Source organism: Mesorhizobium sp. M8A.F.Ca.ET.208.01.1.1 (assembly GCF_004791315.1).
Lineage (GTDB): Bacteria > Pseudomonadota > Alphaproteobacteria > Rhizobiales > Rhizobiaceae > Mesorhizobium.
This window is the reverse complement of the sequence record NZ_SRUT01000001.1, coordinates 1,751,328-1,863,689: the sequence shown is the minus strand read 5'-3', so window position 1 is coordinate 1,863,689 and position 112,362 is coordinate 1,751,328. Positions and strand designations below refer to the sequence as shown.

Below are 112,362 nucleotides of genomic sequence, written 5' to 3'. Positions count from 1 at the left end.
CTGCGTGCACCGGCGACAAAGATCGGCACGATGCGGGCATCGGCCTGCATGGCGATGCGGGTGACGGCGCGAAACAGCCGAAACGTCTTGACGTCGGGCTCGACCGCATCGGGCAGATAGACGGCCAGCCGGCCCTTGCCCTTCAGCACGCGCACCAGCCGGCGGCTGACGAAGACATGTTCGGCGTTGAAAGCAATGGTGCGGCCGAGTTCGCGCCAGGGCTCGAGCCATGGCGAGCGCGCCGAGACCTCGTCGAGTATATGCAGCGTGTCGTCCGGCAGCAGCGAAAGCATCAGTGCCGGCTCGAAGCGCGACTGGTGCGAGATGACATAGATGACCGGCACCTGCGCCTTGCGGGCGACCCTGATGCGATTGTCGCTGATCCGGTAGGCGAGTTTGAACGGCACGTAGAGCAGCGCCTGCGTGAAACGCAGGTCGAGGCGGAATTTCTCCACCGCCCCGATCAGCAGCCATGCCACGACCAGGCCCGCAAGCAGCGCCAGTGTCAGGATCATGCCGCGTCTCTCCCAACGGTTCTGTCATCGCGGCTCTTGTGAGGCCGCTTCGAGGGCAGAGCCTAGCGGAAGTCGAGGCAAGGTCAATGCGGAAGGGGCCGCCTCACGCCGCCTTCAGCCGCCCGCTGATGAAACGGAACTCCTGCGTCTTGCCGCCATAGCCATAGGCGGCTGCCGGGACCTCGTGCACGAAAGCATAGCTTTCCTGGTGCACGCCGCCAAGCAGGCGACCAAAGGCTTCGAAGATCGCCTTGAGATAGGCTTCCAGTTCGAGCTTGGTGTTGGTGCCGTCGACCACCTTGATGTCGAGCCAGAACGTGTTGGTGCCGTGCTCGGCGAGCGACTTGCCGCCGGCGAACCAGTGCTGCGGATCGAGATAGGACACGGCCACCGCGGTGATAGTCGGATCCTTGCGCAGATGCGTGGCGGTGATCTCGGTTACTTCCCTGGCGATGCTGGCGGACAGGGTGGCATCTGGCTTGCCGGTGACGCTGACATTGATGATGGGCATTTTTCTTCTCCTTGGTTTCTAGCGGCGTCGGTCGCCGTTGGAGAGACCATGCCATCATCTTGGAATCAAAAAAATCGAATTGTTTTCAATCAAAGATTCGATAATATCGAATTATGGAAACGCTCGATCCCGACCTGCTCAGAACCTTCCTTGCGTTCGTCGACAGCGGTTCGCTGGCGCAGGCAGCCGCTAATGTCGGCCGGTCGCCGTCGGCGGTGACGGCCCAGATGCAGCGGCTGGAGGAGATCGTCGGCGAGCCGCTTCTGGCGCCTCAGGGCAGGGGGCGCGGCCTGACGCCGGCAGGCGAGGACCTCGTCGGCCATGCCAGGCGCATCCTTGCCGTGCATCGCGAGGCGTGGCTGGCGCTGAAAGGCGCACGCGCTGCCGGGCGCGTCGCCATCGGTACGACACAGGATTTCGCCGATAGCGGCCTGCCGGACCTGCTGCGAGCCTTCGCTTCCAGCCATCCGCGGGTCAGGATCGAACTGCGGGTCGGTCGTTCCGCCGAACTGGCGCAGGCGCTGCAGGCCGGCAGCCTCGATCTGGCGATCGTCATGCGCCAGACTGCGGTGCCGGATGAGGTCGGCGTGCTGCGCGAGCCGATGATATGGCTGTGTTCGAGCAAGGGGCTGGCCTCGCGGCAGGAAGAATTGCCGTTGGCGCTACTTGATCCCTATTGCGGGTTCCGCGAGGCGGCACTCGCCGCGCTCGATGCCGCAGGCCGCCGCTATCGCATCGCCGCCGGCAGCGCCAGCCTTGCCGGACTGCGCACTGCGGTGAATGCCGGCGTGGCGCTGACCTTGCGAACCCCCCGCTTTGCCCATTCCAACATTGTCGAAGCACCGCGCGAGCTTGGCCTGCCGCAGGTGCCGATGGCTGAGTTCGCGATCCGGCTGCGCGCCGGCGCCGATGCGTCCGCGGGCGATCTGGCGGCGCTGCTGGGTGACAACCTGGCTCTCTCCGGTTGATTTCCAAAAGGCCGCATTCCGTCACAGCCTTTTGGCAAAGAAAAAGCCGACCTTGCGGTCGGCTTGGGAGTGGGACGGGCCGAGGGGTTTGGGGGGACTTGGGGGGTGGCCCGTCGCACCAATAATGTCTGAGCACGGCGATGGTTCCGTGACTTTGAAATTTTTTTTTAGGAAATATTTGATGCCGGGCGTTGCGAACGTGCCATCAGCCAGTCGCGGCCGGCGTGGGCAAAGACGGCACAGAGCACGATCGCGCCGCCGACCAAGCTCGCCACCGGGGGTATTTCGGCCAGGAACAGAAATGCAAACAGGATCGCGAACGGCACTTCCGCCGAGCCGAGCAGGCCGGATTCAGGCGCCGGGATGAGCCGCGAGCCTTCTGTCCACAGGATCGAAGCCAGCGCGAAGGATGCGCCGAACGTGGCAAGCAGAACCGCGTCCCTTGCCGAGACCGCCCGGGGATCGGTGACGAACCAGCCGAGTATGAACAACAGGAAGGCGGAGATCGCGCCGGCCCACACCGCCGGAGTGTCGCGGAACGCGCGCACCATGATCATGTAGAGCGCGCTGCCGGCCGTCATCAGCAGCGCCAGTCCGTCGCCGAACAGATTGCCGGTACCGAAACCCGACCACACCATGATGGCAACCCCGCACAGCGACACGGCCGCCGCCACCATGGTCTGCAGGCGGAACGGCTCGCGCACCAGCATCCAGGCCAGCACGGCGGCAATGAAGGGCGAGGTCGCGTAGATCACCGCGACATTGGCGACGAAAGTGAACTTGAACGCCGAAATGAAGGCGATGCTGGCCAGCGCGCCTTCCACCGCCAGCAGCCAGCCGCGCCAGCCAAGCCGCAGCGGCTCGCGGTTGCCGGCACGGTGGCGGCGCCACAGCACGTAAAGGCTGATCAGGATCGCGCCGACAAAGCCGCGCCAGCAGGTGATCGTCAGCGGATCGGCATGGATCGACTTGGTCAGCACACCGGTCAGCCCGAATACAGCCGCCGAGGATGACACGAGGATGATGCCCAGCGTGCGCTCGGCGATAGTGTCGGTGGTGGCTGTCACATCAGTCATGCCGGGAGACTACGCCACTCCATCCTGACATCGTAGCGTCAGCAACATTGACCATCAGAGCCGCTTGCGAAAATGCTCGCCGCCGACGATCAGCAGGCCGGCGGCGACGATAAGGGCAGCACCCAGAAAAACCTCGCGGCGTGGCACGTCGCCCCAGATCGCGAAGCCGAGCGCGAACGCCCACATCAGGGAGGTGTATTCGAGGGGCGCCAGGATCGATGCCGGCGTCCGCTTCATGCCTTCGAAGAGAAGATATTGCGCCAGGCCGCCGAGTGCGCCGACGCTGGCAAGAAGCAGCAATTGTGTCGGGTCCGCCGTATGCCACCACAACAAAGCCGGCACCGCCGAAAACACCAGGAAGTTGAAATTGTTGAGGAGGAGCTGAATCATCGAGCGCTCGGCAAGGGCCGTCTTGCGCAGCAGCACGATGGCGATGCCCCACAGGAAGGCCGCCGTCAGCACCAGCAACACGGGTACCGAAAGGCCGAGATGGCCGGGATCGCAGGCGACAAAGACACCGGCAAAGCCGATCAGAACCGCCAGCCAGCGCAAAACAGGCACCTTTTCGCCGAGCAGGACCACCGAAAGCACGGTCACGATGATCGGGGCCGCGTAATAGACGGTGGTCAGTTCGGCGAGCTGCAGGCTGCGGGCGGCATTGTAATAGCAAAGCCAGGCGGCAAGCGTGAAGGCGCTGCGCACCAGCATTGGCAACACAATCGGCGAGCGCACGGTATCGGTAAACAGCCGCCGCCCGCCGATGGCCGCGCAGGCACCAAGAATTGTGATGCTGCGAAAGAACATGATCTGCCAGACGCTCATGCCGGCAACCAGCAGCTTGATCGAGGCATCCTGCGTCGAAAACAGCAAGTAGGCGGCGCCGGTCAAAAAGATGCCGGCGAGAACTCTTTCGCGTGTATCGAGAATGGCGATATCGGCCATAAGGCATGCGCCTGCTTGTGTGAGGGCGGCTCCGCCCTCTGTCGGCTCCGCTCTGCCAGCTATACGGGCGAAATCCGGCACGACGCTGCTCCAGCACCGCGCTTGCCTTTGGGGCAGGGGGCGGCGGCGCGAAATACACCCTGTCCCGGATGCGGCTTCTGGCGCGGCCCGGCTGATTGGTTTAGCATCGTCGCATAAAGCCTGAGAAGGGCGGCGCGCGGAACGCCGGGGAACGGACAGCGAATTGGCGCTCAGCTCATGCCAGATGTAGCATGCGTAGGCGCGGCCTGACGGGCCGCCTCTGTCAGAGCGGATATTTCGGGGGAGAAGGCCGATGCGGAAACTGCAGTCGCAAGGCGTCCATCACATCACGCTGGTCGGTGCCGGCCGTCAGACCTCGATCGATTTCTGGGAAGGTGTGCTGGGCATGCCTTTCATCTTCGAGCAGCCCAACCTCGACAAGCCGACCGAAAGCCATCTGTATTTCGATCCGGGCGACGGCCGGCTGATCACCATCTTCACCGACGAGACCCGCACGGCCGTGAAGCGCCGCACCCCAACCGACCCGGGCTGCGTTCATCACATCGCCTTTTCGGTGTCGCGGGTCACCTTCCTGCAGGCGGTCGCCCGGCTCGGCGAGCGCGCCATCAAGCACAGCGGCGTCAAGGATCGCGGCTTCATGGATTCGATCTATTTCGAGGACCCGCTCGGCCTGCTGATCGAGCTTGCCTCCTATCGTTTCGAGCCGCCTGCGGGCTTCACCCATGCCGACGTGCTGATGGAGGCGCACAGGCTTCGCGTCGCGCGTGGCGACTACAACATCGCCGAAGTGCATCTGGCTGACGCCATCCAGGCTCTGGTGGAACGCGCGCGCGCGACATTGTCGGCCGACCGGGCACCCAAAAATCCATACTGAACGCTGAGCAGGCAAGGGAGGAATATGTGGCAAAGGCAATGACGAAGAGCGCAAGCAAGCCGGTGGGCAAACCAGCGTCAAAACCGGCGGCAAAAGCAGCCGCCAAACCAGCGGCCAAGACGGCGTCAAGGGCAGCCGCCGGCAAGACGGTGGCCAAGGCCAAGGCGAAACCGGCAAAGAAACCGGCGCTGACCATCAGCATGCTGAAGCCGAGCGTCAACAACATGACCGTTCGCGTCTTTGCCCGCGCCGCCGGGCTCGACCATGCGGAGACCGATGCGTGGGGGCTCACGCGCTCGCCGGAATACATGGCGCGCAATCCGGCCCATCTGACGCCGATGATCGAGGACAAGGGCCTGCCGCGCGGCGTGCTTTGGGAGAGCTGTGCCATCATGCAATATCTTTCCAACAAGCATGGGTTGGAGAAATTCTACCCCAAGGCGCCAGCCAAGCGGGCAATGATAGACAGCGCCATGTTCTATCTGATCGGCACGCTCTATCCCTATGTGGCGCGCGCCACCTATCCCGCGCTCGGCTTCCCGCAATATGCCGGCGAGGTCGGTCACAGCGACGCCCATCCGGACAGGAAATCGGAGGCACAGAAGGCGGCGGTCGCTGCCATTGCCGAACCGCTCGAGGTCTTCCACTCCTTCTTCCGCGACGGCAAGCCGTTCATCGGTGGCAAGAACCCGTCGATCGCCGACATCCGCCTGGCGGCGACCCTCGAATTCCTCGCCGTCATCGACTACGCCCTGCCCAAATGGGCGAAGGAGTACATGGCAGCGATGGAGAAGAAGCTCGGCAAGGCCTATGCCGGCCCAGCCGGCGACGTGCGCGGCTACATCGCCCATGTGAGGTCGCAGGCCAAGGCGTGATTCCAAGCCGTCGATGGGGCGGTGAGCTGCGGAAGCAGCCACGGGACTGATTTCACCGGTGGCGTCACGGTTCCCCGCCAGTTTGAAGTTGGCGGGGCTTGCGTTAGTCTGGGCGCGGATGCAGTCGAATTTTTCTCTCGACCGGCTTGAACGCTGGAGCGGTGGCGTGGCCGCCGCGGCCCTGGCGGCAACGCCCGAAGACTTGTCGGCCCGCTTCAGCGCGGCGGCAGGCGTGCTGCTTGGCTCGGATCGTGTCTATGTTGGCTTCTATCGTCGCGATATAACGTCCCTGACCATCGACGATGCCGGACCCGATCGCTGGAACCGCGACTATGATGCGCGCATCTATCGCCAGGATCCCTTCTTTCAGAGGTTCGCCAGCACCAGACAGGATTTCCTGCTGCCCTTGTCGGCTCTCAGCCACGGCGATTTCCAGCGCACGCCCTATTATCGCGAATTCTACGGGCCCTCCGGCAGCTTCGATGAAATAACGGGCGTCTTCAATCTCGACGGACTGACGGCCGGCTATGTGACCTTTCTGCGCCGCAACGGCGCACCGCGTTTTGGCGAGCATGATCTGGCCGTGGCCGGCGCGGCGAGCAGCGCGACGAAGCTCATTCTGCAAAGGCTGCTTCATTTGTGCCGCCTTCGGGACAAGGGGTCCGCACTCGAAGCCGCGGGGTCGCAACTCAGCGCCCGGGAAAGGCAGATCGCGCGGCTGCTGATCGAGGGCGGCAGCGCCAAGACGATCGCGCGAAACCTGTCGATTTCACCCGGCACCGTGCGCAACCACATCAAGCAGGTCTACCGCAAGCTCGGTGTGCACTCCCAGGTCGAGTTGCTGGCCGCCGGCTGGGAGGCTCCGCGCACCTGACGGTGTCGTTTTGCCAGCTTCACTGTCCCGTCACGACGCGTGTCCACATGCGGTTCTGCAGGCGCAGCAGCTTTGCATCGTTGTTCTCGACCACGAACAGCTTGGCCTTTACGTCATCGGGTGGGAAAACGCCGGGATCCTTGGCGACGGCCTGATCCATCAGCGGCAGGGATTCCGGGATCGCATTGGCATAGGAAACATAGCTGGAATTGGCCGCCGCTATGTCGGGCCGCAAGTTGAAATCGATCCAGGCCTGGGCATTCTCCGGATGCGGCGCATCCTTCGGCACCGCCATCGTATCGAAGTTTATCAGCGTGCCTTCCCTGGGAATGGAATAGGCAATCTCCAGCTTCTTCGCGGATTCCGCCGCGCGGGTCTTCGCCTGCAATATGTCGCCCGACCAGCCCAGCACGACACAGATGTCGCCATTCGCCAGGTCGTTGATGTATTTCGACGAGTGGAAGTAACGGATATAAGGCCGCACCTTGCCCATCAGTTCTTCAACCTTGGCGAGGTCGTCCGGACTGGTCGACCTGGGGTCGATATGGAGATAGTTCATGGCCATCGGAATGATCTCCGCCGGGGCATCGATCATGGCGACGCCGCAATCGGAGAATTTCTTGACGACGTCGACGTCGAAGACCATGGCGAACGAATCTGTCGGCGCGTCCGGCATCCGTTGCTTGATGGCAGCGACATTGTAGCCGATGCCGTCCGTGACGGCCATGTAAGGCACTGCGTGCAGGTTCTGCGGATCCGCGCCCGCGATCAGCGACAAGGCTTGCGGATCGATTTTCGAGTGGTTTGAAAGCTTCGATCCGTCGAGTGGCAGGAAAGCGCCCGCCTTCACCTGGTTCTTCAGAAACGGAAAGGCCGAGGGATACACCACGTCATACCCCGAGCCGCCGGTGAGCAGTTTCGTCTCAAGGACCTCGTTGCCGTCATAGACATCGTAGCGGACCTCGATACCTGTCTCCTTCTCGAACTTCTCAGCCGTGTCCGGCGCGATATAGTCGGACCAGTTGTAGACGTTGACGACCTTCTCGTCGTCCGCCCGGGCGCCGCCGAAGCAGATGCCGCAGGCAAGCGCAGCGCTCAGGATTGGGATGAGCAGGGAGCGCATGGGTGTCCTCCTTTCGCGGGTGCGGCCGATGCGGCGCACCGTTCCAATTTCACTTTCGGCACGCTTGCCGCTCAACGCCGCTGCGGCGCATAAACGGGTAAGGTGATACAGGCGACATTGCCGCCGCCGAGCAGAATTTCGCGGGAGTTCTCGATGCCGACGATCTTGTGGTCGGGGAACAGCGTGGCCAGCTGTTGCTTTGCCTTCCGGTCGAGATCGCAGCCGAACTCCGGCACCACCACGACGCTGTTGCCCGGATAGTAGTTGATGTAACTCGCCGCGATCCGGTTGCCCGTTGGCCGCGCCCAGGTCGAATCGACCCGGTCCAAGCCCTCGCTTTCCTCGGCCGTCATTTCGATCGGCAGGGGATGGTGCAGCCGATGAACCTCCAGGCTGCGGCCACGCGCGTCACGGGCCGAACGCAGCGCCTCCTCGGCTTCGCGCACGATCTCATATTGCGGGTCGTCCCGCTCGTCGGTCCAGCTCAGCGCCGCGACGCCCGGACGAACGAAGCAACAGAGATCGATCGACATGACCATCCGTCTCGTCGAAAGCAAAGCCACGCGGCAGCCAGATGATGTCGTCGACGCCGAGATAGTCGCCAAGCCGGCTCTCCACCTCGGCTTTGCCGAGTTGGGCGTTGCGATTTCGATTGAGCAGGCATTGCTCGGTCGTCATCAGCGTTCCCTGGCCATCGCATTGCAGGCCGCCGCCCTCGGCGATCAGCGGCGCGCGGTAGCGGTCCATCCTCTCGATCTCGAGCACTTTTTGTGCGGCAAGGTCATCGAGATCCCAAGGCGAGTAGAGGCCGCCGTCAAACCCGCCATAGGCGTTGAAGATCCAATCGACGCCGCGCACGCCGCCTTGGTCGTTGACGACGAAATTGGGGCCGCTGTCGCGCAGCCAGGAATCGTTGGTGGACATCTCCACGACGCGCACCTCGGCGGGCAAGCGCGCTCTGGCGTTCCGCCATTGGCGGCTGGATGCCGCCACGGTCACGGGTTCGCTTTGCGCGATCGCGGCGGCGACATCGGCGAACAGCTTCTGGGCGGGCTTGGCGCCCTGGCGCCAAGTGTCCGGCCGCTCCGGCCAGATCAGCCAGCAGCCTGATTTGGGTTCGAATTCGCCAGGAGCGCGAAACCCATCCTGTCTCGGTGTGGTCGAGAGCGTATGTGACATTGTGGGACTGCCGGAAAATGGAACGACGAAACTTTCCCGGATCAGAAGGTTTTGGGGCCTTGTTCGTCAATGTCCCATTTGGGATAGCTTGATCACTGCGCCAGTCCCCTGGCCTGCGTTCGGCTGGGGCCAGCACCATTGGCCCCGGGCCTAGGTTGCCCGAAATTGCGGGGTCTCTATTGTTTATTGCGTCGCCTGGTAAAGTTCCGAAGCGGCCTCTTTCAGCGCGTGTCGGCCGTCCGGCTTGAAATACATCATGTGTCCACCTTCAACGACGTCGAGGCGGATCGGCCTGGCGCCGGCGAGCGACGGAATCTGGCTGACCAGATAACGCGACGCCAGGTAGGGAGTGACGAGATCGGTGTAGCCGTTGACGATGACGACGCCCAGCGCGGGATTCAAGGAGCGTGCCCGCTGCAAATCGTCCATCACGCCAGCATAGCCTTGGCGCGAGGCGCTCGTCCCATAGTCCCAGTTGTGGCTGATATCGTCGTTCAGTAAGCGGTAGCTAACATCGGTGCGAAAGTTCAGCTCGTCGCGAGCGTAGCCGACAAAGGCCGAGGTCAGCGCCGGCACACTGCGGTCCAGCACCGGATCGGGACCGGCGATCCGGGCGCTCTGAGGCGCTATGTCCGCCGTCGCGATCATACCGTCATAGGGGCTGAGCACCTTGCCCGTGGCACGGCCAAACTCCCTTGCGAAGAGCGAGGTCGGGACGCGGGCGAAGTTGCGGTGAACGAGGTCGAGTGGCAGGCCGGTGATCTCCGCTACGCGATCGCTGGCCAGCCGCCCGCCTTGCTCCAGCCCACTGGCGAGCGCGGTGAGGTACTCGCCAAGTGCATAATGCTCGATATCGGCGAGCTTTTTCCGCAGTGCATCGCCGTTGAAACCTTCACTACGCAGGCGAACCGCGGCGAGGGAGGGTAGTTCGAGAGCCCAATGCAGCGGCTCGAATTCGTCGGGCTGCACCAGGGTGAATTCCAGCGCCGGCGAGATCAGCACGATGCCGCTTGGGCTGATGCCGATATCTTCCTGCAGCGTCCTGGCAAGCAGTGCCGCCCGGAACCCGCCATAGCTCTCACCGGCGAGGAACAGCGGGGATCCCATGCGGCTGTTTTGGGCAAGATAGAGCCGGATAAACGCACCGATAGAACTGGCGTCCTGCCTGACGCCCCAGAAGTCGTGCGTATCCTGGCCAGGCGCCTCGCGACTGTAGCCGGTTCCCACCGGATCAACGAAGACGAGGTCGGTCATGTCGAGCCAGCTGTCGGGATTGTCGATGAGCTTCTGCGGCGAGGGGAGGAATTCCCCGTCGGCTCCGGTCGCCACGATGCGCGGTCCAAGCGCGCCGAGATGCAGATAGGCTGAAGCGGCGCCCGGGCCGCCATTGAACGCGAAGGTGATTGGCCGCGGTGCTTCCGTCGCCATGCCCTCACGCGGTTTCAGCGTATAGGCAACATAGAAAATCTCCGCCGTGACCTCGCCCTTGCCGGAGAGCAGCGGAAGCGTGCCGGCCTTTGCCTGGTATCGCAGACTGTGCCCGGCAATGGTGATCGAATGGTCGCTGATCTCGGGTGAGGGCAGCAGCGACAGCACACCGCCCTCGGGCGCTGGCCGCTCTGGCGTTTCAGCCAAGAGGGGCCGCGCGAAGCCGGCAAGCATGACGAGGACAAGGGAGACGAGTTTCAGCTTGGAACGCATGAGGCCTCCGCGGGAACGACTCCCGCATAGGTATGGCCGAGGCGAATGAAGTCAAAGGGAATAGACGAAGGCGAGCCCACTGCTATCCCCTCGACACCGGTTCCTGACAGCTTGGATCGTCGCTCGGATTGGCTCACACTTCCGTACGACCGTGCTATCAAGACAGAAAGCCGTTCGAAAGGAACGAAAATGGACGCGACCGAACTCAAGGCCATGCAGGCGCCGCTGAAGCAGGCCTACCGTAACGACGCCGCGCAAGCACTGATCACGCTGAGAGCGAAGGGTTCGATCGACGAACAGTCGGTCGCCTGCAAGGTCGACACCGGCAGGGCGATTGCCGTCGCTGGCCTTCATCCGGCGACAGGCGGCTCGGGGCTCGAGCTGTGCTCCGGCGACATGCTCCTCGAGGCGCTGGTGGCCTGCGCCGGGGTGACGCTGAAGGCGGTGGCGACGGCGCTCGAGTTCAAGCTCGGCGCCGCGACCGTTGAAGCCGAAGGCGACCTTGATTTTCGTGGCACACTCGGTGTCGCCAAGGATGCGCCGGTCGGTTTTCGCGCCATCCGGCTCAGTTTCGATCTCGACACGGACGAGCCGCAGGAGCGGATCGATTCGCTGCTGAAGCTGACCGAGCGCTATTGCGTGGTGTTCCAGACCATCAACCAGAAGCCGGAGCTGACGGTGAGCGCGCGGAGATGAATCACAAGGCCCGCGGCAGCGGGCCTAGAGCGGTTCAGAGTTTGATAGAATCTCTGACCCGCTCTAACTTCTTGTTTTTACGCAATTCCCAAGGGGAAGCGCTACGCGCTTCTTCCGGGAAAACCGCTGCACACTTTTCCTGGAATTGCTCTAGTGATACCTGATGCTTACTGAGCTGCCGGCTCTTCGGCGTCGCCTTCGTCGGTGAAGGGCGAGGCGCTCGGCACGCACTGCACGGACCAGCCCGCGGGTGTCGGCTGCTTCTGATACTCGGTGATGGCGGCGGCGCACTGTTCGCGCTTGTCGAAGGTGCTGGGCAGCACAACCATGCCGCCCTGTGGGCCGGCGATTACCAGATACCAGACCAATGCTGCGGTCGTAGCCATGGAGTTTTCCTTGTTCTGCCCCAGCAGGGCGCTTGGTGTGGGAGTCTTCCGATCCTAACAACTCCTCCGAAATGACGAAAGCATGACCGCCGCGCGCCCTTCTCCCTTAGATCACAGCCGCGTGATCATCCGGCGGATTTTCGGACTGGCCTGTTGCCGACGCCACGGTTCAGTCGGTCGCAAAACAATAGAACAGGCCGTCGCCACCTGTGCCTTTCAGCGCCTCCTGGCTGCAGCCGCCACGAGAGGCGTGCGAGGAATTCCATGACTTTGCCGCCGCCGAATCGTCGAGACCGGTGCGGTCGTGATGGCCCATCATGGCCGCCCCTTCGGCGCCGCTCATCGTCCAGTCGCCGCAGGTCTGGTCGGCGATCCGGGTGCCGTCAGGCTTGGATCCCGTCAGCATATCGTGCCGGTTGGGAGTATCGCCGCGACCGTTGACCGTCTCGCCCTTCTCATTCAGCGCGGTCTGCTTGGTGATGCCGTTGGCGTCGCTGTGCAGGGAGGCGACATCATCGGCGATCTTGGCGCCCTTGGCGTTGAACCAAGGCCCCTTGCCGATGCGGTCGCGCGCATCCTCGGCGCTGGTCGAGAGATAAGCGTGCCAGCTCTTGCCGGTGACGCCGGCGGCTTCGGCAAGCGATGCGCAATGGGCGTCCGCGCCCTTCAGGCCACCGAGATCGGCGCCCTTGCCGGAGCCGACACTGGTGACGAAGAAGCTCATTTTGGTATCTTGGGAAACAGCCACACCGACTGTAGCCCCAAGGGCGGCGGTGAGAGCGGCGGCAACGATAACGAATCTGCGCATGTCGGTCCTCCGGTTTCGAATGTCCTACGTCAGGAGAACGTAGCCGAAGGCTCTTTTAATCCGTTTCGAACCCGAGTTTTATTCCGGTTGCCGATAGGTGACGAAGCGGTTGTGCTTGGCCTGGAAGATCAGGCCGGTCTCTTTGAGGTCCGGGCTGGCCAGCGGCACGATGCGTTTGGCGATCTCGGAGGGGTGCGGCAGCGTCTCGGGATCCTCACCGGGTACGGCTTGCGCGCGCATCGCGGTGCGCGTGGCGCCGGGGTCGGCGGCGTTGACGCGCAGCGGCAGGCTTTGCGTCTCATGCGCCCAGGAACGCATCATTGTTTCGACCGCCGCCTTCGATGCCGCGTAAGGCGCCCAGAACGCGCGCGCCGAATGCGCGGCATTGGAAGACAGGATAATCGCCCGGCCGGCATCCGAAAGCCGCAGCAGCGGGTCGACGGAGCGGATCAGCCGCCAGGTCGAGGTGACGTTGATGGTCATCACCTTTTCGAAGGTCTTGGCCTCGACATGGCCGATCGGCGAGATGACGCCAAGCACGCCGGCATTGGCGACGAGAATGTCGAGCTTGCCCCAGCGCTCGTTGATGGCGCCCCCCAACCGGTCGATGCCGGCCATGTCGGCGAGATCGAGCGGGACCAGCGTCGCCTGGCCGCCGGCCGCCTTGATCTGGTCGTCGAGTTCTTCCAGCCCGCCGACAGTGCGGGCAACCGCGATGACATGGGCGCCGGCGGCCGCCAATTCCCTGGCGATGAAATAGCCGATGCCGCGCGAGGCGCCGGTGACGACCGCAACGCGGCCGGTAAGGTCGAGGGTCATGCGATGCTTCCGGAACTCTGGCTAGAGCAATTCCAGGAAAAGTGTGTAACGGTTTTCCGTCCGGAATTGCGTAAAAACAAAGAGTTAGAGCGGTTCGGCGATTCTATCAAACGCTAAACCGCTCTAAGCTGGTGACGGTCCGGCAATCCTACGCCCCGCTTGTCGCCAGCAGCGACAGCGTGCGCACATTGTCGTGGCCTTCGAAGTCGAGCAGGCGGGTCGGGTACTGGCCGGTGAAGCACGCATCGCAGAACTGTGGCTGTTCGTCGTTGCGGCTGGCCTCGCCGACGGCGCGGTAGAGCCCGTTGATCGAGAGGAAGCCGAGTGAATCGACGCGGATGAATTCGGCCATCTCTTCCACCGACATGCGCGAAGCGAGCAGCTTCGACTTCTCCGGCGTGTCGACACCGTAGAAGCACGACGCGCTGGTCGGCGGCGAGGCGATCCGCATGTGCACTTCCCTGGCGCCGGCGTCACGCACCATCTGCACGATCTTCTGGCTGGTGGTGCCGCGCACGATGGAATCGTCGACCAGCACCACGCGCTTGCCCTCGATCATGCGGCGGTTGGCGTTGTGCTTGAGCTTGACGCCCATGTGGCGGATCGAATCGCCGGGCTGAATGAAGGTGCGGCCGACATAATGGTTGCGGATGATGCCAAGCTCAAAGGGAATGCCTGCCGCCTGGCTGAAGCCGATCGCCGCCGGCGTGCCCGAGTCCGGCACCGGCACGACGATGTCGGCCTCGACCGGGTTTTCCTGCGCCAGTTCGGCGCCGATGCGCTTGCGCACCTCATAGACATTGCGGCCCTCGACCGAAGAGTCGGGCCGGGCGAAATAGACATATTCGAAAATGCAGAAGCGGGTCTTCTGCGGTTCGAACGGGAACAGGCTCTCGATGCCCTTCGAGGTGACGACGACCATCTCGCCGGGCTTCAGATCACGCACGAAACGGGCGCCGATGATGTCGAGCGCGCAGGTCTCGGAGGCCAGGATCCAGGCGCCGTCGAGATCGCCGAGCACCAGCGGGCGGATGCCGAGCGGATCGCGGCAACCGATCATCTTCTTGGCCGTCATCGCCACCAGCGAGAAGGCGCCCTCTACCTGGCGCACCGCGTCGATGAAGCGCGAGTTGAGATCGCGCTCCTTGCTGGTCGCGACCAGATGCAAAAGCGTCTCGGTGTCGGAGGTGGAGGAGAAGATCGCGCCCTGCTTCTGCAGCGCGCGCTGCACGGTCATGGCGTTGGTGAGGTTGCCGTTATGGGCGACGGCGAAGCCGCCATCGGCCAACTCGGCGAAGAAGGGCTGGATGTTGCGCATGCCGGCGCCGCCTGTCGTGGCGTAGCGCGTGTGGCCAATGGCGCGGTTGCCCTGCAGGCTGTCGATGACGCGCTGCTTGGTGAAGGTGTCGCCGATCAGTCCGACGTGGCGTTCGACATGGAACTGGGTGCCGTCGTAGGAAACGATGCCGGCCGCTTCCTGGCCACGATGCTGCAGCGCATGCAGGCCGAGCGTGACGATGGCCGCCGCATCCTGCCGGCCAAAGATGCCGAAGACGCCGCATTCGTCATGGAAATGATCGTCAGCCTCGGCGGAAAGCACGTCGTCTGCGTCTGCCATCTTAAGCTCCGCTAAAATCGCCATATAAGGCGGTCGCGCGTCGAAAGCAACGCGCTGCATGCGATCGTTCACATGGATCGATCGCCAGACATCCCGTTTGGACCTCAGTTCGCCGGCGCTGGCGCCGGCTTGGCCGTGTTGTCGGCGGGGCCGGCGTCGTTGTCGTCGGGCGCTGGCGCATTGGCGTCGTCGCCGCCGGTTGGAGCATCCGCCGCCGGTGCGTCGGGCGCGGCGGGCGTCTCGGCGGCCGGCTGATTCGGATTGAGCTTCTTGAGGATGGCGTTTTCCGGATCCTCCGGCAGCAGGCTTTCCAGCTTGGCGCCGATCTGTTCCAGCAGCGGCCGCGACTTGGCTTCCGTGACCCAGGCCGGGGCCTTGGCGCCGGCCAGCCAGTTGAAGAACAGCAGCGCCACCGCGACGACCAGGACGCCGCGCGCGGCGCCGTAGAGGAAGCCGAGCGTGCGGTCGAGCGCGCCGATGCGCGAATCGATGATCCAGTCGGCGAGCTTCATGGTGATGACCGAGACCACGATCAGCGCGATGATGAAGACGACGCCGGCGGCAGCGGCCATGGCGATCTTCTCATTGTCGATATAGGGCTTCAGGTAGGGCAGGACCGGCTTGTAGAAGAAGAAGGCGGCAGCCGCCGCCGCCGCCCAGGACACCACCGAGAGCACTTCGCGCGAAAAACCGCGAACCATGGCGAGCATCGCCGAGACCAGGGTGAAGCCGACGAGAATTCCGTCAAGCAGCGTAATCGGCATGTCTTTCGCCCCACTCTGTCTTGCTCACCACCGGATGAGCCGCGTCACTCTTCATCGTCGGCACGGCTTCGCCGTGAGCCGGCTATACGCGCCACGAGGTCGGCAAGCTCGGTGGGTTGGAAAGCGCCGGCCCCGATCCCTCCAGCAAGTTCCTCGCTGCCCAAGGGCAGAACCGCGCTACCAAAACCCAGTTTTTCGGCTTCCTTGAGGCGCTGCTGCGCATGCGCAACCGGCCTCACCGCGCCCGAAAGGCTGATTTCGCCGAAATAGACGCAATCGGCGGGAAGGGCAAGACCGGTGAGCGAGGAAACCAGTGCCGCGGCGACCGCGAGATCGGCCGCCGGCTCGCTGATGCGGTAGCCGCCGGCGACGTTGAGATAGACGTCATGCTGGCCGAAACGGACACCGCAATGCGCCTCCAGCACCGCCAGCACCATCGACAACCGAGCCCCGTCCCAGCCGACCACCGCCCGGCGCGGCGTGCCGAGCGAGGAGGGCGCGACCAGCGCCTGGATCTCGACCAGAACGGGCCTGGTGCCTTCCATGCCGGCGAAAACCGCTGCTCCCGGCGATTTCGCGTGCCGTTCGCCGAGAAAAAGTTCGGACGGGTTGGAGACCTCGCGCAGACCCTTGTCCGACATTTCGAAGACGCCGATCTCATCGGTCGGTCCGAAGCGGTTCTTCACCGTGCGCAGGATGCGGAAATGGTGGCCGCCTTCGCCCTCGAAATAGAGCACGCCGTCGACCATGTGCTCGACCACGCGCGGACCGGCGATCTGGCCTTCCTTGGTGACATGGCCGACCAGCACGATCGCGGCACCCGTGGATTTGGCGTAGCGGATCATTGCCTGGGCGGCAGCGCGCACCTGGGTGACCGTGCCCGGCGCCGAGTCGGCTAGGTCGGTCCACAGCGTCTGGATCGAATCGAGGATGACCAGATCCGGCCGCTTGCCGTCGGCGATCGTGGCGAGGATATCCTCGACATTGGTCTCGGCCGCCAGTTCCACGGGCGCCGACGCGACGCCGAGCCTCTGCGCGCGCAGCCTGATCTGGGCAACCGCCTCTTCGCCCGAAACATAGACGATGCGGTGGCCCTTGGAGGCAAGAGCGGCCGCGGCCTGGGTGAGCAGCGTCGATTTGCCGATACCGGGATCGCCGCCGACCAGCAGTGCAGAGCCCCGGACGAAACCGCCACCGGTGGCGCGGTCGAGTTCGCCGATGCCTGATATGATGCGCGGCGCGTCCTCGATGTCACCGGAAAGCGTGGTCAGCACCACCGCGCGGCCCTTGCGGGCATTGCGCGTGTTGGCAGGCCCCGAGCCGATGCCGCCCGACGTGCCTTCCTCGACCAGCGTGTTCCACTCGCCGCAGGCATCGCATTTGCCCGCCCAGCGCTGATGCACCGAACCGCAATTCTGGCAGATGAACTGGACGCGGGATTTGGCCACGCTTTTACCTTCCCGCCCGGTTGCGGGCGCGGCGATCCTTCGCGCGCCCCTCTGTCCGGCAAGGCAGAAGGGGGCGCCGTAGTACGCCTTGCTTCCGCATTTCTGTTGCGACCGCTGGCAAGAGGCTACTCGAACCTCTCCGCGATATGGTGCTCTTCGGCCAAATCAGAGAAGCGGGTGAATTCGCCGTGGAAGGCGAGCGTGACCGTGCCGGTCGGTCCATGGCGCTGCTTGGCCACGATCACCTCGGCCTTGCCGCGCATCTCGTTCATCTCGTTTTCCCACTTGACGTATTCCTCGGTGCCGAGCTTCGGCTCGCGGTTCTTGAGGTAATACTCCTCGCGGTAGACGAAGATGACGACGTCGGCGTCCTGCTCGATCGAACCGGATTCGCGCAGATCGGAGAGCTGCGGGCGCTTGTCGTCGCGGCTTTCGACCTGACGCGAGAGCTGCGACAGCGCGATGATCGGCACGGTCAGTTCCTTGGCCAGCGCTTTCAGGCCCGTGGTGATCTCGGTGATTTCCTGCACGCGGTTCTGCGAGGACTTGGCGGATGAGCCCTGCATCAGCTGGATATAGTCGATGACGATCAGGTCGAGGCCACGCTGGCGCTTCAGGCGGCGCGCGCGGGCAGACAACTGAGCAATGGAAATACCACCGGTCTGGTCGATGAACAGCGGGATCTTCTGCATGGTCTGCGAACAGGCGACCAGCTTTTCGAAATCCATTTCGCTGATTTCGCCGCGGCGGATCTTCGAGGAAGAGATTTCCGTCTGTTCGGAAATGATACGGGTCGCGAGCTGTTCGGACGACATTTCGAGCGAGAAGAACCCGACGACACCGCCATTGGCCGCCTTGAACGAGCCGTCGGCCTGTTGTGCCGGCACATAGGCCTCGGCGACGTTGAAGGCGATGTTGGTGGCGAGCGATGTCTTGCCCATGCCCGGACGGCCGGCAAGCACGATCAGGTCGGAGGGCTGCAGGCCGCCCATGCGGCGGTCGAGATCGCGCATGCCGGTGGCGAGGCCCGACAGACCGCCGTCGCGCATATAGGCGGCGTTGGCCATGTCGACCGCGGTCTTGACCGCGTCGGTGAAGCTCTCGAAGCCGCCGTCATAGCGCCCGGTTTCAGCCAGTTCGAACAGGCGGCGCTCGGCGTCCTCGATCTGTTCGGAAGGCGACATGTCGACAGGTGCGTCATAGGCGATGTTGACCATGTCCTCGCCGACCGTGATCAGCGCCCGGCGCGTCGCCAGGTCATAGATGGCGCGGCCGTAATCGGTGGCGTTGACGACGGTGACGGCTTCCACCGCCAGCCGCACGACATATTGCGCCACCGTCATGTCGCCGACCTTTTCGTCGGCCGGCAGGAAGGTCTTCAGCGTGATCGGCGTCGCCGCCTTGCCCATGCGGATCAATTCGGCCGCGACGTCGAAGATCTTGCGGTGCAGGGGTTCATGGAAATGACCGGACTTCAGGAAATCGGACACCCGGTAGAAGGCATCGTTGTTGACCAGGATGGCGCCAAGCAGCGCCTGCTCGGCCTCGATGTTGTTGGGCGATTCGCGATAGAGCGGTTGCTCCGCCACGCCGAATTTTCGCGCTGCCTCTGCCATGATGTCCCCATTTTCGATCCCGCCCTTTCGATATCAGAACTGGACAAGTCGGTGCTGACTTATCTGCAACAGCCCGTGTCGAAGCGGCTTTGATACTCGCGATTCACAGCCAAAATTTTTCCGTGGAAAGAATCGCAATTGACTCGAATCGAGAGTTGCGAGTTTAGCGTTTCTCGAAGGAGAACAAAACAGGAAAGTGGAGCGATTGGCACCGGATTGCGGAGCCGTCGCGTTCGTTTCATCCTCGTGCCAGCGCATCGCCCCAGTCCAGCCGCCGCGCCACCTTGAAGGCGTCGCCGTCGCGTTTGGTGAAGAGCTTTTCGCCGGCTCTGCCGTCTGCTTCGCAGAGTTTCAGCGACACCTTGCCGGACCCTGACTTCGGCGGCGCGATCACCCGTGCGGCGCGGGAGACAGCCGGCTGGCGCGAAGCGGCGACATAGATGAATTTCTCGTCCTCCCATGGCACATCGGCGTCCTTGGCCAGCCGGTGCAGGCGCGAGCGGGCGACGCGGCGGGAAAAATGGCACCAGTCGGGCGGGTTGAGCGGGCAGGGCGCTTCGTGCGGACAAGGCGCCAGCACATGCGCGCCGGCGGCGATCAATTGCTGGCGCACCGCCAGAATTCGCTGCCAGCCCGCCGGCGTGCCCGGCTCGATAATCAGCAGCGTGCCGGTCGTGAGGTGCCATAGCCGGTCGATCATTTTGGCCAGGGATGCTGGCACGATCTCGTCCAGCACATAGGCGCAAGTGACGAGGTCCGCGGGCTGGAGGTCGGCAAGGTCTGTCGTGACATCGCCGGCCTGCCAGATGGTCCGGGCCGCGATCGCATCGGCGGCAAGTGTCTCGCCGATTTTGCGCACCGCGGCACTCGCCTCCAGCAACGTGGCCAGTTCCAGTTCAGGCCAGAGGTCGCTGGTGGCCCAAAGCATCGTACCAGGGCCGGCGCCGACATCGAGCAAGGTTTTCGGCGTGAAATCCGGCCGGGCTTCGGCGAGCGCATCGAGGCTGGCGCGGACCGCGGCATAGGTCGCCGGCAGCCGCGTCGCCAGATAGGCCCTGACCGCCATGTCCTGCGCCATGTGCAGGCGGCCGTCGCGCAGTTCGGCGCGGTAACGGTCGGAGAGCGTCTTTGCCGCCTGCTTCAGGTCCGGCAGCGGCACCTTTTCCAAAATGCGATCGACAGCCTGTCGAAGAGGGGCCGGCAACTCCACGCTATGCTCCTCGCGGCACGAGCAGGATGATCGAGGCACCTGCCACGCAGAGTGCCGCACCGCCAAGATCCCAGCGGTCGGGCCGCACGCCTTCCACCAGCCAGAGCCAGGCCAGCGAGGCTACGATGTAGATGCCGCCGTAAGCGGCATAGGCTCGCCCTGCTGCATTGGTGTCGACCAGTGCCAGGAGCCAGGCGAAGACAAGCAGCGAGACAAAGCCCGGCGCCAGCCACAAAGGCGATTTTTCCAGCCGCCACCAGGCCCATACCGAAAAACAGCCGGCGATCTCGGCCAGCGCTGCGGCGGCATAGAGGAGATAGGTCATGAAAAAGGCCTCGCGACGATTCACGAGGCCTTTTTCGGGGCAGGAGCCTGCAATGGCAAGCGCCAATAATGCGTTCTGCAGCGCCGTTCCTATTCCGCCACCTTGCGGCGCCGGGCCGGCTTGACGGGCTTCTCGACTGGAGCCGCCTCGCGGCGACCCATGTCGCGCATTTCCAGTGCCTTTTCGCATTTGGCCATGTAGTCGCGCGTCATCGGCAACGTGTCGTTCTTCTTGGTGATCTGGAACTGGAAAATCACCAGGTCCTGCCAACGGAAGGCAGCCTCCGAGGCGGCCAGATAGAACTCCCACATGCGGCAGAAGCGTTCGTCATAGATCGCCTTGGCCTTGTCGCGGTTGGCGGCGAAGCGCTGGCCCCAGTGCTTCAGCGTGTCGGCATAGTGGAGCCGCAGGATTTCGACGTCGGTGACCACGAGGCCGGACTTTTCGATCGCCGGCAGCACCTCGGACATCGCCGGAATATAGCCACCCGGGAAAATATACTTGCGGATGAAGGCGCTGGTCGCCCACGGCACGCCGGAGCGGCCGATCGTGTGCAGAAGCATGACACCATCAGGCTTCAGCAATGTTGCCGCCTTGTCGAAGAAGGTTCGGTAATGGTTGACGCCGACATGCTCGAACATGCCGACCGAGACGATGCGGTCGAAGCGTTCGTTGAGCTCGCGATAATCCTTCAGTTCAAAATGGACGTGGTTTTCCAGCCCTTGCGCATGCGCCCGGTCCGTGGCGACGCCATGCTGTTCGGTCGACAGCGTCACACCCTGCACGTCGACGTCGAAAGCCTTGGCGAGATAGAGGCCGAGCCCGCCCCAGCCGGAGCCGATGTCGAGCACCGTCTGCCCTGCTTTCAGCCGGAGCTTGGCGGCGATATGGCGCTTCTTGGCTGCCTGCGCCTCTTCCAGCGTCATGTCCGGTTGCTCGAAATAGGCGCAGGAATACTGCATGTCCTCATCGAGGAAGAGCCGGTAGAGTTCACCTGACAGGTCGTAGTGCCGCTGCACGTTGCGGCGCGAGCGCGAGGCGGTGTTGATCTGTTGCAGGCGGCGGAAGGCGTGGCGCAGGCCCTCGATGGCTTTCGACCAGGTCGCGTCGATGCCGCCGCTGCCCATGTTCTGGAAGGCAATGCGCATCAGCCCAAGCACGCCGCCTTCAAGAATGTCCAACTCGCCGTCCATATAGGATTCAGGCACCGCCAGCATCGGATCGAAGGAGATGGCGCGCTCGGCATGGCGGGTCTTGATGTGCATATGCACCGGCTCGCCGCTGCCGTCGCCGAAGATGAATGTCGAACCCTTCGGCCCGGTTACCTTCAGATTGCCCGTTCGCACCAGGCGGTCGAGAACGCGCTTCAACAGAATATTCATGTCCAATGTCCCCTCACGGTCAGACAGGCTGTCCTACTCTGCATCAATATATAGGGTTTCGAAAAGTTCCTTTTGGCACAAAAATGCCCGGGCGAGAGGCCCGGGCATTGGTCCAGAATGGCTGGAGAGCGGTGGTCCGAGGACCTGTGCGATCAGGCGTTGTCTTCGCCGCCTTCGAACTCGGCATTCGGATCGAAGAAGTTTTCCGGCCGCGCATTGTCGTTGATGTCGTCGCCGTAAATGGCTTCGGCGGTGGTCAGCGTCTCGCCCTTGGCCTGGCGTTCGGCCTCGTCGGCCGTGCGGGCGATGTTGAGCGTGATGGTGACTTCGACTTCCGGATGCAGCGCGATCGCCACATTGGTGAGGCCGATGGTCTTGATCGGCTGGTTGAGCTGGATCTGGTTGCGGTTGACCGTGAAGCCCTCCGCGGTCAGCAGGTCGGCGATGTCGCGGGTCGACACCGAACCGTAGAGCTGGCCGGTCTCGCCGGCCGAACGCACCGCGATGAAGCTCTTGCCGTCAAGCTTTTCGGCGACCTGGGCCGCTTCCGACTTGCGTTCAAGGTTGCGGGCTTCGAGTTGGGCGCGCTGGCCCTCGAACTTCTTCTTGTTCGCTTCGTTGGCGCGCAGCGCCTTGCCCTGCGGCAGCAGGAAATTGCGGGCAAAACCGTCCTTGACCTTGACGGTATCGCCCATCTGGCCGAGGCGGGAAACGCGTTCGAGAAGAATGACGTCCATGGCTATGTTCCTTTTGGTTGGGCGTCCGTCCACGAGGCCGACGCCGAATTCTCTGGAACAGGTCAGGAAGCAAAAGGGCGTTGCCGCCGGTGTCGCTGTCCTGCCTGTCGCGGCAGTTAGAGGTTATTGACCTCAACTCGGGATTTGATGGCTAGCCGGTCATGCCCGTCATGGCCGGCGACAGGAACGGGCGGCGAACCGCCCGTTCGGAAGAATTAGCGAACCACGTAGGGCAGCAGGCCGAGGAAACGGGCACGCTTGATCGCCTTGGCGAGCTCGCGCTGCTTCTTCTGGCTGACGGCGGTGATGCGCGACGGCACGATCTTGCCGCGCTCGGAAATGTAGCGCTGCAGCAGACGCACGTCCTTGTAGTCGATCTTCGGTGCGTTGGCGCCGGAGAACGGGCAGGTCTTGCGGCGGCGATGGAAAGGGCGCCGGGTCGGGATCTGATTGATGTCGACCATTATTCTGCACCCCCTTCAAAACCTTCGCGCGGACGGCGCGGACCACGGTCGCCGCCTTCGCGATCGCCGAACGAACGCGGGCCACGATCGCCGCGGTCGCCGAAGCTGCGCGCCGGACGATCGCCACGGTCACGATCGCCGAAGCCGCCGCGCTCGGAGCGCTCTTCGCGCTTCTGCATCATGGCCGAGGGACCTTCCTCATGCGCCTCGACCTTGATGGTCAGGAAACGCAGCACGTCCTCGGACAGACCCATCTGGCGCTCCATCTCGTTGAGCGCTGCCGGCGGGCAGGTGAGGTCCATCAGCGTGTAGTATGCCTTCCGGTTCTTGTTGACCCGGTAGGTGAGGGACTTCAGTCCCCAGTTCTCGACCCGGCCGACGGACCCGCCATTCGCTGCGATGACGCCCTTGTACTGTTCGACAAGCGCATCGACCTGCTGCTGCGAGAGGTCCTGCCGGGCAAGAAACACATGTTCGTAAAGAGCCATTATGGTTCAGTGCCTTTCTTCGTTTCTCTCCCGGTTCCCGGCGGCAAAAGCCTCTGCAACTTCTCTGACCCGCATGTGCCTCGAAAGGCGCGGGAAGAAAGGAGCATGACGAGACGGTCGAGAGCGGAGACACGGGAGGCGGAAGCGCTTCTGGCTTCACACGAAGGTTCTCGAAAAAACCTCCGGCCCTCCGTTCAGCCCCCAGCTGGGACCGGCAGATTGGCGGCGTCTATATAGCAATCCACCGATAAGGCAAGGGCAAGCGGCGTCCCCGATGTCGCAACCACCAGAAAATCAAGCCGCGGCGCCAGCAAGGCCCGGCGATTTTCCCCGGCAACCGGACCTTAACCACAATGTCAGGTTGCGCAGGGTTGCCCTCCGCCGTCAACGGTCGATTCATTATGAAAGGTGCAAAAGCCCGGACAGCCGTGCATGACAAGCGGCAAGCATTTTCGGGGGTAAGGATGCTTCTCAACAGGTTCTGGCGCTCGAAGAGCGGCAATTTCGCGCTTCTCATGGGATTGGGGCTACCCGCCATTCTGTCGGCAGTGGCCTTCGCGACCGATGTCTCGACCATGATGCGGGCGAAGAGCAACCTGCAGAACGCGATCGATGCGGCAAACCTTGCCTCCTCGCATCTTGGCGATCTCGACATGACCCGCACCGATGCTTTCGACCGCTATTTCCAGGCCAACATCGCTGGCCATGGCGAACTCGTCAACGCGCAGGCGACCCTGACCGTCGATAGGGGCGTCAATTTCATCAAGACCAAGGCGGTCGCCTCGGCCGACGTCAATCTGAACTTCGCTTTCCTGTTTGGCCAGAGCAAGCACATCGTGGTCGATGCCTCGGCGGCCGAGTCCAATAACCAGCTCGAAGTCGTGCTGGTTCTGGACAATACCGGCTCGATGGCTGGCGCCCGCATGACGGCTCTGAGGACGGCGACGAAGTCGTTGCTGGATACGCTCGAATCGACAAAGTCGCCGACGCGCCAGGTCCGTGCCTCGCTGGTTCCCTTCGTCACGGCCGTGAACGTCAATGGCGACGGGTTCGATCCGTCCTGGATCGACATGGACGGCAAATCCTCGACCAACGGTATCAATTTCCCCGTCATCGACGGCAAGCGCCCGAACCACATGGCCCTGTTCAGGCAGCTCAAGGACACCGGATGGGCCGAGCCCGGATGGAACGACACGGGATCGAAGGGCTGCGTGGAGGCGCGGGCCGGCGCCTACAACATTTCCGACACGCCGCCCGACCCGGCTAAGCCCGACACGCTGTTCGTTCCCTATTTTGCGCCGGATGATCCGGGAGATGCGCAGATGCCGTCCAGTTCCTATGGCAATGAGGCAAAGTACTACAACAATTCCTATCTCAGCGACGCCAGCGACACGGTCAAGCTAGACAAACAGAAAGGCGACAACCGGCTCGGCATCGACTTCAGCGGCCTCGACAGCGATCCCGACAAAGCCACCAAGGAACAGGTTGCCAAATATGTGGCGCCGGCCAAGGAACTTATCACCGAGACAGGAACTCCCGTCACCGTTGGTCCCAACCGTTCCTGCCCGACCCCCGTCGTTCCCCTGACCGACGATTTCGACAAATTGCGTAAGGCGGCGAGCCAGATGACGGAATGGAACGGCTCCGGCACCAACGTCTCGGAGGGGCTGTCCTGGGGCATGCGGGTGCTCTCGCCCGGCGCGCCCTATACCGGCGGCGCGCCATTCAAGACGCCTGGCGTCAGCAAGATCGTACTCCTGCTCACCGACGGTGAGAACGTCGTCTACGGCGCCAGCCAGCAATCGACGAAGTCCGACTACACATCCTACGGCTATCTGGCGGGTGGCCGCTTCGGGTCGGACAATCAGACGACGGCGGCCCGCAATGTCGACGGCTGGACGAAGAGCGTCTGCACGCAGTTGAAGAACCAGGGCGTGCAGATCTACACGATGGTGCTGCAGTCCGACACCGCTGCCAACCGCACGCTTTACAGCGCCTGCGCTTCCGATCCGAGCGATTATTATGCCGTCAACGATCCGGCCAAGCTGCCGAATGTTTTTCAGCAGATCGCCAACAAGTTCTCGAAGCTGCAACTGACGAATTGAGCGCCCGATGCCGAGAGCGCGCGATACATCCGGGGGGTCCAGACCTCAACTCGTGTGGGCGACAACCTTGTCGACCGTCTCGGGGAAGAAGTCGGGCGCGGCATGGCGCTTGCCGAACATCATGTCGTACTGGATCAGCCGGAAGTCGCGGATCGCCGGGTCGATCTCTTTCTGACGCGACCAGTCGGCCGTGGCCGCGCCGGCCGGCGTGAGCAGCAGGTTGCGGTCGACAACGCGATAGCGCTCCCGCATCTCGCCCAGGAAGCCGGTGTAGTAGGGGTGGGTGATGCCCGCGGCGGTGAGGATATGATAGGGCAGGAACGCAGGACTCACCGTCCCCAGATTCTCGACCGGGCCCGAACGGTTCGACCAGATGATCAGCGGAGTCGCGTGATGTTCGAGAGCGGCCTCCGGCGTCGGTTCCTTGCGGGGCGCGACGTTGTCCTTCAGGAAGCCGGTCTCGACATAGACCGGCCCGAGCGGCGGCAGGTGGTCACCGAAAAAGGCGACAATCGTTGGCCGCTCGCGCGTCTTGGCCCATTCGATCAGCCGCTCGAGGCCGCGGTCCGCGTCGGCTGAACCCTCGGCGTAGGAGAGCAGCGAGTCACGCGCCCACTGGCTGATCGGCGCCTGCACCGAGTGGGTCGGGTTCGAATAACGGTTCGGCTCATACGGGCCATGGTTCTGCAGGCTGACCGCGAAGAAGAAGACGGGGTCGTCGCTGGCGTCGGCTTCGCGGATGATCTCGTCGGTCATCGCGGCGTCGGATGCCAGCGGTCCGCGCTTTTCCATGGGCGGCAGCGTTTCTTCCGATTTGAAGTCGTTGAAGCCGAAATCGGCATAGACGGCGCCGCGATTCCAGAACCAGTTGGTGCCTGGATGGATGGCGCGTGCCCTATAGCCTTCGCTCTTCAGGAAGGTCGCCATCGACGGCGTCGGGGTGCGTACATATTGCTGGTAGGGGATGCTGCCGGCCGGCAGGAAGGCGTTCGAGAACCCGGTCAGCGCTTCGAATTCGATATTGGCGGTCATGCCGCCGAATTCGGGCGAGAACATCGAGCCCGAGCGGAGCGACCGCACATTGGGGATCGGATCGGGCGTGATGGTGACGCCGGGCAGCTTGGTCGAATCCCAGAAGGATTCGCTCATGACGATGATGATGTCTGGCTTCTGGGCCGGCACCGAGGCGCTCACATCGGGCCTGTCGATCGCCGCGATTGCCTTGTCGGAATAGCCCGGCGGGGCAGAGACGTGCGCCATCGGCACGTTGAGCGCGAAGGCGAGCGCAAAGCCGTTGGAGGCGTAGTTTTCCTTCTGGTCCCACATGATCGGGATGATCTGCAGCCGGTCCCTGGTCCACGAGAAGGTGGCGTAGTCCATGATTGAGACGAAGAAGGCGAGCAGCGGCACCGCCAGCGTCAGCCGGGCGAGGCGGCCCTTGTGGCTGAGAGCTGGAACCTTGCGGCGCCAAAGACGCCAGCCGTAGACGAGCAGGGACAGGCCGACCACGATGCCCGCGACCATGGCGAGCGCGGTCATTGGCCGCTCGCGCACCAGCAGCGGCAACAGCGCGAAGATCTGTCGGGCGTAAAGGAAGTCCGTCGGATAGAGCGGGTCGCCGAGATAATGCGACTTCTGGTGGCCGACAAAGGCCAGCGATAGGGTCAGCGGCGCGACGATCATCAGGCTTTGATGACTGCGGCCGAGCACGGCATCGAGGCCGATCAAGACCAGCGCGAACACGACGATGGTGGTCCAGCCCGGCTTGAACGGCTGCAGGAAGAAGGAAACGGTGCCGGCGACATCACCGCGCACGATCAGTTCGATGGCGAACACCATGACGGCCGAGATCGCCAGGCTGATCAGCCCGTAGCGGACGACCGGCCATCTCCGGCCCGGCAGATAGCCGGTGGACGGATCGTCTTCCAGGAATTGCGGCGCGGCGTTGCCGGCACGTTTCGAACTCTTTGCCACTTTAACTTCCCACCCAAAGACAACCCACGTCATTCGATTGTCATATAATTGTCACGCAAAGCTAGCGCCTGTGACGGAAATAAGAAGAGCCAGCAAACGATTCGTGAGCGGTTTTCATCAGGTGTGATCGCCAAAAAGCCCTTTCGGAACAGGCTCTCGCTCAAGGATACGGCCTTCGGCATGGGCTGAAGTGGCTTGACTTGGCGGCCTGCCTTGCGTCACAGGCAGGGAAAATTCGTAGTATCACGCAAGCAGAACCAGTCTGGGGAGCCCTCGCATGGCCGTCGCATTTACCTTTCCAGGACAGGGCAGCCAGGCTGTCGGCATGGGCAAGGATCTCGCCGATGCCTTTCCCGAAGCGCGCAGGGTCTTCCAGGAAGTCGATGATGCGCTCGGCGAAAACCTGTCGAAGCTGATCTGGGAAGGTCCCGAAGAGACCTTGACGCTGACGGCCAACGCGCAGCCGGCCCTGATGGCGGTATCGCTGGCGGCGATCAGGGCGCTGGAAGCGCGCGGTTTCTCGCTGAAGGACCAGGTCGCCTATGTCGCCGGCCATTCGCTGGGCGAATATTCGGCACTCGCCGCCGCCGGCTTCGTTTCCGTCGCCGATGCCGCTCGTCTGCTGCGCATTCGCGGTAACGCCATGCAGGCGGCGGTGCCGGCCGGCGAGGGCGCCATGGCGGCGATCATCGGGTTGGAGCAGGCCGATGTCGAAGATGCCTGCGCCGAGGCCGCTAAGGGCTCGATTTGCCAGATCGCCAACGACAATGGCGGCGGCCAGCTGGTCATCTCAGGTGCAAAGGTCGCGGTCGAGCTGGCAGCGAAACTGTGCACCGATAAGGGCGCCAAGCGTGCGCTGATGCTGCAGGTGTCGGCGCCCTTCCATTCGGCGCTGATGGCGCCGGCGGCCAACGTCATGCGCGAGGCGCTTGCCGGCGTGGCAAAGACCGCGCCAGTCGTTCCCGTCGTGTCCAACGTATCGGTGCAGCCGTCGACCGATCCCGACGAGATCGCCGGGCGCTTGGTCGAGCAGGTGACCGGTCGCGTGCGCTGGCGCGAAACGGTGGAATGGTTCGGCGCCAACGGCATCACCACGCTTTACGAGATCGGTGCCGGCAAGGTGCTTTCGGGACTGGCTCGCCGCATCAACCGCGATATCGCCACCGCGTCCGTCGGTTCCTCGGCCGAGGTCGAGGCGGCACTTGCGGCGCTTGCATAAAGCGCCATTTGAGACCATCCCTATAAGGGGCGCCCTCTTCTCAACCTGGAGACAAAAATGTTCGAATTGACCGGCCGCAAGGCGCTTGTCACCGGCGCATCGGGGGGCATCGGCGAGGCGATCGCCAGGGTGCTGCATGCGCAGGGCGCGATCGTCGGCCTGCACGGCACGCGCGTCGAGAAACTGGAAACGCTGGCCTCCGAACTGGGCGATCGGGTCAAGCTGTTCCCGGCCAACCTGTCGAACCGTGACGAGGTCAAGGCACTCGGCCAGAAGGCGGAGGCCGATCTCGAGGGCGTCGATATCCTGGTCAACAATGCCGGCATCACCAAGGACGGCCTGTTCGTGCGCATGTCGGACGCCGACTGGGATACGGTGCTGGAGGTCAATCTCACCGCCGTTTTCCGGCTGACCCGTGAACTGACCCACCCGATGATGCGCCGCCGCCATGGCCGCATCATCAACATCACATCGGTGGTCGGCGTGACCGGCAATCCCGGCCAGGCGAACTACTGCGCCTCCAAGGCCGGCATGATCGGCTTGTCCAAATCGCTGGCGCAGGAAATCGCCACCCGCAACATCACCGTCAACTGCGTCGCTCCGGGCTTCATCGAATCGGCGATGACCGACAAGCTCAACGAGAAGCAGAAAGAGGCGATCATGGCGGCGATCCCGACGAAGCGCATGGGCACCAGTGCCGAAGTGGCGTCCGCCGTTGCTTATCTGGCTTCGAACGAGGCCGCCTACGTAACCGGGCAAACCATCCACGTGAATGGCGGCATGGCGATGATCTGAGCGAGCTCCGGCAGCAACATCGCCGCGCTGTGAAAACCCACCATTTCGGCTTGGACCTCGGCAATTTTTCGTGTAATGCGGCCCGCAACCCGGCGGTTCGGGCAAAAACCGGTCCGTGGCCGTTGCGTTTCCGGCAGGACCATCTTTCAGCTTGATTAGCGGCATTCCGCCCGCTAACGAAGACAGACAAACAAAAGACGAGGATGCCCCAAATGAGTGACACCGCAGAGCGCGTCAAGAAGATCGTCATCGAGCACCTTGGCGTCGATGCCGACAAAGTGACGGAGCAGGCGAGCTTCATCGATGATCTGGGCGCTGACAGCCTCGACACGGTTGAACTCGTCATGGCGTTCGAAGAAGAATTCGGCGTCGAGATCCCCGACGACGCAGCAGAGACCATTCTGACCGTTGGCGATGCGGTGAAGTACATCGACAAGGCTTCGGCCTGACGCTTTCCGCAGTCGTCACCGGGGAGGACCTGCGATGAGGCGTGTCGTCGTCACGGGCCTTGGCCTGGTTTCGCCGTTCGGCATGGGCTTCGAGCACGGCTGGAAGCAACTGCTGACCGGCCGCAGCGCTGCCAAGCGCGTCACCGAGTTCGAGGTGGATGATCTTGCCTGCAAGATCGCCCACGTCATTCCGCGTGGCGACGGCTCCAACGGTACGCTCAATCCCGAAGCCATTCTCGAGCCGAAGGAACTTCGCAAGATCGGCGACTTCATCCTGTACGGGATCGCGGCCGCCGATGAAGCGCTGAAGGATTCCGGCTGGCAGCCTTCCACCGAAGAAGAGCGTTGCGCCACCGGTGTGCTGATCGGCTCCGGCATCGGCGGTCTCGAGGGCATCGCCGAGAACGCGATCATCCTGAAGGAACGCGGCCCCCGCCGCATCAGCCCGTTCTTCATTCCGGGAAACATCATCAATCTCGTGTCAGGCCAGGTGTCGATCAGGCACGGATTGAAAGGCCCCAACCACGCTGTCGTCACCGCTTGCTCGACCGGCGCGCACGCCATTGGCGACGCAGCCCGGCTGATCATCTTCGGCGATGCTGACATCATGCTGGCCGGCGGCGCCGAATCGCCGGTGACCCGACTTTCGCTCGCCGGCTTCGCGGCCTGCCGGGCACTCTCGACCGAGCGCAACGACACCCCGCAAACCGCCTCGCGGCCTTACGACCGCGACCGCGACGGCTTTGTCATGGGCGAGGGGGCCGGTGTCGTGGTTCTGGAAGAGCTCGAGCATGCCAAGGCGCGCGGCGCCAAGATCTATGCCGAGGTGACCGGCTACGGTCTGACCGGCGACGCCTATCACATCACCGCGCCGGCCGAAGATGGCGACGGAGCCTTCCGCTGCATGACCGCGGCGCTGAAGCGGGCAAAGCTTACGCCGGCCGATGTCGACTACATCAATGCGCACGGCACCTCGACCATGGCCGATACGATCGAACTCGGCGCTGTCGAGCGGCTGGTCGGCAATGCGGCTTCCAAGATTTCGATGTCGTCGACCAAGTCGTCGATCGGCCATTTGCTGGGCGCGGCCGGTGCCGCCGAAGCGATCTTTTCGATCCTCGCCATCCGTGACAATATCGCACCGGCGACCATCAACCTCGACAATCCCGAGCGCGAAACCGCGATCGACCTGGTGCCGAACAAGCCGCGCCCGCGCCAGATCGACGTGGCACTGTCCAATTCCTTCGGCTTCGGCGGCACCAACGCCTCGCTGGTCTTCCAGCGTTATAATGGCTGACCGAGCTGCCGGGCGGTGCTTTGGCGTGCCGTCAATTTTGCCATATTCGCCCCTACTCTGCCGCAGGGGATTCGTTGAGAGATCGAACGGTAGGGCGAAATGAACACAAATCCGTCAGGCAACGGAGAATTCGGGCAAAGGCCGGCGAATGCCGGGCCGATCGTGCCGAAGACGGCAAGCGAGGCGCTGCGGCCGGAGGCTGGAACGCCGCCGCCGAAACGGTCGCGCGCTTCGCGCAGCCAGATCGTCGTGTTCATGAACTTCGTCATCTCCTCGGTGATGCTGATGGTTCTGGCGGCAGGCGTGGCCCTCTATTTCGGCAAGCAGGAGTTTACCGAACCCGGCCCTTCCGCCAATGGCGACACCTTCCTCGTCAAGCCCAACACCGGCGTCCAGGATATCGCCGACCAGCTTGAGCGCCGCGGACTGATCAGCGACGCCCGCGTGTTCCGCCTCGGCGTGCGTGTCTTCGGCAACGATTCCGCGCTCAAGGCCGGTGAATACGAGATCAAGCCCAGGGCGTCCATGCGCGACATCATGGAGCTCCTCAAGAGTGGCAAGTCGGTGATGTACTCGCTGACTATTCCCGAAGGGCTGACGGTCGAGCAGGCTTTGCAGCGCATCGCCGACGAACCCGCCCTGAGCGGCGATATGCCGTCGAAGACGCCCCCCGAGGGCAGTCTTGCCACCGACACGCTGCGCTTCACGCGAGGCGCAACGCGCCAGCAGATGGTCGACAAGCTGCTCGCCGATCAGAAGAAACTGGTCGATGAGGTGTGGCAGCGGCGCGCGCCGGATCTGCCCCTGGCCAGCGTCGAGGACTTTGTCACCCTGGCCTCGATCGTCGAGAAGGAAACCGGCAAGGGCGATGAACGCTCACGCGTGGCCGCCGTCTTCCTGAACCGGTTGGCCAAGGGCATGCGCCTGCAGTCCGATCCGACCATCATCTACGGTCTGTTTGGCGGCAAGGGCAAGCCGGCGGACCGTCCGATCTACCAGTCCGACATCCAGAAGCAGACGCCTTACAACACCTATGTGATCAGCGGCTTGCCGCCGACACCCATCGCCAATCCCGGCCGCGCGGCCCTCGAAGCCGTGGCCAATCCGTCGAAGACCGACGATCTCTATTTCGTCGCCGACGGCACGGGCGGCCACGTCTTTGCCGCGACCCTGGACGAGCACAATGAAAACGTCGCCCGCTATCGCGCGCTGCAGAAGAAGCAGGCCGATGACGCAGCCAAGGCCGCCGCTGCCGCCGGTACCAGCGGCAGTGCCGACAAGCCTGCAGCAGACAAGCCAGCCGACGACAGCGATGCCAGCGGCGGCGACAATGGCGATGCCGGCGGTGATGCGGGCGCGGCCCAGTAATGTGAAGAAAGGCGTTGCCTGGAAGGCGGCGGCCTGACATTTGAGAGAACGCCAGGCGTCCGATTTCGACGCGTTCGCGGCGTAGTCATTTTAAGCCGCGCTTGCCCTACCGGAAAACCGGTTTCAGGGTGAGGCGCCAGGGATGTGCGGGCGACATGAATTTGCAGAGTATGACCGGTTTCGCGCGGGCCGTCGCCGAGCACGACGGCACCTCCATTGCCTGGGAAGTCAAATCCGTCAATGGCAAGAGCGTCGAGGTGCGACTGCGGCTGCCCCAAGGATTCGAGCGGCTGGAACCTGTGGTCAGGCAAACGCTGCAGAAGCGTTTCGCCCGCGGCAATTTCCAGGCGACGCTGACCATCGGCCGCGCCTCCGGCACGCAGGCGCAACCTATCGTCAACGAGGCGTTTCTGAAGGATCTTGCCGGCCTGGCCAAGCGGCTGCAGGAGCAGTTCGGCGTCGCGCCCGCGACGGCTGACGGATTGCTGTCGCTGCGTGGTGTGCTCGACGTACCTGAAACCATCGAGACCGAAGAGGCGCGGACCGCACTCGACGCCGCCATCATGGCCGCGCTCGACGTGGCGCTGAACGGCCTGGAACAGGCCAGGCACGGTGAGGGCGCAGCACTGGCCGTGCTTTTGTCCGGCCATGTCGATACTATCGAGACGCTGACCCTGCGCGCGGAAGCTGACCCGTCACGCGATGCGGCGGTGATCCGCGAACGCATCGCCGAGCAGGTCAGGCTGCTGATGGACGCATCCGCCAATCTGGATGCAAGCCGGCTGCACATGGAGGCGGCGTTCCTTGCCACCAAGGCCGATATTCGCGAAGAGATCGACCGGCTGAAAACGCATGTCGCGTCTGGCCGGGCCTTGCTTGAGGGCGGCGGCGCGGTCGGCCGCAAGCTCGATTTTCTGGCACAGGAATTTAACCGCGAATCAAATACGCTGTGCTCCAAGTCGAACGCCGCGACAGTCACAGCGATTGGGCTGGAGTTGAAGGCCGTGGTCGACCAGTTTCGTGAACAGGTCCAGAATCTGGAGTAGCCGATGGTTGCCAAGGAACCGATGGTTCCCAGGGATTTGGGGTCCCGCATCCGCCGCCGGGGGTTGATGCTCGTCCTGTCGTCTCCATCGGGGGCCGGCAAGTCGACGATCGCGCGCAACCTTCTGGAGAGCGATTCAAGCCTTGAACTGTCGGTCTCGGTTACCACAAGGCCGCGCCGGGGTTCGGAAATCGAGGGCGTTCACTACCACTTCCGCACGATGCGCGAATTCGAGCGGCTGCGCGATTCCGACGCGCTCCTCGAATGGGCGGAGGTGCACGGCAATTGCTACGCGACACCGCGCGAGCCGGCCGAACTGGCGCTGGCGCAGGGCCGCGACATGCTGTTCGACATTGACTGGCAGGGCGCTCAGCAGCTCAAGGAGAAGATGCGCGCTGACATCGTCTCGATCTTCATCCTGCCTCCGTCGATGAAAGAATTGAAGGCGCGGCTGAAGCGCCGCGCCGAGGACCAGGAAGCGGTGATCGAGACGCGGCTGAAGAACGCCCGCAACGAGATCGAGCACTGGAAGGAATATGACTTCGTCATCGTCAACGACGATCTCGACCGTGCCTTCGCCGAAGTGCGCGGCATCGTCGTTGCCGAGCGGCTGCGGCGCGACCGCCGGCCGGGTCTCTTCGATTTCGTGTCGGGATTGCTGGACGAGAAAACGGTGTGATCGCCCTTTCCTTCTTCCCGTCAACGGGGAGAAGGTGGCCCGAAGGACCGGACGAGGGGCAGCACCATACCTTCGCAACTTCGCACTGCCCTTCATCTGCCTGCCGGCATCGTCTCCCCGTGAACGGAGAGAGCGGAGTTAGACCGCATTGGTCAGCCGCACGAACTCCTCGACGCTGAGTGTTTCCGCCCTGCGCGTCGGGTCGATCCCCGCTCGTTCGAGCAAGGCCTCGCCGCCGAGGCTTTTCACGCTCTGGCGCAGCATCTTCCGGCGTTGGCCGAAGGCGGCTTCCGTGACTCGGCCGAGTTTCTTCACATCGGCGGGCAGGGGTGTCGTGCGCGGCTCCAGGTGCACCACCGAAGAGGTGACCTTGGGTGGCGGCGTGAAGGCCTGAGGCGGGACGTCGAAGGCGATCCTGGCCTGCGTGCGCCAGCCGGCGAGCACGCCCAGCCTGCCATAGGCATCGCTGTCGGGTGCCGCCACGATGCGCTGGGCGACCTCACGCTGGAACATCAGCGTCATCGAGGCGTAGTAGGGCGGCCAGTTTGGGACCGTCAGCCATCGGACCAGCAGTTCCGTGCCGATATTGTAAGGCAGGTTGGCCACGATCCGGACCGGACCGTGGTCGGCCTCCGAGGCGAGTGCCGCGAAGTCGGTCTTCAGCGCGTCGCCCGAAATCACCTCCAGCCGACCGGGGTAATGAGCGGAGACTTCGGCAAGCGCAGCCAGGCAGCGTTCGTCGCGCTCGATGGCAACGACCCGGCGGGCGCCGTTCGATAGCAGCGCCCTTGTCAGCCCTCCAGGCCCGGGCCCGACCTCGATCACCGTGGCATTTGCCAGGTCGCCGGCGCTGCGTGCGATCTTGCCGGTCAGATTGAGATCGAGCAGGAAGTTCTGGCCGAGAGCCTTTTTCGCCTGCAGCCCATGGCGCTCGATGACGTCGCGCAGTGGTGGCAGCCCATCGATGCTCATGCGCGAAGACCGGAAGCGGAAGCACTCATGCGGCGACGGCCTTCGCGTCGATGTCGGCGAGCTTCCTGGCGAGCTTCAGCGCCGCTATCAGGCTGTCCGGCCGCGCCACGCCCTTGCCGGCGATGTCGAAGGCGGTGCCGTGGTCGGGGGAGGTGCGGATGAAGGGCAGGCCCAGCGTGACGTTGACAGCTTCGTCGAAGGCCAGCGTCTTGGCCGGGATCAACGCCTGGTCGTGATACATGCACAGTGCGGCGTCGTAGCCTGCCCGCGCCCGGGCATGGAACAGCGTGTCGGCGGGCAAGGGCCCGAAAGCATCGATGCCTTCAGCGCGCAGGGTGTCGACCGCTGGGCGCACGATATGCTCGTCTTCCATGCCCATGGAGCCGCCTTCGCCGGCATGCGGATTGAGGCCGGCAATGGCGAGCCGAGGCCTGGCGATGCCGAAGCGGCCGGCAAGGTCGGCCGCGGTGATGCGTGCGGTCGCGACGATCAATTCGGTGCTCAGGGCCTTCGGCACGTCGGCCAGGGCGATGTGGATGGTTACGGGAACCGTGCGTAAGTCCGGGCCTGCCAGCATCATCACCGGCATCGCCTCGACGCCGCTGTGCCGAGCCGCCAGATGCGCCAGATATTCGGTGTGGCCGGGAAAACGGAAGCCGGCATCATAGAGCGGCTTCTTGGCGATCGGGCAAGTCACCACGGCGGCCGCCTCGCCGGCAAGGCAGGCCTCGACCGCGCGGTCGATCGCTTCGATGGTGCCGGCTGCGTTGGCGGGGTCTGGCCGGCCGGGGCTGTCGATGAAGCGCTCCGTCAGGGGAACGATCGGCAAGGCGCGGCCAAAGACCTCGATCGCCTGCACCGGCGTCACTTCCTGGACAGGCAGCGAAACGCCAAGGTGGCGCGCGCGCGCCGCGACCACGGCCGGGTCGGCCAGAAGGTAGAAGGGGGGCAAGCCGACGGCGTCCCGCGCAAGGAAGGCGGCGATGGCGATTTCAGGGCCGATACCGGACGGATCGCCGACGCTCAACGCCAGCGCGGTCATCGCGCGGCCCACGTCAGCGCTTGACGATGCGGGCTTTAGCCTTCAGCTCGTCAACATATTTCTTGCTGAGATCGTCGGCGGCCTTGTCGTTGGAGCCTTCGCTCTGGAATACCATCTGTGCCGTCTTGTCGTCGGACACTTCGCGCGACGAGCAGATGCCGATGAATTCGACGCCGCGTTCGGTCTCGCGCGTGACGGTGGCGCCACCGACCTTGGTCGCCTTGATCTGCTCGGCCCAGTCCGGCGGTAGTTGCGGCGCCAGAATCCGGCCGAGGTCGCGAACGGTGACGTCGATCAGGCCCTTGGCGAACTCGCGTGTCGTGTTGCAGCCGTTGAAGCGGGCACGCATGGCATCGGCCTCGCGCTTGCGCTTGGCCAGTGTCGCGCTGCGTTCGGCCGCTGGCACGACGAAGATGACCTGCTGCAGCATGTATTCCATGGCGCTCGGCTTGGCGCCGCCCTTGTCAAGCATGCGCCGCACCGCGTCCTGTTCGGTCACGCTGCCACCTTCACCGGAGCGGTAACGCGCGCTCAAGGCTTGGTTCCATGCCATCTGGGCACGAATGAACTCCTTGAAATGGTCCTTGCTGACGCCGGATTTTTCCATGACGCCGTCGAGCTGGCCGAGCTGCATCTTGTTGTTGGTGGCAAAGCGCTGATAGGCGGCCTCAACCTGGGCATCGCTGATACGGATGCCAAGCCGTCTGGCCTCGGCGAGGCGCAGCGTCTGGTCGATCATTTCCTGGGCAGCGTCGCCCTTCTTGTGTTGCAGCTTCAGGAAGGCGGCACGATGGGCGATGTCACCACTGGTGATTGCTATGTCGTTGACGACGTATTTGATCTCGCTGGCGAAAGCCGGCGGCGTCATCACGGTCATCGACAGGGATGTCGCCGCCACAAGCAACGCGAACCCTGCTGAAAAGAGGTATTTCCTCATCGTTGGCATCCCAATTCTATTCCGGCTCCGCCCAATTCCGTCCCCTTCCGGATACGCGAATCCGTGCCAGCCCTATGCGGCGAAACGATGTCGCCGCTTATTGGATGGTGTCGATTGCGTTGGTCGACGAGCCGAAGTCGCCGAGGGTGCGGAACGACAGGTTGAATCCGATGCTCTGCGTCACTTCCCTGGTGTTCAGGTCACGCGACTGCGCGTACGTCATCAGATAGGTGAAGCAGGAATCGTTGTAGGCGAAGCCCACCCCGTCCTTGACCAGCAGGCCCTCCTGCAAATCGTAGGTTCCTGTTCCGAACACGCGCCAGTTCTCGGCAAGATGTGTCGATGCGCCGAGCGTGACCTCGTGACGGTCGGTCGTGAACCCATAGAGCGGCTGGGCCTGGATGAAGGCATACTTGGCGCTCAACGACACCGGCAGGCCGGAATAAGCAGCTTTCAGCTCGGCGCGGCGGATCTCGAAGCTCTGTTCGTCGAAACGGCCGCTGACCGAGGCCGCGAAGCCATTGGGACTGGTTATGCCAAACAGGCCGACATAGTCGGACTTGGTTGTCTCAAGCCCTGAATTTGCGCCGACATTGACCAGATCGGGTGCCGCAAAGGAGTTTTCGCCGCCAATCTGATAGGACTGGCCGAAGATCGCATTGGTGCCCCAGCCGTTGATGTAGGAGCCGGAATAGCGCAGGCCGACATTGGCACGCGAGCCGCCCTCGATGCGGTCGTAACCGGAGAACTTGTCGCGTTCGAACAGCGTGGTTGCATCGAAAACCATGCTTTGAGCGTCTTCGTTCGGAATGGAGAGGCCGCCGACATACTGTTCGTTCGGGCGCAGGAACACCTGAGCCATCGGCTCGACAACGTGGCTCGACCCGCTGGCCAGCGAGAACAACAGCGGCCAGCTCATCTCGAGCCCGGCGGTCGCCATGTAGCGTGCGAAGGACGAGCGCATGTCTTCGCTGGTATGTATGTCAGGGTTGGCGGCCATCTCCTGAATGGCCGCGAGCGAAGCCGATGACGCGCGGACGTAGTCAACATCGCCCTGGAATGCCAGCAGTGGTGTCAATACCAGCCCATCATCGGTAACGAATGTCCGCTTCCATTCGGCTTCGGTGGTGAGTCTGCCAGACTCGCCCTCTATGCCACGGACACGCTGTGCCGGCGTGGCAGAATCGTATGGCGTGTTGAAAGCTTCGTCGAGATCTTCGCGGCGAATGACTCGCGTATTTACGTTGAACGACAACTGGCCGCCGGCGACCGATGTGTCGGGGATATAGGCATAGTCGAGCGAGGGCAGCACCCAAGGCTGCTGGCCGCTTCGCGCCGCGGCATTTTCGTTGGGCGTATCTTCCTGGACCTCGAAATGCATGGCGCGCACGTCGAAATAATTACGGTCATTAAGGCCGGTCAGGTAGACGGACGACTGGTGAACGTAGGCATTGTACTTGGCGATGTTGTAGGTGTTGGAGAAGTTCTTGTCGGTCTGCAGCAACACGTCCCAGCCGAAATTCCAGCGCTCGTTGATCGCGAACTGCCCCTGCGTGCCCATCATGCCGCGGAACTTGTTCGGATCGCCCACCGCGCCGGAATCGATATTGTGACCAGCGGTCGAGGGGAAGGCCGCGCCGTCGATGAAGGCGTCCGGATCCTGCTGCTGAATGCCGGCGATCTTGAAAGTGTATTCGCCATTGTTGAAGCGCTGGCGCCATTCGGCTTCGCCGAGGAAGCCCTGCTTGGTGTAGCCGCTTCCGGTCACCGTCAGGTCATATGTCGGCGAAAGGGCGAAATAGTAGGGGATCTTGACGCTGTACCCCAAGTGACTGTTGTAGCCGATACTGGGGATCAGGAAGCCGCTCTTGCGCTTCACCGTCGGGTCGGCGATCTCGAACGCCGGCAAGTAGGCCAGCGGAAACCCGAAGAACTCGAAATTCGCGTTCTCGAAGCGAACCGTCTTCTTCTCGCCGTTCCAGATGATCTTTCTGGCTTTGACGCGCCATGTCGGCGCCTTGTCGGGCTTGTCTTCGCATGGTTCGCAGGCAGTGTAGACACCATTGTGGAAGGTGGTCAGCACGCCGCCCATGCGTTCGGCGCTTTCGGCGGCGAAATAGGCCTTGTCGACGGTTTCAACGCGCAGCGCGTTGACGAAGCCGTCTGCGAAATCGTCGGTGATGTCGATGTGCTGCGAATTGATCTTGGTGCCGTCGCTGTTGACGATCTCGACATTGCCGCTGGCAACCATTCGCTTGGTGTTGCGGTTGTACACGACCTTCTGGGCGACGAGGCGGTTGCCGCCATAGTCGATCTGCACGCCGCCGATGGCGGTCACCGTCTGGTTGTCGTTGTTGTATTCCAGCGTGTCGGCGGCCAGCAGCATCTGCGAGCCGGACGGAACCGCGGTCGCCATGTTGCCGACATCCTGCGCGAACGCCGGCAGCGGGACGCCGCAGGCGACCAGGCACGCCAAGGCGCTCGCCGCATAGAGGCGCGCCAAACGGGCCTGCCTGTCGCTGGGCAAAAACGCCTCCCTCACTAGCCGTCTTCCTTGTATAGCAGGAAAGTCACCCCGAAGAACATAGCTACCACGACCGGCACCCAGGCCGCTATGGCAGTCGGCACGAACCCCGCCACGCCGAACGCCTTCACCAGCACCGAAACGACATAAAGCAGAAACCCGGCAACGACGCCACCCAGAATCATCGTTGCCGACTGCCCCATTCGCGCAAATCGCATTGAAACTGTTGCCGCAATCAGCGTCATGGCGACGAGGAGAAACGGCAACGCCACCAGCGAATCAAACTGCATGGCAAAGGCATTTGCCTTGAGGCCGAAGGAACGGGCAACCTCGATTTTTCCGGGCAGGTCATAGAAGGGAATTGTCTCCGGGCGCGCTAGCCGCTCCTGCACGAATTCCGGCTTCAGATTGGTCGGCACACGATCGTTCGCGACGGGCTGGATGGTGCCGTTCCTGAAGATCTTCACATCCTGCAATTCCCAATAACCGTCGCGCAGGTAAGCACGCGCCGCATCCTTGCGCTCGACGATATTGCCTTGCTGATCGAGGATGAAAAAGACCGCGTCGGCCATCTCCAGACCCTGGTCGAGGATGGCCCGCGCGCCGATGATCGTATCGCCGGAACTGGTTTTCTGGCGAATCCAGGGAGCGGCGTCGGCCGAAACCGTGTTGGATTTGCCGGAGCGCAGCTGCGTCTCGATCTGTTCGGACAAGGAGAAGGCGTGCGCGGCGAGCGGGTTGATGACTCCGACCGAGACGGCGCCGAACAGCAGTGCGCCGATGCAGCACGGCAAAAGGAACTGCCAGGCGGAAACGCCCGCGGACCGCGCGATGACAAGTTCGTACCGCCGGTTGAGCGAAACCAGCGTCGCCATCGCCGAGAACAAGCCGACAAACGGCACCGTCTGCAGCATGATCATGGGCATTCGAAGGCCGGAAATGGCCATTGCCGTGCCATAGGTGAACCCTGGCAGGCCGGTGGTGCGGCCGGACAGTTCGGTGAAATCGATAAGGAATACCAGTGCCAGAAGGCCGAGGAAGAACCAGATCGTGATCGCCACGTAGCGGAAGAAGAAATATCGACCCAGAGTCCAGCCCATCAGCCGACCCCCTGGCCTGAGGTGTCGCGCCTGGAGAGACGCAATTTGAGGGCATTCCAGCCATCACCGATTCGGCTGGCCAGGTTTGTCATCCAGTCCGCCCAGGCAACCGGCAGTTCCATGGTCCGGTTCGATACGATGAACCAGATCGCCACCGCGGAAGCCACGATCGGCACGCCATAGACCATGTAGGCATATTGCGGGACCTCATCGGCCTTGCTGGCGGCGAAGAAACCCAGCCAGCGCACGAACAGCGATATCGCGATGGCGGTGATCAGCGGATTGACGCGCGCCTCGCGATGCGAACGCGCGTCTCCCGCCACCGCGAGCGCGATCAGCGCAAAAACCATGGAGTAGGTCCATTCCGAAAACCGCTGGTCGACCTCGGCCCGGTACTCCTGGGGACTTTGCTGGTAATTCTTGTCGTTAGGACTTGGATTGAGCAGGTATTGGGTGGTCTGGTCCTTTGGCAGGAGCGTCACCTGGTTGGCCGCCGACATGAAGGCCGACATGTCGAAGGCATAGGACGTGAACCGTATGACACTGAGGTCGCCCGTCAGCGTTTTGCGATGGATGACGCCGTCATTCATCATCAGCACCTTTTCGCCGCCGCGTTCGATGATGCTGCCAGTCTTGGCATAATAGACGAGATTGACGCCTTCCTCGCGCGAATCGGCGACGAAGATGCCACCCAGCCGGTTGTCGGGAAGCCGCTCGCCAATCTGCAGGAACAGTCCGTCCTCGATCTTGCGGAAGGTGCCTTCCTGGATGATCAGCGACAAAAGGTCGGCGCGCGACTCCGCCACCAGGGCGCGGTTCTTCTGTCGTGCATAGGGGTCGATGCCGTTGTCCACGGCGAACGAAAAGACGCTGGCGGCCAGCGCCAGCAGCATGATCGGCCGCACGATGGTCCATCGTGAGGCTCCCGATGCATTGACCACCGCGAGTTCCGAATCCGAATTCATCACACTGAGCGTCTGGGCGACCGCCACTACGAGCGCGAAAGGCACGACGATCGGAACGATGGAGGGGAGAATAAGGGACGCGACCTCGAAGAAGGTCAAAGCTGACTGACCGCTGTCGGTGACCAGGTTGATCTTGGCCAACACCTGCGTCGTCCACACGATGGCCAGCGTCCAGACCAGTGCTGCCAGGAAGACCACGAAAGTGCGGCGCATGATGTAGCGTTCAACGACCTTCATGAAGGCTTTACTCGATTTTCTCGAACGGCATCATGCCACCACGCTAAGGGTAGCTGTCCGGCGACGCCCGCACAACTGGCTCCGTTGGGCTGCATTAGGCAGGCGATCCGGTTCCCGTCCCACGTCGCGTGCCGCAGTAGGCCGGAGTGTCGGCGGCAATGGATAAGAAAGGACGAACATCGATGGTTAACAACAGGTTGCGGCATGAAGCGGAGCCGTTCCGCGACGAATCGCCATCGATTCCATGTCTCATATGGGTAGCCATTTTGGCAAAGTCTTGCCAAATGCCGGAAAACGACCAAATGTCGCGGATCGCTTCAAACCGCTTCGCGCATCATCGCGCAATCCCCGAAAGCAGGACATGATGAACCCGAGACCGTCGATCGCCTTTGCAAAATTCGCCGCGCCCCAGACGGCGGCGAACAGAAAGGGCACGGTCTTCGTGCTGTCGGCGGATGACGGTGGCCTGAGCGATATGGCCAGGGCTTACGATCCGGGCAAGACGCTGGATCGGGCTTTCCCGGTCGCCGAATTTACCGGCAAGTTCGCCGGCACTGTCGAAATCCTGGCGCCCGAAGCAACATCGCTCGACAGGTTGGTCGCGGTCGGCGCAGGCAGGGTGTCGGGGCTCGACGAGTATGCCTGGCTGAAGCTCGGCGGCACCATTGCGGCATCGCTGCGCAAGGCAACCGACGTGGCCGTGGTGCTCGACCTGGCCGGTGCCTCGCCCGATGGCAAGGACGCCGCGAACCTTGCGGCCGGCATTCTCTTGCGCGGCTATTCCTTCGACAAGTACAAGACCAGGAAGGATAAGGACGACGGCCAGGGCAGCGGCAAGGCCGATCCGAAAAAGCCGGTCAAGGTGACCATCCATACCGCCGATCCGGTGGGCGCCAAGAAAGCCTTCGCCGATGCCGAGGCGGTGATCGACGGTGTGCTTCTGGCGCGCGATCTGGTCAACGAACCGGCAAACGTGCTGGGACCAGTCGAATTCGCCGCCCGCGCCAAGGAACTCGAGGCGCTTGGCGTCAAGGTCGAGATCCTGGCCGAAAAGGAGATGAAGAAGCTCGGCATGGGCTCGCTGCTCGGTGTCGCGCAGGGCTCGCCGCGTGGCGCCCGTATGGCGGTCATGCAATGGAACGGCGGCAAGCCCAAGGACAGCCCGGTCGCCTTCGTCGGCAAGGGCGTTACGTTCGACACCGGCGGCAATTCGATCAAGCCGGCGTCCGGCATGGAGGACATGAAGGGCGACATGGGTGGCGCTGCCGCCGTGACCGGGTTGATGCACGCGCTCGCCGCGCGCAAAGCCAAGGCCAATGTCGTCGGCATCATCGGTCTTGTCGAAAACGCGGTCGACGGTTATGCGCAGCGCCCGGGCGACATCGTCACCTCGATGTCGGGACAGACCATCGAGGTGCTCAACACCGACGCGGAGGGGCGCCTCGTCCTGGCCGACGCGCTGTGGTACTGCAACGACCGCTTCCAGCCGAAATTCATGGTCAACCTGGCGACGCTGACCGGCGCCATCATGGTTGCGCTCGGCCTGCATTATGCGGGCCTGTTCTCCAACAACGACGAACTGGCGCAAAGGCTGACCGCGGCCGGACAGTCAACGCAGGAACGGCTGTGGCGCATGCCGCTCGGCGCCGAATACGACAAGCTGATCGATTCCAAGAATGCCGACATGAAGAACATCGGTGGCCGCTACGGCGGCGCGATCATCGCCGCGCAGTTCCTGCAGCGCTTCGTCAAGGACACGCCCTGGGCACATCTCGACATTGCCGGTACCGCGATGGGCTCGCCATTGAACGAGATCAACCAGTCGTGGGGTTCGGGTTTCGGCGTACGGCTGCTGGACCGGCTGGTGCGTGATCACTACGAAAGCTGACGTCGATCCATGGCCGATGTGCTGTTCTACCATCTGACCGAATCGACCCTGGAGGATGCGCTTCCGGGGCTGCTCGAGCGCAGCGTCGATCGCGGCTGGCGCGCCGTGGTGCAGACCGGCACCGAGGAACGGCGAGACGCGCTCGACCAGCATCTGTGGACTTTCCGCGATGATTCCTTCCTGGCGCACGCGACCGATCGCGAAGCCTACCCAACTGAACAGCCAATCCTGCTGACCACCGGCGCCGGCAACCCCAACGAGGCCAAAATCAGGTTCCTGGTCGACGGCGCCGCCCCGCCCGACCTCGGCGGTTACGAGCGTGCGGTTTTCCTGTTCGATGGCCATGACGCGGCCCAGGTCGAGATGGCCCGGGCGCATTGGAAGACGATGAAGGACGCGGGCCACGCCGTGACCTACTGGCAGCAGACGTCAGACCGCCGCTGGGAACGCAAGGCCTAGTTTAGAGCAATTCCAGGAAAACTGTGCACCTATCCAGGGAAAGCGCGTAGCGCACTCCATAGGGAGGTGCGTAAGAACCAAGGGCTGGAGCCGTTCGGCGTTTCCCCGAAACGATGAGCATCTCCAGCCCAGCGTCGCGGATGACAGTTCTAGAGTCTTGCCTTGATTCGGTTCTGTTTCCTGGTGACGTAGTCGCCGTATTTCAATTTCATGAACTCGTCCGAGCGGTTCCGATGCGGGCTCCTGAAAACGTACCATTCGCCATCAGGCGATTTGCGCTTGTAGATCGCCTTGCCGGTCTGGCGATGCTCGAAGCAGGTCATGGAGCCCTTCACGCCCCAGGCGCCGTGCCATTGCGCGCGGTAGCACAACTTGCCGCCGCCGGGGATGAACCATGTCCCGTCGCCATAGCCCGGCTGGCCCTTTTCGGTCGACCAGGCGTTGAATTGCCGCTGCCTGACGGCAAAGAACGCGGCCCCGTGATTGCCCCACATCCACGAATGGTTCTGATAGATTTGGTAGACGCCTTCGTCGGGCACCACGGCGCCCTTTTGCGCCTGCTCGGCGATTTTGGTCGCTGTCTCGGCTGTCGCAGGGACCTGTAAGGCAAGAACAAGAACGGAGCAGGCGAACGCCGCTCCGACACAATTACCCAGCACTCGTTTCACGGAACTACTCCACAGACTGATTCACGCCACGCCTCAACCATCATGCCGAAACACTGGTCCGGCATGGATGCCAATCAAACAAGAAAGATGGAGATCCATCCCGATCGTGTCGGGACGCATCGAACGATGCGTCTACGGCAGGACGTGCTGGGTCACCCTCCAATCGGGCAGACCATAGCCCCCCAGCCACGGCCACACTTCTTTCTGGTTGAAGTAGACAACGGACGTGAGCGCCGGGAACTCCGCATAGGACTTGCGGGAATCGTCCTGCCACTTCGAAACATAGTCCTGCTTGCCGACATAGCCGAGTTCCGCCACCACGATCGGCTTGTTGAAACCCGCCACGCGGTCATAGCCGGGTTTCAGCATCTCGGCGAACGTACGGTCGCGACCGGCCTCGTCATTGTCCTTTTTCTGCAGGCCGAACACCGACAGGCCGATCACGTCGACATAGTCGTCACCGGGGTAGTATTTTTCCAGGCCTTCTTCACCTTTGGGCGACCACATGTATTTGGCCGCGGGGGCCGCCTTGCGGCAGATATCGACTTCGCGCTTGTAAGCTGAGATCCAGTCCTTGGGAGCCCAGTTGGCCCAGGTGAAGCGGCCGTTCTTGTCTTCCATTTCCTGCGCCCAGCGAATGGTTACCGGGCTTTTCATCTGTCCCACCAGGCCACAGATCGCCTGCATATTGGCATCATACCTGCCGCCCAATATGCCGTCACGCAGTTCGGGCGGCGTGATGCGCCAGTCCTTCGACCAGGTCCACGGCTCGATCGTGATCAACAGCGAGCGACCGCGCTCCTGGGCATAGGTGTCTGCCAGAGGCAGCGTCGATAGATCGACATCTTCCCAAGGCAGGAACAGTTCCTCGATGCTGGCGGTCTTGTCATTGGTGAAATCGCCATACGGATCGTACGAGCCGAATGCCGACGCGGCGCTGCTCGTCTGGACGGGGTCTGTCGCGGGGGCGGAACCGGCGCCTCCCGCGGAAGGAAACGCGGCACTTCCGCCCAAAGCCAGCGCGACTACAAGTACATTTGCTGCGGAGTGTTTCATCGTTGACCTCCTATGGCCTTAGCTTCCCATGGAAGCCAAGGCTTCGCCCGCCGCATCGATGCCTGATCGACACGACTACCCAACACCGATCGGGTCTATTGGCGGAATCTGCGGGATTTCGGAGCGACCATTGGCGGGTGTGCCAACCTGTGCAAGGGGCCACCCAAATTATCTCTCAAGGCGCCGACACTGAGGAGCTTCAGAGAGAAAGTTCGCCGCGATACTCACAAATTCGCGTCAATATTCCGATATATCATCCCTGACTAATTTAAGAGCCGGACCGGACCAAGAGTCAAGAACAATTAACGATCGGTTAACCTTGGCGCTCGCAACATGGTTAACGCTGCCCGGCGGTGCAGCCTCCAGATCGCCTTGACCCCGGCGAATTCTCCAAAGCGCAAAAAAGGTGCGGTTCATCATTCCGGCATGGGTCGACGGCGACTCTTCGGCGGAATACTTGCTGCGATTCAAAGGCGTTAGGTTAACCAGTTCTCAAGAAAGCTAGTTAAGGATCGGTTAATTTAGTTGACTCTAATGAGATGTGGAGGGATTCTGAAGCCGACCTGAAAAGCGTGTCGGCCGTCGTTCGGCTGATGCTCGGAGTGGCGGCGGTAGTTGTATGAGTGTTTCCGCGGACGCAGGGATCATCAGTCCCAAGACCAGGCCGACCCGGCCGCGTGGGAGGATGCACGCCAACGCCGCGGCGCAGGTTCCTTTCCTGGTGCCCATATTGTCTCCGGTCCGGCAGTGGATCCTGCGGCTCGGCCTGGCTTCCTGGTTCGTCACTCTCGGCTTTTTCTGGATCTGGTGGCTGAAGCCGGACCATATCGGATACCTCGGGTCATACATCTTTGCGACGCTGGTGCTGGCCTGGCTGACCTTGATGCCGATGTATTTTCTGCTCAACGTGCACGCTTCGAGGAAGCCATCCAAGCTTGCCAGCATCCCGAAGCGCTCGCGGGTCGCCATGGTGGTGACCAAGGCGCCGTCCGAACCGTTCGCCGTGGTTGCGCGCACCTTGGAAGCAATGCTTACGCAGGACTATCCGCATGACACCTGGCTGGCCGACGAGGACCCGTCCGAGGAGACGGTTCGCTGGTGCGATGCCCACGGCGTGTTCATTTCGACGCGGCGCGGAAGGGAAGACTACCACCGCAAGACTTGGCCGCGCCGCACCCGTTGCAAGGAGGGCAACCTGGCGTTCTTCTATGACCACTACGGTTATGAGCGCTACGATTTCGTCGCCCAGATGGATGCCGATCACAGGCCGACGCCAACCTATCTCAGGGAAATCCTTTATCCTTTCGCCGATCCGGCGGTCGGCTATGTCTCGGCGCCGAGCATCTGCGACAACAACGCCGCCGAAAGCTGGGCAGCGCGTGGCCGGCTGTTTCCAGAAGGGATGTTTCACGGGCCCTTGCAGTCCGGCCATACCGGTGGCGGCGCGCCGCTTTGCATCGGCTCGCACTATGCCGTTCGAACCAAGGCGCTGAGGCAGGCGGGCGGTCTCGGTCCGGAGTTGGCCGAGGATCACTCCACCTCGATGCTGATCAACGCCGCCGGGTGGCGCGGCGTGCATGCGCTCGACGCCATCGCCCATGGCGACGGCCCGCAGACCTTTGCCGATCTCGTCACCCAGGAATTCCAGTGGTCGCGCAGCCTGATGACGATCCTGCTCGAATACTCGCCCACATATTTTCCCAAATTGCCCTGGAGGCTGAAGTTTCAGTTCCTGTTCTGCCAGCTCTGGTATCCACTGTTCGCCATCTTCGCATTGCTGATGTACGTCATGCCGATGTATGCGCTCTTCACCGGGCGCAACTTCGCCAACGTCATGTATGCCGACTTCCTTCTTCACTATCTGCCCAACGCCGTTGCTCTGGTGGGCCTGGTCATGATGCTGAAGGCATTCGGCCTCTCTCGGCCGCTGACGGCCAAGACGATAAGCTGGGAAGGCACGCTGTTTCTTTTCTTCGCACGCTGGCCTTGGGTACTGGCCGGCACGCTATCGTCGCTGCGCGATTATCTGACCAAATCCTTCGTCGATTTCCGTGTCACCCCCAAGGGCAGCGGTCCCAAAAGCCTGTTGCCGGTCCGCGCCTTCGTTCCCTATGTGGCGCTGGCCATCGGCGCGGCACTGCCCGTGTTGATAATTGAGCACCCTTTCGACGCGACCGGCTTTTTCTGGTTCGCGGCGTTCAATGCATTCCTCTATGGGCTTTTGGTGGTGGTGATCGTTTCAAGACACGTCATCGAGAACAAGATCCCGTTGCGCGCCAATGCCGCGAAGATGACCTTGCAGGCCTCGCTCGCCGTGCTGGCGCTCGCCGTGCCGGCCGTGGGCTTCTACGATCGCGGCATGGAAGGCGTCTACGGATTGCAGCAGGGCGCCGGCGGCTTGCGCATCGTGCGCATAGCCTATGTGATTTCCGGCGCCGGCCAGGGTAATATCGGTGCCCGCAATTTCTACTTCGATCCGGGTTGGGAAACGCCGCGCTGACGTTGAAGAGGCGCGCGCGACAACGCTTCCCGGAACATTCGCCTTGTGAGCCGGCGGCCGTCCGCGCAACCCCGGCGCAGTCTCAATAGATTCAGTTTTAATAATATCCGATCGAGTGCGGACAGACCGCGCTCATCATGTCGCTTGCGCGATTCTTAATAAGTATCCCCTAATATAAGATCATGATGCGAGCGGCGTGAGGCTGCTAGCGTGGCGCGGAACACAAAATAACCGACAATATATCCCCGCGCTCCAGTGGCTTATGTTTTTGCAGGGGACGTCGATGAAAACATATATTGGAAATTGGCCAAGGATCGGCAAGAAATATGCCTGTGCATTCGCAGCTGTTGCATTGATCTCGATGGTGTCCGGTTGTCAGAGTATGGATGCGACCAAGACCGGCTCGATCAGCACCAGGCCGGAGGCTCATATGCTTGGCCAGAAGGCTCACTACGTCCAGAAGAAACGGTTGCATCTGGTCGATCGCAAATCGCTCACGCGGATCACCAGCGTGACACGCACGAGAGAGGAGGCCTATGCGGCTTTCGTCCGGCCGCAGCGGATCGGCAAGACGGCGCCCGTGAAGGTTTCCTACAGTTTGGGCAATAGCGGGCCGTTGCTCGGTCACTCTCCCTGGATTTGCGGCCCGAGCGGCTTTGGCCAGCGCGCCAGCTGCCGTTCGCGGTACTGAAGCAATTACGGGAACAGTGTGTAACGGTTTTCCCGGGACAAGCGCGTAGCGCTTGCCCTTGCGAAACTGCCTGGAACAAAGAGATGGATTGGTTCGGCGTCCTCTTTGAAACTGTGAACCGTTCTAGGGCGTCAGACCTGGAAGTGGCGGCGTGATTTGACTTATGCAGCCGCCGCTCCGTTCCTCGCGGGGGGCGCGAGCCGAGGGCAAGAGGTTGGCGAGGGATTGCGCCTGATCTCTTGCCCGCGGTCGCCATTCCTGGCGATGGCAATCGGCGGACGCTGCCATTCTGTCCCTCGATCGGCACTTTCCGCCTGAAACCGAAATCCCTGTCCGGTATTCCGATCACGTCACGACAAACGGGCGGGGCGGTGCCAGCCGCTATCATTGTCTTCCGGCGCCGACCGCGGCCGCGCGACGTAGGCCGACGATCCGTTCGCTTCGTGATAGACGCGTGCCAGCATTTCCGCCAGCACGCCCGACGTCACCATCTGCACCCCGGCGATCAGCAGGAAGAAGCCGGTGAACAGCATCGGCCGTGTTCCGATGGCTTCCTCGAAAAACACCTTCAGACAAAGCAGATAGGCAAGGATCAGCGAACCCAGCGCGCCGAGCACGATGCCGATACCACCGAAGAAATGACCGGGCCGGGTGCGATAGCGCATGAAAAAATACATGAACACCAGATCGAGCACGACCCTGAAGGTGCGCGAAATCCCGTATTTGGACTGACCGTGAATGCGGGCGTGATGCGTCACCACCTCTTGTGCGATGCGTCGTGGGGTCGTCACCGTGGCCAGCCATGCCGGGATGAAGCGGTGCATCTCGCCATAGAGCTTGACGCTGCGGATGACGGTGCCGCGATAGACCTTGAGGCTGCAGCCATAATCCTTGAGGCGCACGCCGGTGACACGCGCGATCAACGCGTTGGCGATGCGCGAGGGGAGCCGGCGCATAAAAAACCCTTCCTGGCGATCCTTGCGCCAGCCGACCACCAGGTCGAGATCCTCGCTCAGCAAGCGGTAGACCATGCGCGGAATGTCGTAGGGATCGTTCTGCAGGTCGCCGTCGATCGTGGCGATGACGTCGCCGCGTGCCGCGTCTATGCCGGCCTGCATGGCGGCGGTCTGCTTGTAGTTGCGCACCAGCTCGACCGAATGCACATGCGGGCCGTATTGCGCCGCCAGGCGCCTGATCTCGCTCACGGTCGCGTCGGTGCTGCCGTCATCGACCAGCACGACCTCCCATGGCTGGCCATAATGTTCCATGGCCTGGTGAATCCGCGCCAGCAGCGGCTCGACGTTTTCGGCCTCGTTATACATGGGCACGACGATGGACAGCGTATGGTCCGGCATCACCGCGCCGTCGGGCAGTCCCGAAGCAGGGATAGGTAATACGGTCATAGGGATGGCTTCCTTGCAGATCCGGCGGCCGGGTTCCCCGGCAGCGTCGATTTCGAGGGAAACAGCCAGGCAATCGCGCCCGTGACGACAGCTGAGCACAGGATGAAGAGGTGCAATGCCAGCGCCGCCTGCAAGCCGCTCTTCATCGCAATTCCGGAAGTCAGCAGCGCCGCCGCCGCCGCCGCTTCGTAGGTGCCGAAACCGGCGACGCCTTGCACCGGCAATATCGCGGCGCCTTCGGCGCCGACGACGCCTGGAAAGGCGGTGGTGAACGATGTGCCAAGTATCAGCGCCAGCAGCCATCCCTGCACGGCGAGCTTCAGCGACCAGTTGGCGATCGTCCACCACCAGCCGTAGCGCGAGCGCCCCGTCGCCTCGGTGAAGATGTCGCGAAGCAAGCCGAGCTTGGCCACGATCTTGCCGCGCCCGGCCCAGTCATGCGGCGCGCGCGCCCAGCGCGGCAGGTACCATGCCACCGCGACCAGGACGGCCACGCCCGCGACCCTGATCGCCGGATGCAGGCCTGGCCAAACCGCCAACGCCAGCACGCCGACGACGAAGGCATCCTGCAGCCGGAACCACAGCAGCGAGGCGCTGGCGCGCATGAGCGGTACGCCGAAGATCTGGCGCAGGAGCAGGGGAAAAGCCGTCTCGCCGCCGCGGAAAGGGACGACGTTGATCATCGCGTTGTGGATCAGGATAACGCGCAGGCAGGCGCCGAAACGGCCTTGCACCTCGTCGCGGAACTCGTCGCAGACGCGCAGCGTTCGCAAGACATAGGTGACGAAAAAAGCGAGCGTCGCCACCGCGAGCGTCCCGGGCGTGACGCGGTCGAAGGCGTCGCCGACCGTCCTCCAGCGCGAGTCGCTGGTGAGCCAGACCAGCAGGGCCAGCGTCGCGACTATCGAGATTGCTCTTTTCAACCAATTCTCCGCTGGTTTTCGCCGCCTCGTCCGGGCGGCGGCAATGCGTGGTGCCCGGATGCCCATGGCGTCAACCGGACTCGGCGCCTGGCCCACCGCCTTGCCGAACTCCCGCGGACGAAATGCGGAGCCGTCGACTGCTGGGAGCATGTCCAAAACCCACGGCCCCCGACCGTCGCGGCTCTCAAGGGCGGGTGATCCTATAGACCAGCAAATCATCGGAATCCACAAGCTTGGTTCCGGTCTTGTCCAGATAGTCGATGACCCCGTTATGATGCTCGACGAACAGCAGGTCTTGCTTGTCGGCGGCGTTCTTGGCCGCGCCGAACAGATCTGCGCCTTGCGCGCGCAACTCCTCGAGCTGCGCGATCGCGGTGTCGTCGTCCGCGACGAATTTCGACCATTCGACATCGCCGCCGCCGGGCGGGAACACCCAGCCGCGCGCCCTGCTGTAGTAGACAGCCACTGGATCGCCGACCTCGGGCGCTATTGCGACGACGAGGTCACCCGGTTGTGCCAATCTCGCCAGTTCCTCGCCGAGCAGCTTGCCATTGATGGCAACCGGCTTCTTCATTGTCTTGACGAGGGGAAAGGTCGACCACACGAGCGTCACGGCCACGATACAGATCGAGCGCAGGACCATGGCCGGCGACGGAGCGTTGCCCCATGGCAGAGTTGCCAGGACCAGTGCTCCTCGGCCGCAGAACATCGCCAACGGGACATGGAAGATGTGGTAATTCCAGGGATTGCTGGTGATCTCGCGCGCCGCCGCCAGATAGACGGCCATGGCCGCCACCAGCCAAACATAAGGAATGGCCGAAAGTGTACGTTGTTTCTGGTTTTCGGCGGGGGGCGGCATCCAGAAGCCCACCGCGATCAGCACCATGAACGGATAGCCGTAGAACCACCAAACCGAGGTGTTCCACACCGATTTGAAGTAGAAGCTCTCCTTGAAGAATGTCCAGAAACCGGAATCCCAGATATAACCGCTGCCCGCGACATGAAATGGCGGATAGGTTCGGCCGAGATAGATCGCCCAGCTGAAATATGCGGCGATGATGGCCAGGCTCAAAAGCCCTGACAGGAACACCCTGGTCGCTTGCTTTCGCTTCTTCTCGACAATCCAGCAAACCATCAGGTAGAAAATGACGGCGCCGGCGGCGAGCCCCGGCGGTTTCGCCAGCACGCCGAGCGAGAAACTGACGGTGGCAACCGGCAAAAGCCAGCTGCTGCCGCCGGCCCAGTACCTCGCGAAAAGCCAGACGCCTGTTGTCACCAGGGCCAACATCGACGGATCTGGAAGAAACGAGCTGTCGATCATGATCGCCGCCGGCATCAGCGCATAGGCAAGCGCCGCCGCATGGGCATGCGTTTCGCCCCAGCATAGCGCCGTCAACCTGTGCAGCGAAAACACCGTGACCAGACCGAAGAAGGCCGCAACCATGCGGCCAAACCAGTCGTGCCAGCCGAAGAGTTGGTAGAGCAGGGCGGTCAGATAGCTGACGATCTGGAACTCGCGGCCCTGATAACTCGGCCCGGGCCCGGTCCAACTGACCTCAGGGAAGAAGATATTCCAGCTGCGCTGTTGAAAATTGTCGGCCATCATTGCTGTGCTTGTCTCGCGCCAGCTGAAGACGTCGACCAGCGGCAAGGTTATGTTGTGGAACCTGAACACGATCGCGATGAACAGGATCCCCAGCAAGATAGCCGTGTCGAGGTTCAGGTAATTGCGAGCAGCCGAGCCCCAAGCAGTCGGCTGCCGCGGGTATTGCTGAACCTCGGCCTGATTTAGTTCCGGGTCGGCGCCCATTTGAAACCGCATCCTCTCTGACGGATGTTGCTTTTACACGCGATTGTCAAAGGTGAAGGAGTATACGACGCAATCCTTAATTTTGGCGAAAGCGGGCGTCGCGAAAGTTGACATCGCAGCTCCCGCGGCTGTTAAATAGTTCACAGGCCTGTCGCGCCGACAGCGCTGCCTTGGGCCACAATACAGACATGCCAACGCCGATTGTACCGATAGCTCCGACCAGCTTGCCGCCGCTTGGCGTCGACCATCGGCCACACAACGAACCTCGTCGGACTGCAAGTTTCACGCCGCTGCTGTTTCTGTTCGCCTTCTGCGGTCAGGTGGCCCTCGCGGGAGCGACCCACGCGGCCGCCGCCAAAGACGGCGCACCTTCAAAAGCGGACAGTGCCACTGTGCCAACCCCCTATGAGCTGCAGCTTCTGTATGCCGATCGCACATGGGTGTGGAAAAACGGAGCGGCCTATTTCGCACGGGGCAATCGACGCCTCGAGGCCTGGACGTCGGGGCAGGATTCAGCCTCTGTCGCCGAGGGCAGGTGGCTGGTGACCAAGGACGGCAAGATGTGCATGGATGTCGCCTGGCGATCCAAGAGCTACAAGGGCAAACAGCAGCGTACCTGCTATAGCCATCAGATCAAGGATGGAACCATCGAGCAGCGCAAGGATCCGGACGGGGAATGGTACAGTTTCAAACGAACTCCCGAGGATCCCTCCGACGAACACCGAAAATTCGAACCTGGTAATACCAAGGCCGCTCAGTTTGAAGAGGCCCGTAAGTTGGTCGATTCCAAGAATTAAGGCTGGCCAGGCTGGGCCCACGGCATGACGGGAAACGCCGTTCCTGGCTCCATTGGCGCGTCCCCATATGGCATCGGTGACGGCGTGTGCGGCGTGTCGGAGTCAGGCAGGCTGCTTTTGCCGGGCCTGTGAAGAAGCTTGCGAATCGCTTATAAAAGCACGGAGCAGTCCGGCAGGAATTGCCGTCGCACCGACCGCCAAATGGTCGCATTCGATTCCTCTCTGACAGAACGACGAGACGATGGGTACACCGCCATACGGCTTTCATGAAATTTAATAATTAGTGATGTCTAATATTCTTGTGTGATGTGCGAGTGGTCACTGAAACGACGTGAGGCGGCGCAGGCGTCGCAACGCGTCCTGGCTTTTCCTCAAAGGCAAGGGACACATGGCGAACAATTCCGCAACGGGCGTATTTCGCCCAAGCAAGAAAGCCCTCTCTATTGTTGTGGTGGCGGTGACCTCCCTGGTTGCAGGGTGTCAGGTCATGGATGCGACCAATACCGGTTCCGTCATCATCACGCCAGCCGCGCACCCGGTCCAGAGCAGGCCTCCAGTCCAGCCATTCCAAGCTGGATATGTTGTGCAGTCGCTCAGGGCCGAGCCCCAGGTCCTGATGACAAGCACCACACGGACCACTGAAAGAACTTACGCTTTTGCACCGCCGCCGGTTACAACCCCGACGTTGGGACCTGTGAAGGTCGCTTTCAATCCCGTCGATGGCGCTACGTTCTCGGGCGGTTCGCCCTATGTCTGCAGTCCCAGCGGATTTGGCCAGCGCGCCAGTTGCCGAGCCCGCTCTCTGTGATCTATCGGGCAGATGCTGCCGCCTTGCTTGGCGGCAGTGTCTCCGGTTTCGTCCGCAGCCCGAAGAATGGGGCGGCCGTCCTGACGATCGTGTCGATGTCGGAAAGCTCAGGCACAAAGCCAAGATGCGCGCGCGCCTTGCTCGGATCGGCATAGAGTTCGGCCGGGTCCCCCGGGCGCCGGGCCCTGAAGACGGCCGGGACCGGTCTTGACGTCACCCGGCTGACCGCCTGGACAATCTCCCTGATGGATACGCCTTGTCCGGTGCCGAGGTTGACCGCTAGGCTTTGTCCTCCGCCTTCCAGGTGTTGGAGAGCTTTCAGGTGGGCGCGAGCCAGGTCGCTGACATGGATGTAGTCGCGCACGCAAGTCCCGTCCGGCGTCTCATAATCGGTGCCGAAGACCTCGATTTCATCGATGATGCCTGACGCCGCCATCAGAACCCTGGGAACCAGATGCGTTTCCGGCGTATGCCACTCGCCGAGTTCCCCGTCGGGATCGGCCCCACAGGCGTTGAAGTAGCGCAGGATGGCAAACTTCATTCCGTATGCGGACGCATAGTCGCCGATGATCTGTTCGCCCATCAGCTTGGTACGGCCATAAGGGCTGATCGGATTTTGCGACGAACTCTCGCGAACGGGCAATGCTTCCGGCACGCCGTAGGTGGCGCAACTGCTGGAGAAAATGATGTTTTCAATGGCATGCGCGCGTGCGGCATCGAGCACGGCGATGGTGCCCGTCACATTGGTCGAATAGTATTCGGCCGGCTGCTGGACGGACTCGCCGACATAGGCCAGCGCCGCGAAGTGGATGACAGCTGTCGGCCGGTACGTGGCGATCGCCGCCTCCACTGCGGCACGGTCCCGGATATCGCCGACGACAAGCGGACCCCAGGCGACGGACTTCTCGTTGCCGCGGGATAGATTGTCGAAGGCCACGGGCAGGTAACCGGCGGCGGCAAGCAGTTTGCAGGTGTGGCTGCCAATGAAGCCGGCCCCCCCTGTTACCAGGATTGCCTTCCCGGTCATGAAGCCGCGACACCCTTGGCCAGCCGCCTTCCGTAGAGCAGGGCATCGAAATAGTCGATGGTATGCGCGAGCCCTTGGGCCAGATTGATCCTCGGCTCCCAACCGAGATTGTTCCTGGCAAAGGAAATGTCCGGTTTGCGCTGTCTGGGATCGTCGACCGGCAGTGGCCGATGCACGATCTTCGACCTGGAATTGGTGTAGCCGACAACCAGCGTCGCGAGTTCCATGATGGTGAATTCGCCGGGATTGCCGAGGTTGACCGGGTGGGTAGGGGCACTCGGCGCGTTCATCAGCCGCATGAAGCCCTCGATCAGGTCGTCGGCGTAGCAGAAGGAACGGGTCTGCAAGCCGCTGCCATAGACGGTCAGGTCTTCGCCGCGCAACGCCTGGACGATGAAGTTCGAGACGACGCGCCCGTCGTCGGGCTGCATGCGGCGGCCGTAGGTGTTGAAGATGCGGGCAACGCGAATATCGAGGCCATATGTCCTCGAATAGTCGAAGAACAGGGTTTCGGCCGAGCGTTTGCCTTCATCATAGCAGGACCGCGGTCCGTGCGTGTTGACATTGCCGAAATAGCTTTCGGGTTGCGGGTGCACGAAGGGATCGCCGTAGACCTCGGACGTGGAGGCCTGGAATATCTTGGCGTTGTTGCGACGCGCCAGTTCCAACAGGTTCAGCGCGCCAAGCACGCTCGTCTTGAAGGTATGGATCGGATCTGCCTGGTAGTGTGGCGGAGAAGCGGGGCAGGCGAGATTGTAGATCTCGTCGAACCGGAGGTCCAAGGTCAATGGATCGACGATGTCGTGCTCGATGCAGCTGAATCTCGGATCGTGCAGCAGCGCATTGAGATTGTATCTTTTGCCGGTATGGAAATTGTCCACCGCGACGACGTCGTATCCGTCCTGCAAAAGACGTTCGCACAGGTGTGATCCCAGGAAGCCAGCGCCCCCGGCGACCAGAGCCCGGCTTCGGTTGTGGCCCTTGCCGTTGCCCTTTTGGTCGTTCCTGGAACCAAGTTTCAGAACCTTTACGACCTTACTCATTCAGTCCTCCTACGCACCGCACACGCTACCCCCACGGCCGGGGCAAAGTACTGCCCGGCCACGTTCTTGAAACGCGGCAATCCTCCGCATCCGCGGATCGCCATCATTGATGTGCGCTTGTCATTTTCTGAGTTTGCGGAGCCACTGCCGCGCGGCTTCTATGCTGCCGTTCAGCAGTCCATGCGCCCCGAGATCGCGATCACGCGCTTGGTGCCATCATCGCCGATTGCTCGCCCAAATTGCACATCCCAACGAATTGAAAATATACCTGTGGAAATTCCAGTCAACTAAATTAGCGATTTCTTAACCAATTGTGTTTGCCAATGGTTAATCATGAGGCGGCACGCCCGCTAGTCGCGTGCAGGCGGCCGTGGGCGCGGTTCCTCATTTTGAATCAGCATATTGGCTCGACCGCGAAGAGATTCCACATGCCACGGCGAGCTGTTCTCGGGCGCGCCATCAAAAAGCTTGATATCGAGGAATGCCGGGAAGTGCCCTCATGAGGCACTGGGATGCGCAGCCCCGGAGAACTACCCGAATGAAGAAGGTTCAGAACGATTCAAATCTTCAGGTTGCAATGAGATTGTTGCCCAAATCCGCTCGGGCTGCAGACGTAAACATTCGGTTGTGAAAACTTTGTCAGTATCGCTTTGTGAATGGAATCCGCATCGCAGCTGGCAGTGGCGCAGGGCAGACCAACAGTCAAAATTAGAAGGCAAAATCGGCCCGCGGGAATAAGGTTTAATCCCGATTTCTTTTCGTCGGGCCGCCCGTGATCTCTGTGCATTCGAGGTCCCTCATCCGTAAAGATGCGAGGCGACATTCCCCTTTCAGGCGCGTCGAATTTATAGTGGAATGCCGGCTATCTCGGCAATGGCATTTGAGGGTTTAGCAGGCTCTTGTCTATTGCGCGATCACGCATTCGGGTTGAACGCAGCCCTGGTGTGCGAGCCGTAAAATGGCCGAGGCTGACGATGGCCCGCTTCGCTGCGGGCCATCCCAGCCCTTTTGTCGAGTGTGATGGATCTCTCTTGAAGCAGGCCAGGCTTGCCAGCGGGCTTACTGCCCGCCCATTTCCTTCTTGAATGTGTCGAAATCGACCTGCATGCCGTTGAAGATCGTGCTCCAGTGGCGGGTCAGCGCCGCCATCGCCACGGCCTCCTGGATCTCCTCGTCGGTTGCGCCGGCTCGCTTGGCGTCCTGCGTGTCCGACCAGATGCAGTAGGTGCAAGGGATCTGTGCCGCCACGGCCAGGGAGATCAGCGACTTGACCTTGGGCGGTAGTGCCGTCTTGTCGCTGAGTTCGATGGCCTTGACCTCGGCCCAGGCACCGGGCAGACCGGTTTTGGGAAACTGTTTCACAAAGCTCGGTACACCGCCCATGGTCGACTGTATGTCCTTGAGGGTGGCATCATAGTCGTCGGCACGGGCCAGCCCGGTGCCGAGCGACAGGACGCAGGCAGCGGCGAACAGGAAAGCACGATGGGACGAAGACTGTATGGATTTGACGATGCGATGGTACGACATGGTTTCTCCTCTGGCCTTTGCTAGCCTTACGATGTAAGGTGATCGTGAAAATGAACCTTACACTGTAAGCTGTCAAGCCAGAGCTAATGGATCAATCAATCAAGAAAAAGAGAGCACGCGGGCGTCTGTCCCGCGAAATGATCGAGGATGCGGCTTTCGAGGTGATCGAGAGGGAGGGGCTTTCCGGTTTTTCGATGCGCAAGCTCGCCGCTGCGCTCGGCTGCGAGGCGATGAGCATCTACCATCACTTTCCCTCAGCGGCGCATCTGCACGAAGCGCTGGTCGACCGGCTGATCGGTGCGCTCGAAATCCCCGACGCCAGCCTTCCCTGGCGGCAAAGAATGCGCATCGCCATTGAGGATTTCCGCCGCATCGGCCGCGACCATCCCGCCTATTCCAGTTTCATCGTTACCTATCGGATGAACTCGCCAACTTGCCTTGTCTGGTTGAACGGCATTATCGGCTTGTTCAAGGACGGCGGCTTCGGCACTGAACTCAGCGCGCGGCTGTTCCGCACCGTCGGATACTATCTGATGGGCGCGGTGCTGGACGAGAATGCGGGCTATTCCAGAGGCCCGTCCGCGGTGAACACGGTCAGCGACGAGCAATTGGCCAGGGACTATCCAAATGTCATGGCAGCCGGGCGCTTTTTTGGTGCCGCCGAATTCGACAAGACATTCGAACTCGGCCTCGACATGGTGCTGGACGAAATGGAGCGCCTGCGCGACGGTGCGAATGCAAGCCAGCCGTCCGGCAAGGTTTGATTGCAAGGTGACCGCCTGAATGCGCTTTCTGTTTGTCCTGATCCTGTTGGCCGGCACCGGCATCGGTCTCATCTACCCCTGGGCGATGACGAATTTTTCCGGTCGCGAAATCGGCACCTGGCGGGTCTATGAGCAAGGCCGGTTCAGGCCGTTGATCGTATCGCTCAAAGGTCGAGATGCGCCGGTGCGGGTGCTGGTGGACCTGACGGCAAGGGCCGAACGCATCGTTTCGCAGCAGCGCACGGTGTTGACGCTGACCGCGGCCACCAATGGCCGCACGGTGCTTGCCTCGACGCTGCAGTTCAACCACGTGGACAATCCGCGCCAGGCCAGCCCGCAACTGCCCGACAAGATCTTTCGCGACGAAGCTGGCCTGATTGCCACTGTCAACCCTGGCGCCTACGTCTTCACCGTCGGCCCGGGCGACGCCGACGACATACCGATGCGAGCGGTCGACCTTGTCTTGCGCTCCGGCGTCGGGGAAATCGACGGCCGCTCGCGGCCGATAGGCTTCTCGCTGATGGCGGTCGGCTTGATCGGCTTCCTGCTGTCCTTGCGTTCCGGTGGCGGACGACCGGAAAATCCGAACTCGCAGCCGCCGCCACGCTGGGGCAGGGGTCCCACGTGAACTACCGCCACGCCTACCACGCCGGCAATTTTGCCGATGTCGTCAAGCATGTCGTGCTGACGCGCCTGCTCGAATATCTGAAGCAGAAGGACAAGGCGTTTCGTGTCGTTGACACCCATGCCGGCATTGGCCGCTACGACCTGTCGTCACTCGAAGCGCAAAAGACCGGTGAGTGGCAGGGCGGCATCGGCAGGCTGATCGATACCTCGTTCGACGCGAAGGCGGCGGCGCTGCTGGCGCCCTATCTGGCGGCGGTGCGCTCACTCAATCCCGAGGGCGGCGTGAAGAAATATCCAGGCTCGCCGTTGCTCGCGCGCAATCTCCTGCGCAAGCAGGACCGGTTGTCGGCGATCGAACTGCACCCGAAAGACGCCGCGAAGCTGAAGACGGAGTTCGCCGGCGATTTCCAGACAAGGGTGATGGAACTTGACGGCTGGCTTGCACTCGGAGCGCACCTGCCGCCGAAGGAAAAGCGCGGCCTGGTGCTCATCGATCCGCCCTTCGAGGAAGAGGGTGAGTTCGGCCGCCTCGTCGACGGGCTGGTGAAGGCGCACAAGCGCTGGCCCAGCGGCATCTACGCGCTCTGGTATCCGATCAAGGACCGTAGGGCGGTGATCGCCTTCAGGAAAGCGCTGAAGCAATCCGGCATCCCGAAAATCCTCGACATAGAATTCGAGATCAGGCCGGCCTCGTCGGAATCCAGCCTCGATGGCACCGGCATGGTGGTGGTCAATCCGCCCTTCACGCTGGAAGGTGAGTTGAGAACCGTATTGCCGGCGTTGCACAGATTGCTTGCGCTGGCAAAACCGGCGCACTGGTCGATGGAATGGCTGGCCGGCGAGCAGGTCCCGCCGCCGGGATAGCCGCCTTCGACCGCCGCGCTCGTTACGACCGCACGATCCGCCTTCTGGGGAACTTCGCCGCCGCCAGTGCATTGCTGCTTGCAGCAACTGTCCGGTACCGGTTTCTGGAAACCATTGTTTCGGCAACCGCTTGACCGCCGTCAAGCGAATCCGCACAGTGCGTGCAATCGACCTTGAGAGGCTGCCATGACTCGCTTCGCCAAATCCGCACTTGCTGCCCTGATTTCGCTCTGCACGCCGCTTGCCGCGCCTCTCGGGATCACCCAGGCGGTCAAGGCGGCTGACCTCGCCGTCTATACTGAAGACGATGGCAGCGTCTGCGGCGAATCATGGGTGCTGAGCAAGATCACGGATCGGTTCTCTTATCAGGTGCATCACGTGCCGCATCTGCCCGACGTCGCTATCACCGATTTTCGCGACATTCGCCAGCACCGCTACGAGCAAGCGAGCGAGGAATGGCCGATCGGCCGTCACTATTGCCGGGCAACCGTCAGCCTGTCGGATGGCCGGGATCGGTCGATCTTCTATCTGATCGAGGAAGGCCAGGGCTTTGCCTCGATCGGCGACAATGTCGAGTTCTGCGTCTCGGGCTTCGATCGATGGATGGTCTATAACGGCCGTTGCCGCGTCTTGCGCTGAACGCGTTTCTTCCTTTTCCGATCCTTTTTCGCGCCTGGCAACGGGGGCGATTATCGCCGCCTATGCGATGGTCGACGCGATTGGCGTTCGTGCTGCGGGCAATGTCGGCGCCTACACCGCCTGGGTCCTGCTGGCCTATGGCCTGTTGCTGCCGTCGACCTTCGTAGCTTTTCGCGGCAGGCTCGCCGTCGATGCTCGGGCACCGGAAACGTGGAAGGCGCTGGGCGGCGGCTTGTTCGCGCTTTTGGCCTATGGCGTCGTGGTGGCGGCCTTCGCACTCGGTCCTGCCGGTCCGATCACCGCGATCCGCGAGACCAGCGTCGTCTTCGCGGCCTTCATCGGTCGGCTGTTTCTCGGCGAGACGCTGACGCCCCGGCGGGTCGGCGCCTGCGCCGTCGTCGCGCTCGGCGCCATTTGTCTCGGCTTTCAGCCGTGATGACAACGCTCACGCTCGCCGACAAACGCTGCGATGCCGCTGCCATCGACAATTGTCGAGACGATCCTGATTATTCTGATGCCGGCAACGGCCGGTTCGGCTAGGCCGGAAACCCGAGAGCAACAAGTCACTTTCGGGAGCCTCCATGGACCTTGCCACCATCGGCTCTGGACCGCCGCGCCGGTGGTGCCGGAGCTGAAACCTGTCTCCGGGCGGGGGGGCTGCTGTCGATCTTCGCCACGGGTGTCGCACTCAATCTCGGCAATCCGAAAACGCCGTTGTTCTATGTGGCGCTGCTGCCGAACGTCGTCGGAACCTCGCTCGCATCAGCGCATCTCGGCAACCTGATCGCGGTGATCCTGGCTGTCGAAATTGTGGTGATCGGCGGGCACGTCGTTCTCGCCGGCCGCGCTCGTAGTCTGCTGCGAACACCCAGGATCGTGCGACGGGTGAACCGCGCGGCAGGCGGGGGTGATGATCGGCGCCGGCGTCGCGGTCGTCGCCACGTGCCGATGTTCGCTTCGTCGCTGGGCTATTTCCTGCGTTGTGCCTCGGCCTGATCGATGATCTTGCGAAGAAAGGCGATGTGACCGCGAAAGGCCCGCCGTCCTGCCGTCGTGGCGCTGACCCGTGTCTGCGGCCGACGCCCGACAAAAAGTTTTTCAATGTCGACATAGCCAGCTCTGGCCAGTGTGTCGAGATGTGCCCCGAGATTGCCGTCGGTGGCTTCGATCATGGCTTTCAACTGGGTGAACTCCAAGGCCTCGCGCCTTTCCAGCGTGTTCAGGACGGCCATGATCCTGAGACGCGTACTCTGGTGGATAATGTCGTCGGCGCTCATCAATGGCTCCAATGCGGCAAAGCCTTGGCCTGTCGCCGTGTGACTCGGCAATCCCTGCCAGCGGGTGTCACTTGCCTTTGTATGACCGAAATCGAAGGCGCGATCGGACTCCGTGACAGAATACTCTGCCATACAGAGTATTCTGTCAATCAGAAAGCTGCTGCTCGAAACATGCTTGACAAGGTGATCTTCAGATCGGGCGTCGCATCGCGCTCGTGATCCGCACGGACCGCTCTCTTGCAAAAGATGATCGCTCGATGAAACGGCAAGTCATGATCTTCACGACCAAAGATCGTGCGTGAAGTTGCTCGCTAATCTTCGGAGCTTGATGGCGAGCTCGCATCGCGAATGCCGATGTCGAATTGCTGGCGATGTCGGAAGATCAACCGCGGATTTTTCCGGTGATGAGTGTGATTGTGTGGCGATCGCAACCAAAATTTAAGGTGAGAAAATCATACCATTGCTTCGCTGGCTAGCGAGACGCGAGTCAGATATGCATTGCGCGCCGGGGTCATTCACGGCCATCGGCATAACGTGAAGGGGCATGACATGGCTAAGCAGTCATCTAAAGCGCCGGCATCCAAGACTCCGGCAAAGAAAGCACCCGCAAAAGCAGTCGCGGCGAAGGCCGCTACGGCAGTGAAGAAAGCAGCGCCTGCGAAGGCGGCGGCAAAGCCCGCAGCGAAAGCAGCACCGGCCAAGAAGCCGGCGCCCGCCAAGGCTGCTGCGAAGCCGGCAGTGAAGAAGGCAGCGCCCGCCAAGGCAGCGGCAAAGCCGGCAGCGAAGGCGGCACCGGCGAAGAAGCCAGCGGCCAAGGCGGCGGCAAAGCCCGCGGCGAAAGCGGCTGCAAAGCCCGCGGCGAAGGCGGCGGCAAAGCCCGCGGCCAAGAAGGCAGCACCCGCCAAGGCTGCGGCGAAGCCCGCCGCGAAGGCCGCGGCAAGGCCAGCCATGAAAGCAGCAGCAGCCGCAACCAAGCCGGCGGTGAAGAAAGCCGCCGCCCCGAAGGCAAAGGCAGCGCCTGCGAAAGCGAAGGCTCCGGCCAAGAAGTAGACGGAGCGTTGGGGCGTCACGTGTCCTTCGGGACACGGCAAGGACGCTCTGACGTTCTGTGTAGGAGCATATTCGGCAGCGGGTTCAGCCTTCGGGGCTGAGCGTCGGTAACGGGCCGAGGGGCAAGCAAAGCGAGGCGCCGGTTGGCTGCCTCGCTCGCCCCACTCTTTCCCTCCTGCCGTGGTTGGCGAAGGTCACGGCACGGCTTCTGGCGCCTCTGAAGTATGGGCGCCTGTGAAGTGTGAATGCAGGTTCGAATTCCAGCGGCTTGCCGTCGTGCCTGCTGATGCTTTCCAGTCTGCAGCTTTCAGGCTTGTGGTGATGTCAGGACGGAAACCGCGGCCGGTTTCTGGCTGCTGTTTTTTTGCACTCTGGCAATTGATCGCAACAGCCCTGCGGTCGACACTGGATGTCCGCAAACAGGAAACCGATCATGCCGAAGCTGCTCTACGCGTCCACCTCTCCCTACAGCTCCAAGGTAAGGATGGCCGCGGCCTATGCCAGGATCGCCATCGATGAGGTGCCGGTCAAGACCGAGGACAGGCCGGCCGAACTGATCGGCGCCAATCCGCTCGGCAAGATCCCGGTGCTGGTGCTCGATGATGGCCGTTCTGTTCACGACAGCCGAGCCATCACCCAGCACCTCAACCGGATTTCGAAGAACGCGTTGTTTCCACGCAATCCCGACAAGCGTCTGGAAGCGGAAGTGCTGGAGGCGCTGGCCGACGGTATCTGCGATTGCGCGCTGTCGATGGTCTATGAGCGCCGCACCCGGCCCGACGAAATGGTTTATCAACCCTGGCTTGACCGCCAGTGGGCGAAGATCACCGCCGCACTCGATTTGCTCAATGCCAATCCGCCAAAACTGCCGAAGAAGATCACGGCCGGTCAGATGGCGTTGCGTGCGTGCCTTGGCTATCTCTCTTTGCGCTTCGCCGGGAAATGGGAAAAGGGCCGCGGCCGGTTGACCCGCTGGGCTGCACGCTTCGACGAAAAATTCCCGGAGCTGAAGTCGGCGGTTCCCGCCTAAAAACGACCCGCAATAAAAAAGCCGGGCGCGAGGCCCGGCTTTTTCGTGTCGTGGCTTGGACGGACTTAGAACTTCATACCGAGGCCGAAGGTGACGCGGTTGTCCGTCGCCTTGACCTTGCCGATACCGTCGAAGCTCTTCGAGCCGAAGTCGGTGTAGCGATACTCGACGCGGCCGAACACGTTGTCGGTCAGCTTGATGTCGGTGCCGACGCCGGCGGTCCAGCCGATCATCGTAGCGGTGTCGCTGGCGAGGAGGTCGGAGTCTTCCACTTTCAGGCTTCTGCCGGCGAGACCGCCGGTGCCGTAGAGCAGGATTTCCGGGGTCACGGCATAGCCCAGACGGGCACGCAGCGAACCTTCGAAGCCACCCTTGGAGTGGATACCATTGTCGTCACCCTTGACGCCGTTGTAGCCGAGTTCGGCTTCACCGCCGTACACGAAGTTCTCCTGCTGCCATTGGTAGCCGCCGAAGACACTGCCGTCGAAACCCTTGGTGTCGGTCGAGAACCCAAGATCCTTTTCCTTGGTCTTGCCGCTGAAGCCGTAGCCGAGGTTGATACCGGCATAAGGGCCGGCCCACGAAGCGACCGGAAGTTCGGCAACCGGAGCGGGTGCCGGCGGCTCTTCCTGAACGACGTCCGCTGCATAAGCGGTACCACCGAGGGCGAAGAGCCCGATTGCGACAGCCAGCGGCCGTGCGAATTTGAGATTGGCTTGCATTGTTCTTTACTCCTTAAGCCACAGGACACAGGCTTGTTTCTCACGATCGCCATCAACCCGTCCGGGGGGTGAAACGGGTCTGGCGTTCGTCGGTTCCAAATGTCGTGTCAAAATGCGGCTGAACCGAACCTGAACTTGGGTCATTCCCCGGCACGAATGAGGCAGAACCTTGACGTTGCATCTTCGCAACAGCGAAATGTCAGCAGCAAGTTTATGCTGCGCTGCACACCGCTTGGTGCAAGGAGTCCAGCGTCCTATATTGCTGTCCGGCGGTTCCGAGTCCAAGAGGGCTCGGCATGCCGAACGGGCACTTCGCCACAATGCTGCCCCAGGTGCGAACACCATTTAACGCATGCCGGGCCATATTTCGCCGGCGTCGCGTTTTCGGGCCGAAATTGAGGATTGACAACAGATGAGCAAAGCCACTGCCGTGGCGCTGGTGACCGGTGGAGCGAAACGGATCGGCAAGGCGATCGTCGAGGACCTCGCCAGCCATGGTTTTGCGGTCGCCATCCACTCCAACCGCTCGCACGATGAGGCGGATGCGCTGGCCGAGGGGATTAACCGGTCGGGCGGCCGCGCCGCCGTGGTTGCGGCTGATCTGACCGACATGGACGCCGTCAGCGAGCTCGTCGGCCAGGCGGAAGCCGCGCTGGGCTCGATCTCGCTGCTGGTCAACAATGCTTCGCTCTTCGTCGACGATTCAGTGGAAGATTTCGACTGGCACGCCTGGGACCGCCACTTCGCCATTCATGTGAAGACGCCGGCGCTGTTGGCGCAGACCTTCGCCCGTTCCTTGCCGGAGGGGCGGGAGGGGCTGATCGTCAACATCATCGACCAGCGCGTCTGGCGGCCGACGCCGCGCTATTTTTCCTATGCGTTGTCGAAATCGGCATTGTGGACCCAGACGCAGATGTTGGCACAGGCGCTCGGACCCCGCATCCGCGTCAATGCGATCGGGCCGGGCCCGACGCTGAAGAACGCGCGCCAGGACGATTCGGATTTTGACGCGCAGGTCGCCGGCCTGATTCTGAAGCGCGGCCCGGAATTGCCGGAATTCGGCGCCACCATCCGCTATCTGTGGGAGACGCGCTCGGTCACCGGCCAGATGATCGCGCTCGATGGCGGCCAGCATCTTGCATGGCAGACGCCCGATGTGACAGGCATGGCGGAATAGCAGTCGAAATCCTTGTTGGGGTCTAATTTGATCGGCTAAAAGCACAACCGGGCTGTCCCGACGATTGTGGCTTCTGGAAAAAGTCTCTGACGATGGCGCTCCCCGGGGCTGTTCGGCAGCACTCCCGACCTGCAGCGCTGAGCGGCTCCGGCATGCCGCCAATGTCGGCACTTGCCCAAGCACGGTGCCGCGTAATATGCGGTTGGACGGAAGGGGTCACAGGTGTCCCCACGCCCGACTGCCCCTGAACCGGACGCGTCAACATCCGGCTCTCAGGCGTCATACGCTGGTTCCGGCTTCAAAAGTCCAGTCAGCCAGTAGCAGCCAATGGCCGAGATGGGTGGAACATTGCTGGGCCGGCGGTCAATGCTTGAGGCACTTGCGCGCCATTGCCATTGCTTTGTAAGTCCCCTTCAGATCGACGACAAAGGCTCCCTTGGTCTCAGGAAACACGATCATTTTATATCTCTTCGCCACGTCACACTTGAATTTCGGGTCGTCGGTCAAGATGTAGCCGCCAGAATATCCGCCCTTGAGTATTCCGTTCGTGGTGGTGGCCACTCCCTTGTAGAGATGGCCGTCGATAGAAACGAAGATATCCGACTGCTTCCCGTTCTGGAGGCCGATATCCACCGTCGTGAACACGCCGAGATACCCGACCTCCCGATTCGCGGTAACACCCATTTGAACCGAACTTGGGCCGTCCGAGTGGACGAGCAAGCAATCGCCGCGGGTTTGATTGGTGTAAACTGTCCAGCCTTGGACGTCTCCATATTTGACCAGGACATCGCTGGCCTTTGGGAGGGGATTCTCTGTCTGGGCATAGGCAGCCATCGCAGACGAAAGAGCTACCGACGTGACCGCGATGAGCGTCATGAACTTTCGCATAACATTTCCCTCGTGAGTAAGTTGAAGTATCTATCACTTGGGCATCGTAGTCGGCTGCCCCATGCCTGGATAGTTGGACCTAGGGGAGGAGCGCTGGCCAACCGCTCGGTTCGTCCGAGGTGGTTGAACTCGGTCATTAATTTGCGGTATCGGGTCAATGCTGCTGTCGCCGGGAGAGGCAACCAACGGTCGTTCCAAGGACTGTCCCGCCACTCCAGCATTGACACCACGGTGAAATATGCCCAGGTCACGCATGACGATCTGGCGGCGGTGTCCCGGAAGGGAGGCTGTGATAAACCCGTGAAGGAAAGCCCAGGAATTAGTCCCGGAGAAACCGGTTCGGTCGCTGTAAAGATTTGAAACGGCGAGTAGTTCGGGCGTGTCCTATTGGGCGCCGGATGTGACAGGCATGAAGGAATGAGTCCCTTAGACCACAAGAGCAAGCCGCGTGGCGGCGCCGATGATTTGCCTCCTGAAATCGACCTCGAGGATGAGGCGATCGAGGAGATCGTCGAACCGGTCGGCCCGGATGTGGCGTTCACGGCAATCGACTGGACGCCGCATGCCGGCGATGCCGAAGGCATGGTGGGTGCCGAGGTGATCCAGACGCTGGTCAAGCGGCTGCCCAATGCGCCCGGCGTCTACCGGATGATGAACGCCGCCGGCGACGTGCTTTATGTCGGCAAGGCGCGCAGCCTGAAGAAGCGTGTCACCAACTACGCGCAAGGCAGATTCCACACCAATCGCATCGGCCGCATGGTGCGCGAGACGTCGACCATGGAGTTCGTCGTCACCCGCACCGAGATCGAGGCGCTGCTGCTCGAAGCCAATCTCATCAAGCGTTTGCGGCCGCGATTCAATGTGCTGATGCGGGACGACAAGTCGTTTCCGTATATCCTCTTGACCGGCGACCATGTCTCGCCCGGCATCTACAAGCATCGCGGCGCGCGGTCGCGCAAGGGCGACTATTTCGGCCCCTTTGCCTCGGCCGGCGCCGTCGGCCGCACCATCAATTCGCTGCAGCGCGCCTTTCTGCTCAGAAGCTGCACCAATTCCTTCTACGAGAACCGCACGCGGCCATGCCTGCTCTACCAGATCAAGCGCTGCGCCGGTCCGTGCACCGGCGAAATCTCGCATGAGGGGTATGCCGAGCTGGTCGACGAAGCGAAGGATTTTTTGTCCGGCCGCAGCCAGAAGGTGAAGACCGAGATTTCGGCCGCCATGCAGCAGGCTTCGCAAGACCTCGATTTCGAGCGAGCCGCCATCTATCGCGACCGGCTGGCGGCCTTGTCGCACGTGCAGAGCCATCAGGGCATCAACCCGGCGACCGTCGACGAGGCCGATGTGTTCGCCATCCACCAGGAAGGCGGCCAGGTCTGCATCCAGGTGTTCTTCTTCCGCACCGGCCAGAACTGGGGCAACCGCGCCTATTTCCCAAAGGCCGATCCGGCGCTGGAGGGATCGGAAGTGCTGGGCTCGTTCCTGGCGCAGTTCTATGACGACAAGCCGACACCGCGTGCCATCCTTTTGTCGCAGACCGTCGAGGACCAGGAACTGCTGGCCGAGGCGCTCTCGACCCGCGCCGGCCGCAAGGTGACGATCTCGGTGCCGCAGCGCGGCGAGAAAAAGGACCTGACCGACAACGCCTTGCAGAATGCGCGTGAGGCGCTTGGCCGCCGGCTGGCCGAGACCTCGACGCAAGCGCGGCTGCTTGCCGGTTTCGCCGAGACCTTCGGCCTGTCAAAGCCGCCGGTGCGCATCGAGGTCTACGACAACTCGCACATCATGGGCACCAACGCCGTCGGCGCCATGGTCGTCGCGGGGCCGGAAGGCTTTGTGAAGAACCAGTACCGGAAATTCAACATACGCTCGACAGAGATCACGCCGGGCGACGATTTCGGTATGATGCGCGAAGTGATGGAGCGGCGATTTTCGCGATTGCTCAAGGAGCATGGCGATGTTGTCCTTGCCGACGATGCGGCAGGGGGCGAGGCAGCGGCAGTCGAGGCGGGCGACGATGTCGAAGACGATATCTCCGGAAGCTTCCCTGCCTGGCCCGACGTCATCCTGATCGACGGTGGCCAGGGCCAGATGACAGCGGTGCGCAAGATCCTTTCCGATCTCGGCATCGAGGACCGCGTCGTCGCCATCGGCATCGCCAAGGGGCAGGACCGCGATGCAGGCCGCGAGCGCTTCTTCGTCAAGGGCAGAGACTCGTTTTCGCTGCCCGTGCGCGATCCCGTGCTCTATTTCGTCCAACGCCTGCGCGACGAGGTCCACCGTTTCGCCATCGGTTCGCACCGGGCCCGCCGCAAGAAGGAAATGGTCAAGAGCCCGCTCGACGAAATCGTCGGCATCGGTCCCGGCCGCAAGCGCGCGCTTCTCTTGCATTTCGGCACCGCCAAGGCGGTCAGCCGGGCCGCGGTGGAGGATCTGAGGAAGGTCGACGGCATCTCCGAACAGGTGGCGAAACTGGTCTACAATCACTTCCACGAGAGTTGAAAGAATCGCCACTTTCATCTGGCCAGTCGAATCTGGCCTGTTGACCCCCTACATCCGCTTCTGATTTGAGTACGCAGGCAGAAAGAGTCCACCAGACATGGCCCAGCGCGCGTTTAACCTGCCTAACATGTTGACCTACGCCCGCATCATCGCGGTGCCGCTGGTCGTGCTGTGCTTTTTTCTGGAGGGCCATCTGAAATCGAGCGACTTCGCTCGCTGGTCGGCGCTGGTCATTTTCCTGCTGGCGTCCGTCACCGATTATTTCGACGGCTATTTTGCGCGTGCCTGGCAGCAGACCTCCAACATCGGCAAGATGCTCGATCCGATCGCCGACAAGCTGCTGGTCGCCACGTGCCTCTTGCTGCTTGCGGCTGACACCGACCGTCACGCCGGGATCGCCGGCTGGTCGCTGTGGGCGGCGATCATCATCCTGTGTCGCGAAATCCTGGTCTCGGGCCTGCGCGAATATCTGGCGGCACTCAAGGTCTCGGTGCCAGTGACGCAGCTTGCCAAGTGGAAGACCACCATCCAGATGGTCGCCATCGCCTTCCTCCTGGCGGGACCGGCCGGTGACAAGATCTTTCCGCTGACCACGCAGACCGGCCTGGTGCTGCTGTGGATCGCGGCCCTCGTGACGCTCTACACCGGCTACGACTATTTCCGCGCCGGCCTCAAGCACATCATGGACGAGTGAGATGACGACCCGTCTCATCTATTTCGCCTGGGTTCGCGAACGTATCGGCACATCGGAAGAAGATGTCGAATTGCCCGCCGGCATCGAGACGGTCGCCGACCTCTTGCGCTGGCTGCAATCGCGCGGCGAAGGTTACCAACACGCGCTGCAATATCCCGATGTGATCCGCGTCGCCATCAACCAGGAACATGTCGACCATCGCGAGAAGATATCGGGTGCACGCGAGATCGCGCTGTTCCCGCCGATGACCGGAGGCTGACATCATGTCGGCCGTCCTGGTGCCGACCGTGCGCATCCAGCGCCAGGATTTCGACGTTGCCGCCGAGATCGCCGGGCTGACGCAAGGCCGCGCCGACATTGGCGCGGTGGTCACCTTCTCCGGCCTGTGCCGCGATGAGCAGGGCGCGCTCTCGGCACTCGAACTCGAGCACTATCCCGGCATGGCTGAAGCCGAGATCGGGCGTATCGCTGCCGAAGCCACCGAGCGCTGGCCGCTGCAAGGCCTCACCGTCATACATCGCCATGGCAAGATCGCGCCGGGGGACAACATCGTCCTGGTGGTGGCCGCTTCGGCGCACCGCCAGGCGGCATTCGAGGCGGCGGACTTCCTCATGGACTACCTCAAGTCGCGTGCCCCCTTCTGGAAGAAGGAACATCGCACCGACGGCTCCGAGGGGGGCTGGGTCGAGGCTAAGGAAACCGACGCCCAGGCAGCCCGGCGCTGGAAGCGACCGCCGTCCGAATAATACCGTGCAGGCGTCACGGAACGACCGCAATCCTTCTGCCAACTGGTCACGTGACTGATTTGGGCAAGGGATACGGTCATGCTGGACAGGATCGCCGAATTCTTCGTCTTTGGCTTGGTGCCGCTGGTCGTCGGTATCCTGGCGGTGCCGGAGCTGTCCGTTGCCGCGGAAAAGACGGTGAGGGGGGAAGTGATCTATCGCGAGCGCATAGCGTTGCCGCCCAGCGCCGTGCTTTCGGTCGAGCTCGCCGACGTCTCGTTGGCCGAGGCGCCGGCCAAGATCATCGGGCAACAGAAGATCAAGCCCGCCGGACAGGTGCCGATCAGCTTCGAGATAAAATTCGACTCCTCCGTCATCCGGCCGCAAATGACCTACGCGCTGCAGGCCCGGATCACCGTGGACGGAAGGCTGATGTTCATCTCCGATGTGCGCCATCAGTTCGATCCGCTGACCGACGCGCCGCAGACCATCATGCTGAAGATGGTTACGCCCAGCAAGGAAACGGCGGCTTCCATCTTTGATCAGCTCTGGGTGGTCGATTATGTCGATGGCATTGGCGCCATCACCGCGCCGCAGGCGACCTTCAGGGTCAGCGAGGCCGGCAAGGCCGGTGGCAGCGGTCCCTGCAACACCTATTTTGCCACGGCGAAGGTCGACGGCCAGGCGATCGGGATCGGCGATATCGGTTCGACTTACAAAGCTTGCGCGCCCGATGTGATGGCCGAGGAAAAAGCCCTGTTCGATGCGTTGGCCAAGGCGGCATCATACAAGGTCGATGCCGGCAAGCTCACCATCTCAGACAAGGACGGGCGCGAAATCCTGCGCTTCAGCGCCGCGAGCTGATTGCACTCCAGAAAAAAGGCCGGCTGAACGCCGGCCTTCCAGATCGGATTTGATGCCGTCGGCTCAGCCGACGATTTCGGTGTCCGAGAACCAGTACTTGATTTCCTGCGCGGCGGTTTCCGGCGCGTCGGAGCCGTGCACCGAGTTCTCGCCGATCGACAGCGCATGCACCTTGCGGATGGTGCCTTCGGCGGCGTTGGCCGGGTTGGTGGCGCCCATCACGTCGCGGTTCTTGGTAATGGCGCTCTCGCCTTCCAGCACCTGCACGATGGTCGGGCCCGAGGACATGGATTCCACCAGCTCGCCGAAGAACGGCCGCTCCTTGTGGACGGCGTAGAAGCCTTCCGCCTCGCGGCGGCTCATCCAAACGCGGCGCGAGGCGATGACGCGCAGACCGGCGTCTTCGAGCATCTTGGTGATGGCGCCGGTGAGGTTGCGCCGCGTTGCATCGGGCTTGATCATGGAGAAGGTGCGTTCGAGCGCCATGGGTCGTCCTTGTCTGAATTTGAATTGAGAGTGGCGGGCTCTATACAAGCCGCCCGGCTTATTGCCAAGAGGGTGAGGAGCGGGTCCACGCAGCGAGCGGAAAGCCAATTGCCTGGCTTTCCGAGCGACGAACGCCCGGAGCGACAGCGAGCGTCGAACGGCCAGGCTTCCATGGCTGGTCGCTGCGGGCAGGCGGGATCAGACGGCTGTAAAGCAACGGTTTGCTTGCTATAGTCGTCCGGTCGGCGCCGCGCTGAAGTCGGCCCGCATGGAGACAATATGACCATGACAGACGATCGTCAGGAGCGCATTCGCAACCGTGCCCATCAGATCTGGCAGGAAGAAGGGCAACCGGCCGGTCACCACGAACGCCATTGGCAACAGGCGGCCGCCGACATCGATCGGGAGGACGCGGGGTCGGCGGACAAGAAGCCAGCCAGGAAGGGATCTGGCGCCGGCAAGGCAAAAGCCGCTCCCAAGGAAAAGGCCGCCGCGAAAGCCAGCAAGCCAAAGAAGGCGGCCAAGTAAGGCCAGCTGTTCCGCCGCTGATCTTCGCGACAGTTGACGGCGCTCAAACTGCCTTTCGGGCAGGGCGCGCGCTTGCGGCCGTCACGCCGCCGCCGCAACCGTTCGTCCGAGCCCGCCATGCAGATCGAGGCAGCGGGTGAACCATTGCGCCACCACGTCGCTGTCGTCGAGCAATTTGTAAGGCGTGGCGATGCGTGCCCATTGCAGCGCGCCGAAGACGATATAGTCGGCAAACAGCGGCGAGGCGCCGCCGATGAAAGGCTGGTAGCTCAACATGGAGCGCAGCGGCTCCAGCGCTGCCCGGAAGGTTGCCAGGCCGGCGTCGCGTGCGGCGGCGACGTCCTCCAGCCGCTTGCCGAAGCGCTGCTCCCGGCTCTGGCGGAAATACGAGGCGTTCTCTTCGTCTTGCATGGCATGAAGGTCAACGAGCGCCGCGGTGGTAACATAAGGGTGGATGGTCAATTGCGACCAGCGTTCGATGAAGCGCGCCATCGCCTTGCCGCCTTCGCCGCCAAACAGCGTCGGGCGATCCGGATAGGTCTCGTCGAGATAGAACGCGATGGCGAAGGAATCGATGACGACCTTGTCGCCATCGCGGATGACCGGAACGGTTTTTGAGACACCGCCTTCAATGGCCGGCACTTCGAGAAAACGCGTCGGCGCGGTCGAGATATCAAGTCCCTTGTGGGCCAGCGCCATCGTTGCCTTCCAGCAATGCGGACTGAACGGGCGGCTCTCGTCATGTCCGACCAGGTCGTAAAGCAGAATGGTCATTGGCGTCGGCCCCTTCGCGGTCTAGGTATCGCCCCGAAACCCGAAACGGGCGCGGCGGGAGAAAAGATGAAACAGCACTTCATGATGTTTGCGGCCTACAATCAATGGGCCAATGGCCGCATCTATGATGCCGCCGACGATCTGAACGATGAGGAATTCAATCGCGACGTCGGCGCTTTCTTCGGTTCGCTGATGGGCACGCTCAATCACCTGCTCGCCGCCGATCGCATCTGGATGAAGCGCTTCACCGGCGAAGGCGTCGCGCCGACGACATTGGACGCCATATTGTACCGGGCCTTGCCCGTCTTGAGGACCGCGCGCGAGGCTGAGGACCGGCGGATCGTCGACTGGCTCGGCGGCCTGGGCGACAAGGCGCTGTCGGGTCGCTTCACCTATATGACCGTTTCGGATATGCGCACCGTCTCGCAGCGCCTGGCGCCCGCGCTGGCTCATGTCTTCAACCACCAGACCCATCACCGCGGCCAGGCGCATATGATCCTGACGGTTCTGGGCCGCCCCTCCGTGCCGCTCGATCTGGCGCATTTCCAGCGCACCGAGGAGGGAAGGGCTTTCGCTTAATCCATAGGGCTTCAATTCGAATTGGACGACGGATGATCGCGCATTTTTTGCCCTGGGCGCGACAAATGAGGACCAATGCGAATTTCAGACAGCCTCTGAAGCCAAGTCCGCAATTTCGTTGTCCAACTGGCGTTGCGTCATGGCCGCTTCCGCCATCACCCATTGCTTGAACAGCAGCATCTTGCGTGCGGCAAGGCCCTTGTGCGGCGAGACAAAGTACCAACCGGCCGTGTTCGGATGATGTACGGCAAAGGGAGCGACCAGCCTCTCGGCGCGGATATCGCTGGCCATATAGGCGCGGTTGGCAACGGCAAAACCCATTCCGGCGTTGGCCGCCTCGTAGGACATCATGCACGAGTCGAAATAGATGCTCTTGGTCTCGCTGAGCACAAAACTGGCACCAGCGAAACCAAGCCAGGATTGCCAGTTCTGCGTGCAGGTGTCGGAATGCAGCAGCGTGAAGTGCTTAAGGTCGTCCGGTGTCACCTTTGACACCGGCTTGTCGCCGAGAACCTCGTGGAACAATTTGCGGCTGCACACCGGTGTCAGGTCTTCCTGAAACAGCAGGTCGGATGGCAGCCCGTTGAAGTGGCCGTCGCCATAGCGGATTTCGAGATCGAATTCGGAAGTCGTGAACTCATGCGTCGCGTATGAGGTCGAAACCCGCATCACGATATCGGGATGTTGCTGCTGGAACAGCGGCAGGCGCGGAAACAGCCAGCGCGCGGCAAATGTCGGCAGCACGGATATCTTCAGCACATGTTCCTGTGATTGCCCGGTCGCTTCCATGCTGGCGGCGACAATCCGCTCCAGCGCCTCACGAACGCGCGAGACATAGGTTTCGCCCTCCGGTGTCAGCGACACCGCATTGCCGCCGCGCTGGAAAATCTTGAAGCGCAACTGGTCCTCCAGGCTCTTGACGCGCTGGCTGACCGCCGAAGCGGTGATGAACTGCTCTTCGCCGGCACGCGTGAAATTCCCGTGCCTCGCAGCACTCTCCACGATTTTCAGCGAATTGAGGTTGACCTGACTGAGCAGACGCACGGCTTTCGACCTTAAGCTGGGCTTAGGGTAGCACTAGCATTCCTAATTTTACAGGGGGGGCTAATTTAATCGACTGTTAACCAAGTGTTTGCCCCCCACTTGGAGAAGTACAATGAACGCACATACCGTACCCGAACTGCGCTATGCGATGAGCCGCGAGGCCATTATCGGCCACGAAACCGCCTGGAAAGTGTCGAGCTTCGGCGTTGCGCAGTATCGGCATGGCTATGATCCGGCTCTGCTTGCTGCGATCGAGGAGGCCGCCCTGAAGCTCAAGGCCAGCCATGCCGTGCACAAGCACCTCGATCTGACCTTCATCACCGGCGCGGACCGTTTCATTCCCGAAATCAAGGAGTTGCTGAACGACAAGTTGCGCTTGGAACGGCTGTCCGACATGATGGGCACGAAGCTGGAGCCCTATCCGCTGTCGATCGTCGGTTCGACAGTTACCTTCATGAATCCCAGGGATGGCGCCGTCGAATGGCATTGCGACGGCGTTCCGGTCACTGAGCTCATTCCGCTGTCGATCAGCGATCCGCTGGTCGGCGGCCATCTCGAAATCTATTGCGACGATTCCGAGACCGGCCGCGCCATCCTCGAATCCGGCCGCGAGATTCCGCGCAACCGCATCATGCGCATCGATCACAAGATGAACTATGCGACGCTCGGGCAGTTCCTCGGCGTCCTGCATCGTACGGCGCCGATCCAGTTCGGCGAGCGCGTCACGCTGGTGCTCAACCAGCGCTCCGTGGCCAAGCCCTATGTCGACGACAACAGGATGTTCTACCTTGCCGCCGACAACGATCACGACCGCGAGTGGGTCAACGAGCTGGCCGAAGATGTGTGGCAAAACCAGCTGCCGGCCTATCGCCGGTTCGAGGCCGAACATCCGACGCCGGCCCCCGCCGAAGCGCCGGTTCCGGGTGGAGCCAGGGAGTCATGGTAGCGACCCATGATCCCGAAAAGTGGAGACCGGTTTTCGGACGGGATCATGGTCGAACGCAGAGATAGGGGCCTATGCCGATTCCTTCTGCATGGATCGGGCTCGATATCCGCGCTGGTCTTCGCTGCCGGGGCGGTGGCGTTGTGGTCGACAAATGCGCTGGTCGGCAAGTCCCTGCTGGCCAGTCACCCGGTGTCGCAGGTGCAGTTCCTGCAATTTGTAGGGGCCGCCCTGGTCTTCGCGGTCATCCGGTCGATGAGCCGCGAGAAAGCCGCGACGACCACGGCAAGCACCGCGCTGGTGCCGCTCGCGATCGGCTTTATCGGTCTGGTCGGCACCATGGTGCTGCAATATATCGCCTTTGCCTCGATGCCGGTGATCGAAGCCAATCTCGTGGCCTACACCTGGCCCTTGATGGTTGCCGCGGCAGTGATCGCTTTCGACAATCCCCGGCGTCCGGCCTTGCTGGGCATTGCCGCGGCCCTTGGCTTCGTCGGCGTCGCGCTGGTGATTTCGGGAGGGCGTGACCGCACCTGGTTCCAGGGTGATCTCGCCGGCTATTCGGCCGCATTCGGGTCCGCGCTGTGCATGGCTTTCTATTCGGTGATGGTGGGGCGGCTCGCCACGTCGCCGGACCGCCTGTTGCTGCCCTCGTCGCTGGTCGGCGTCGCCTTGACGCTTATATGGTCCGCTCGCGAAGGCGTCGCCTGGCCCACCGGAGTGGATCTGGTCCTCGGGCTTTATCTCGGCGCTGGCCCGATGGGGCTGGGTTATTACTTCTGGTCACGCGCCTTGAAGCTCGGAGGCAGCGGCAAGGTGGCTGTCGTCGCCTATCTCACGCCGATTGCTTCGACGCTGCTGTTGACGTTGTCCGGCGAACGGCTGACGACCACCGCCATTGCCGGAGCCATTCTCGTGATCGGCAGTTGTGTCGCGGTCGGTCTGGAGCGTTCGGAGGCGCAAGACTATGTTTGATGACAATGAACGTCTCGCCAGGCAGGAAGCGCATTGGCTGATCAAGGAATTTGGCGCCGAGGCACCGCTTTACGCCGCAATGAAGGCCGAAAAGGCGATTGAACAGAAGGATTTCGGGCGTTGTGCCCGCTGGAAGCGTATTCTTGAGATATTGGCCGACAGCCGCCCAACCAAGTCTGCCACCTCCAAGTATTAGATTTTCTAATTTGCACGACGTCGATTTCTCATAAAAGTAGTTGATGCCAAGTCTTGATTCGTTTTGGGATTTGGCGGCCCGTTGGGGGGCGCGGTTAAAGAGATACATCGACAAAAGTCTTTACTGGGGTAGATGACTTTGTCGCAGATAGGGTGAAAGAATTGTCAAATATCGAGGATAAGACCGTTATCGAGCTGACCGCCGATATTGTCTCGGCCTATGTAGGCAACAATCCGCTTCCGGCTTCCGGCCTGCCTGACCTGATTGCCAGCGTCAGCGCCTCGGTCCGAAAGCTGGCTGGTGCGGCCGTCGTGGAAAGCCCGAGCCTTGTTCCGGCCGTAAATCCGAAAAAGTCGGTGTTTCCCGACTACATCATCTGCCTGGAGGACGGAAAGAAGTTCAAGTCGCTCAAGCGACACCTCAGGACGGACTACGGTTTGAGCCCGGATGACTATCGGGCCAAATGGGGCTTGCCGCCGGACTATCCGATGGTCGCGCCGAATTACTCGGCGACCCGGTCGGCGCTGGCGAAATCGACGGGACTTGGCCGCAAGCCGGTCGCTGCGCCGGCGGTCGTGGCCAAGGCGACAAAGCGTGGCAAGGCCACTGCCTGAGGCCTTTCTGGCCGGTATCGCAGGTCACTGATCGCCTGCTCTGGCGGCGCATTGTGCGCGCCGTTTCCAGGCCTTGTGCGGCCAACTGGCCCGCAAGGTCTTGCGAAGCGTTGATGTCCAGTGCAAAAGCGCGGCCATGCTTATCATCAATGACCTTTCACTCCGCATGGCGGGGCGCTTGCTTCTCGACCACGCCTCGCTCACCTTGCCGGCCGGCACCAAGGCCGGTCTCGTCGGCCGCAACGGCACCGGCAAGACGACGCTGTTCAAGGCCATAACAGGCGATTTTCCCTCCGAGACAGGCTCGATCAGCCTGCCGAAGAATACGCGCATCGGCCAGGTGGCGCAGGAAGCGCCTGGAACCGAGGACCCGCTGATCGAGATCGTGCTCAAGGCCGATCTCGAGCGCACGGCGCTGCTCGAAGAAGAGAAGACGGCGACCGATCCGCACCGCATCGCCGACATCCACATGCGGCTGGCCGACATCGATGCTCATTCGGCCGAGTCGCGCGCGGCCACCATCCTCGCCGGCCTCGGCTTCGACGACGCCGCGCAGCGGCGTCCGGCCTCGTCCTTCTCCGGCGGCTGGCGTATGCGCGTGGCGTTGGCCGCCGTACTGTTTTCCGAGCCGGATCTCCTGCTGCTCGACGAGCCGACCAATTATCTCGACCTCGAAGGCACGCTGTGGCTGGAAAACTACGTCTCAAAGTATCCGCACACCGTGCTCCTGATTTCGCACGATCGCGATCTGCTCAACCGCGCCGTCAACTCGATCGTTCATCTCGACCAGAAGAAGCTGACCTTCTGGCGCGGCGGTTACGACCAGTTCGAGCGCCAGTACACCGAGCAGAAGGAGTTGCAGGAAAAGGGCCGGGTCAAGCAGGAAGCCGCCCGCAAGCATATGGAATCCTTCGTCGAGCGGTTTCGCGCAAAGGCCTCCAAGGCAAGACAGGCGCAGTCGCGCATCAAGGCGTTGGAAAAGATGAAGCCGATCTCGGCCATCGTCAACGACACGGTGCGGCCGTTCTCTTTCCCCGAACCTGTGAAGACGGTGGCCTCGCCGATCGTTGCGCTGAACAACGTCAATGTCGGTTATACCGAGGGCCAGCCGATCCTGAAGAAGATGACGCTGCGCATCGACGCCGACGACCGCATCGCGCTGCTCGGCGCCAACGGCAACGGCAAGTCGACCTTCGCCAAATTGCTGTCGGGTCGCCTGAAGCAGGAAACCGGCACCATGACGGTGGCGCCCGGGCTGAAGGTGGCGATCTTCGCCCAGCACCAGCTCGACGATCTGCGCCCCGAGGAGAATGCCTATGAGCATGTCCGCCGGCTGATGCCGGAGGCGCCGGAATCCAAGGTGCGCGGCCGCGTCGCCCAGTTCGGTCTCACGACCGAGAAGATGAACACGCCCGCCAAGGATCTGTCCGGTGGCGAGAAGGCGCGCCTTCTGATGGGCCTGTCGGCCTTCGAGGGTCCGAACCTGTTCATCCTCGACGAGCCGACCAACCACCTCGACATCGACAGCCGCGAATCGCTGATCCATGCGCTGAATGAATTTCCCGGCGCCGTCATTCTGATCTCGCACGACCGCCATCTGCTGGAGGCGACGGCCGACCGGCTGTGGCTGGTCAAGGATGGTGCGGTCAATCCCTATGACGGCGACCTCGAGGACTACAAGACGCTGGTGACCGGCGTCTCCGGCGACCGCCGCGGCAAGCGCGAGGCCGACAAGGCATCAAAAGCCGACCGCCGCCGCGACGCCGCAGCGCGCCGCGCCGCCTTCGAGCCGTTGGCCAAGGAAATCCGCGCCACCGAGGCGCTGATGGACCGTATCCGCAAGCGCATCGACGGCATCGAGGACGAACTGTCCAATCCGTCGGTCTACGAGAAGGATCCGTCGACTGCGACCAGGCTCGCCAAGGAACGCTCGCAGCTTGCCCAGACGCTTGCCGGCCATGAGGAAAAATGGCTGACCATGTCGGCGGAATATGAGGAAGGGACGGCGGAGTAGAGCTAATCTCCCCCCTCGTGGGGGAGATGCCCGGCAGGGCAGAGGGGGGCGCTGTCCCGCCAACCTGCCGGTCTCTTTGCAATCACCATCGCCAACTTCGGTGGCATATTGATGGGGCTCGATAGGCCGCGATCCTTCGCGCCCCCCTCTGTCCTGCCGGACATCTCCCCCACAAGGGGGGAGATTGGCTAATCATCTGGCCCTACACGCCACCGTCAAAACCCGCTAGACAAATGGCATGAACCAGCACGCCAAGCTTCGTATCGGCCATTCGGCCTGTCCGCATGATTGCCCGTCGACCTGCGCGCTTGAGGTCGAACTGCTTGACGGCAACCGCATCGGCCGCGTCCATGGCGCCAAGTCCAATACCTATACGGCCGGGGTCGTCTGCGCCAAGGTCGCCCGCTATGCCGACCGCGTCCATCATCCCGACCGTTTGCTGAAGCCGCTGGTGCGCAAGGGCGCCAAGGGCGGGGGCGTCTGGCAGGAGGCAAGCTGGGAAGCCGCACTCGACCTCGTTGCCGAGAATTTCATCGCGGCCGAGGAGAAGTACGGATCGGAGACGGTCTGGCCTTACTATTACGCAGGCACGATGGGGCTGGTGCAGCGCGACGGCATCGACCGGCTGCGGCATGTGAAGAAGTACTCGGGCTTCTTCGGCTCGATCTGCACCAATCTCGCCTGGACCGGCTGGATGATGGGGGCGGGCGCCTTGCGCGGTCCCGATCCGCGAGAAATGGCCAAATCCGATTGCGTCGTGATCTGGGGCACCAATGCGGTGGTCACGCAGGTCAATGTCATGACCCACGCCATCAAGGCGCGCAAGGAACGCGGCGCGAAAATCGTCGTCATCGACGTCTATGAAAACGCCACGATGAAACAGGCCGATATGGGCCTGGTGCTGAAGCCCGGCACCGACGGCGCGCTGGCTTGTGCTGTCATGCATGTCCTGTTCAGGGAAGGCCTGGCCGACCGCGCCTATCTCGAAAGATACACCGACGATCCCCAGGGCCTTGAAGCGCATCTGCGCACCCGCACGCCGGAGTGGGCGGCTGATATCACCGGTTTGACGGTCGCCGAGATCGAGGCCTTCGCCCGGCTCGTCGGCACGACGAAAAAGACTTATTTCCGGCTCGGCTACGGCTTTGCGCGCCAGCGCAACGGCGCCGTCAACATGCATGCGGCGTCATGCATCGCCGCGGTCACCGGCACCTGGCAGTATGAGGGCGGCGGCGCCTTCCATTCCAATTCCGGCATCTTCAAGCTCAATCAGGATGTGCTGGAAGGCTCAAGAATGCGCGATCCCTCGATCCGCTATCTCGATCACTCGCGCATCGGCCCGGTGCTGACCGGCGCCAGCGACGCGCTCTACGGCGGACCGCCGGTGACGGCCATGCTCATCCAGAACACCAATCCGGTGAATGTCGCGCCCGAGCAGCGGCTGGTGAAGCAAGGTTTCCTGCGCGACGATTTGTTCACCTGCGTGCACGAGCAGTTCATGACCGACACGGCCAAGCTTGCCGATGTCGTGCTGCCGGCGACGATGTTCGTCGAGCATGACGACATCTACAAGGGCGGCGGCAACCAGCACATCACGCTCGGCCCCAAGCTGATCGAGCCGCCGGAAGGGCCGCGCACCAACCATTTCGTCATCGAGCAACTGGCCGAGCGCCTCGGCGTCGCCGATCGGCCGGGCTTCGGCCTCACCGAGCAGCAGCATATCGACATCATCCTCGGCAAGCGCGGGCTGGGCAGCTTCGATTCCTTGAAGGAAGAGAAGTGGGTCGACCTGCAGCCGGATTTCGAGACCGCGCATTTCATCCGGGGCTTTGGCCATGCGGACGGCAAATTCCGCTTCCGCGCCGACTGGACAGGGCAGGCGGCTCCCAACCGGCCGCCGAAGAGCATGGGCCTGTTCGGCCCGGTGGCGCGATTGCCGGAATTTCCCGATCATGTCGACCTGATCGAGGTGGCCGACGAAGCGCATCCGTTCCGCCTGACGACCTCGCCGGCGCGCAACTTCCTCAACTCGACCTTTTCCGAGACACCGGTTTCAAGGGCGAAGGAAGGCCGCCCCGAACTCCTGCTGCATCCCGACGATGCGGCGGCTCTCGAACTTGCCGACGGCGACCGTGTCGAGATCGGCAACATGCGCGGCGAGGTGGTGCTGCACGCCAGATTGTTCGACGGCATCAAACGTGGCGTCGTGATCGCCGAAGGCATCTGGCCGAACAGCGCGCATGAGCGCGGCGAGGGCATCAACGTGCTGACCGGCGCCGATGCCCCCGCGCCCTATGGCGGCGCGGCCTTCCACGACAACAAGGTGTGGTTGCGCAAGGCAAGGGAGCTGGCGGCATAGCCGGTCAAGGATTTCCTGGTCGTGCATCTGGTGACGCAGCAACAAAAGCAAAAATATTGGCCGCGCGCCGCACATGGCTGCGAAGATAATATTGTTGAGATTTTAGCGGAGACTATGTATCGCGAAAATAACTAGTGATTAGAAATAATTTAGCTTTGAGATGGGGTGTACGTCAAGTTCATTTGCAAGAAATTTTGAAATATTTTTTATATGATTGTTGAATGAAATAGAAATGCCTAGATGAAAAACTGCGAAAAAAACGAGGTAGAAAACCATATCGGGTGCATTTTTATTGGCTATTAGGAGACATATCCATCCAAAAAAAGCCAAAATTAAAGCTGGATACGATATCCATGTCCCGCTATTAACAAATGATCCATGTATAAATTTACCACCTTCACTTTCAATAAATTTTGCCTTAAAGGTTGTAATGTTTCTGTATACTCCCGCTTCAATCCAGAATTTCTTATTGACGTTGTCTAAAAGCGCTCTGCTTATCAAGCTACCGTGATTTTCCTTCGCATCAGAAAGTCTAAAAAATAGATCTTTTTCTGATGTCTCATATTTGAAATCTCCGACCATTCTTGGGAAGGCCAAAAGTCTTAGGAAGCTGCTATGTTTGAAAGGTTCCATGAAGCTCCGCTTGGTCTTATTTACCAGATACGAGGTCCCGCATAAATTTCCAATTTAAGGCTACGATTTTGCACCTGAGCTTTGCAACGCCCTTTAGTCGGCTTTGCGCCAGCTCACCCAATATTCCGGCTCTTCCGGTCCTGGCAGGCGTTTTTCTCATTCGACCGTAAATCCTGCTCCGGTTAGGGCCGCCACGGCCCCAACCAGGATCTCTCCAACATGACGGGGCTTGTCGCCGCCAAGCTGGTGAAGGAGATCGCCGGCATGATGCTGAAGACAGCACCGGCCGCTGATTGAGAGACAACAAGCGCAGCCGAGGCGCGGAAAGTCACACTGGCAGGAATTCGGCCACCTTTTTCCTGTTCAGCCGGTGCCGGATGTCGTCGGCGATCGACTGGGCCTCGATCCCGATTTCGCGCAGCAAGCCGGTGACGGCGTTGTGGAAACCAACAAGGTAGAGGCCGAGGTCCGAAGCTTGCGCGGTAACGCCGCTGCGATCCGGCTGGATGCCGGGGTCCAGGAATTTGGCATAGCCCGGCCGGTAGCCGGTGGCGAAGAGGATGGCGTCGAATTCGCCGTGGCCGCCATCGACAAAACGGGCACCGCGTTCCGAGATTTCGGCGATGTCGGGCGCCACCTTGATCGCGCCTTCGCGGATCTTGCCGATCGTGCCGACATCGATCACCGGAATGCGCGACGCAAGGGCGATCTGTTGCAGCAATCCCTGCTTCGGCCGTCTGAGCCCAAATTTCTCCAGCCTGCCCAGCACAAGGTCGAGAATGAGGGGGAACAGGGCGTCATTGATGCGCCGCGGCCCGAGCCGCGTCGCCATGCCGACCATTTGGATCGGCACGCCGAACAGTTCGCGCGGCACGATGTGAACGCCGTCGCGCACCGAGATCGTCGGCCGGGCACCGCCTTCCGCCAGATCGAGCGCAATCTCGGCACCGGTGTTGCCCATGCCGACGACCAGCACCGACTGGCCGGCAAAAGGCCTAGAGTTGCGGTAGTCGGCGCTGTGCAGCATCTTGCCCTTGAAGGCGTCGATGCCGGCAAATTTGGGCAGCAAGGGCTCGGCATTGTAGCCGGACGCGATCACCACGTGCCAGGCGCGTAAGGCGCCGGACGTCGATTCCACCCGCCAGCCGCGGCCCTCCCGGGTGATCGCTCGCACGGTTTCGCCGAAGCGGGGCTCGAGGTCGAAACGCTTCGCATAGGCGTCGAGATACGCGACCACGAGATGGCGCGGCACATAGCGCGGATAATCCTTGGGGAAGGGGACGAAGGGCAGCGAAGAGTAGCGTTTGGTCGTATGCAGATGCACGCGATCATAGTGACGCCGCCAGGCCGGCGCGGCCTGCTGCTCCTTTTCGAGCATGACAAAATCCACTCCGGCTTGCCGCAGGCACGCGGCAACCGCCAGGCCCGCTGGCCCGGCACCGATGATCGCGACCTTCGTGGTTTCGTCCATGCGCGCCTCCACCGCCAATTCGCGATCCTGAGAATGTCAGAAACGTGGCAAGGGTGCCACGGGCTCATCCAGGCAAGGGCACCGTCAACCCGACCTTGACGCGGTCCATGGCGACGAAGGTGCGGAACTTCCGCACATTGTTGCTGCCGAAGAACAGTTTTCGCGTCAGCGCCTCATAGGCGCCCATGTCGGCCACGGTGATGACGAGGATGAAGTCGGCTTCGCCGGTGACATAATAGCATTGCTGCACGTGCGGCTCTGCCGAGAATTGCCGCTTGGCCGCATCGATCAGTTCGGTGCGTTCGCTCTCCAATTCGACCTCGACGAAGATGGTGATGGGCTGGCCGACGGCAGCCGGCTCCACCACGGCGACGTTGCCGGCAATGACACCGGTCTGTTCCATGCGCTTGATGCGGCGCTGCACGGCCGGCGCCGACAGGTTCACCGCCTCGCCGATCAGCCGTTGCGGCGTCGTATTGTCCCGCTGCAGGATGGCAAGGATGGCGAGATCGAAGCTGTCGAGGGAGACCGGCGACTGCGGCATTGGCGTATCCTGACGAAACAAACTTGCATTTTGAGAGCCGAATTACAGCGCCTTTTGCGCATGTCCCGCAATATCGTCTCTCGGACGACGCCGAGGAGACCGCCAATGTACCTGCCCAATAGCAATGCCCTGCATCGCCAGCCACTGGGCGCGGCCGATGCCGAAACCCTCGGCGTCGCCGGGGCGAACACGGTCGAGCGTTTCCTTGCCCGCCGTGACAATCACCTGGCAACGCCGCTGCACGCGCTGCCCGCGCTGGCGGCCGAGCTCGGTCTCGGTGCCTTGCACGTCAAGGATGAGGGCTTTCGGCTCGGCCTCGGCAGCTTCAAGGCGCTGGGCGGCGCCTATGCGGTCTTCCGCCTCGTCCTGGAAGAAGCCAGCAAGCGTCTGGGCCGCTCCGTCGATGTCGGCGATCTCGATCGGCCCGAAGTCCGGTCGGTCGCGGCGACCATGACGTTTGCTTGCGCCACCGATGGCAATCACGGCCGCTCCGTCGCCCAGGGCGCCGAGCTCGTCGGTGCCAAGGCGGCGATCTTCGTCCATGCCGGCGTCAGCGACGAACGCGTCGCTGCCATCGCCCGCTACAGGGCCGAGATGATCCGCGTCGACGGCAATTACGACGATTCGGTCAGGCAGGCGGCGCGTATCGCCGCCGAGAAAGGCTGGACGGTGGTGTCCGATACCTCATGGCCGGGCTACGAACGCATTCCGGGGCTTGTCATGCAGGGCTACACGGCGATCGTGCGCGAAGCGCTGCGCCAGCTCTCCGACCCGCCAACGCATGTCTTCGTGCAGGCTGGCGTCGGCGGCATCGCGGCGGCGATCGCCGGCCATCTCGCCATCGTGCTCGGAGAAGCCAGGCCTGTTTTCACGGTGGTGGAACCTGCGCGCGCCGCCTGCGTCTTCGGCGCCGCCAAAGCCGGGCACCCGGTCCAGATCGCGCATGGCGAGGCGACCGTCATGGCGATGCTCGAATGCTACGAGGCCTCGCCTGTCGCCTGGCGCGTACTGGCACGCGTCGCCGATGCCTTCATGACCGTCGACGAGGACGACGCCGTGGCCGTGATGCGGCGGCTGGCAAGGCCGTCCGGCAACGATCCGGCCATCGTTGCCGGTGAAAGCGGAGGGGTCGGTCTTGCCGGACTGATCCGGGCGATGGCCGGTCACAAGGCCGAGCTTGGCCTCGACGCCACTTCGCGCGTGCTGGTCATCAACACCGAAGGCGCGACCGACCCCCGCCGCTATGCCGAACTCGTCGGCATGAACCCGGCGGATGTGCTTGCCGGCAAGATGCTTTCAGGAGCAACGCCATGATCTCGATCGACGGACAAAGACTGCTTGGCCGCATCCGCGAACTCGGCGGCATCGGCCGTGATGGCGAGGGCAGGCTGGTGCGGCTGGCAGCCTCCGATGCCGACCGGCTGGGTCGCGACCGCTTCGTCGGCTGGCTGCGCGAGGCCGGGCTCGAAATCGCCATCGATCGCATGGGCAACATCTTCGGCATCTGGCAGGTAGCTGAGAACGCCGGGCAGGCGCCAATCCTCGTCGGCTCGCATATCGACACCGTCATCGATGCCGGCATTTATGACGGCTGCTACGGTGTACTGGCCGGCCTGGAGGTCATCGAGACGCTGAAGGGGTCAGGCTATGTCCCGTCGCGCCCGCTCGCGGTCGCCGCCTTCACCAACGAGGAAGGGGTTCGCTATTCCCCCGACATGATGGGCTCACTGGTCCATGCCGGCGGCGTCGATATCGCGGCGGCGCTGGCCGCCGTCGGCACCGACGGCAGCGTGCTGGGGGAGGAGCTGGCCCGCATCGGCTATGCCGGCGACGAGGAGCCCGGCTTCCTCAAACCGCATGTCTATCTCGAACTGCATATAGAGCAGGGCCCGGTGCTGGAACGCGAAGGCGTGCCGATCGGCGCCGTGGAAAACCTGCAAGGCATCTCCTGGCAGCGCATCACCATAGATGGCATCGCCAACCATGCCGGCACCACGCCGATGTCGATGCGCAATGATGCCGGCCATGCGGCTGCGCGTGTCGTCACGTTCCTGCACGACCGCGCCAAAGCCTCGAACACGCCGACCGTTGCAACCGTCGGCACGATGCGTTTCGAGCCAAACGCCATCAATGTCATTCCCTCGCGCGCCGTCTTCACCGTCGACCAGCGCGACCCTTTCGAGCATCGCCTGCAGGCGGAGGAGGCGGCACTTGCCGCATTTCTCGAGGACCTCGCGGCCGCCGATGGCGTCACGGTCTCGGTCGAGCGGCTGGCCCGCTTCGAGCCGGTGATTTTCGATAGCCGCATCGTCGAACTGATCGAGGCTGCCGCCAGCAACCGCGGATTGGTCTCGAAGCGCATGACGTCAGGCGCCGGCCATGATGCGCAGATGATGGCGCGCCTTGCGCCCGCGGCGATGATTTTCGTGCCGAGCGCCGGCGGCATCAGCCACAATCCGCGCGAACATACGGACGATGCCGAGCTTGTCGCCGGCGCCAACATCCTGCTTGATGTCGTCGCCCGCCTTGCGGATCAGGAGATATCAGGCAATGGCTGAAATCGACCGTGACGCGCTGAAGCTGGAGATGACCGGGTGGCGGCGCGATCTGCACGCGCACCCCGAATTCGGCTTCGAGGAGAAGCGCACCGCGGCCTTCGTCGCGGCCAAGCTGCGCGAATTCGGCCTGGACGATGTCGCCGAGGGTGTCGGCGGCACAGGCGTCGTCGGCACGTTGAGGCGCGGCAGCGGCAACCGTGCCATCGCGCTCAGGGCCGACATGGATGCGCTGCGCATATCAGAGCAATCGACCGCGCCACACCGCTCCGGCAATCCCGGTCTCATGCATGCCTGCGGCCATGACGGCCACACGGCGATGCTGCTTGGTGCGGCCAAGCTTCTGGCCGGGGAGGGCGGTTTCGACGGCACCGTGCGCTTCATCTTCCAGCCGGCGGAGGAATGGGGAAAAGGCGCGTTGGCGATGCTCGACGATGGCCTGATGCAGCGCTTTCCCTTCGACGAGGTCTTTGGCCTGCACAACATGCCTGGCCTGCCCGTCGGGCATTTCGAAACCCGCGCCGGTGCGGTCATGTCGGCCGAGGATATCTTCGAGATCGTGCTCAAGGGGTTGGGCGGCCACGCTGCGCGGCCGCATTCGGGTCAGGAAACGCTGGTCGCCGCCTGTGCGCTGGTCACCAGTCTTCAGACCATCGTCTCGCGCCGGCTGAACCCGGCCGACATCGCCGTGGTTTCGGTGACCGAACTGATCACCGACGGCACCCGCAACGCACTGCCGGGCCTTGCCCGCGTCCTTGGCGACGCGCGCAGCTTCCGCCCCGAGGTCAGCGCCGAGATCGAGCGCCAGATGCGCATCATCGCCGAAGGCATCGCTGCCGCGTACAATGTTGCCGCCGAGGTCAGCTACACCAGGGAATTCGTGCCTTTGCGCAACGACGCCGAACTGGTCGATGCGGCCTTCGCCGCCGCTACGACGGTTTTCGAGCCTGGCAATATCGCGGTCGCCCGCGAACCGATGACGGCGTCGCAGGATTTCGCCCGCTTCCTCGACCACGTGCCGGGCTGCTTCGTCTTCCTCGGCAACGGCGAGGGTTCGGCGCCGCTTCACAATTCCAGCTACGACTTCAACGATGACGGGCTGTTGTTCGGCGTCGATTTCCATGTCGCCATCGCCAGACAGCGGCTTGGGACTTGAACCCACGGGGGGCTTTTCGCGGCACTTTACCGGGGGAAAACGCCCGGAAAAGGCCGATATCCTTGATCTCGCATGACGCTGCGGCAAGACTCAGCTAGCGTGCTTCACGCGGCGGACCTGATATCCGCCTGGCCGGCGCTATCAGATTACCTCCCAAGCGGCGCCGGCCTTCTCCCCTGCGCGCTAAATTAGCTTTCGTTAAATTTAAAATGCTGGCGCTTGGCGGAAGTTAGCGTTTTGCTGCCAAGACTGGACCAGGCTTTGGGTGCTGGGGGAGCCATGGATGCGCGGGCGGAGCTGGATAAAGGCGTTGCGTCAGGACGAAGCGCGGCGAGTGCGCGCGCGTATCGCTGAACTCGAACAAAACTTGACCGCTGCCTCGGCCCAGGCCCGACAATTGCGCCAGGACGCAGGCCACGAACTGCGCAATGCCAAGTTCCGCCTCGACCGCCTCGAGGAATGCATCGCGGCGATGCGTTGATGACGACCCCGCAATTGTCGGGGTGCGGGCCACCATTCACTGCCTGGCAATGCCATTGTTCGCGGCCGGAATTGCGAGACCTTGGTCCCCTCCAGTCGCCTTTGTCGGCGGCAGTTTGTTGTCACAGGCCGTGAGCGCCAAGGCGACGAGCGCGAGGATCAGTCCTAGCTTTTTCATCGCTACCTCCTCCAAGTCAGAACGAGGCGGCGCCGGTTTGGTTGCGGCGATTGCGCCGAGGGAACAAAAGGCCCGGCCTCCAGTTGATCCAGAGAAGGAGGACCGCCCACATGATCCGTTTGCTTCTGGTCGGCACGCTGGCCTTTGTCACTTACCGTCTCGCCCGCAAGATGATCGACGAGGTCCCCGACACTGTCGATCCGCTCTTGCTGCCGGCGCCTGCAAACGACCGCGAAGCGCTACGCCGGCAATCGGCGGCGATGGGCGTTGACCCGAAACGCTGATCGTATTGCTCGCCGAATTGGCGGAGCCGCTTCTCTGTTGCGAACAAAGCGGAAACGATGCTTGATGGGCGATGAACCTCGCCGCCCATGATTCGACCTTTTTGGACTCGACCGTCCAGCCGGCCTATCTCGCCCGGCTGAATGATGCCCAGCGCCGGGCCGTCGAACATGGCGACGGCAAGATTGCAGGCCCGCTGCTGGTCATTGCCGGGGCTGGCTCCGGCAAGACCAATACGCTGGCGCACCGCGTCGCTCATCTGATCGTCAAGGGAGCCGACCCGCGCCGCATCCTGCTGATGACGTTTTCGCGGCGCGCGGCATCCGAAATGGCCAGACGCGTCGAGCGCATCGCCGGCGAAGTGCTCGGCCGCGACGCCGCGGTGATCACGGATGCGCTCACCTGGGCCGGCACTTTTCATGGCATCGGTGCGCGGCTGTTGCGCGATTATGCATTGGAGATCGGCCTCGATCCGGCCTTCACAATCCATGATCGCGAGGATTCCGCCGATCTGATGAATCTCGTGCGCCACGAACTCGGTTTCTCCAGGACGGAAGCGCGCTTTCCAACCAAAGGCACCTGCCTTGCCATCTATTCGCGCGCCGTCAACGCGCAGGCCCCGCTCGGTGAGGTGCTGGGGTCTGCCTTCCCCTGGTGCGCCGGCTGGGCAGAGCAGCTCAAGCAGCTGTTTGCCAGTTACGTCGAGGCCAAGCAGGCGCAGAACGTGCTCGATTACGACGATCTGCTGCTCTACTGGGCGCAGATGACGGCCGAGCCTGAGATCGCCACGCATCTGGGCGGGCGTTTCGATCATGTGCTGGTCGACGAATACCAGGACACCAATCGGCTGCAGGCGTCGATCCTGCTTGCGTTGAAACCCGACGGCGCCGGGCTGACGGTCGTTGGCGACGACGCGCAGTCGATCTATTCGTTCCGAGCCGCCGAAGTGCGCAACATCCTCGACTTCCCCAGGCAGTTCGCTCAGACCGCCGACGTGGTGATGCTGGAGCGCAATTACCGCTCGACCGAGACCATTCTGGCCGCTGCCAATGCGGTCATCGGCGAAGCTTCCGAGCGCTTCACCAAGAACCTGTGGTCGGAACGCAAATCCGCCGACAAGCCAAGACTTGTGACCGTGCGCGACGAGGTCGAGCAGGCGAACTTCGTCTGCGATACCATCCTGGCGGAGCGCGAGGCCGGCACCGCGTTGAAATCACAGGCGGTGCTGTTTCGCGCCTCGCACCACAGCGGACCGCTGGAGATCGAACTGACGCGGCGCAACATTCCTTTCGTCAAGTTCGGTGGCCTGAAATTCCTCGATGCCGCCCACGTCAAGGACGTGCTGGCGGTGCTGCGCTTTGCCGAAAACCCACGCGACCGTGTCGCCGGCTTTCGCGTGCTGCAGCTCTTGCCAGGCATCGGTCCTTCCGCCGCCGCGCAGATCGTCGAGGCCATGACGTCGGCGCTGGACGAGGCGATGGGCCTGGCCGGCTGGCGTCCACCGCAGCGCGCCGCCGACGACTGGCCGTCTTTTGTATCGCTCTATTCCGGCTTGCGTGCCGGCGCCAAATGGCCAGCCGATCTCGAACAGATCAGGCTTTGGTACGAACCGCATCTGGAGCGCATCCACGAGGATGCGACCACGCGCCGGGCGGATCTTCTGCAACTGGAGCAAATCGGGTCGGGCTATGCTTCGCGCGAACGCTTCCTGACCGAGCTGACCCTCGATCCGCCGGACGCGACCAGCGACCAGGCCGGGCCACCGCATCGCGACGAGGACTATCTGATCCTGTCCACCATCCACTCGGCCAAGGGCCAGGAGTGGAAAAACGTCTTCGTGCTGAACACGGTCGATGGCTGCATTCCGGCCGATCTCGGCGTCGGCACCAAGGAGGACATCGAGGAAGAGCGCCGGCTGCTCTACGTGGCGATGACACGAGCCAAGGACAGCCTCAACCTGATCATGCCGCAGCGCTTCTTTCCGCACGGCCAGGCGGCGCGTGGCGACCGTCATCTCTATGCCTCGCGCACCCGTTTCATCCCGGCCTCCATCCTTGCCGCGTTCCAGCAGCTTTCGTGGCCGGCCGCGCAAGCGGCGCAGGGCAGGGCACCTCGGCCGGAGGTGCGCGTCGACATCGGCGCGCGCATGCGCGGCATGTGGAAATAGCAGGAGCCGATGGCGCAACCGCCGATCAGGATTGCCATCGCTGGCGCGCTCGGCCGCATGGGGCGCCAGATGGCGGATGCGGTGCGGGCCGATGCGCGTCTGGCGCTTGCCGCCCGCTTTCACCGCCCAGGCAGTGTCGGTGACGGGCTGGTGAGCCGCGAGGAAGCGCTTGCCGCGGCCGATGTGGTCATGGACTTCACCACTGCGGCAGCCTCCGCCGGCCTGGCGAGAGTCTGTGCGGATCGGGGCGGGCCAGCCTTGGTGATTGGCTCGACCGGTTTCGATACGGCCGAAGCGGCCATTATTGCCGATGCCGCCAAAAACATCGCGATAGTCCGCTCCGGCAGCTTTTCGCTCGGCCTGAACATGCTGGTCAGATTGGTCGAGCAGGCGGCGGGGGCACTCGCTCCGCAAGACTGGGATGCCGAGATTTTCGAGGCGCATCATCGCCACAAGATCGATGCGCCCTCGGGCACGGCGCTGATGCTGGGGCAAGCCGTTGCCGGCGGGCGCGGCGTCGAACTGGACATGGTGGCAAGGCGCGTCCGCGATGGCGTCACCGGCGCGCGGCCGGTGGGCGAGATCGGCTTCGCGGTGGCACGCGGCGGCGGCATCGTCGGCGAGCACAGCGTCTCCTTCTGCGCCGAGGGCGAGACCGTCACCGTGTCGCATGCGGCCGGCGACCGCGTCATGTTCGCGCGTGGCGCCATCGCCGCCGCTCTCTGGGTGGCGGGCCGCACTCCCGGCGAATACGACATGCGCGACGTGCTTGGTCTTGGCGCTTCGTGATCGAAATCCCCCTGATTCCATTTCCACGGCTGCTAAAATGGCTGAAAGCCAGCTGAAAGCTTGGGCGTGCAATGACGGCATTGCGGCATCGGCCGCGTGACCGGTGCGGGAGCGGCCGGCAGGAGGAAATGCGGCGCAGTCTGGTTGGCGCGCCGCCCAGGTGGAGGAATTTACGTGACCGGTTTGATCTCGAAATGCATCTTGCGTTCCGCTGCGCTGACGCTAGCCATCGCCGCCACGGGCGCGACCGCGGCGTCGGCCGCGGACAAGATAACCATCATCGTCGGCGGCATGGAAAAGCAGATTTACCTGCCCGCCGTGCTCACCCAGCAGCTCGGCTACTTCAAGGATGAGGGGCTCGACGTCGAACTGGTCAACTCGCGTGCTGGCGTCGAAGCCGAGAATGAATTGCTGGCCGGTGCCGTACAGGGCGTTGTCGGCTTTTACGACCACACTGTCGACCTGCAGTCGAAGGGCAAATACATCCAGTCGATCGTCCAGTTCAGCCAGGCGCCCGGCGAGGTCGAACTGGTCTCGGCCAAGCACCCGGAGATCAAGTCGCCGGCCGACTTCAAGGGCGCCACGCTGGGCGTCACCGGGCTCGGCTCCTCGACCGATTTCCTGACCCAGTATCTCGCCGTCCGCAACGGCCTGAAGCCCGGTGACTACACGCTTTTGCCGGTCGGCGCCGGCAACACCTTCATCGCCGCCGTCAAGCAGGACCAGATTCAGGCCGGCATGACCACCGAACCGACCATCGCCAAGCTGCTGGCGACCGGCGAGGCCAGGGTCCTCGTCGACATGCGTACGCCCGAAAAGACGAAGGAGGCACTCGGCGGCGATTATCCGGCGGCATCCTTCTACGTCCAGTCATCCTGGGTCGAAGGCCACAAGGATGAAGCGCAGAAGCTCGCCAATGCCTTCGTCAAGACGATGAAGTTCATCGCCGGCCATTCGGCCGAGGAGATCGCCGACAAGATGCCGAAGGACTACTATGCCGGCAACAAGGACCTCTACATCCAGGGGCTCGCCGGCGGCAAGGCGATGTTCACGCCCGATGGTCGCATGCCGGCCGATGGCCCGGAGACGGTGCTGAAAGTTCTGTCGACCTTCTCCAAAAGCCTGCAGGGCAAGCAGATTGACCTGTCGAAAACCTTCACGACGGAATTCGTCGACGCCGCCAAGTAGGCGCGGACACGCGAGGGCGGAGCATCCGGTTCGCCATTGAGGAACAACAACTTGCGCCGGCTGCTGAATCAATTCGGCAGCCGCGCCATGCCGACGCCGATGGATGCCGGGTCCACGAGTCCTGGCTACGGACATGTCAGCACCATCGCCACAGGAGTGAGCCATGCAGTTGCAAACCATGGCGGCCGAGAAATTGTCTCAGGCCGCGCCGCCGGCCGATGCCGCGATCGCCATCGATGATGTGACGCTGCGCTTCGTCACGCCCGACGGCCATATGATGACGGCGATCCGCGACTTCACCATGACGGTGGCGCGCGGCGAATTCGCTTGCGTCGTCGGGCCGACCGGCTGCGGCAAGTCGACGACGCTCAATCTGGTCACCGGCCTGCTGCGGCCAACCACCGGCAATGTCCGCGTTATGGGCAATCCGGTCACCGATATCAGCCGCGACATCGGCTTCGTCTTCCAGGCTGATGCGCTTTTCCCGTGGCGCAGCGTCATCGACAACGTCGCCGCCGGGCCACTCTATCGCGGCACACCCAAGGCTCAAGCTTACGATCGGGCCCGCGACTGGATCGCCCGCGTCGGCCTTGGCCGCTTCGAAAAGCACTATCCGCACCAGCTTTCGGGGGGCATGCGCAAGCGCGTCGCGCTGGCGCAGACCTTCATCAACCAACCGAAGATCCTGCTCATGGACGAGCCGTTCAGTGCCCTCGACATGCAGACGCGCACGGCCATGCAGGACGAACTGCTGGGCCTGTGGTCGGAACAGAAATCCTCCGTCGTCTTCGTCACCCACGATCTGGAGGAGGCGGTGGCGCTGGCCGACAAGGTCTATGTGCTCACCGCAGGGCCGGGCACCGTCAAGAGTGTCTACCGCATCGACCTGCCGCGTCCGCGCGTCATGGCCGACATCCGCTACGATCCGAAATTCGTCGAGATCGCCAAGGTGATCTGGAACGACCTGCGCGAAGAAGTGCAGCTCGGCCAGAGCCGCACCTTGCAGAGCGGGCATTGAGAGGAGAAACAGCATGACAGCCATCTCTCCCGCCGCAGACAAAGCCGCCATGCGCGAAACCTCGATCGCGGTCGCCGAGGCCCGGGCGAGGGCGCGGCTGCGCCGGCGCCATGCCCTGGTCATCGGCCTGCGACTCGCGATCCTTGTTGTCTTCCTTGGCCTGTGGGAACTCGGCGCCGACTATAATTTCATCGACCCGTTCTTCTTCGCCAGCCCTTCTGGCATCTGGGAGCAGATCTGGTCGTGGATCACCGAGGGTACCTCGCAGGGCCCGCTCTGGCTGCAGATCTATGTGACGCTGGAGGAAACCTTCCTCGGCTTCGTCATCGGGGCGCTGGGCGGCATCGCCGCCGGCATCATCCTCGGCCGCAACCGGCTGCTGGCGGATGTCTTTTCGATCTACATCAAGATCGCCAATTCCGTGCCGCGCGTCGTGCTGGGCTCGGTGTTCATCATCGCGCTCGGCCTCGGCATGGCTTCCAAAGTGGCGCTGGCCGTGGTGATGGTGTTCTTCGTCGTCTTCGCCAACGCTTTCCAAGGGGTTCGCGAGGCCGACAGGGCGATGATCGCCAACGCCCAGATCCTCGGCGCCTCGCCTTTCCAGATCACGCGCACCGTCATTATCCCGTCGGCGATGAGCTGGATCCTGGCCAGCCTCCATGTCAGCTTCGGCTTTGCCTTGGTCGGCGCCGTGGTTGGCGAATTCCTTGGTGCCAAGCAAGGCATGGGACTGCTGATCTCGACCGCGCAAGGCGCCTTCAACGCCAACGGCGTCTTCGCCGCCATGATCATCCTGGCCGTGATGGCGCTGGTGGTGGAATTCATCATCACCCGCTTCGAGAACTATGTCGTCAAGTGGCGGCCGGCGCCGTTCAACGAGGAGGGCACCTGATTTTGTTCTGAGCGAGCCCCGCGCTTGGCGCGGGATCGCGTCAGGCCAGTGGCAACCTGACCTCGACCACCAGACCGCCGGCCGCGCCATCTCTGAGGGTGACGCGGCCGCCGGCATTTTCGACGACCTCGCGCACGATGGCGAGCCCCAGGCCACTTCCTCCCCCGGTCGAACCGGCGATGCGATAAAAGCGCTCGAAAACGTGATCCCGCTCTTCGGCCGGAATGCCTGGCCCGTCATCGGCGACCGTCAGCACCGCTTCGCCATCAACGGTCGCCAGTCTGACTGTGACGTTCCCGCCGGGATTGGTGTAGCGCAGCGCGTTGTCGATCAGGTTCACCATCATCTCACGCAGCATGGTGCCGTCGCCGATCACCGGCGCGGGACCGGCCTCCTCGAAGCCAAGATCGATGTTCCGGGAGATCGCCGCTGGCGCCTGCGTTTCCAACACATGGCGGGCGGCTTCGGTCAGGTCGATGCGGTCGGCGCGTGGCCGTCGGCTGCCTGGCTCGGCCCGCGACAGGGTGAGCAATTGTTCTGCCAGCCGCGCCAGCTTGCCGGAACTGGCCTGCAGCGCCACCAGCGCTTCCTGGCGCGCATCGGCGGCGGTTTCGCGCAGCGCGTAGCTTGCCTGCGTCGACAGCAGCGCCAGCGGCGTGCGCAATTGGTGCGCGGCATTGGCGATGAAGCGGCGCTGCGCCCCCATCTGCGCGCGCACGCGCGCCATGTAGGCGTTGAGCGCATCGATCAGGGGCCGAATCTCGCTCTGCGCACCCGGCACGTCGATCGGATCAAGGTCGCTGCGGCTTGGCGATCGCACCGCGTCGCGCAGGCTGATCAATGGCGCCAGGCCACGGCGCAGGCCAAGCAGCACGAACACGCCGGCAATCGCCACCAGCGCCAGCTGCTGGACGAAGACATTGAACCACAGCCGCTTCACCATCGCGTCATGCCCGGCGAGCGTTATGCCCACGGTGACTGTTATGGGGGAATCCGCACCGGCGCCGATCACCGCGTGGCCGAGAGTCAGGAGCCGCAACATATGGTCGCGATAGCTGGCTTCGACGCTTGCATGCTGAGGCGCCTCCGGCAAATCGGGGTAACCGGTCAGCAACCGCCCACCGGCGGTCTCGACGCGGTAGTACACACTGTCGCGATCGCCGGTGTCGAACATTTCGATCGCCGCCGGCGGGATGGTGGCATCGAGGACGCCGTCGGCCATGGCGACCTGCTCGGCGATGGCCCGTGCCGATCCGACCAACATGCGGTCGGTGACAAGATCGGCGGTCGCCAGGGCATTGCCATGGCTGGTCCACAGATTGACGGTGGCGAGCCCGGCGAGCGGCAACACCACCCAGGCCAGAAGTTGCAGCCGAAGACTGTTAATTCTCATGGCACCAGATCATCGTGCCGCAAGAGATAGCCGAGGCCACGCAAAGTGGCGATCTGGACGCGCGACCCTTCAAGCTTCTTGCGCACACGGTGCACATAGATCTCGATGGCGCTGGGATCGGCGTCGGTCTCGAAATCATAGATCGCCGCGGACAGTGCGGCCTTGCTCACGGTGCGTCCTGCCTTGATCATCAATTGCTCGAGCACGGCATGTTCGCGCGGCGTCAGCGCCAGCGCCTCCCCGCCGAGCGAGAACAGCCTGGTGTTGGTGTCGAAGACGAGGTCGCCGCAGGCAACGACCGGTGCCGTCCGGTCATTGACGCGGCGCAGTTGCACGCGGATGCGTGCTTCAAGCTCCTCGATCTGGAAGGGCTTAGCCAGATAATCGTCGGCGCCTTCGTTGAGGCCTTTGACCCGGCCATCGAGGCTGGCATTGGCGGTCAGTACGATCACCGGCACCCGGTTGCCGCGGGCTCGCAGCATGCGCAGCACTTCCAGTCCGCCCATGCGAGGCAGCGCAAGATCGAGAATGACAAGCGCGTGGTCGCCCGCGGCAAGCGCGTGCTCGACATCCTCGCCGTCATGGACGATGTCGACGACATAGTTCGCCTGGCGCAAGGTCTTGCCCAGCCAGTCCGCCAGTTCGCGATTGTCCTCCACAAGCAGCAATCGCATGTCTATTGCCGTTCCAGCATCCGCCCGCCTTCGGTCTCAACGGGCCGCCTCGGGCTCGATCGTCGATCCCATTCGCCAATCGGACCCGAAATGATCGATAGTATCGATCGCAACGCAAGGCAAATGCGGCTTGGGCCGTGGCCGGCGAAACCTCCAAACTGTCCGAGCGACGATTCCAATCAGCCGGACCCAGGCCAGAGCAATTGGGGCAACTGATCCACGCAGGGCCTCGACGACCTCGACGACAAAGAGCGGTGGGCTTGGCCCGCCGCTCTTGTTTTTGGATGAGCCCAGGGCATTGGCGTCATCAGCCGATCTTCGCAGTCGGCAAAAAACAATTCACGTTCAGGAATAAAACCAGGCTGCTTCTGGTCTTCCCCTCAGCGGAACCGTCCTCCCAAGACGCCGCCCAACGGATGAACCAGGAGATTGAAATGAACAGGCTTGCTCTCGCTACCGCCGCTATCCTTATCGCAACCGGAGGTGCCTTCGCCGGCAGCGACCACTATGGCTCCGACACTGCCAACCAGCCGGTTGCCCCGGTCGCCGGCGTGGATCACGCAGTCACCGGCGCCGTCGACAACAAGACGAATATGACCAGTCACAAGGCTGCCGACACCAAGATGAAGCCCGCCATCGACTGGCCGGAGCCCGGCCAGGGCATCTGGGGCAACTGATGTCTCGGGCGCGGCGGACTGTCCGCCGCATCCGCCTGGCATGGCTTCTAGCTCAAATCCTTCGGGCGCAGGCAATGCGTCAGCCGCGCGGAGAACAGGGCGGACCACTCGCCCTCGAAGACGAAGCGCGCAAGGGCCGCCGTCGGGAACTTTTCCTCGAGCCTCTTGCGCGCCTTCGCCTCCGATCGCGGTCCGGCAAGCTGTTTTGCCAGGTCCTCAAGCCCCGGATTATGGCCAACCACCACAAGGCAAACGCTCGACGGGTCGACCCTATGGATTTGGCCCAGAATGTCCGCAGCCGAAGCTTCGTAGAGTGGTTGGGCAAACGCGACTCTTGGATGCACCGGCAACTCCGCGGCCACCAATCGCCAGGTGTCGCGGGTGCGTAGCGCCGACGACGCCAGTGCCTGATCCGGCAGCCAGTCACGCGCGGCAAGCTCGCGGCCGATCAATCGGGCTGCCTTCAATCCACGTTCCGCGAGCGGCCGGTCGAAATCATCGAGATCAGGATCATCCCAACTCGATTTGGCGTGGCGAAGCAGGAGAAGCTGTTTCATGGCCGTGTTCTCGGCTCAGGGCGTGATCCGCGCCAAATGCTCCAGGTCGGCTTCCTCGCGCAGCGGGTCGGGCGCCATCACCACCGAGGTGCCGTTCTCGGCATCGTCGGCGAAGTGGGCAAGCACGGCGCGACCCGCCTCCATGCGTGCCTTGCCTTCGGCCACCAGTCCCAGCGCCAGCGGATAGAGCCGATGTTCGGCCTTCAGCACCCGGGCAGCCAGCGTATCGGTATTGTCGCCGACCATCACCGGCACCGCCGCCTGGGCGATGATCGGGCCGTCATCCATCTCGGGCGTCACGAAATGCACCGTGCAGCCATGGATGCGGATGCCGGCTGCCAGCGCGCGGGCATGGGTATCGAGCCCCTTGAACGCCGGCAGCAGGGCAGGGTGGATGTTGATCATGCGACCCTGCCATTTCTGGACAAAGCCGGGGGTCAGGATGCGCATATAGCCGGCCAGTGCCACGATCTCGGCATTGAAGGCCGCGAGTGCCGCGTCGATCGCCGCGTCATGCGCCTGCTTGCCGCCATGGTCGGCGCGGGAAATGACCTGTGTGGCGATGCCGCGTGCCTTGGCGACGCCGAGGCCGGCGGCGTCAGCCTTGTCGGAGATGACGCCGACGATCTCGGCCGGGAAGGCCGGGTCGCTGGCCGCCGCGATCAGCGCGGTCATGTTGGAGCCGCGCCCCGATATCAGGACGACGGTGCGCTTTCGCTGCGTGCTCATAGGCCGATCGAGCCCCGATAGATGACGCCGGCGTCGCGGCGCGGCACGATGCGGCCGATCGGCGTCACCGTCTCGCCGGCTTCCTGAAGCACGGCCGCGACCTGTGCCGCCTGACCCGAAGCGACAGCCAAAATCATGCCGATGCCGCAGTTGAAGGTGCGCATCATCTCCTCCGGCGCCACGCCGCCGGTCTTGGCCAGCCACGAGAACACCGGCGGCACGTCGATCGCTTCGAGATCAAGCTCGGCCGAGAAATCCTTGGGTAGCACGCGCGGAATGTTTTCCGGGAAGCCGCCGCCGGTGATGTGGGCGAGCGCCTTGATGCCATGCGTGTTGCGGATCGCCTTGAGGAGAGATTTCACATAGATGCGGGTCGGCTCGAGCAGCGCCTCGGCGAGCGTCGCCTCATCGTTGAACGGTGCCGGATCGCTCCACGCCAGGCCGCTCGCGGCGACGATGCGGCGCACCAGCGAGAAACCGTTCGAATGCAGGCCGGAGGAGGCTAGCCCGAGCAGCACATCGCCTTCGACGATGTCGTCGGTGGGCAAAAGCTGCCCGCGTTCAGCGGCCCCAACGGCAAAGCCGGCGAGATCATAGTCCTTGCCGTGATACATGCCCGGCATTTCGGCGGTCTCGCCGCCGACCAGCGCGCAGCCGGCCTGGCGGCAGCCCTGCGCGATGCCGCCGACGATCGCGGCACCCTGGTCGGGATCGAGTTTGCCGGTGGCGAAATAGTCGAGGAAGAACAGCGGCTCCGCGCCCTGCACGACGATGTCGTTGACGCACATGGCGACGAGGTCGATGCCGATCGTGTCGTGCTTGCCGGCATCGATGGCGATCTTGAGCTTGGTGCCGACGCCGTCATTGGCGGCGACCAGCACCGGATCGGTGAAACCGGCCGCCTTGAGATCGAACAGACCGCCGAAGCCGCCGATCTCGCCATCCGCGCCTGGCCGGCGCGTCGAGCGCACCAGCGGCTTGATCTTCTCCACCATGAGATTGCCGGCATCGATGTCGACGCCGGCCTCGGCATAAGTGAGCCCGTTTCTGCGCTTGGCCGTTTTGTTCTGGCCCGTTTTGTGCTGGCCGGTTTCGCGCTTGCTCATCGCAATGTTCCTGCTCGTTTGCGGGCTCTTCGCATGAACGGTTTCGGTCCGCAAGGATAACGGCCGAACCGGGCGCCGTTTGGCTGACAAAAGCGTGGATAGACGGGGGCATCGCACACAGCGCTTGCTCCGGCCCAGGCTGCTCCCTTGCCTCGACCCTTCACCGCCCTCATCTATCTCCAGGCATAATACGGCGGGACAATGCGTTGACCATCCCCAGCCTGATCACCATCCTGCGCCTTGTGCTGGTGCCTGCCGTGGTGCTGGCCATGCTGCAGGCGCGCTGGGACTGGGCTTTTGCCGGCTTCGTTATTGCAGGCGTTTCCGACGGCATCGACGGCTTCATCGCCCGCCGCTTCGACCAGCAGTCGACGCTCGGCGCCTATCTCGATCCGATGGCCGACAAGCTGCTTTTGGTTTCGGTGTTCGTTGTCATGGGCTTCATCGGGCAATTGCCGCTCTGGCTGGTCGTCACCATGGTGTCACGCGACGCGCTGATCGTCTGCGCGGTTCTGTTGTCCACGGTGATGGCCCATCCGGTCGAGATAAAACCGTTTCTTGTGTCGAAGGCCAATACCGCCATACAGATCGTGCTGGCGGCGGTCGTGCTGGGTGAACTCGCCTTTGCCGTGCACCTCGACCCTCTGCGGCCCGCCCTCATATTGCTGTCCGGGGTCTTGACCGTGGCTTCGGCCGCGGCCTATCTCGTGGCTTGGCTGAGGCATATGAACGGCTATGGCGAAGGCGGTAAATCGGGCTGACAAGCCCATCGACGGCAAGGCTGCCCGCAAGCCGGCTGCCCGCAAAGCGGTGACGCGGGGCAAGACCGTCGACGACCAGATGGTCGTCGACGTTCCGGCAGGCGAGACGACGGCGGAGGCAGAGGCGGCGTCGACCTTCTACCGCCAGATCTTCTTCTGGCTGGCGGGTGCCGCGATCCTGGCGCTTTTCCTTTATGTCTTCAGCGGCGTCCTGCTGCCCTTCGTCGCCGGCATGGTGCTTGCCTATTTCCTCGATCCGGTCGCCGACCGGCTGCAGCGGCTCGGCCTCAGCCGTTTCATGGCGACGGTGGTCATCCTCATTACCTTCCTGATCGTGCTGGTGCTGGCCTTCGTCATCCTCATTCCGGTGCTGGCGACGCAGATGACCGATTTCGCCGGCAAGCTGCCGGAGTACCTGACCCGGTTGCAGAGCCTGATCACGTCGTTCGACCCGAAATGGCTGGAACAGAGATTCGGCGTCAACGCCAATGGCTTGCGCGACGGATTAAATTCGCTGCTGACTTCCGGCTTTGGCCTGATCACCACCGTATTTACCTCGCTGTGGAGTTCGGGCATGGCGCTGGTCTCGGTGGTCAGCCTGTTCGTGGTGACGCCGGTCGTGGCCTTCTACATGCTGCTCGACTGGGACCGCATGGTGGCGGTCATCGACAGCTGGGTGCCGCGCGACAACGTCGCGACGGTGCGCGCCATCGCGCGCGACATCAACACCGCCACTGCCGGCTTCGTGCGCGGGCAGGGCACGCTCTGCCTGGTGCTCGGCGCCATGTACGCCACCGGCTTGACGCTGACGGGGCTGAACTTCGCCATCCTCATCGGCCTGTTCGCCGGGCTGATCTCCTTCATCCCCTATGTCGGCTCGTTGACCGGGCTGGTGCTGGCCGTCGGCGTTGCCTTCGTCCAGTTCTGGCCGGACTGGACGATGATCGTCGCCGTTGCCGTGGTCTTCTTCATCGGCCAGTTCATCGAAGGCAACATCCTGCAGCCCAGGCTGGTCGGCAAAAGCGTCGGCCTGCACCCGGTGTGGCTGATGTTCGCGCTGTTCGCCTTCGGCGCGCTGTTCGGGTTTGTCGGGCTTTTGATTGCCGTTCCAGCATCCGCGGCGGTGGCCGTTCTGGTGCGCTTCGCCATCGCCCGCTACCTGGAATCGCCGCTCTACAAGGGCCGTGCGACAGAGCTCGCGCCGCCGTTGCCGGCCGATCGCGGCGGCGGCCACCGCACGCAACCGCGTCGCTGAAGTGACTGCCCAGCGAACCGACCCGCCGCGCCAGCTGCCGCTCGATCTCGGCCACGGCACCGGTTATTCGCGCGACGAGCTGGTCGTCTCCGGCACCAACAACCAGGCGGCCGCGCTGGTCGACCGCTGGCCGGATTGGCCAGCACCGGTGGTGGTGCTGGCAGGCCCCGCTGGTTCGGGCAAAACGCACCTGGCCTCGATCTGGCGTGCCCGCGCCAACGCGCTTGCCGTCGACGCCAGGCGCATGGGCGACAGCATCGCCAATCTCGGTGCGCGGCCGGCGCTGATCGACGATGTCGATATCGGCGCGGTCGATGAGGAGGGCCTGTTCCATTTGATCAATACCGTGCGCGGTGCCGGCTCGACGCTGCTCTTGACGGCGCGACGCTTTCCGTCGGCCTGGGGCGTCAAGCTGCCCGATCTTGCCTCGCGTTTGAAGGCGGCGGCGACCGTCGAGATCCACGAGCCCGACGATCTCCTGCTCGCCGGCGTCATCACCAAGCTGTTCGCCGACCGGCAGGTCGAGGTCGAACCGCATGTCGTGCAGTATCTGGTGCGGCGCATCGAGCGTTCGCTGGCCACCGCGATGCGCGTGGTGGAGCGTCTGGATCGCACCGCGCTGGAGCGCAAGATGGCGATCACAAGGGCATTGGCGGCCGAAACCGTCAACGCCATGGACGAGGGGCAGGGCGAATTCGAGATTTAGAGTGCCTCGATGTTACAATCGCTCCGCAACCGCCGTCCCATTTCGGGAAATAACAGCTGGCACCCATCTTGCAGCGTGAGCTTGCCGGCTGACCCCGGTCCTGATTGCGTTCCAAATCAGGTTGTAGGCTCGCCGGGAATGAGGTGCTTGGGGTTCTCGCCCGGCGAGCTTGCCTTTCACTTGCGGCCAATCACAGCCAAAGTCTGACGAAATGCCGGACCAACAGATAGACGGCTGAATGCGCGGCAATATAGCAGGCCGCGACCAGCACAAAAATCCCGGTGCTGGCTGCCCACGAACGGGAGGCAACGATGCCTGGTGCCAGCCTGGCGTGCCCGCGGCTCTCGCGATTGTTCCACATCGCCAAGGCTGCACAGGCGATCGCCCACGTCACCATGAAGGGAACCGTCACGCCCGCATAGGCAAAATAGGCCGGCCCGAACAGCGACACCCAAGCATCGATCCCAAGCACCGCAAATCCCCCATTTTGCCGGAGTTTAAGCCGGCAATAGCGAGGGAAGCGAGCCTGAAATGATGAAGCCCGGATATTGGCCAAAAGCCCTTGATGCTCGCTCAATCCAGACGCGATTGCACGAAGTCGATGAAGGCGCGCACCTTGGCCGGCGCGAAACGAAGACGATCAAGGGCAAGACAAGTACGGCGGCCTTGATCGCGGCTCTCGTCGCCGGCGAGGGCGCCTAGATCGCATGGGATAAGAAGGGATGGTCGGAGTGGAGAGATTCGAACTCCCGACCCTCTGGTCCCAAACCAGATGCGCTACCAGCCTGCGCTACACTCCGAACGGTCTGTTGCCTATTCATTTCGGTGTTACATGGCAAGTGCAAAAACCTTGCCGCCGCTGCCAATGCGCAGTAATGACGGCCCTAGGGCGGCGATGCCGCCTTGCACAACAATGAGGTGGCCATGTCCGCGCGCATTTTCAGCCCAGCCAAAACCGCGATGCAGTCCGGCAAGGCCAAGACCGGCCACTGGGTGTTGGAATTCGATCCCGAGATGCGCAAGAAGATCGACCCCCTGATGGGCTACACCACGTCGGGAGACATGAGAAGCCAGATCAGGCTCACCTTCGGCACCAAGGAAGAGGCCGTCGCCTACGCCGAAAAGGAAGGGCTTGCCTTCCGCGTCGAAGAGCCGAAAGAGCCCAAGCGCCGCCAGATTTCCTATGCGGAGAATTTCCGCTATGACCGCAGGACGCCCTGGACGCATTGACCGGCTAGCCCAGCGCGAACATCTACCGGCCCCGAGCCGGCCAGCGGTCCCGTAGCTCAGCTGGATAGAGCACCGGCCTTCTAAGCCGATGGTCACAGGTTCGAATCCTGTCGGGATCGCCATAATTTCAAAGGCTTACGCCGCATGACCTGACGAGGTCAACCAATCCTCACCCTTGCCTGCCAGTGCCGCGACGCCGTGCAATGGAGGCCTGGAACGGCAGTCTCGGGCCCACCGGCGCGGGGGGCCCTGGAATTATTTCGTGATCTGTCCTGTTGGAACCTCGGCCAAGCCCAGGCGTTCGGGGCCTTGTATTCGTGGAGCCTCATGAAAAGGCAATGTGCGGTCCGGCGAATAGGGTAGGGCAGGCACAACGAGAATGGGTTGGGGGAGGAGAAGCCAGGCCATGTCGAAACGTGAGATTGGAACGTCCCCTGCCTTGGTGCGGCGCATCGCCGAACTCAGGGCCCGCATGCAGGATGCCGAAATTTCCGGCCATGAAATGAAAACCTTTCACAAGGTCGCCGCCATCATGGGGGCCGGCGACGGTTCCTTGTGGCTGGATGCCGACGACATGATCGCGGCATCCTTCGTCGTCGAGGCGGCTGGACAGGCGTCCAACCGCTGACTTCGGAATTCTCCCTGTCAGGAATCCGATGAGCCTTCAACCACCGGGGCACGGCCGCCTGTTGGCGATCGTGCCCGCCCCCGGCCATCCGATCCCGTCTCCCTGCCATCCGATCTCGAATTGAAAGGAAAGTCTTATCATTTTGTTTGCGTTGGCACGTCATAGTAGGGACGGCTAACGGAGTGAAGGGGATGAAGCTGGACCTGTCGCCGACCAGCTGGGGCAGGGTGATCGCCGTCACCGCCGCCGGCACGGCATTCTTCATTGCCGTGGCGTTTTTCGTCGATTCGTTCAATTTCCCCTATCTTTCGCCCGAGTCTGTCTTGCGCGCAAAGCTGACCGACCTTCTGCTGCCCCTGGTGCTGGGTGGCTCGTTTCTGTTTTTCCTGATGTGGAAGATCCGCCAACTGGCGATAGCCCAGCGCGACCTCAGTGTCATCGCCGCGACGGACAGCCTGACGGCAGTGCTGAACCGCGGCGCCTTCTCTATGCTGGTCGAGGCCTATCTCGAGCAGACCCGCAAGCAGGAAGAGACCCGTTCCGGCGCGCTGCTGATCATCGATGCCGACCACTTCAAGTCGATCAACGACCGCCTCGGCCATGATTGCGGCGACCAGGCGCTCAAGCTGATCGCGCAGGCGATCAAGGGCCAGCTGCGCGGCGGCGATATCGTCGGACGCATCGGCGGCGAGGAGTTCGGCGTATTCCTTCCCGGTGTCGACCCCTCGCAATCCTGGCTGGTTGCCGAAAGCATCCGCCGACGGATACGCGAAATGGACTTTTCCCCGGGCGGCCGCTCCTGTCCGCTTTCCGTCAGCATAGGCGGTACCAGCTTCAGCGGGCCGACCACCTACGAGGCAATATTCTCGGCCGCCGACAGACGGCTTTATGCCGCGAAATCGAATGGACGCGATCAGGTCAGCTTCGATCCGGCGGAAGCCTCCCTGGCGTCTCCGGCCAGCGCCGCTACCCTGCACTGACGGCAGCCTCGTAGTAGGCTGACACCCACCGCTTGCTTGACGCTTGATTATCCGTGTGCTTCCTCCGGGCAGTAATGTACGGAGTATCGCCAGAAATAGTCCTGCTTCTTAGTCCCTCGATCGTGCCATTCGCGGGTACAGCACGGCCCTTGGGTGCAGGCAATTGAATGGCGAGACGCCCGGCTAGAGCCGAGTAAGCACCGCGACCATGATCCATCTATTCAACGGCTTTCAGAACCAGTTTGGCGGCAGTGAGCGCGAAACCCTGGAGTTGTACCGGCTCTTGGGCGCCGACTCACGGGTGTGCCTGTGGGCAACCTCGTCGCGCGTATCCGAAGGCCTGATGCAGGAATTTCCGATACGCCGCGTCTCGCCGGCAACACGCAATGTGCCGGATGGCGGCACCTATGTCTTTCTTGGCGCGCATTGGCGCAACAAAATGTGGCCCTACCTGATCCCGCGGCCGCGCCGGCTGATCTATGTCTTCAACACCTTTCATCCCAAGCTCATCGCCCTGACGACACGCAGGCCGCGCCTGCTGCGTTGGCCGGCTGCCGAACTGGTGCTGATCTCCGAATTTCAGAGGCGCGTGCTGCAGGTCGAAGGCGTCGTCCATGCCTCGCCGATCGATATCGGGCGCTTCTCGCCACGACGGGCAAGGCCAAACGGTCCGTTCACGGTGGGGCGGCTGAGCCGCGACACGGCGGACAAGCATCACCGCGACGATGTGGCGCTCTATGAGGCATTGCTTGGCGATGGCACCGCGGTCCGTATTCAGGGCGGCACGCCGCTCAAGGACAAGCTCGCGCCGCATCCGCAACTCGAACTCCTGCCGCAGGGTGAATTCGCCGCCGAACAGTTCCTGCCGACGCTCGACGTCTTCTACTATCGCACCGGTTCGCATGTGGAGACGTTCGGCCGGGTGGTGTTCGAGGCGATGGCCTGCGGCCTGCCCGTGGTCTGCCATTCGCATGGTGGCTACGTCGACCACATCAGACATGGCGAAAACGGCTTCCTGTTCGAAACGACACAACAGGCGGCGCGGATCCTGGCGGATCTCAAAGCCGACCCGGGCCTGCGGGCGACGGTCGGCCGCAAGGCGCGGCTGACCGTCGAGCAGATGTTTTCATCGCAGGCGTTGCAAGAACGGCTGGATTTCTATCGGCGTTAGCCGCACCGCGCCATCTGCCTTCAGATATTCTCCGCCAACAAGCCACCTAGCCGTTTGGCATCAATCCCGACATCGCGCTAAAGCTGGCATCACGTGAATCGCGGGCGGCCGGCATCGGCGCGCGGGCAGATCGAGCAGGGCTTCTACCGATGACATTGATGGGCGGCGCGGCACTGCTGATCCTGGTCCTTACCTATGCCGGCGTCGCCATCGGCCGCATCCCTGGCCTGCGGCTTGACCGCGCGGGCATTGCGCTGCTTGGCGGCGCAGCGATGATCGCCATCGGCGCGCTCAGCATGGAGGATGCCTATCGCGCCATCAATTTCGACACCATCACGCTTCTGCTCGGCATGATGATCGTGGTGGCGCATCTGAAAGTATCGGGCGCCTTTCGCGGTCTCGGCGCCATTGCCATCGAGCACGCGCATGCGCCGTTCATGCTCCTGGTGATGGTGACGCTCCTTACCGGCGTGCTGTCGGCCTTCCTGGTCAACGACGCCATCTGCCTGGTCATGGCGCCGATCGTCGTCCACGTCACCCGTGTCATCAACCGCAATCCGATCCCCTATCTGATCGCCACCGCCACCGCTTCGAACTGCGGCAGCGTCGCCACCATCACGGGCAACCCGCAGAACATGGTCATCGGCGCGCTGTCGGGGATTTCCTATCCGGCCTTTTCGGCGGCGCTCGCGCCGGTCGCCTTGTTCGGCCTTGTCGCGGTCATCGTCATTGTGCGGATCGTCTATCGCGCCGAATTCAGGCGCAACGGCGAACTGGCGCCACACATCTCGCGCGGCCGCATGCATCGTGGCCAGGTGCTGAAGGCCGTGGTCGTCTGCATCGGGCTGGCGATCGCCTTCTTCGCCGGTGTTCCCGTAGCCAAGGCGGCGCTCATCGGCGGCGCCATCCTGCTGCTCACGCGCGCCATCAAGCCATCGCGCATCTACCATGAGATCGACGGACCGCTGCTGTTCATGTTCGCGGGTCTGTTCGTGGTGGTTGCCGGCGCGGAAAAGACGCTGCTGACGCCTGACATGATCGCCTCCGCCAAGAACATCGGGCTCGACGACGTCTGGAGGCTGTCGGGGTTCACCGCCGTGTTGTCCAACATCATGAGCAATGTTCCTGCCGTGCTGGCGCTCAGGCCATTCATACCCGGCCTGGAAAACCCCGAGCGCGCCTGGCTGGTGGTGGCCATGAGTTCGACGCTGGCCGGCAACTTCACCTTGCTCGGCTCGGTCGCCAACCTGATCGTCGCCGAACAATCCAAGGCCGCTGGTACACCGTTGTCTTTCGGTGCCTTCTTCAAGGTCGGCCTGCCGCTGACACTGATCACGCTCGCCGCCGGTACGGCGTGGCTGGCGTTCGGGGCCTAGCCCTGCATCTGACTGACCGACATCCGCGCCCTGACCAGCGTCGCCGCGGCTCGTCCGGCGGCTTCGACGTAGTCGGGATTGCGATGGATCAGCATGATCGAAAAGCAGCCTTCTATCAGCAGCACGATCTCGCGGGCCAGTGCCTGCGGCCCCTCGATATCGTGCCCGGACAATTCCGTGGCCAGCCATGTCTCGAAGTTGGATTTGTGCCGCGCCCCGACCTTGACCGCCGGGTGTCCAGGCATCGAGGCAAGCTCGGCAGCTGTGCGCAGGAAGCCGCATCCCTTCCATTTTGGATGGCGCGTGGCCCGGGCCAGATTGGTGAAGATGGCTTCGACCTTGCTGTCCACGCCCCCTTGCTCGGCTTCGAACCAGCCGGCCATCCGTTTCAGATTGGGCTGATCGCGGCCGTCGAGATAGGCTGCGATGAGGTCGTCCTTGCTCTTGAAGTGGTAGTAGAGCGTCCGCTTGGTGAGGCCCGCTTCCTCGGCGACGGCGTCGACACTGACACGGCCGATTCCTTCCGCGTAGAACAATCTGGTTGCGGCATCGACTAGGCGCTTGCGGGTGGGGCTTTGTGCTTCGGCCATGAGTCTAAGTATACCGACTAGTGAATATACACAAGGTGCGAACGACGTAACCTTCCAACTCGTCAACAAGCTGGAAGGAAGCCAAATGACCGATCTTGTCCTGAGCGAGACCCGCGACGGGGTTACCGTCCTCACCCTCAATCGTCCCGAAAAGCTCAATGCACTGAATTATGCCCTGATCGATCGCCTGCTTGCGGTTCTCAACGACATTGAAGTCGATGACGGCGTCCGGGTTGTCATCCTCACCGGAGCAGGGGAGCGGGCGTTTTCGGCGGGTGGCGACATCCATGAATTCTCGGCCAGCGTGGCGCTTGGCGCCGATATCGCAATGCGCGACTTCGTCATGCGCGGGCAGCGGCTGACGGCACGGCTGGAAGCGTTCCGCAAACCGGTCATCGCTGCCGTCAACGGCATTGCCTTTGGCGGTGGCTGCGAAATCACCGAGGCCGTTCCGCTCGCCATCGCCAGTGACCGTGCGCTGTTCGCCAAGCCCGAAATCAACCTTGCAATGCCGCCGACTTTTGGTGGAACCCAACGCCTGCCGAGGCTGGCCGGGCGCAAGCGGGCGCTCGAACTGCTGTTGACGGGCGACTGGTTTCCGCCGCCGCGGGCGCTTGAGCTGGGTCTCGTCAACGAGGTTGTGCCGCATGCCGAACTGATGCCGGCGGCATTTGATCTGGCCAAGCGTATCCTGCGGCATTCCGGACCGGCCGTCGCAAGCATTCTCACGGCGGTGGCAAGGGGCCTCAACCAGGGTATTGCCGAGGGGCTGCTGATTGAGGCGGAGCAATTCGGCCGTATGGCTCCGACCGCCGACCTGCGTGAAGGGCTGAATGCGTGGATCGAGCGGCGCAAGCCGAGCTACGACGGTTCGTGGACCCATATCACACGGCCCGATGAGGCGCGGCGAACCTCGTTGGCGATCGACCGGCGCGGGACGCGGACCAGGACGCCTTCGCCGCCACACGGCCCTTGACGTCTAGCGGGAGCAACACAAGTCACCGAACCTTCAAAGAGAGCCGTGGCCGATAGACCTGGAGCAATCCCGGACGGAAAACCGCCACGCACTTTTCCTGGATTTGCTCTAATATTCCGATCGACGGCGAAGTGGTCTTTTCGCCATCGATCTCTCAGTCTCACGGCGCCACCACCAAGCGGCCTTTCATGTTGGGGTGGAAGCGGCAGAAGTAGTCGATGGTTCCCGCCGCCTTCAAATTCAGGCTTGCCGACTTCTTCGGCGGGATCATCACCCCCCAGCCACCCTTCACCGTAGCCGTATGGGCGATCACGTCCTTGTTCACCCACTCGATCGTGTCGCCGACCTTCGCATCGACGCTGGCCGGCGAGTAGACGAGCCTGTCGATCGTCACCTGGATGGCTGCCGCCGCTGCCGGCGCCGCCGTAAGGGTCAGCGCCAGCATGGCCAGCCCCGCCAGATGGTCCAAGGCGCCCGCTTTCATTTCAGCATGCCGGCGACGTGTTCGGCATGCTGCTCATGGCCCTGGAAGATCTTGAGGCCGGTCTCGAGCAGGCTCTTCAGCTCGGCATTGCTGGCCGAGGGAATGAGCAGCGTTTCGAGCGCGCCGTTGACCTGCTTGTGATAGGCGACCTCGTTTTCGATATAGGCCTTGTCGAAAGCCGCACCTTTCAGCTTGGCGAGCTTGGCGCGTTCCTCAGTCGCGGCCTTGGTCAGCGCCTGGCTGGTGGCGTTGTCCTCGGGCTTCACCTTCAGCTTCTTGACGAGATCGAGCGCCTGCTTGTTCACCGCTTCGTGGTCGCGCTCCATGTCCTTGGCGAAATCGATCACCTCCTTGCTCTTTGATTTCTTGATCGCCTGCTTGGCCGCCTCGATGTCGATGACGCCGGCCGTATAGGCGATATGGGCGATCTGCGGGTCCGTCGGCTTGTCGGCGGCTTGCGAGACCGGGGCAGCGCCGACGAGAAGCAGGGCGGCAAGGGCAACGGTATATCGGGTGAACATGGCATCCTCCTTGGCCCGACCGCGCGGAGGCGCGGGGCTCAAATTTCAGTTGACGCTCATTGGATGCGCGACGGGAGGAAACGTTCCCGGAAAATCAGGACGGCATCATTC

Annotated in this window: 114 protein-coding genes, 2 tRNA genes and 2 pseudogenes (2 of these 118 running past the window's edge); 62 read left to right on the top strand and 56 right to left on the bottom strand. The window is 62.7% G+C overall.

Annotation, left to right across the window (positions count from 1 at the left end; all coding sequences use genetic code 11):
- Both EN851_RS09585 and EN851_RS09580 read right to left on the bottom strand, forming a co-directional pair.
- On the bottom strand, positions 1–515 hold the 5' portion of the coding sequence (locus EN851_RS09585; protein ID WP_135929058.1) for an AMP-binding protein. 1,708 nt of this gene lie to the left of the window's left edge; only the first 515 of its 2,223 coding nucleotides appear in the window; the start codon lies at positions 513–515; the stop codon falls past the left edge of the window.
- Between the two features lie 103 nt (positions 516–618).
- Complete coding sequence (locus EN851_RS09580) at positions 619–1,026, bottom strand: 4-oxalocrotonate tautomerase family protein (RefSeq protein WP_127278710.1); 408 nt, start codon at positions 1,024–1,026, stop codon at positions 619–621.
- A gap of 113 nt (positions 1,027–1,139) precedes the next feature.
- On the opposite strand from EN851_RS09580, the gene EN851_RS09575 reads away from it, so the two are divergent.
- The gene (locus EN851_RS09575) at positions 1,140–1,994 is read left to right on the top strand and encodes a LysR substrate-binding domain-containing protein (protein WP_135929057.1); all 855 of its coding nucleotides are present in this window, start codon (positions 1,140–1,142) and stop codon (positions 1,992–1,994) included.
- 167 nt (positions 1,995–2,161) lie between these two features.
- Here EN851_RS09575 and EN851_RS09570 read toward each other — a convergent pair whose 3' ends face one another.
- Positions 2,162–3,070 carry a DMT family transporter gene (locus tag EN851_RS09570; protein ID WP_135929056.1) on the bottom strand — a complete coding sequence of 303 codons (909 nt, stop codon included), beginning with the start codon at positions 3,068–3,070 and terminating at the stop codon, positions 2,162–2,164.
- A 54-nt stretch (positions 3,071–3,124) separates the two neighbouring features.
- On the bottom strand, positions 3,125–4,012 hold the full coding sequence (locus EN851_RS09565) for a DMT family transporter (protein WP_135929055.1): 888 nt from the start codon (positions 4,010–4,012) through the stop codon (positions 3,125–3,127).
- Positions 4,013–4,346: 334 nt separating this feature from the next.
- Here EN851_RS09565 and EN851_RS09560 point away from each other — a divergent pair, with 334 nt between their 5' ends.
- The 3 genes from EN851_RS09560 (at position 4,347) to EN851_RS09550 (ending at position 6,677) form a co-directional block, all read left to right on the top strand.
- Positions 4,347–4,928, top strand: a complete 582-nt coding sequence (locus EN851_RS09560; RefSeq protein ID WP_135929054.1) for a VOC family protein — start codon at positions 4,347–4,349, stop codon at positions 4,926–4,928.
- Between the two features lie 38 nt (positions 4,929–4,966).
- A complete protein-coding gene (locus EN851_RS09555; RefSeq protein ID WP_245520715.1) occupies positions 4,967–5,803 on the top strand; it encodes a glutathione S-transferase family protein in 837 nt (278 codons plus the stop codon).
- 166 nt (positions 5,804–5,969) lie between these two features.
- A complete protein-coding gene (locus tag EN851_RS09550) occupies positions 5,970–6,677 on the top strand; it encodes a LuxR C-terminal-related transcriptional regulator (protein ID WP_245512021.1) in 708 nt (235 codons plus the stop codon).
- 19 nt (positions 6,678–6,696) lie between these two features.
- Here the strand turns inward: EN851_RS09550 and EN851_RS09545 are convergent, their stop codons facing one another.
- The 4 genes from EN851_RS09545 to EN851_RS09535 form a co-directional block, all read right to left on the bottom strand.
- Positions 6,697–7,800 (bottom strand): polyamine ABC transporter substrate-binding protein, encoded by a 1,104-nt coding sequence (locus tag EN851_RS09545; RefSeq protein WP_135929052.1) that lies wholly within the window; start codon positions 7,798–7,800, stop codon positions 6,697–6,699.
- A 71-nt stretch (positions 7,801–7,871) separates the two neighbouring features.
- The gene (locus EN851_RS37815; RefSeq protein ID WP_348630720.1) at positions 7,872–8,333 is read right to left on the bottom strand and encodes an agmatine deiminase family protein; all 462 of its coding nucleotides are present in this window, start codon (positions 8,331–8,333) and stop codon (positions 7,872–7,874) included.
- Entirely contained in the window at positions 8,251–8,979 is a 729-nt protein-coding gene (locus EN851_RS09540) for an agmatine deiminase family protein (protein WP_348630719.1), read from the bottom strand. The genes EN851_RS37815 and EN851_RS09540 overlap by 83 nt, the downstream gene beginning before the upstream one ends.
- 183 nt (positions 8,980–9,162) lie before the next feature.
- Entirely contained in the window at positions 9,163–10,680 is a 1,518-nt protein-coding gene (locus EN851_RS09535) for a peptidase S10 (RefSeq protein WP_135929051.1), read from the bottom strand.
- Positions 10,681–10,869: 189 nt separating this feature from the next.
- Here EN851_RS09535 and EN851_RS09530 point away from each other — a divergent pair, with 189 nt between their 5' ends.
- The gene (locus tag EN851_RS09530; RefSeq protein ID WP_127278755.1) at positions 10,870–11,376 is read left to right on the top strand and encodes an OsmC family protein; all 507 of its coding nucleotides are present in this window, start codon (positions 10,870–10,872) and stop codon (positions 11,374–11,376) included.
- Positions 11,377–11,543: 167 nt separating this feature from the next.
- Here EN851_RS09530 and EN851_RS09525 read toward each other — a convergent pair whose 3' ends face one another.
- The 13 genes from EN851_RS09525 to rpsF form a co-directional block, all read right to left on the bottom strand.
- On the bottom strand, positions 11,544–11,762 hold the full coding sequence (locus EN851_RS09525; RefSeq protein ID WP_127278756.1) for a hypothetical protein: 219 nt from the start codon (positions 11,760–11,762) through the stop codon (positions 11,544–11,546).
- A 169-nt stretch (positions 11,763–11,931) separates the two neighbouring features.
- On the bottom strand, positions 11,932–12,570 hold the full coding sequence (locus EN851_RS09520; protein WP_135863792.1) for a hypothetical protein: 639 nt from the start codon (positions 12,568–12,570) through the stop codon (positions 11,932–11,934).
- A 78-nt stretch (positions 12,571–12,648) separates the two neighbouring features.
- Positions 12,649–13,389, bottom strand: a complete 741-nt coding sequence (locus tag EN851_RS09515) for an SDR family NAD(P)-dependent oxidoreductase (RefSeq protein ID WP_127278758.1) — start codon at positions 13,387–13,389, stop codon at positions 12,649–12,651.
- 148 nt (positions 13,390–13,537) lie between these two features.
- Entirely contained in the window at positions 13,538–15,007 is a 1,470-nt protein-coding gene (gene purF, locus EN851_RS09510) for an amidophosphoribosyltransferase (RefSeq protein WP_127278759.1), read from the bottom strand.
- A gap of 104 nt (positions 15,008–15,111) precedes the next feature.
- The gene (locus tag EN851_RS09505) at positions 15,112–15,771 is read right to left on the bottom strand and encodes a CvpA family protein (protein ID WP_135929050.1); all 660 of its coding nucleotides are present in this window, start codon (positions 15,769–15,771) and stop codon (positions 15,112–15,114) included.
- 44 nt (positions 15,772–15,815) lie between these two features.
- Entirely contained in the window at positions 15,816–17,219 is a 1,404-nt protein-coding gene (radA, locus tag EN851_RS09500) for a DNA repair protein RadA (RefSeq protein WP_127871425.1), read from the bottom strand.
- A 125-nt stretch (positions 17,220–17,344) separates the two neighbouring features.
- Positions 17,345–18,835: a replicative DNA helicase gene (locus tag EN851_RS09495; RefSeq protein WP_127871426.1), complete on the bottom strand. Its 1,491-nt coding sequence runs from the start codon at positions 18,833–18,835 to the stop codon at positions 17,345–17,347.
- Between the two features lie 238 nt (positions 18,836–19,073).
- Complete coding sequence (locus EN851_RS09490; protein WP_135929049.1) at positions 19,074–20,045, bottom strand: small ribosomal subunit Rsm22 family protein; 972 nt, start codon at positions 20,043–20,045, stop codon at positions 19,074–19,076.
- 1 nt (position 20,046) lies between these two features.
- Positions 20,047–20,370: a YnfA family protein gene (locus EN851_RS09485; protein ID WP_127280224.1), complete on the bottom strand. Its 324-nt coding sequence runs from the start codon at positions 20,368–20,370 to the stop codon at positions 20,047–20,049.
- Between the two features lie 89 nt (positions 20,371–20,459).
- Positions 20,460–21,752 (bottom strand): cyclopropane-fatty-acyl-phospholipid synthase family protein, encoded by a 1,293-nt coding sequence (locus tag EN851_RS09480; RefSeq protein ID WP_127280225.1) that lies wholly within the window; start codon positions 21,750–21,752, stop codon positions 20,460–20,462.
- A 152-nt stretch (positions 21,753–21,904) separates the two neighbouring features.
- The gene (gene rplI, locus EN851_RS09475; RefSeq protein ID WP_127871428.1) at positions 21,905–22,489 is read right to left on the bottom strand and encodes a 50S ribosomal protein L9; all 585 of its coding nucleotides are present in this window, start codon (positions 22,487–22,489) and stop codon (positions 21,905–21,907) included.
- A 215-nt stretch (positions 22,490–22,704) separates the two neighbouring features.
- Positions 22,705–22,953: a 30S ribosomal protein S18 gene (gene rpsR / locus EN851_RS09470; RefSeq protein ID WP_006203718.1), complete on the bottom strand. Its 249-nt coding sequence runs from the start codon at positions 22,951–22,953 to the stop codon at positions 22,705–22,707.
- A complete protein-coding gene (gene rpsF, locus EN851_RS09465) occupies positions 22,953–23,441 on the bottom strand; it encodes a 30S ribosomal protein S6 (RefSeq protein ID WP_027144123.1) in 489 nt (162 codons plus the stop codon). The genes rpsR and rpsF overlap by 1 nt, the downstream gene beginning before the upstream one ends.
- 464 nt (positions 23,442–23,905) lie before the next feature.
- Between rpsF and EN851_RS09460 the strand changes: the two genes are divergently transcribed.
- The gene (locus tag EN851_RS09460) at positions 23,906–25,546 is read left to right on the top strand and encodes a pilus assembly protein (protein WP_135929048.1); all 1,641 of its coding nucleotides are present in this window, start codon (positions 23,906–23,908) and stop codon (positions 25,544–25,546) included.
- A gap of 45 nt (positions 25,547–25,591) precedes the next feature.
- Here the strand turns inward: EN851_RS09460 and EN851_RS09455 are convergent, their stop codons facing one another.
- On the bottom strand, positions 25,592–27,553 hold the full coding sequence (locus tag EN851_RS09455) for an LTA synthase family protein (protein WP_127871431.1): 1,962 nt from the start codon (positions 27,551–27,553) through the stop codon (positions 25,592–25,594).
- Positions 27,554–27,797: 244 nt separating this feature from the next.
- On the opposite strand from EN851_RS09455, the gene fabD reads away from it, so the two are divergent.
- The 7 genes from fabD (at position 27,798) to gmk (ending at position 34,372) form a co-directional block, all read left to right on the top strand.
- Entirely contained in the window at positions 27,798–28,739 is a 942-nt protein-coding gene (gene fabD, locus EN851_RS09450) for an ACP S-malonyltransferase (protein WP_127871432.1), read from the top strand.
- A 57-nt stretch (positions 28,740–28,796) separates the two neighbouring features.
- A complete protein-coding gene (gene fabG, locus EN851_RS09445; RefSeq protein WP_135915339.1) occupies positions 28,797–29,534 on the top strand; it encodes a 3-oxoacyl-[acyl-carrier-protein] reductase in 738 nt (245 codons plus the stop codon).
- Positions 29,535–29,746: 212 nt separating this feature from the next.
- Entirely contained in the window at positions 29,747–29,983 is a 237-nt protein-coding gene (locus tag EN851_RS09440; RefSeq protein ID WP_006203723.1) for an acyl carrier protein, read from the top strand.
- Between the two features lie 34 nt (positions 29,984–30,017).
- The gene (fabF, locus tag EN851_RS09435) at positions 30,018–31,280 is read left to right on the top strand and encodes a beta-ketoacyl-ACP synthase II (RefSeq protein ID WP_127871434.1); all 1,263 of its coding nucleotides are present in this window, start codon (positions 30,018–30,020) and stop codon (positions 31,278–31,280) included.
- Between the two features lie 99 nt (positions 31,281–31,379).
- Positions 31,380–32,648, top strand: coding sequence for an endolytic transglycosylase MltG (gene mltG, locus EN851_RS09430; RefSeq protein ID WP_135929047.1), 1,269 nt, complete (start codon positions 31,380–31,382; stop codon positions 32,646–32,648).
- A 155-nt stretch (positions 32,649–32,803) separates the two neighbouring features.
- Positions 32,804–33,694 carry a YicC/YloC family endoribonuclease gene (locus EN851_RS09425; RefSeq protein ID WP_135929046.1) on the top strand — a complete coding sequence of 297 codons (891 nt, stop codon included), beginning with the start codon at positions 32,804–32,806 and terminating at the stop codon, positions 33,692–33,694.
- 21 nt (positions 33,695–33,715) lie between these two features.
- Positions 33,716–34,372, top strand: a complete 657-nt coding sequence (gene gmk, locus EN851_RS09420; RefSeq protein WP_027053294.1) for a guanylate kinase — start codon at positions 33,716–33,718, stop codon at positions 34,370–34,372.
- A gap of 138 nt (positions 34,373–34,510) precedes the next feature.
- Here the strand turns inward: gmk and rsmA are convergent, their stop codons facing one another.
- The 6 genes from rsmA to lptF form a co-directional block, all read right to left on the bottom strand.
- On the bottom strand, positions 34,511–35,344 hold the full coding sequence (gene rsmA / locus EN851_RS09415) for a 16S rRNA (adenine(1518)-N(6)/adenine(1519)-N(6))-dimethyltransferase RsmA (RefSeq protein ID WP_127276074.1): 834 nt from the start codon (positions 35,342–35,344) through the stop codon (positions 34,511–34,513).
- A gap of 25 nt (positions 35,345–35,369) precedes the next feature.
- On the bottom strand, positions 35,370–36,386 hold the full coding sequence (gene pdxA, locus EN851_RS09410; protein WP_189343618.1) for a 4-hydroxythreonine-4-phosphate dehydrogenase PdxA: 1,017 nt from the start codon (positions 36,384–36,386) through the stop codon (positions 35,370–35,372).
- 13 nt (positions 36,387–36,399) lie between these two features.
- Complete coding sequence (locus EN851_RS09405; RefSeq protein WP_167531199.1) at positions 36,400–37,332, bottom strand: peptidylprolyl isomerase; 933 nt, start codon at positions 37,330–37,332, stop codon at positions 36,400–36,402.
- A gap of 88 nt (positions 37,333–37,420) precedes the next feature.
- The gene (locus EN851_RS09400; RefSeq protein ID WP_189521793.1) at positions 37,421–39,865 is read right to left on the bottom strand and encodes an LPS-assembly protein LptD; all 2,445 of its coding nucleotides are present in this window, start codon (positions 39,863–39,865) and stop codon (positions 37,421–37,423) included.
- Positions 39,865–40,950, bottom strand: a complete 1,086-nt coding sequence (lptG, locus tag EN851_RS09395) for an LPS export ABC transporter permease LptG (RefSeq protein WP_189521826.1) — start codon at positions 40,948–40,950, stop codon at positions 39,865–39,867. Before lptG ends, EN851_RS09400 begins: the two co-directional genes overlap by 1 nt.
- Complete coding sequence (gene lptF, locus EN851_RS09390) at positions 40,947–42,149, bottom strand: LPS export ABC transporter permease LptF (RefSeq protein WP_127276079.1); 1,203 nt, start codon at positions 42,147–42,149, stop codon at positions 40,947–40,949. Before lptF ends, lptG begins: the two co-directional genes overlap by 4 nt.
- A 364-nt stretch (positions 42,150–42,513) precedes the next feature.
- On the opposite strand from lptF, the gene EN851_RS09385 reads away from it, so the two are divergent.
- Both EN851_RS09385 and EN851_RS09380 read left to right on the top strand, forming a co-directional pair.
- Complete coding sequence (locus tag EN851_RS09385) at positions 42,514–44,037, top strand: leucyl aminopeptidase (protein WP_135929043.1); 1,524 nt, start codon at positions 42,514–42,516, stop codon at positions 44,035–44,037.
- Positions 44,038–44,046: 9 nt separating this feature from the next.
- Positions 44,047–44,496 carry a DNA polymerase III subunit chi gene (locus EN851_RS09380; protein ID WP_127276081.1) on the top strand — a complete coding sequence of 150 codons (450 nt, stop codon included), beginning with the start codon at positions 44,047–44,049 and terminating at the stop codon, positions 44,494–44,496.
- 149 nt (positions 44,497–44,645) lie between these two features.
- Here EN851_RS09380 and EN851_RS09375 read toward each other — a convergent pair whose 3' ends face one another.
- Positions 44,646–45,164, bottom strand: coding sequence for a DUF995 domain-containing protein (locus EN851_RS09375; protein ID WP_135863798.1), 519 nt, complete (start codon positions 45,162–45,164; stop codon positions 44,646–44,648).
- Positions 45,165–45,296: 132 nt separating this feature from the next.
- Positions 45,297–46,220: a glycoside hydrolase family 26 protein gene (locus tag EN851_RS09370; RefSeq protein ID WP_127276083.1), complete on the bottom strand. Its 924-nt coding sequence runs from the start codon at positions 46,218–46,220 to the stop codon at positions 45,297–45,299.
- Positions 46,221–46,839: 619 nt separating this feature from the next.
- On the opposite strand from EN851_RS09370, the gene EN851_RS09365 reads away from it, so the two are divergent.
- Together EN851_RS09365 and EN851_RS37030 are read left to right on the top strand one after the other, a co-directional pair.
- Complete coding sequence (locus EN851_RS09365) at positions 46,840–48,720, top strand: cellulose synthase catalytic subunit (RefSeq protein ID WP_127276084.1); 1,881 nt, start codon at positions 46,840–46,842, stop codon at positions 48,718–48,720.
- Positions 48,721–49,150: 430 nt separating this feature from the next.
- Entirely contained in the window at positions 49,151–49,411 is a 261-nt protein-coding gene (locus tag EN851_RS37030) for a hypothetical protein (RefSeq protein WP_245464269.1), read from the top strand.
- Positions 49,412–49,761: 350 nt separating this feature from the next.
- Here EN851_RS37030 and EN851_RS09355 read toward each other — a convergent pair whose 3' ends face one another.
- The 3 genes from EN851_RS09355 to EN851_RS09345 form a co-directional block, all read right to left on the bottom strand.
- Positions 49,762–50,766, bottom strand: coding sequence for a glycosyltransferase family 2 protein (locus tag EN851_RS09355; RefSeq protein ID WP_210212407.1), 1,005 nt, complete (start codon positions 50,764–50,766; stop codon positions 49,762–49,764).
- Positions 50,767–50,810: 44 nt separating this feature from the next.
- Positions 50,811–51,737 (bottom strand): lysylphosphatidylglycerol synthase domain-containing protein, encoded by a 927-nt coding sequence (locus EN851_RS09350; protein WP_135863801.1) that lies wholly within the window; start codon positions 51,735–51,737, stop codon positions 50,811–50,813.
- Positions 51,738–51,921: 184 nt separating this feature from the next.
- On the bottom strand, positions 51,922–53,547 hold the full coding sequence (locus EN851_RS09345; RefSeq protein ID WP_127280528.1) for a glycosyltransferase family 39 protein: 1,626 nt from the start codon (positions 53,545–53,547) through the stop codon (positions 51,922–51,924).
- Positions 53,548–53,735: 188 nt separating this feature from the next.
- Here EN851_RS09345 and EN851_RS09340 point away from each other — a divergent pair, with 188 nt between their 5' ends.
- On the top strand, positions 53,736–54,344 hold the full coding sequence (locus tag EN851_RS09340; protein ID WP_135929042.1) for a DUF995 domain-containing protein: 609 nt from the start codon (positions 53,736–53,738) through the stop codon (positions 54,342–54,344).
- Between the two features lie 809 nt (positions 54,345–55,153).
- On the opposite strand, the gene galE is transcribed toward EN851_RS09340, so the two are convergent.
- Together galE and EN851_RS09325 are read right to left on the bottom strand one after the other, a co-directional pair.
- Entirely contained in the window at positions 55,154–56,179 is a 1,026-nt protein-coding gene (galE, locus tag EN851_RS09330) for a UDP-glucose 4-epimerase GalE (RefSeq protein WP_135929040.1), read from the bottom strand.
- Positions 56,176–57,222, bottom strand: coding sequence for a UDP-glucuronic acid decarboxylase family protein (locus EN851_RS09325; protein ID WP_135929039.1), 1,047 nt, complete (start codon positions 57,220–57,222; stop codon positions 56,176–56,178). Before EN851_RS09325 ends, galE begins: the two co-directional genes overlap by 4 nt.
- A gap of 66 nt (positions 57,223–57,288) precedes the next feature.
- Here EN851_RS09325 and EN851_RS09320 point away from each other — a divergent pair, with 66 nt between their 5' ends.
- On the top strand, positions 57,289–57,513 hold the full coding sequence (locus EN851_RS09320) for a hypothetical protein (RefSeq protein ID WP_135929038.1): 225 nt from the start codon (positions 57,289–57,291) through the stop codon (positions 57,511–57,513).
- Between the two features lie 768 nt (positions 57,514–58,281).
- Here EN851_RS09320 and EN851_RS09315 read toward each other — a convergent pair.
- Positions 58,282–58,749, bottom strand: a complete 468-nt coding sequence (locus tag EN851_RS09315; protein WP_127279835.1) for a carboxymuconolactone decarboxylase family protein — start codon at positions 58,747–58,749, stop codon at positions 58,282–58,284.
- Positions 58,750–58,886: 137 nt separating this feature from the next.
- Between EN851_RS09315 and EN851_RS09310 the strand changes: the two genes are divergently transcribed.
- From EN851_RS09310 to EN851_RS09285, 6 genes and pseudogenes are all read left to right on the top strand, one after another.
- A complete protein-coding gene (locus tag EN851_RS09310) occupies positions 58,887–59,513 on the top strand; it encodes a TetR/AcrR family transcriptional regulator (RefSeq protein ID WP_245520714.1) in 627 nt (208 codons plus the stop codon).
- Positions 59,514–59,532: 19 nt separating this feature from the next.
- Complete coding sequence (locus tag EN851_RS09305; RefSeq protein WP_135929036.1) at positions 59,533–60,141, top strand: hypothetical protein; 609 nt, start codon at positions 59,533–59,535, stop codon at positions 60,139–60,141.
- A complete protein-coding gene (locus EN851_RS09300) occupies positions 60,138–61,004 on the top strand; it encodes a 23S rRNA (adenine(2030)-N(6))-methyltransferase RlmJ (protein ID WP_135929035.1) in 867 nt (288 codons plus the stop codon). Before EN851_RS09305 ends, EN851_RS09300 begins: the two co-directional genes overlap by 4 nt.
- Positions 61,005–61,190: 186 nt before the next feature.
- Positions 61,191–61,643, top strand: a complete 453-nt coding sequence (locus EN851_RS09295) for a hypothetical protein (protein ID WP_127871448.1) — start codon at positions 61,191–61,193, stop codon at positions 61,641–61,643.
- 34 nt (positions 61,644–61,677) lie between these two features.
- Positions 61,678–62,079: pseudogene (locus EN851_RS09290) on the top strand (EamA family transporter); the annotation flags it as partial.
- 162 nt (positions 62,080–62,241) lie between these two features.
- Positions 62,242–62,646, top strand: a pseudogene (locus EN851_RS09285) (LysE family transporter); the annotation flags it as partial.
- Here the strand turns inward: EN851_RS09285 and EN851_RS09280 are convergent.
- A complete protein-coding gene (locus tag EN851_RS09280; protein ID WP_127280633.1) occupies positions 62,612–62,920 on the bottom strand; it encodes a transcriptional regulator in 309 nt (102 codons plus the stop codon). The pseudogene EN851_RS09285 and the gene EN851_RS09280 sit on opposite strands and share 35 nt — an antisense overlap.
- Before the next feature lie 639 nt (positions 62,921–63,559).
- Between EN851_RS09280 and EN851_RS09275 the strand changes: the two genes are divergently transcribed.
- Positions 63,560–63,970 (top strand): hypothetical protein, encoded by a 411-nt coding sequence (locus EN851_RS09275; RefSeq protein WP_189343621.1) that lies wholly within the window; start codon positions 63,560–63,562, stop codon positions 63,968–63,970.
- 433 nt (positions 63,971–64,403) lie between these two features.
- Positions 64,404–65,000: a glutathione S-transferase family protein gene (locus tag EN851_RS09270; RefSeq protein WP_135929034.1), complete on the top strand. Its 597-nt coding sequence runs from the start codon at positions 64,404–64,406 to the stop codon at positions 64,998–65,000.
- 65 nt (positions 65,001–65,065) lie between these two features.
- Here EN851_RS09270 and EN851_RS09265 read toward each other — a convergent pair whose 3' ends face one another.
- Positions 65,066–65,722, bottom strand: coding sequence for an outer membrane protein (locus EN851_RS09265; protein WP_127280635.1), 657 nt, complete (start codon positions 65,720–65,722; stop codon positions 65,066–65,068).
- Between the two features lie 412 nt (positions 65,723–66,134).
- Here EN851_RS09265 and EN851_RS09260 point away from each other — a divergent pair, with 412 nt between their 5' ends.
- The gene (locus tag EN851_RS09260; protein ID WP_135929033.1) at positions 66,135–66,899 is read left to right on the top strand and encodes an SDR family oxidoreductase; all 765 of its coding nucleotides are present in this window, start codon (positions 66,135–66,137) and stop codon (positions 66,897–66,899) included.
- 363 nt (positions 66,900–67,262) lie between these two features.
- Here EN851_RS09260 and EN851_RS09255 read toward each other — a convergent pair whose 3' ends face one another.
- Entirely contained in the window at positions 67,263–67,787 is a 525-nt protein-coding gene (locus tag EN851_RS09255; protein WP_135929032.1) for a hypothetical protein, read from the bottom strand.
- 417 nt (positions 67,788–68,204) lie between these two features.
- Between EN851_RS09255 and uvrC the strand changes: the two genes are divergently transcribed.
- From uvrC to EN851_RS09230, 5 genes are all read left to right on the top strand, one after another.
- Entirely contained in the window at positions 68,205–70,289 is a 2,085-nt protein-coding gene (gene uvrC, locus EN851_RS09250; protein ID WP_135929031.1) for an excinuclease ABC subunit UvrC, read from the top strand.
- Between the two features lie 97 nt (positions 70,290–70,386).
- Positions 70,387–70,983, top strand: coding sequence for a CDP-diacylglycerol--glycerol-3-phosphate 3-phosphatidyltransferase (gene pgsA / locus EN851_RS09245; protein WP_010915213.1), 597 nt, complete (start codon positions 70,387–70,389; stop codon positions 70,981–70,983).
- 1 nt (position 70,984) lies between these two features.
- On the top strand, positions 70,985–71,242 hold the full coding sequence (gene moaD, locus EN851_RS09240) for a molybdopterin converting factor subunit 1 (RefSeq protein ID WP_127281088.1): 258 nt from the start codon (positions 70,985–70,987) through the stop codon (positions 71,240–71,242).
- 4 nt (positions 71,243–71,246) lie between these two features.
- A complete protein-coding gene (locus EN851_RS09235; RefSeq protein ID WP_127281087.1) occupies positions 71,247–71,729 on the top strand; it encodes a molybdenum cofactor biosynthesis protein MoaE in 483 nt (160 codons plus the stop codon).
- 78 nt (positions 71,730–71,807) lie between these two features.
- On the top strand, positions 71,808–72,572 hold the full coding sequence (locus EN851_RS09230) for a YbaY family lipoprotein (RefSeq protein ID WP_135929030.1): 765 nt from the start codon (positions 71,808–71,810) through the stop codon (positions 72,570–72,572).
- A 63-nt stretch (positions 72,573–72,635) separates the two neighbouring features.
- Here the strand turns inward: EN851_RS09230 and ndk are convergent, their stop codons facing one another.
- Positions 72,636–73,058, bottom strand: a complete 423-nt coding sequence (gene ndk, locus EN851_RS09225; RefSeq protein ID WP_127279526.1) for a nucleoside-diphosphate kinase — start codon at positions 73,056–73,058, stop codon at positions 72,636–72,638.
- A 279-nt stretch (positions 73,059–73,337) separates the two neighbouring features.
- Here ndk and EN851_RS09220 point away from each other — a divergent pair, with 279 nt between their 5' ends.
- Positions 73,338–73,586 carry a DUF2934 domain-containing protein gene (locus EN851_RS09220; RefSeq protein ID WP_135929029.1) on the top strand — a complete coding sequence of 83 codons (249 nt, stop codon included), beginning with the start codon at positions 73,338–73,340 and terminating at the stop codon, positions 73,584–73,586.
- 81 nt (positions 73,587–73,667) lie between these two features.
- Here the strand turns inward: EN851_RS09220 and EN851_RS09215 are convergent, their stop codons facing one another.
- Entirely contained in the window at positions 73,668–74,360 is a 693-nt protein-coding gene (locus EN851_RS09215) for a glutathione S-transferase family protein (RefSeq protein ID WP_135929028.1), read from the bottom strand.
- A 66-nt stretch (positions 74,361–74,426) separates the two neighbouring features.
- Here EN851_RS09215 and EN851_RS09210 point away from each other — a divergent pair, with 66 nt between their 5' ends.
- Complete coding sequence (locus tag EN851_RS09210) at positions 74,427–74,939, top strand: DinB family protein (RefSeq protein ID WP_135883299.1); 513 nt, start codon at positions 74,427–74,429, stop codon at positions 74,937–74,939.
- Between the two features lie 84 nt (positions 74,940–75,023).
- On the opposite strand, the gene EN851_RS09205 is transcribed toward EN851_RS09210, so the two are convergent.
- Positions 75,024–75,983 (bottom strand): LysR substrate-binding domain-containing protein, encoded by a 960-nt coding sequence (locus EN851_RS09205; protein ID WP_135883298.1) that lies wholly within the window; start codon positions 75,981–75,983, stop codon positions 75,024–75,026.
- 112 nt (positions 75,984–76,095) lie between these two features.
- On the opposite strand from EN851_RS09205, the gene EN851_RS36255 reads away from it, so the two are divergent.
- From EN851_RS36255 to EN851_RS09170, 6 genes are all read left to right on the top strand, one after another.
- Positions 76,096–76,929, top strand: coding sequence for a hypothetical protein (locus EN851_RS36255; RefSeq protein WP_167531202.1), 834 nt, complete (start codon positions 76,096–76,098; stop codon positions 76,927–76,929).
- A gap of 45 nt (positions 76,930–76,974) precedes the next feature.
- Positions 76,975–77,901: a DMT family transporter gene (locus EN851_RS09190; RefSeq protein WP_135929027.1), complete on the top strand. Its 927-nt coding sequence runs from the start codon at positions 76,975–76,977 to the stop codon at positions 77,899–77,901.
- Positions 77,894–78,097, top strand: a complete 204-nt coding sequence (locus EN851_RS09185; RefSeq protein ID WP_127871457.1) for a hypothetical protein — start codon at positions 77,894–77,896, stop codon at positions 78,095–78,097. Before EN851_RS09190 ends, EN851_RS09185 begins: the two co-directional genes overlap by 8 nt.
- Before the next feature lie 161 nt (positions 78,098–78,258).
- Positions 78,259–78,711 (top strand): MucR family transcriptional regulator, encoded by a 453-nt coding sequence (locus EN851_RS09180; RefSeq protein WP_127871458.1) that lies wholly within the window; start codon positions 78,259–78,261, stop codon positions 78,709–78,711.
- A gap of 136 nt (positions 78,712–78,847) precedes the next feature.
- The gene (locus EN851_RS09175) at positions 78,848–80,725 is read left to right on the top strand and encodes an ABC-F family ATP-binding cassette domain-containing protein (protein WP_135919679.1); all 1,878 of its coding nucleotides are present in this window, start codon (positions 78,848–78,850) and stop codon (positions 80,723–80,725) included.
- Between the two features lie 238 nt (positions 80,726–80,963).
- Entirely contained in the window at positions 80,964–83,084 is a 2,121-nt protein-coding gene (locus tag EN851_RS09170; RefSeq protein ID WP_135929026.1) for a molybdopterin oxidoreductase family protein, read from the top strand.
- Between the two features lie 138 nt (positions 83,085–83,222).
- On the opposite strand, the gene EN851_RS09165 is transcribed toward EN851_RS09170, so the two are convergent.
- From EN851_RS09165 to EN851_RS09155, 3 genes are all read right to left on the bottom strand, one after another.
- Positions 83,223–83,717: a hypothetical protein gene (locus tag EN851_RS09165; protein WP_135929025.1), complete on the bottom strand. Its 495-nt coding sequence runs from the start codon at positions 83,715–83,717 to the stop codon at positions 83,223–83,225.
- 328 nt (positions 83,718–84,045) lie between these two features.
- On the bottom strand, positions 84,046–85,188 hold the full coding sequence (locus EN851_RS09160; RefSeq protein ID WP_135929024.1) for an NAD(P)/FAD-dependent oxidoreductase: 1,143 nt from the start codon (positions 85,186–85,188) through the stop codon (positions 84,046–84,048).
- Positions 85,189–85,252: 64 nt separating this feature from the next.
- Positions 85,253–85,732 carry an Lrp/AsnC family transcriptional regulator gene (locus tag EN851_RS09155; RefSeq protein ID WP_127280719.1) on the bottom strand — a complete coding sequence of 160 codons (480 nt, stop codon included), beginning with the start codon at positions 85,730–85,732 and terminating at the stop codon, positions 85,253–85,255.
- A gap of 105 nt (positions 85,733–85,837) precedes the next feature.
- Here EN851_RS09155 and EN851_RS09150 point away from each other — a divergent pair, with 105 nt between their 5' ends.
- From EN851_RS09150 to EN851_RS09110, 10 genes are all read left to right on the top strand, one after another.
- On the top strand, positions 85,838–87,046 hold the full coding sequence (locus EN851_RS09150; RefSeq protein ID WP_135929023.1) for a diaminopropionate ammonia-lyase: 1,209 nt from the start codon (positions 85,838–85,840) through the stop codon (positions 87,044–87,046).
- Positions 87,043–88,290: a Zn-dependent hydrolase gene (locus EN851_RS09145; protein WP_135929022.1), complete on the top strand. Its 1,248-nt coding sequence runs from the start codon at positions 87,043–87,045 to the stop codon at positions 88,288–88,290. Before EN851_RS09150 ends, EN851_RS09145 begins: the two co-directional genes overlap by 4 nt.
- Positions 88,283–89,443, top strand: a complete 1,161-nt coding sequence (locus tag EN851_RS09140) for a M20 aminoacylase family protein (RefSeq protein WP_135929021.1) — start codon at positions 88,283–88,285, stop codon at positions 89,441–89,443. Before EN851_RS09145 ends, EN851_RS09140 begins: the two co-directional genes overlap by 8 nt.
- Before the next feature lie 283 nt (positions 89,444–89,726).
- A complete protein-coding gene (locus tag EN851_RS09135) occupies positions 89,727–89,924 on the top strand; it encodes a hypothetical protein (RefSeq protein ID WP_135929020.1) in 198 nt (65 codons plus the stop codon).
- Positions 89,925–90,211: 287 nt separating this feature from the next.
- Positions 90,212–90,385, top strand: coding sequence for a hypothetical protein (locus tag EN851_RS36250; protein WP_167531203.1), 174 nt, complete (start codon positions 90,212–90,214; stop codon positions 90,383–90,385).
- Positions 90,386–90,456: 71 nt separating this feature from the next.
- Complete coding sequence (locus tag EN851_RS09130; protein ID WP_135929019.1) at positions 90,457–92,550, top strand: ATP-dependent helicase; 2,094 nt, start codon at positions 90,457–90,459, stop codon at positions 92,548–92,550.
- A gap of 9 nt (positions 92,551–92,559) precedes the next feature.
- A complete protein-coding gene (dapB, locus tag EN851_RS09125; RefSeq protein WP_135929018.1) occupies positions 92,560–93,339 on the top strand; it encodes a 4-hydroxy-tetrahydrodipicolinate reductase in 780 nt (259 codons plus the stop codon).
- 174 nt (positions 93,340–93,513) lie between these two features.
- Entirely contained in the window at positions 93,514–94,527 is a 1,014-nt protein-coding gene (locus EN851_RS09120) for an ABC transporter substrate-binding protein (RefSeq protein ID WP_135915358.1), read from the top strand.
- A gap of 163 nt (positions 94,528–94,690) precedes the next feature.
- Positions 94,691–95,545, top strand: coding sequence for an ABC transporter ATP-binding protein (locus tag EN851_RS09115; RefSeq protein WP_135915359.1), 855 nt, complete (start codon positions 94,691–94,693; stop codon positions 95,543–95,545).
- A gap of 13 nt (positions 95,546–95,558) precedes the next feature.
- Positions 95,559–96,437 (top strand): ABC transporter permease, encoded by an 879-nt coding sequence (locus tag EN851_RS09110; protein ID WP_135929017.1) that lies wholly within the window; start codon positions 95,559–95,561, stop codon positions 96,435–96,437.
- A 40-nt stretch (positions 96,438–96,477) separates the two neighbouring features.
- Here EN851_RS09110 and EN851_RS09105 read toward each other — a convergent pair whose 3' ends face one another.
- Both EN851_RS09105 and EN851_RS09100 read right to left on the bottom strand, forming a co-directional pair.
- Positions 96,478–97,830, bottom strand: coding sequence for a sensor histidine kinase (locus EN851_RS09105; protein WP_135929016.1), 1,353 nt, complete (start codon positions 97,828–97,830; stop codon positions 96,478–96,480).
- Positions 97,827–98,504 (bottom strand): response regulator, encoded by a 678-nt coding sequence (locus EN851_RS09100; protein ID WP_135863820.1) that lies wholly within the window; start codon positions 98,502–98,504, stop codon positions 97,827–97,829. The genes EN851_RS09105 and EN851_RS09100 overlap by 4 nt, the downstream gene beginning before the upstream one ends.
- A gap of 434 nt (positions 98,505–98,938) precedes the next feature.
- On the opposite strand from EN851_RS09100, the gene EN851_RS09095 reads away from it, so the two are divergent.
- Positions 98,939–99,181 (top strand): DUF680 domain-containing protein, encoded by a 243-nt coding sequence (locus EN851_RS09095; protein ID WP_135929015.1) that lies wholly within the window; start codon positions 98,939–98,941, stop codon positions 99,179–99,181.
- A 47-nt stretch (positions 99,182–99,228) separates the two neighbouring features.
- Here the strand turns inward: EN851_RS09095 and EN851_RS09090 are convergent, their stop codons facing one another.
- From EN851_RS09090 to purM, 3 genes are read right to left on the bottom strand one after another with little or no spacing between them, the layout of a single operon-like run.
- Positions 99,229–99,738, bottom strand: coding sequence for a histidine phosphatase family protein (locus tag EN851_RS09090; protein ID WP_135929014.1), 510 nt, complete (start codon positions 99,736–99,738; stop codon positions 99,229–99,231).
- 15 nt (positions 99,739–99,753) lie between these two features.
- Entirely contained in the window at positions 99,754–100,467 is a 714-nt protein-coding gene (gene purN / locus EN851_RS09085; RefSeq protein WP_135929013.1) for a phosphoribosylglycinamide formyltransferase, read from the bottom strand.
- Positions 100,464–101,573 carry a phosphoribosylformylglycinamidine cyclo-ligase gene (gene purM, locus EN851_RS09080; RefSeq protein ID WP_135863828.1) on the bottom strand — a complete coding sequence of 370 codons (1,110 nt, stop codon included), beginning with the start codon at positions 101,571–101,573 and terminating at the stop codon, positions 100,464–100,466. The genes purN and purM overlap by 4 nt, the downstream gene beginning before the upstream one ends.
- A gap of 206 nt (positions 101,574–101,779) precedes the next feature.
- Between purM and EN851_RS09075 the strand changes: the two genes are divergently transcribed.
- The 3 genes from EN851_RS09075 to hdaA all read left to right on the top strand — a co-directional run bounded on the left by EN851_RS09075 (position 101,780) and on the right by hdaA (position 104,295).
- On the top strand, positions 101,780–102,334 hold the full coding sequence (locus EN851_RS09075; RefSeq protein ID WP_135929012.1) for a CDP-alcohol phosphatidyltransferase family protein: 555 nt from the start codon (positions 101,780–101,782) through the stop codon (positions 102,332–102,334).
- A gap of 79 nt (positions 102,335–102,413) precedes the next feature.
- Entirely contained in the window at positions 102,414–103,589 is a 1,176-nt protein-coding gene (locus tag EN851_RS09070) for an AI-2E family transporter (RefSeq protein ID WP_245520721.1), read from the top strand.
- Between the two features lies 1 nt (position 103,590).
- Positions 103,591–104,295: a DnaA regulatory inactivator HdaA gene (gene hdaA / locus EN851_RS09065; RefSeq protein ID WP_135929010.1), complete on the top strand. Its 705-nt coding sequence runs from the start codon at positions 103,591–103,593 to the stop codon at positions 104,293–104,295.
- A 190-nt stretch (positions 104,296–104,485) separates the two neighbouring features.
- Here hdaA and EN851_RS09060 read toward each other — a convergent pair whose 3' ends face one another.
- The gene (locus EN851_RS09060) at positions 104,486–104,872 is read right to left on the bottom strand and encodes a hypothetical protein (protein WP_245511625.1); all 387 of its coding nucleotides are present in this window, start codon (positions 104,870–104,872) and stop codon (positions 104,486–104,488) included.
- A gap of 146 nt (positions 104,873–105,018) precedes the next feature.
- Positions 105,019–105,095 (bottom strand) — tRNA-Pro (locus EN851_RS09055).
- Positions 105,096–105,219: 124 nt separating this feature from the next.
- Here EN851_RS09055 and EN851_RS09050 point away from each other — a divergent pair.
- The 6 genes from EN851_RS09050 to EN851_RS09025 all read left to right on the top strand — a co-directional run bounded on the left by EN851_RS09050 (position 105,220) and on the right by EN851_RS09025 (position 109,680).
- Positions 105,220–105,525, top strand: coding sequence for an ETC complex I subunit (locus tag EN851_RS09050; RefSeq protein WP_127276639.1), 306 nt, complete (start codon positions 105,220–105,222; stop codon positions 105,523–105,525).
- A gap of 45 nt (positions 105,526–105,570) precedes the next feature.
- Positions 105,571–105,647: transfer RNA gene (locus EN851_RS09045), tRNA-Arg, on the top strand.
- A gap of 284 nt (positions 105,648–105,931) precedes the next feature.
- Positions 105,932–106,153 carry a hypothetical protein gene (locus EN851_RS09040; RefSeq protein ID WP_127276641.1) on the top strand — a complete coding sequence of 74 codons (222 nt, stop codon included), beginning with the start codon at positions 105,932–105,934 and terminating at the stop codon, positions 106,151–106,153.
- 191 nt (positions 106,154–106,344) lie between these two features.
- The gene (locus tag EN851_RS09035) at positions 106,345–107,133 is read left to right on the top strand and encodes a GGDEF domain-containing protein (RefSeq protein ID WP_135919710.1); all 789 of its coding nucleotides are present in this window, start codon (positions 106,345–106,347) and stop codon (positions 107,131–107,133) included.
- Between the two features lie 208 nt (positions 107,134–107,341).
- Entirely contained in the window at positions 107,342–108,304 is a 963-nt protein-coding gene (locus tag EN851_RS09030) for a glycosyltransferase family 4 protein (protein ID WP_127276645.1), read from the top strand.
- 149 nt (positions 108,305–108,453) lie between these two features.
- Positions 108,454–109,680, top strand: a complete 1,227-nt coding sequence (locus EN851_RS09025; RefSeq protein WP_127276647.1) for an anion transporter — start codon at positions 108,454–108,456, stop codon at positions 109,678–109,680.
- On the opposite strand, the gene EN851_RS09020 is transcribed toward EN851_RS09025, so the two are convergent.
- Positions 109,677–110,270 (bottom strand): TetR/AcrR family transcriptional regulator, encoded by a 594-nt coding sequence (locus tag EN851_RS09020; protein WP_135929009.1) that lies wholly within the window; start codon positions 110,268–110,270, stop codon positions 109,677–109,679. The two genes, EN851_RS09025 and EN851_RS09020, sit on opposite strands and share 4 nt — an antisense overlap.
- A gap of 85 nt (positions 110,271–110,355) precedes the next feature.
- Between EN851_RS09020 and EN851_RS09015 the strand changes: the two genes are divergently transcribed.
- Positions 110,356–111,246, top strand: a complete 891-nt coding sequence (locus tag EN851_RS09015) for a crotonase/enoyl-CoA hydratase family protein (RefSeq protein ID WP_135883563.1) — start codon at positions 110,356–110,358, stop codon at positions 111,244–111,246.
- Positions 111,247–111,406: 160 nt separating this feature from the next.
- Here the strand turns inward: EN851_RS09015 and EN851_RS09010 are convergent, their stop codons facing one another.
- From EN851_RS09010 to EN851_RS09000, 3 genes are all read right to left on the bottom strand, one after another.
- A complete protein-coding gene (locus EN851_RS09010) occupies positions 111,407–111,730 on the bottom strand; it encodes a cupredoxin family copper-binding protein (RefSeq protein WP_189521791.1) in 324 nt (107 codons plus the stop codon).
- Complete coding sequence (locus tag EN851_RS09005; protein ID WP_135929008.1) at positions 111,727–112,251, bottom strand: DUF4142 domain-containing protein; 525 nt, start codon at positions 112,249–112,251, stop codon at positions 111,727–111,729. The genes EN851_RS09010 and EN851_RS09005 overlap by 4 nt, the downstream gene beginning before the upstream one ends.
- A gap of 105 nt (positions 112,252–112,356) precedes the next feature.
- On the bottom strand, positions 112,357–112,362 hold the end of the coding sequence (locus EN851_RS09000; RefSeq protein ID WP_189521790.1) for an RNA polymerase sigma factor. Its footprint extends 681 nt past the window's final position; 6 of the gene's 687 nt are visible here — the last part of the coding sequence; its start codon lies off the right edge, out of view; its stop codon occupies positions 112,357–112,359.

Coding starts and splice junctions, on each gene's coding strand:
- rpsF (WP_027144123.1), bottom strand. CDS start 23,441: ATGGCTCTTTACGAACATGTGTTTCTTGCCCGGCAGGACCTCTCGCAG.
- EN851_RS09040 (WP_127276641.1), top strand. CDS start 105,932: ATGTCGAAACGTGAGATTGGAACGTCCCCTGCCTTGGTGCGGCGCATC.
- EN851_RS09270 (WP_135929034.1), top strand. CDS start 64,404: ATGCCGAAGCTGCTCTACGCGTCCACCTCTCCCTACAGCTCCAAGGTA.
- EN851_RS09480 (WP_127280225.1), bottom strand. CDS start 21,752: ATGAATATTCTGTTGAAGCGCGTTCTCGACCGCCTGGTGCGAACGGGC.
- EN851_RS09095 (WP_135929015.1), top strand. CDS start 98,939: ATGAACAGGCTTGCTCTCGCTACCGCCGCTATCCTTATCGCAACCGGA.
- EN851_RS09185 (WP_127871457.1), top strand. CDS start 77,894: ATGTTTGATGACAATGAACGTCTCGCCAGGCAGGAAGCGCATTGGCTG.
- moaD (WP_127281088.1), top strand. CDS start 70,985: ATGACGACCCGTCTCATCTATTTCGCCTGGGTTCGCGAACGTATCGGC.
- EN851_RS09505 (WP_135929050.1), bottom strand. CDS start 15,771: ATGCCGATTACGCTGCTTGACGGAATTCTCGTCGGCTTCACCCTGGTC.
- EN851_RS36255 (WP_167531202.1), top strand. CDS start 76,096: ATGAACGCACATACCGTACCCGAACTGCGCTATGCGATGAGCCGCGAG.
- EN851_RS09030 (WP_127276645.1), top strand. CDS start 107,342: ATGATCCATCTATTCAACGGCTTTCAGAACCAGTTTGGCGGCAGTGAG.
- EN851_RS09560 (WP_135929054.1), top strand. CDS start 4,347: ATGCGGAAACTGCAGTCGCAAGGCGTCCATCACATCACGCTGGTCGGT.
- purF (WP_127278759.1), bottom strand. CDS start 15,007: ATGGCAGACGCAGACGACGTGCTTTCCGCCGAGGCTGACGATCATTTC.
- fabF (WP_127871434.1), top strand. CDS start 30,018: ATGAGGCGTGTCGTCGTCACGGGCCTTGGCCTGGTTTCGCCGTTCGGC.
- EN851_RS09215 (WP_135929028.1), bottom strand. CDS start 74,360: ATGACCATTCTGCTTTACGACCTGGTCGGACATGACGAGAGCCGCCCG.
- EN851_RS09190 (WP_135929027.1), top strand. CDS start 76,975: ATGGTCGAACGCAGAGATAGGGGCCTATGCCGATTCCTTCTGCATGGA.
- EN851_RS09005 (WP_135929008.1), bottom strand. CDS start 112,251: ATGTTCACCCGATATACCGTTGCCCTTGCCGCCCTGCTTCTCGTCGGC.
- EN851_RS09545 (WP_135929052.1), bottom strand. CDS start 7,800: ATGCGCTCCCTGCTCATCCCAATCCTGAGCGCTGCGCTTGCCTGCGGC.
- ndk (WP_127279526.1), bottom strand. CDS start 73,058: ATGGCGCTCGAACGCACCTTCTCCATGATCAAGCCCGATGCAACGCGG.
- EN851_RS09235 (WP_127281087.1), top strand. CDS start 71,247: ATGTCGGCCGTCCTGGTGCCGACCGTGCGCATCCAGCGCCAGGATTTC.
- EN851_RS09260 (WP_135929033.1), top strand. CDS start 66,135: ATGAGCAAAGCCACTGCCGTGGCGCTGGTGACCGGTGGAGCGAAACGG.
- EN851_RS09460 (WP_135929048.1), top strand. CDS start 23,906: ATGCTTCTCAACAGGTTCTGGCGCTCGAAGAGCGGCAATTTCGCGCTT.
- EN851_RS09020 (WP_135929009.1), bottom strand. CDS start 110,270: ATGGCCGAAGCACAAAGCCCCACCCGCAAGCGCCTAGTCGATGCCGCA.
- rpsR (WP_006203718.1), bottom strand. CDS start 22,953: ATGGTCGACATCAATCAGATCCCGACCCGGCGCCCTTTCCATCGCCGC.
- EN851_RS09115 (WP_135915359.1), top strand. CDS start 94,691: ATGCAGTTGCAAACCATGGCGGCCGAGAAATTGTCTCAGGCCGCGCCG.
- EN851_RS09365 (WP_127276084.1), top strand. CDS start 46,840: ATGAGTGTTTCCGCGGACGCAGGGATCATCAGTCCCAAGACCAGGCCG.
- EN851_RS09380 (WP_127276081.1), top strand. CDS start 44,047: ATGGCCGATGTGCTGTTCTACCATCTGACCGAATCGACCCTGGAGGAT.
- EN851_RS09535 (WP_135929051.1), bottom strand. CDS start 10,680: ATGCGTTCCAAGCTGAAACTCGTCTCCCTTGTCCTCGTCATGCTTGCC.
- EN851_RS09530 (WP_127278755.1), top strand. CDS start 10,870: ATGGACGCGACCGAACTCAAGGCCATGCAGGCGCCGCTGAAGCAGGCC.
- EN851_RS09305 (WP_135929036.1), top strand. CDS start 59,533: ATGCGCTTTCTGTTTGTCCTGATCCTGTTGGCCGGCACCGGCATCGGT.
- purN (WP_135929013.1), bottom strand. CDS start 100,467: ATGAGCACGCAGCGAAAGCGCACCGTCGTCCTGATATCGGGGCGCGGC.
- EN851_RS09425 (WP_135929046.1), top strand. CDS start 32,804: ATGAATTTGCAGAGTATGACCGGTTTCGCGCGGGCCGTCGCCGAGCAC.
- EN851_RS09090 (WP_135929014.1), bottom strand. CDS start 99,738: ATGAAACAGCTTCTCCTGCTTCGCCACGCCAAATCGAGTTGGGATGAT.
- EN851_RS09035 (WP_135919710.1), top strand. CDS start 106,345: ATGAAGCTGGACCTGTCGCCGACCAGCTGGGGCAGGGTGATCGCCGTC.
- EN851_RS09155 (WP_127280719.1), bottom strand. CDS start 85,732: ATGCCGCAGTCGCCGGTCTCCCTCGACAGCTTCGATCTCGCCATCCTT.
- EN851_RS09050 (WP_127276639.1), top strand. CDS start 105,220: ATGTCCGCGCGCATTTTCAGCCCAGCCAAAACCGCGATGCAGTCCGGC.
- mltG (WP_135929047.1), top strand. CDS start 31,380: ATGAACACAAATCCGTCAGGCAACGGAGAATTCGGGCAAAGGCCGGCG.
- EN851_RS09255 (WP_135929032.1), bottom strand. CDS start 67,787: ATGCGAAAGTTCATGACGCTCATCGCGGTCACGTCGGTAGCTCTTTCG.
- EN851_RS09210 (WP_135883299.1), top strand. CDS start 74,427: ATGAAACAGCACTTCATGATGTTTGCGGCCTACAATCAATGGGCCAAT.
- EN851_RS09540 (WP_348630719.1), bottom strand. CDS start 8,979: ATGTCACATACGCTCTCGACCACACCGAGACAGGATGGGTTTCGCGCT.
- EN851_RS09015 (WP_135883563.1), top strand. CDS start 110,356: ATGACCGATCTTGTCCTGAGCGAGACCCGCGACGGGGTTACCGTCCTC.
- EN851_RS09520 (WP_135863792.1), bottom strand. CDS start 12,570: ATGCGCAGATTCGTTATCGTTGCCGCCGCTCTCACCGCCGCCCTTGGG.
- purM (WP_135863828.1), bottom strand. CDS start 101,573: ATGAGCAAGCGCGAAACCGGCCAGCACAAAACGGGCCAGAACAAAACG.
- EN851_RS09440 (WP_006203723.1), top strand. CDS start 29,747: ATGAGTGACACCGCAGAGCGCGTCAAGAAGATCGTCATCGAGCACCTT.
- EN851_RS09405 (WP_167531199.1), bottom strand. CDS start 37,332: ATGCCAACGATGAGGAAATACCTCTTTTCAGCAGGGTTCGCGTTGCTT.
- EN851_RS09135 (WP_135929020.1), top strand. CDS start 89,727: ATGCGCGGGCGGAGCTGGATAAAGGCGTTGCGTCAGGACGAAGCGCGG.
- EN851_RS09515 (WP_127278758.1), bottom strand. CDS start 13,389: ATGACCCTCGACCTTACCGGCCGCGTTGCGGTCGTCACCGGCGCCTCG.
- EN851_RS09310 (WP_245520714.1), top strand. CDS start 58,887: ATGATCGAGGATGCGGCTTTCGAGGTGATCGAGAGGGAGGGGCTTTCC.
- EN851_RS09175 (WP_135919679.1), top strand. CDS start 78,848: ATGCTTATCATCAATGACCTTTCACTCCGCATGGCGGGGCGCTTGCTT.
- EN851_RS36250 (WP_167531203.1), top strand. CDS start 90,212: ATGATCCGTTTGCTTCTGGTCGGCACGCTGGCCTTTGTCACTTACCGT.
- dapB (WP_135929018.1), top strand. CDS start 92,560: ATGGCGCAACCGCCGATCAGGATTGCCATCGCTGGCGCGCTCGGCCGC.
- EN851_RS09230 (WP_135929030.1), top strand. CDS start 71,808: ATGCTGGACAGGATCGCCGAATTCTTCGTCTTTGGCTTGGTGCCGCTG.
- rsmA (WP_127276074.1), bottom strand. CDS start 35,344: ATGAGCATCGATGGGCTGCCACCACTGCGCGACGTCATCGAGCGCCAT.
- EN851_RS09150 (WP_135929023.1), top strand. CDS start 85,838: ATGTACCTGCCCAATAGCAATGCCCTGCATCGCCAGCCACTGGGCGCG.
- EN851_RS09105 (WP_135929016.1), bottom strand. CDS start 97,830: ATGAGAATTAACAGTCTTCGGCTGCAACTTCTGGCCTGGGTGGTGTTG.
- EN851_RS09280 (WP_127280633.1), bottom strand. CDS start 62,920: ATGAGCGCCGACGACATTATCCACCAGAGTACGCGTCTCAGGATCATG.
- uvrC (WP_135929031.1), top strand. CDS start 68,205: ATGAGTCCCTTAGACCACAAGAGCAAGCCGCGTGGCGGCGCCGATGAT.
- EN851_RS09555 (WP_245520715.1), top strand. CDS start 4,967: ATGACGAAGAGCGCAAGCAAGCCGGTGGGCAAACCAGCGTCAAAACCG.
- EN851_RS09525 (WP_127278756.1), bottom strand. CDS start 11,762: ATGGCTACGACCGCAGCATTGGTCTGGTATCTGGTAATCGCCGGCCCA.
- pdxA (WP_189343618.1), bottom strand. CDS start 36,386: ATGACCGCGCTGGCGTTGAGCGTCGGCGATCCGTCCGGTATCGGCCCT.
- EN851_RS09110 (WP_135929017.1), top strand. CDS start 95,559: ATGACAGCCATCTCTCCCGCCGCAGACAAAGCCGCCATGCGCGAAACC.
- EN851_RS09170 (WP_135929026.1), top strand. CDS start 80,964: ATGAACCAGCACGCCAAGCTTCGTATCGGCCATTCGGCCTGTCCGCAT.
- gmk (WP_027053294.1), top strand. CDS start 33,716: ATGGTTCCCAGGGATTTGGGGTCCCGCATCCGCCGCCGGGGGTTGATG.
- EN851_RS09145 (WP_135929022.1), top strand. CDS start 87,043: ATGATCTCGATCGACGGACAAAGACTGCTTGGCCGCATCCGCGAACTC.
- EN851_RS09580 (WP_127278710.1), bottom strand. CDS start 1,026: ATGCCCATCATCAATGTCAGCGTCACCGGCAAGCCAGATGCCACCCTG.
- lptF (WP_127276079.1), bottom strand. CDS start 42,149: ATGAAGGTCGTTGAACGCTACATCATGCGCCGCACTTTCGTGGTCTTC.
- EN851_RS09130 (WP_135929019.1), top strand. CDS start 90,457: ATGAACCTCGCCGCCCATGATTCGACCTTTTTGGACTCGACCGTCCAG.
- EN851_RS09495 (WP_127871426.1), bottom strand. CDS start 18,835: ATGGCAGAGGCAGCGCGAAAATTCGGCGTGGCGGAGCAACCGCTCTAT.
- EN851_RS09010 (WP_189521791.1), bottom strand. CDS start 111,730: ATGAAAGCGGGCGCCTTGGACCATCTGGCGGGGCTGGCCATGCTGGCG.
- EN851_RS09265 (WP_127280635.1), bottom strand. CDS start 65,722: ATGCAAGCCAATCTCAAATTCGCACGGCCGCTGGCTGTCGCAATCGGG.
- EN851_RS09325 (WP_135929039.1), bottom strand. CDS start 57,222: ATGAGTAAGGTCGTAAAGGTTCTGAAACTTGGTTCCAGGAACGACCAA.
- EN851_RS09160 (WP_135929024.1), bottom strand. CDS start 85,188: ATGGACGAAACCACGAAGGTCGCGATCATCGGTGCCGGGCCAGCGGGC.
- EN851_RS37030 (WP_245464269.1), top strand. CDS start 49,151: ATGCTTGGCCAGAAGGCTCACTACGTCCAGAAGAAACGGTTGCATCTG.
- EN851_RS09355 (WP_210212407.1), bottom strand. CDS start 50,766: ATGCCGGACCATACGCTGTCCATCGTCGTGCCCATGTATAACGAGGCC.
- fabD (WP_127871432.1), top strand. CDS start 27,798: ATGGCCGTCGCATTTACCTTTCCAGGACAGGGCAGCCAGGCTGTCGGC.
- EN851_RS37815 (WP_348630720.1), bottom strand. CDS start 8,333: ATGTCGATCGATCTCTGTTGCTTCGTTCGTCCGGGCGTCGCGGCGCTG.
- pgsA (WP_010915213.1), top strand. CDS start 70,387: ATGGCCCAGCGCGCGTTTAACCTGCCTAACATGTTGACCTACGCCCGC.
- EN851_RS09570 (WP_135929056.1), bottom strand. CDS start 3,070: ATGACTGATGTGACAGCCACCACCGACACTATCGCCGAGCGCACGCTG.
- EN851_RS09220 (WP_135929029.1), top strand. CDS start 73,338: ATGACCATGACAGACGATCGTCAGGAGCGCATTCGCAACCGTGCCCAT.
- galE (WP_135929040.1), bottom strand. CDS start 56,179: ATGACCGGGAAGGCAATCCTGGTAACAGGGGGGGCCGGCTTCATTGGC.
- EN851_RS09140 (WP_135929021.1), top strand. CDS start 88,283: ATGGCTGAAATCGACCGTGACGCGCTGAAGCTGGAGATGACCGGGTGG.
- EN851_RS09165 (WP_135929025.1), bottom strand. CDS start 83,717: ATGGAACCTTTCAAACATAGCAGCTTCCTAAGACTTTTGGCCTTCCCA.
- rplI (WP_127871428.1), bottom strand. CDS start 22,489: ATGGACGTCATTCTTCTCGAACGCGTTTCCCGCCTCGGCCAGATGGGC.
- fabG (WP_135915339.1), top strand. CDS start 28,797: ATGTTCGAATTGACCGGCCGCAAGGCGCTTGTCACCGGCGCATCGGGG.
- EN851_RS09485 (WP_127280224.1), bottom strand. CDS start 20,370: ATGACCTATCTCCTCTATGCCGCCGCAGCGCTGGCCGAGATCGCCGGC.
- EN851_RS09340 (WP_135929042.1), top strand. CDS start 53,736: ATGCCAACGCCGATTGTACCGATAGCTCCGACCAGCTTGCCGCCGCTT.
- EN851_RS09455 (WP_127871431.1), bottom strand. CDS start 27,553: ATGACGTGGGTTGTCTTTGGGTGGGAAGTTAAAGTGGCAAAGAGTTCG.
- EN851_RS09385 (WP_135929043.1), top strand. CDS start 42,514: ATGAACCCGAGACCGTCGATCGCCTTTGCAAAATTCGCCGCGCCCCAG.
- EN851_RS09370 (WP_127276083.1), bottom strand. CDS start 46,220: ATGAAACACTCCGCAGCAAATGTACTTGTAGTCGCGCTGGCTTTGGGC.
- EN851_RS09345 (WP_127280528.1), bottom strand. CDS start 53,547: ATGGGCGCCGACCCGGAACTAAATCAGGCCGAGGTTCAGCAATACCCG.
- EN851_RS09100 (WP_135863820.1), bottom strand. CDS start 98,504: ATGCGATTGCTGCTTGTGGAGGACAATCGCGAACTGGCGGACTGGCTG.
- EN851_RS09315 (WP_127279835.1), bottom strand. CDS start 58,749: ATGTCGTACCATCGCATCGTCAAATCCATACAGTCTTCGTCCCATCGT.
- EN851_RS09295 (WP_127871448.1), top strand. CDS start 61,191: ATGACTCGCTTCGCCAAATCCGCACTTGCTGCCCTGATTTCGCTCTGC.
- EN851_RS09565 (WP_135929055.1), bottom strand. CDS start 4,012: ATGGCCGATATCGCCATTCTCGATACACGCGAAAGAGTTCTCGCCGGC.
- EN851_RS09025 (WP_127276647.1), top strand. CDS start 108,454: ATGACATTGATGGGCGGCGCGGCACTGCTGATCCTGGTCCTTACCTAT.
- EN851_RS09070 (WP_245520721.1), top strand. CDS start 102,414: ATGGTCGTCGACGTTCCGGCAGGCGAGACGACGGCGGAGGCAGAGGCG.
- EN851_RS09575 (WP_135929057.1), top strand. CDS start 1,140: ATGGAAACGCTCGATCCCGACCTGCTCAGAACCTTCCTTGCGTTCGTC.